113 protein-coding genes and 1 riboswitch (2 of these 114 only partly in view) are annotated in these 113,530 nt (G+C 56.7%); of the genes, 46 read left to right on the top strand and 67 right to left on the bottom strand.

The features are described 5' to 3' along the window. From E7738_RS21135 to E7738_RS21085, 11 genes are all read right to left on the bottom strand, one after another. On the bottom strand, positions 1-200 hold the 5' portion of the coding sequence (locus E7738_RS21135; protein WP_238562234.1) for an SDR family oxidoreductase. The gene continues 574 nt to the left of window position 1, outside the view; the window shows 200 of its 774 coding nt (coding positions 1-200); the start codon lies at positions 198-200; its stop codon lies off the left edge, out of view. 19 nt (positions 201-219) lie between these two features. Next, positions 220-1,668 carry an acyl-CoA reductase gene (locus E7738_RS21130; protein ID WP_394516395.1) on the bottom strand — a complete coding sequence of 483 codons (1,449 nt, stop codon included), beginning with the start codon at positions 1,666-1,668 and terminating at the stop codon, positions 220-222. Further along, entirely contained in the window at positions 1,665-2,774 is a 1,110-nt protein-coding gene (locus E7738_RS21125; protein ID WP_394516394.1) for a LuxE/PaaK family acyltransferase, read from the bottom strand. The genes E7738_RS21130 and E7738_RS21125 overlap by 4 nt, the downstream gene beginning before the upstream one ends. Before the next feature lie 68 nt (positions 2,775-2,842). Then, positions 2,843-2,972, bottom strand: a riboswitch (TPP riboswitch). Positions 2,973-3,046: 74 nt separating this feature from the next. After that, complete coding sequence (gene ddpX, locus E7738_RS21120) at positions 3,047-3,589, bottom strand: D-alanyl-D-alanine dipeptidase (protein WP_394516566.1); 543 nt, start codon at positions 3,587-3,589, stop codon at positions 3,047-3,049. Between the two features lie 62 nt (positions 3,590-3,651). Beyond that, a complete protein-coding gene (locus E7738_RS21115; protein WP_394516393.1) occupies positions 3,652-4,767 on the bottom strand; it encodes a M24 family metallopeptidase in 1,116 nt (371 codons plus the stop codon). Next, positions 4,764-5,993: a M20 family metallopeptidase gene (locus tag E7738_RS21110; protein ID WP_394516392.1), complete on the bottom strand. Its 1,230-nt coding sequence runs from the start codon at positions 5,991-5,993 to the stop codon at positions 4,764-4,766. Before E7738_RS21110 ends, E7738_RS21115 begins: the two co-directional genes overlap by 4 nt. A 10-nt stretch (positions 5,994-6,003) precedes the next feature. Continuing rightward, the gene (locus E7738_RS21105; protein ID WP_394516391.1) at positions 6,004-7,641 is read right to left on the bottom strand and encodes a dipeptide ABC transporter ATP-binding protein; all 1,638 of its coding nucleotides are present in this window, start codon (positions 7,639-7,641) and stop codon (positions 6,004-6,006) included. Next, on the bottom strand, positions 7,638-8,468 hold the full coding sequence (locus E7738_RS21100; RefSeq protein WP_058781361.1) for an ABC transporter permease: 831 nt from the start codon (positions 8,466-8,468) through the stop codon (positions 7,638-7,640). Before E7738_RS21100 ends, E7738_RS21105 begins: the two co-directional genes overlap by 4 nt. Then, entirely contained in the window at positions 8,461-9,408 is a 948-nt protein-coding gene (locus E7738_RS21095) for an ABC transporter permease (RefSeq protein ID WP_125310251.1), read from the bottom strand. The genes E7738_RS21100 and E7738_RS21095 overlap by 8 nt, the downstream gene beginning before the upstream one ends. 9 nt (positions 9,409-9,417) lie before the next feature. Next, positions 9,418-11,016: an ABC transporter substrate-binding protein gene (locus E7738_RS21090; protein ID WP_288422310.1), complete on the bottom strand. Its 1,599-nt coding sequence runs from the start codon at positions 11,014-11,016 to the stop codon at positions 9,418-9,420. 21 nt (positions 11,017-11,037) lie between these two features. Next, positions 11,038-12,318 carry a M20 family metallopeptidase gene (locus tag E7738_RS21085; RefSeq protein ID WP_394516390.1) on the bottom strand — a complete coding sequence of 427 codons (1,281 nt, stop codon included), beginning with the start codon at positions 12,316-12,318 and terminating at the stop codon, positions 11,038-11,040. A 79-nt stretch (positions 12,319-12,397) separates the two neighbouring features. Here E7738_RS21085 and E7738_RS21080 point away from each other — a divergent pair, with 79 nt between their 5' ends. Further along, complete coding sequence (locus E7738_RS21080; protein ID WP_394516389.1) at positions 12,398-13,168, top strand: GntR family transcriptional regulator; 771 nt, start codon at positions 12,398-12,400, stop codon at positions 13,166-13,168. 129 nt (positions 13,169-13,297) lie between these two features. Continuing rightward, the gene (locus tag E7738_RS21075; RefSeq protein ID WP_104093520.1) at positions 13,298-13,759 is read left to right on the top strand and encodes an OsmC family protein; all 462 of its coding nucleotides are present in this window, start codon (positions 13,298-13,300) and stop codon (positions 13,757-13,759) included. Here E7738_RS21075 and E7738_RS21070 read toward each other — a convergent pair whose 3' ends face one another. Further along, positions 13,760-14,836, bottom strand: a complete 1,077-nt coding sequence (locus E7738_RS21070) for a diguanylate cyclase (RefSeq protein ID WP_021508737.1) — start codon at positions 14,834-14,836, stop codon at positions 13,760-13,762. Positions 14,837-15,009: 173 nt separating this feature from the next. After that, positions 15,010-16,845: a methyl-accepting chemotaxis protein gene (locus E7738_RS21065; protein ID WP_394516388.1), complete on the bottom strand. Its 1,836-nt coding sequence runs from the start codon at positions 16,843-16,845 to the stop codon at positions 15,010-15,012. Between the two features lie 224 nt (positions 16,846-17,069). On the opposite strand from E7738_RS21065, the gene E7738_RS21060 reads away from it, so the two are divergent. Together E7738_RS21060 and E7738_RS21055 are read left to right on the top strand one after the other, a co-directional pair. Beyond that, positions 17,070-17,324: a type II toxin-antitoxin system Phd/YefM family antitoxin gene (locus E7738_RS21060; protein WP_058758675.1), complete on the top strand. Its 255-nt coding sequence runs from the start codon at positions 17,070-17,072 to the stop codon at positions 17,322-17,324. After that, the gene (locus E7738_RS21055) at positions 17,314-17,604 is read left to right on the top strand and encodes a type II toxin-antitoxin system RelE family toxin (protein ID WP_088517503.1); all 291 of its coding nucleotides are present in this window, start codon (positions 17,314-17,316) and stop codon (positions 17,602-17,604) included. Before E7738_RS21060 ends, E7738_RS21055 begins: the two co-directional genes overlap by 11 nt. 57 nt (positions 17,605-17,661) lie before the next feature. On the opposite strand, the gene E7738_RS21050 is transcribed toward E7738_RS21055, so the two are convergent. Continuing rightward, positions 17,662-18,711, bottom strand: coding sequence for an NAD(P)-dependent alcohol dehydrogenase (locus E7738_RS21050; RefSeq protein WP_394516387.1), 1,050 nt, complete (start codon positions 18,709-18,711; stop codon positions 17,662-17,664). Positions 18,712-18,819: 108 nt separating this feature from the next. On the opposite strand from E7738_RS21050, the gene E7738_RS21045 reads away from it, so the two are divergent. Further along, positions 18,820-19,248, top strand: coding sequence for a winged helix-turn-helix transcriptional regulator (locus E7738_RS21045; RefSeq protein WP_058770471.1), 429 nt, complete (start codon positions 18,820-18,822; stop codon positions 19,246-19,248). 86 nt (positions 19,249-19,334) lie between these two features. Here E7738_RS21045 and E7738_RS21040 read toward each other — a convergent pair whose 3' ends face one another. Beyond that, the gene (locus E7738_RS21040) at positions 19,335-20,156 is read right to left on the bottom strand and encodes a Cof-type HAD-IIB family hydrolase (protein ID WP_021508741.1); all 822 of its coding nucleotides are present in this window, start codon (positions 20,154-20,156) and stop codon (positions 19,335-19,337) included. Between the two features lie 135 nt (positions 20,157-20,291). Further along, positions 20,292-20,930: a TetR family transcriptional regulator gene (locus E7738_RS21035; RefSeq protein ID WP_058775568.1), complete on the bottom strand. Its 639-nt coding sequence runs from the start codon at positions 20,928-20,930 to the stop codon at positions 20,292-20,294. 92 nt (positions 20,931-21,022) lie between these two features. Between E7738_RS21035 and E7738_RS21030 the strand changes: the two genes are divergently transcribed. Next, on the top strand, positions 21,023-21,703 hold the full coding sequence (locus tag E7738_RS21030; protein ID WP_031279936.1) for an O-methyltransferase: 681 nt from the start codon (positions 21,023-21,025) through the stop codon (positions 21,701-21,703). 57 nt (positions 21,704-21,760) lie between these two features. Further along, positions 21,761-21,994 (top strand): hypothetical protein, encoded by a 234-nt coding sequence (locus E7738_RS21025; RefSeq protein WP_394516386.1) that lies wholly within the window; start codon positions 21,761-21,763, stop codon positions 21,992-21,994. 41 nt (positions 21,995-22,035) lie between these two features. Here E7738_RS21025 and zigA read toward each other — a convergent pair whose 3' ends face one another. From zigA to E7738_RS21010, 3 genes are all read right to left on the bottom strand, one after another. After that, the gene (zigA, locus tag E7738_RS21020) at positions 22,036-23,253 is read right to left on the bottom strand and encodes a zinc metallochaperone GTPase ZigA (RefSeq protein ID WP_394516385.1); all 1,218 of its coding nucleotides are present in this window, start codon (positions 23,251-23,253) and stop codon (positions 22,036-22,038) included. Positions 23,254-23,412: 159 nt separating this feature from the next. Continuing rightward, complete coding sequence (locus E7738_RS21015) at positions 23,413-24,519, bottom strand: ABC transporter substrate-binding protein (protein WP_021508746.1); 1,107 nt, start codon at positions 24,517-24,519, stop codon at positions 23,413-23,415. A 150-nt stretch (positions 24,520-24,669) separates the two neighbouring features. Continuing rightward, positions 24,670-25,422 carry an IclR family transcriptional regulator gene (locus E7738_RS21010; protein WP_010615761.1) on the bottom strand — a complete coding sequence of 251 codons (753 nt, stop codon included), beginning with the start codon at positions 25,420-25,422 and terminating at the stop codon, positions 24,670-24,672. A gap of 381 nt (positions 25,423-25,803) precedes the next feature. Between E7738_RS21010 and E7738_RS21005 the strand changes: the two genes are divergently transcribed. The 6 genes from E7738_RS21005 to E7738_RS20980 all read left to right on the top strand — a co-directional run bounded on the left by E7738_RS21005 (position 25,804) and on the right by E7738_RS20980 (position 30,675). Beyond that, a complete protein-coding gene (locus tag E7738_RS21005; protein WP_021508748.1) occupies positions 25,804-26,196 on the top strand; it encodes a RidA family protein in 393 nt (130 codons plus the stop codon). 193 nt (positions 26,197-26,389) lie between these two features. Further along, positions 26,390-27,226, top strand: a complete 837-nt coding sequence (locus E7738_RS21000) for an ABC transporter substrate-binding protein (protein ID WP_021508749.1) — start codon at positions 26,390-26,392, stop codon at positions 27,224-27,226. Positions 27,227-27,279: 53 nt separating this feature from the next. After that, positions 27,280-28,017 carry an amino acid ABC transporter permease gene (locus E7738_RS20995; protein ID WP_021508750.1) on the top strand — a complete coding sequence of 246 codons (738 nt, stop codon included), beginning with the start codon at positions 27,280-27,282 and terminating at the stop codon, positions 28,015-28,017. Next, positions 28,014-28,658, top strand: a complete 645-nt coding sequence (locus E7738_RS20990) for an amino acid ABC transporter permease (RefSeq protein WP_059010072.1) — start codon at positions 28,014-28,016, stop codon at positions 28,656-28,658. Before E7738_RS20995 ends, E7738_RS20990 begins: the two co-directional genes overlap by 4 nt. Continuing rightward, positions 28,655-29,392 (top strand): amino acid ABC transporter ATP-binding protein, encoded by a 738-nt coding sequence (locus tag E7738_RS20985; RefSeq protein WP_021508752.1) that lies wholly within the window; start codon positions 28,655-28,657, stop codon positions 29,390-29,392. Before E7738_RS20990 ends, E7738_RS20985 begins: the two co-directional genes overlap by 4 nt. Positions 29,393-29,403: 11 nt before the next feature. Next, complete coding sequence (locus E7738_RS20980; protein WP_394516384.1) at positions 29,404-30,675, top strand: alanine racemase; 1,272 nt, start codon at positions 29,404-29,406, stop codon at positions 30,673-30,675. 125 nt (positions 30,676-30,800) lie between these two features. On the opposite strand, the gene E7738_RS20975 is transcribed toward E7738_RS20980, so the two are convergent. The 3 genes from E7738_RS20975 to E7738_RS20965 form a co-directional block, all read right to left on the bottom strand. After that, positions 30,801-31,502 carry an aspartate/glutamate racemase family protein gene (locus E7738_RS20975; protein WP_394516383.1) on the bottom strand — a complete coding sequence of 234 codons (702 nt, stop codon included), beginning with the start codon at positions 31,500-31,502 and terminating at the stop codon, positions 30,801-30,803. Between the two features lie 150 nt (positions 31,503-31,652). Then, entirely contained in the window at positions 31,653-31,874 is a 222-nt protein-coding gene (locus E7738_RS20970; RefSeq protein ID WP_394516382.1) for a YdgH/BhsA/McbA-like domain containing protein, read from the bottom strand. Between the two features lie 106 nt (positions 31,875-31,980). Then, on the bottom strand, positions 31,981-34,035 hold the full coding sequence (locus tag E7738_RS20965; RefSeq protein ID WP_394516381.1) for an FUSC family protein: 2,055 nt from the start codon (positions 34,033-34,035) through the stop codon (positions 31,981-31,983). Between the two features lie 242 nt (positions 34,036-34,277). Between E7738_RS20965 and E7738_RS20960 the strand changes: the two genes are divergently transcribed. Then, entirely contained in the window at positions 34,278-35,225 is a 948-nt protein-coding gene (locus E7738_RS20960; protein ID WP_058770463.1) for a sulfonate ABC transporter substrate-binding protein, read from the top strand. A 49-nt stretch (positions 35,226-35,274) separates the two neighbouring features. On the opposite strand, the gene E7738_RS20955 is transcribed toward E7738_RS20960, so the two are convergent. From E7738_RS20955 to E7738_RS20945, 3 genes are read right to left on the bottom strand one after another with little or no spacing between them, the layout of a single operon-like run. After that, positions 35,275-35,985 carry an ArsR/SmtB family transcription factor gene (locus tag E7738_RS20955; protein ID WP_394516380.1) on the bottom strand — a complete coding sequence of 237 codons (711 nt, stop codon included), beginning with the start codon at positions 35,983-35,985 and terminating at the stop codon, positions 35,275-35,277. Further along, positions 35,982-36,374 carry an amino acid-binding protein gene (locus tag E7738_RS20950; RefSeq protein WP_394516379.1) on the bottom strand — a complete coding sequence of 131 codons (393 nt, stop codon included), beginning with the start codon at positions 36,372-36,374 and terminating at the stop codon, positions 35,982-35,984. Before E7738_RS20950 ends, E7738_RS20955 begins: the two co-directional genes overlap by 4 nt. Further along, positions 36,367-36,690, bottom strand: coding sequence for an antibiotic biosynthesis monooxygenase family protein (locus E7738_RS20945; protein ID WP_394516378.1), 324 nt, complete (start codon positions 36,688-36,690; stop codon positions 36,367-36,369). The genes E7738_RS20950 and E7738_RS20945 overlap by 8 nt, the downstream gene beginning before the upstream one ends. 395 nt (positions 36,691-37,085) lie before the next feature. On the opposite strand from E7738_RS20945, the gene E7738_RS20940 reads away from it, so the two are divergent. After that, complete coding sequence (locus tag E7738_RS20940) at positions 37,086-37,439, top strand: GNAT family N-acetyltransferase (RefSeq protein WP_230201050.1); 354 nt, start codon at positions 37,086-37,088, stop codon at positions 37,437-37,439. 62 nt (positions 37,440-37,501) lie between these two features. Here E7738_RS20940 and E7738_RS20935 read toward each other — a convergent pair whose 3' ends face one another. From E7738_RS20935 to E7738_RS20890, 10 genes are all read right to left on the bottom strand, one after another. Then, positions 37,502-38,251 (bottom strand): 2-phosphosulfolactate phosphatase, encoded by a 750-nt coding sequence (locus E7738_RS20935; RefSeq protein WP_394516377.1) that lies wholly within the window; start codon positions 38,249-38,251, stop codon positions 37,502-37,504. Positions 38,252-38,264: 13 nt separating this feature from the next. Continuing rightward, on the bottom strand, positions 38,265-38,651 hold the full coding sequence (locus tag E7738_RS20930; RefSeq protein WP_394516376.1) for a VOC family protein: 387 nt from the start codon (positions 38,649-38,651) through the stop codon (positions 38,265-38,267). Positions 38,652-38,816: 165 nt separating this feature from the next. Continuing rightward, positions 38,817-40,067, bottom strand: coding sequence for an MDR family MFS transporter (locus E7738_RS20925; protein ID WP_394516375.1), 1,251 nt, complete (start codon positions 40,065-40,067; stop codon positions 38,817-38,819). A gap of 11 nt (positions 40,068-40,078) precedes the next feature. After that, a complete protein-coding gene (locus E7738_RS20920) occupies positions 40,079-40,840 on the bottom strand; it encodes a siderophore ABC transporter ATP-binding protein EitC (RefSeq protein WP_132463501.1) in 762 nt (253 codons plus the stop codon). Then, the gene (locus E7738_RS20915) at positions 40,840-41,877 is read right to left on the bottom strand and encodes a FecCD family ABC transporter permease (protein WP_058770448.1); all 1,038 of its coding nucleotides are present in this window, start codon (positions 41,875-41,877) and stop codon (positions 40,840-40,842) included. The genes E7738_RS20920 and E7738_RS20915 overlap by 1 nt, the downstream gene beginning before the upstream one ends. After that, positions 41,877-42,875 (bottom strand): siderophore ABC transporter substrate-binding protein EitA, encoded by a 999-nt coding sequence (locus tag E7738_RS20910; protein ID WP_058776190.1) that lies wholly within the window; start codon positions 42,873-42,875, stop codon positions 41,877-41,879. The genes E7738_RS20915 and E7738_RS20910 overlap by 1 nt, the downstream gene beginning before the upstream one ends. Before the next feature lie 289 nt (positions 42,876-43,164). Beyond that, positions 43,165-44,367: an MFS transporter gene (locus tag E7738_RS20905; RefSeq protein WP_394516374.1), complete on the bottom strand. Its 1,203-nt coding sequence runs from the start codon at positions 44,365-44,367 to the stop codon at positions 43,165-43,167. A gap of 45 nt (positions 44,368-44,412) precedes the next feature. Next, the gene (locus E7738_RS20900; RefSeq protein ID WP_021508768.1) at positions 44,413-45,174 is read right to left on the bottom strand and encodes an SDR family oxidoreductase; all 762 of its coding nucleotides are present in this window, start codon (positions 45,172-45,174) and stop codon (positions 44,413-44,415) included. Between the two features lie 56 nt (positions 45,175-45,230). Then, entirely contained in the window at positions 45,231-46,046 is an 816-nt protein-coding gene (locus tag E7738_RS20895; RefSeq protein WP_058770444.1) for an SDR family NAD(P)-dependent oxidoreductase, read from the bottom strand. A 151-nt stretch (positions 46,047-46,197) separates the two neighbouring features. Further along, the gene (locus E7738_RS20890; RefSeq protein ID WP_104093495.1) at positions 46,198-47,136 is read right to left on the bottom strand and encodes a GlxA family transcriptional regulator; all 939 of its coding nucleotides are present in this window, start codon (positions 47,134-47,136) and stop codon (positions 46,198-46,200) included. 251 nt (positions 47,137-47,387) lie between these two features. On the opposite strand from E7738_RS20890, the gene E7738_RS20885 reads away from it, so the two are divergent. Next, positions 47,388-47,795 carry a Rid family hydrolase gene (locus tag E7738_RS20885; protein ID WP_282954497.1) on the top strand — a complete coding sequence of 136 codons (408 nt, stop codon included), beginning with the start codon at positions 47,388-47,390 and terminating at the stop codon, positions 47,793-47,795. 55 nt (positions 47,796-47,850) lie between these two features. On the opposite strand, the gene E7738_RS20880 is transcribed toward E7738_RS20885, so the two are convergent. The 6 genes from E7738_RS20880 to E7738_RS20855 form a co-directional block, all read right to left on the bottom strand. Continuing rightward, a complete protein-coding gene (locus E7738_RS20880; protein ID WP_058776185.1) occupies positions 47,851-49,491 on the bottom strand; it encodes an FGGY-family carbohydrate kinase in 1,641 nt (546 codons plus the stop codon). 28 nt (positions 49,492-49,519) lie between these two features. After that, a complete protein-coding gene (locus E7738_RS20875; RefSeq protein ID WP_211725599.1) occupies positions 49,520-50,473 on the bottom strand; it encodes an ABC transporter permease in 954 nt (317 codons plus the stop codon). 1 nt (position 50,474) lies between these two features. Further along, the gene (locus tag E7738_RS20870; RefSeq protein ID WP_394516373.1) at positions 50,475-51,464 is read right to left on the bottom strand and encodes an ABC transporter permease; all 990 of its coding nucleotides are present in this window, start codon (positions 51,462-51,464) and stop codon (positions 50,475-50,477) included. Further along, positions 51,457-52,977: a sugar ABC transporter ATP-binding protein gene (locus tag E7738_RS20865; RefSeq protein ID WP_394516565.1), complete on the bottom strand. Its 1,521-nt coding sequence runs from the start codon at positions 52,975-52,977 to the stop codon at positions 51,457-51,459. Before E7738_RS20865 ends, E7738_RS20870 begins: the two co-directional genes overlap by 8 nt. Positions 52,978-53,234: 257 nt before the next feature. Next, on the bottom strand, positions 53,235-54,221 hold the full coding sequence (locus E7738_RS20860) for an autoinducer 2 ABC transporter substrate-binding protein (RefSeq protein ID WP_031279943.1): 987 nt from the start codon (positions 54,219-54,221) through the stop codon (positions 53,235-53,237). Between the two features lie 473 nt (positions 54,222-54,694). Beyond that, positions 54,695-56,029, bottom strand: coding sequence for an aminotransferase-like domain-containing protein (locus E7738_RS20855; RefSeq protein WP_394516372.1), 1,335 nt, complete (start codon positions 56,027-56,029; stop codon positions 54,695-54,697). A gap of 94 nt (positions 56,030-56,123) precedes the next feature. On the opposite strand from E7738_RS20855, the gene E7738_RS20850 reads away from it, so the two are divergent. From E7738_RS20850 to E7738_RS20840, 3 genes are all read left to right on the top strand, one after another. Next, positions 56,124-57,026, top strand: coding sequence for a DMT family transporter (locus tag E7738_RS20850; protein ID WP_104187684.1), 903 nt, complete (start codon positions 56,124-56,126; stop codon positions 57,024-57,026). Between the two features lie 153 nt (positions 57,027-57,179). Beyond that, positions 57,180-57,590, top strand: a complete 411-nt coding sequence (locus tag E7738_RS20845) for an ASCH domain-containing protein (protein ID WP_164861081.1) — start codon at positions 57,180-57,182, stop codon at positions 57,588-57,590. A 337-nt stretch (positions 57,591-57,927) separates the two neighbouring features. After that, positions 57,928-58,365: a VOC family protein gene (locus tag E7738_RS20840; RefSeq protein ID WP_104187682.1), complete on the top strand. Its 438-nt coding sequence runs from the start codon at positions 57,928-57,930 to the stop codon at positions 58,363-58,365. Between the two features lie 158 nt (positions 58,366-58,523). Here E7738_RS20840 and E7738_RS20835 read toward each other — a convergent pair whose 3' ends face one another. Further along, entirely contained in the window at positions 58,524-59,273 is a 750-nt protein-coding gene (locus E7738_RS20835) for a DeoR/GlpR family DNA-binding transcription regulator (RefSeq protein WP_394516371.1), read from the bottom strand. Positions 59,274-59,353: 80 nt separating this feature from the next. Between E7738_RS20835 and E7738_RS20830 the strand changes: the two genes are divergently transcribed. The 5 genes from E7738_RS20830 (at position 59,354) to E7738_RS20810 (ending at position 62,497) form a co-directional block, all read left to right on the top strand. Then, positions 59,354-59,947 carry an NUDIX domain-containing protein gene (locus E7738_RS20830; protein ID WP_394516370.1) on the top strand — a complete coding sequence of 198 codons (594 nt, stop codon included), beginning with the start codon at positions 59,354-59,356 and terminating at the stop codon, positions 59,945-59,947. Then, positions 59,941-60,294, top strand: coding sequence for a DUF4406 domain-containing protein (locus E7738_RS20825; protein ID WP_215481087.1), 354 nt, complete (start codon positions 59,941-59,943; stop codon positions 60,292-60,294). The genes E7738_RS20830 and E7738_RS20825 overlap by 7 nt, the downstream gene beginning before the upstream one ends. A gap of 229 nt (positions 60,295-60,523) precedes the next feature. After that, positions 60,524-61,219, top strand: a complete 696-nt coding sequence (locus E7738_RS20820; protein ID WP_058781960.1) for a DJ-1/PfpI family protein — start codon at positions 60,524-60,526, stop codon at positions 61,217-61,219. A gap of 193 nt (positions 61,220-61,412) precedes the next feature. Beyond that, a complete protein-coding gene (locus E7738_RS20815; protein WP_088517478.1) occupies positions 61,413-61,724 on the top strand; it encodes a hypothetical protein in 312 nt (103 codons plus the stop codon). Between the two features lie 284 nt (positions 61,725-62,008). Beyond that, positions 62,009-62,497, top strand: coding sequence for an anti-virulence regulator CigR family protein (locus E7738_RS20810; RefSeq protein ID WP_394516369.1), 489 nt, complete (start codon positions 62,009-62,011; stop codon positions 62,495-62,497). Positions 62,498-62,718: 221 nt separating this feature from the next. Here E7738_RS20810 and E7738_RS20805 read toward each other — a convergent pair whose 3' ends face one another. The 3 genes from E7738_RS20805 to E7738_RS20795 form a co-directional block, all read right to left on the bottom strand. Next, a complete protein-coding gene (locus tag E7738_RS20805; RefSeq protein ID WP_150360137.1) occupies positions 62,719-62,985 on the bottom strand; it encodes a hypothetical protein in 267 nt (88 codons plus the stop codon). A 468-nt stretch (positions 62,986-63,453) separates the two neighbouring features. Next, positions 63,454-64,587, bottom strand: coding sequence for a glutathione-independent formaldehyde dehydrogenase (locus tag E7738_RS20800; RefSeq protein ID WP_394516368.1), 1,134 nt, complete (start codon positions 64,585-64,587; stop codon positions 63,454-63,456). Positions 64,588-64,959: 372 nt separating this feature from the next. Next, on the bottom strand, positions 64,960-65,493 hold the full coding sequence (locus E7738_RS20795) for a hypothetical protein (RefSeq protein ID WP_021508788.1): 534 nt from the start codon (positions 65,491-65,493) through the stop codon (positions 64,960-64,962). A gap of 375 nt (positions 65,494-65,868) precedes the next feature. Between E7738_RS20795 and E7738_RS20790 the strand changes: the two genes are divergently transcribed. Continuing rightward, a complete protein-coding gene (locus E7738_RS20790; RefSeq protein WP_394516367.1) occupies positions 65,869-66,378 on the top strand; it encodes an AAA family ATPase in 510 nt (169 codons plus the stop codon). A 102-nt stretch (positions 66,379-66,480) separates the two neighbouring features. Here the strand turns inward: E7738_RS20790 and E7738_RS20785 are convergent, their stop codons facing one another. From E7738_RS20785 to ssuD, 8 genes are all read right to left on the bottom strand, one after another. Continuing rightward, complete coding sequence (locus E7738_RS20785) at positions 66,481-67,695, bottom strand: acyl-CoA dehydrogenase family protein (RefSeq protein WP_125311067.1); 1,215 nt, start codon at positions 67,693-67,695, stop codon at positions 66,481-66,483. Between the two features lie 3 nt (positions 67,696-67,698). Further along, on the bottom strand, positions 67,699-69,132 hold the full coding sequence (locus E7738_RS20780; RefSeq protein WP_262258390.1) for an MFS transporter: 1,434 nt from the start codon (positions 69,130-69,132) through the stop codon (positions 67,699-67,701). Between the two features lie 174 nt (positions 69,133-69,306). Beyond that, a complete protein-coding gene (locus tag E7738_RS20775; protein WP_125311071.1) occupies positions 69,307-70,182 on the bottom strand; it encodes a MetQ/NlpA family ABC transporter substrate-binding protein in 876 nt (291 codons plus the stop codon). After that, on the bottom strand, positions 70,179-70,877 hold the full coding sequence (locus E7738_RS20770) for a methionine ABC transporter permease (RefSeq protein WP_104093475.1): 699 nt from the start codon (positions 70,875-70,877) through the stop codon (positions 70,179-70,181). The genes E7738_RS20775 and E7738_RS20770 overlap by 4 nt, the downstream gene beginning before the upstream one ends. Further along, on the bottom strand, positions 70,874-71,893 hold the full coding sequence (locus E7738_RS20765; protein WP_166710622.1) for a methionine ABC transporter ATP-binding protein: 1,020 nt from the start codon (positions 71,891-71,893) through the stop codon (positions 70,874-70,876). The genes E7738_RS20770 and E7738_RS20765 overlap by 4 nt, the downstream gene beginning before the upstream one ends. Beyond that, positions 71,890-73,284 (bottom strand): LLM class flavin-dependent oxidoreductase, encoded by a 1,395-nt coding sequence (locus E7738_RS20760; RefSeq protein WP_058770423.1) that lies wholly within the window; start codon positions 73,282-73,284, stop codon positions 71,890-71,892. The genes E7738_RS20765 and E7738_RS20760 overlap by 4 nt, the downstream gene beginning before the upstream one ends. Before the next feature lie 74 nt (positions 73,285-73,358). Beyond that, complete coding sequence (locus tag E7738_RS20755; protein WP_262258387.1) at positions 73,359-74,765, bottom strand: FAD/NAD(P)-binding protein; 1,407 nt, start codon at positions 74,763-74,765, stop codon at positions 73,359-73,361. A gap of 14 nt (positions 74,766-74,779) precedes the next feature. Beyond that, on the bottom strand, positions 74,780-75,955 hold the full coding sequence (gene ssuD / locus E7738_RS20750; RefSeq protein ID WP_262258386.1) for an FMNH2-dependent alkanesulfonate monooxygenase: 1,176 nt from the start codon (positions 75,953-75,955) through the stop codon (positions 74,780-74,782). A 272-nt stretch (positions 75,956-76,227) separates the two neighbouring features. On the opposite strand from ssuD, the gene E7738_RS20745 reads away from it, so the two are divergent. Further along, positions 76,228-78,159, top strand: a complete 1,932-nt coding sequence (locus E7738_RS20745; RefSeq protein WP_394516366.1) for an aliphatic sulfonate ABC transporter substrate-binding protein — start codon at positions 76,228-76,230, stop codon at positions 78,157-78,159. A 505-nt stretch (positions 78,160-78,664) separates the two neighbouring features. On the opposite strand, the gene E7738_RS20740 is transcribed toward E7738_RS20745, so the two are convergent. From E7738_RS20740 to E7738_RS20730, 3 genes are all read right to left on the bottom strand, one after another. Further along, positions 78,665-79,636, bottom strand: coding sequence for a ParB family protein (locus E7738_RS20740; RefSeq protein WP_021508799.1), 972 nt, complete (start codon positions 79,634-79,636; stop codon positions 78,665-78,667). 7 nt (positions 79,637-79,643) lie between these two features. After that, entirely contained in the window at positions 79,644-80,843 is a 1,200-nt protein-coding gene (locus E7738_RS20735) for an AAA family ATPase (RefSeq protein WP_058776156.1), read from the bottom strand. A 1,861-nt stretch (positions 80,844-82,704) separates the two neighbouring features. Continuing rightward, entirely contained in the window at positions 82,705-83,634 is a 930-nt protein-coding gene (locus tag E7738_RS20730) for a RepB family plasmid replication initiator protein (RefSeq protein WP_021508802.1), read from the bottom strand. A 480-nt stretch (positions 83,635-84,114) separates the two neighbouring features. Between E7738_RS20730 and E7738_RS20725 the strand changes: the two genes are divergently transcribed. Together E7738_RS20725 and E7738_RS20720 are read left to right on the top strand one after the other, a co-directional pair. Continuing rightward, positions 84,115-85,491 carry an aldehyde dehydrogenase family protein gene (locus E7738_RS20725; protein ID WP_394516365.1) on the top strand — a complete coding sequence of 459 codons (1,377 nt, stop codon included), beginning with the start codon at positions 84,115-84,117 and terminating at the stop codon, positions 85,489-85,491. Positions 85,492-85,544: 53 nt separating this feature from the next. Further along, positions 85,545-86,129 (top strand): nucleotidyltransferase family protein, encoded by a 585-nt coding sequence (locus E7738_RS20720; protein WP_338671249.1) that lies wholly within the window; start codon positions 85,545-85,547, stop codon positions 86,127-86,129. Between the two features lie 21 nt (positions 86,130-86,150). Here E7738_RS20720 and E7738_RS20715 read toward each other — a convergent pair whose 3' ends face one another. The 4 genes from E7738_RS20715 to E7738_RS20700 all read right to left on the bottom strand — a co-directional run bounded on the left by E7738_RS20715 (position 86,151) and on the right by E7738_RS20700 (position 91,877). Then, positions 86,151-89,720: a molybdopterin cofactor-binding domain-containing protein gene (locus E7738_RS20715; RefSeq protein WP_394516564.1), complete on the bottom strand. Its 3,570-nt coding sequence runs from the start codon at positions 89,718-89,720 to the stop codon at positions 86,151-86,153. After that, positions 89,714-90,241, bottom strand: coding sequence for a (2Fe-2S)-binding protein (locus E7738_RS20710; protein ID WP_371824674.1), 528 nt, complete (start codon positions 90,239-90,241; stop codon positions 89,714-89,716). The genes E7738_RS20715 and E7738_RS20710 overlap by 7 nt, the downstream gene beginning before the upstream one ends. A gap of 43 nt (positions 90,242-90,284) precedes the next feature. Further along, positions 90,285-90,746, bottom strand: a complete 462-nt coding sequence (locus E7738_RS20705; RefSeq protein WP_021508807.1) for a MarR family winged helix-turn-helix transcriptional regulator — start codon at positions 90,744-90,746, stop codon at positions 90,285-90,287. A 78-nt stretch (positions 90,747-90,824) separates the two neighbouring features. Further along, positions 90,825-91,877 (bottom strand): 2,5-dihydroxypyridine 5,6-dioxygenase, encoded by a 1,053-nt coding sequence (locus tag E7738_RS20700; RefSeq protein WP_125311089.1) that lies wholly within the window; start codon positions 91,875-91,877, stop codon positions 90,825-90,827. A 322-nt stretch (positions 91,878-92,199) separates the two neighbouring features. On the opposite strand from E7738_RS20700, the gene E7738_RS20695 reads away from it, so the two are divergent. From E7738_RS20695 to E7738_RS20660, 8 genes are all read left to right on the top strand, one after another. Further along, a complete protein-coding gene (locus E7738_RS20695) occupies positions 92,200-93,348 on the top strand; it encodes an FAD-dependent monooxygenase (RefSeq protein ID WP_058758938.1) in 1,149 nt (382 codons plus the stop codon). Next, a complete protein-coding gene (locus tag E7738_RS20690) occupies positions 93,345-94,166 on the top strand; it encodes an alpha/beta fold hydrolase (protein ID WP_021508810.1) in 822 nt (273 codons plus the stop codon). The genes E7738_RS20695 and E7738_RS20690 overlap by 4 nt, the downstream gene beginning before the upstream one ends. After that, entirely contained in the window at positions 94,163-94,915 is a 753-nt protein-coding gene (locus E7738_RS20685; RefSeq protein WP_338671246.1) for a maleate cis-trans isomerase family protein, read from the top strand. The genes E7738_RS20690 and E7738_RS20685 overlap by 4 nt, the downstream gene beginning before the upstream one ends. Positions 94,916-94,924: 9 nt before the next feature. Beyond that, positions 94,925-95,563 carry an isochorismatase family protein gene (locus tag E7738_RS20680; RefSeq protein ID WP_215481112.1) on the top strand — a complete coding sequence of 213 codons (639 nt, stop codon included), beginning with the start codon at positions 94,925-94,927 and terminating at the stop codon, positions 95,561-95,563. Between the two features lie 108 nt (positions 95,564-95,671). Continuing rightward, positions 95,672-96,982 (top strand): MFS transporter, encoded by a 1,311-nt coding sequence (locus E7738_RS20675; RefSeq protein ID WP_021508813.1) that lies wholly within the window; start codon positions 95,672-95,674, stop codon positions 96,980-96,982. A 501-nt stretch (positions 96,983-97,483) separates the two neighbouring features. Then, positions 97,484-98,758, top strand: a complete 1,275-nt coding sequence (locus E7738_RS20670; protein ID WP_031279949.1) for a nucleoside permease — start codon at positions 97,484-97,486, stop codon at positions 98,756-98,758. 17 nt (positions 98,759-98,775) lie between these two features. Next, complete coding sequence (locus E7738_RS20665; protein ID WP_262258621.1) at positions 98,776-99,798, top strand: ADP-ribosylglycohydrolase family protein; 1,023 nt, start codon at positions 98,776-98,778, stop codon at positions 99,796-99,798. Further along, positions 99,785-100,765, top strand: a complete 981-nt coding sequence (locus tag E7738_RS20660) for a PfkB family carbohydrate kinase (protein ID WP_262258374.1) — start codon at positions 99,785-99,787, stop codon at positions 100,763-100,765. The genes E7738_RS20665 and E7738_RS20660 overlap by 14 nt, the downstream gene beginning before the upstream one ends. Here the strand turns inward: E7738_RS20660 and E7738_RS20655 are convergent. The 5 genes from E7738_RS20655 to E7738_RS20635 all read right to left on the bottom strand — a co-directional run bounded on the left by E7738_RS20655 (position 100,752) and on the right by E7738_RS20635 (position 103,497). After that, positions 100,752-101,492, bottom strand: coding sequence for a GntR family transcriptional regulator (locus tag E7738_RS20655; protein ID WP_222952230.1), 741 nt, complete (start codon positions 101,490-101,492; stop codon positions 100,752-100,754). The genes E7738_RS20660 and E7738_RS20655 overlap by 14 nt on opposite strands. Positions 101,493-101,584: 92 nt before the next feature. After that, entirely contained in the window at positions 101,585-101,980 is a 396-nt protein-coding gene (locus E7738_RS20650) for a GFA family protein (protein ID WP_262258372.1), read from the bottom strand. Between the two features lie 25 nt (positions 101,981-102,005). Beyond that, positions 102,006-102,443: an acetyltransferase gene (locus tag E7738_RS20645; protein ID WP_262258371.1), complete on the bottom strand. Its 438-nt coding sequence runs from the start codon at positions 102,441-102,443 to the stop codon at positions 102,006-102,008. A gap of 47 nt (positions 102,444-102,490) precedes the next feature. Then, positions 102,491-103,027 carry a GNAT family N-acetyltransferase gene (locus E7738_RS20640; RefSeq protein WP_262258370.1) on the bottom strand — a complete coding sequence of 179 codons (537 nt, stop codon included), beginning with the start codon at positions 103,025-103,027 and terminating at the stop codon, positions 102,491-102,493. Between the two features lie 29 nt (positions 103,028-103,056). Next, positions 103,057-103,497, bottom strand: coding sequence for a VOC family protein (locus tag E7738_RS20635; RefSeq protein ID WP_031279954.1), 441 nt, complete (start codon positions 103,495-103,497; stop codon positions 103,057-103,059). A gap of 269 nt (positions 103,498-103,766) precedes the next feature. Between E7738_RS20635 and gcvA the strand changes: the two genes are divergently transcribed. The 9 genes from gcvA (at position 103,767) to E7738_RS20590 (ending at position 111,795) form a co-directional block, all read left to right on the top strand. After that, positions 103,767-104,651, top strand: coding sequence for a transcriptional regulator GcvA (gcvA, locus tag E7738_RS20630; protein WP_058770406.1), 885 nt, complete (start codon positions 103,767-103,769; stop codon positions 104,649-104,651). 96 nt (positions 104,652-104,747) lie between these two features. Beyond that, the gene (locus tag E7738_RS20625; RefSeq protein WP_394516364.1) at positions 104,748-105,377 is read left to right on the top strand and encodes a LysE family translocator; all 630 of its coding nucleotides are present in this window, start codon (positions 104,748-104,750) and stop codon (positions 105,375-105,377) included. Between the two features lie 198 nt (positions 105,378-105,575). Beyond that, on the top strand, positions 105,576-106,433 hold the full coding sequence (locus tag E7738_RS20620) for a MurR/RpiR family transcriptional regulator (RefSeq protein WP_262258368.1): 858 nt from the start codon (positions 105,576-105,578) through the stop codon (positions 106,431-106,433). Positions 106,434-106,560: 127 nt separating this feature from the next. Then, positions 106,561-107,889: an aspartate aminotransferase family protein gene (locus tag E7738_RS20615; protein ID WP_394516363.1), complete on the top strand. Its 1,329-nt coding sequence runs from the start codon at positions 106,561-106,563 to the stop codon at positions 107,887-107,889. Continuing rightward, positions 107,886-108,440, top strand: coding sequence for a carboxymuconolactone decarboxylase family protein (locus E7738_RS20610; protein WP_176428143.1), 555 nt, complete (start codon positions 107,886-107,888; stop codon positions 108,438-108,440). The genes E7738_RS20615 and E7738_RS20610 overlap by 4 nt, the downstream gene beginning before the upstream one ends. Before the next feature lie 127 nt (positions 108,441-108,567). Further along, positions 108,568-109,320 (top strand): glutamine ABC transporter substrate-binding protein GlnH, encoded by a 753-nt coding sequence (glnH, locus tag E7738_RS20605; RefSeq protein WP_127835038.1) that lies wholly within the window; start codon positions 108,568-108,570, stop codon positions 109,318-109,320. 51 nt (positions 109,321-109,371) lie between these two features. Beyond that, on the top strand, positions 109,372-110,028 hold the full coding sequence (gene glnP / locus E7738_RS20600) for a glutamine ABC transporter permease GlnP (protein WP_021508828.1): 657 nt from the start codon (positions 109,372-109,374) through the stop codon (positions 110,026-110,028). A 2-nt stretch (positions 110,029-110,030) separates the two neighbouring features. After that, positions 110,031-110,753 carry a glutamine ABC transporter ATP-binding protein GlnQ gene (gene glnQ / locus E7738_RS20595; protein WP_058759243.1) on the top strand — a complete coding sequence of 241 codons (723 nt, stop codon included), beginning with the start codon at positions 110,031-110,033 and terminating at the stop codon, positions 110,751-110,753. A 19-nt stretch (positions 110,754-110,772) separates the two neighbouring features. Continuing rightward, positions 110,773-111,795 (top strand): C45 family autoproteolytic acyltransferase/hydolase, encoded by a 1,023-nt coding sequence (locus E7738_RS20590; protein ID WP_394516362.1) that lies wholly within the window; start codon positions 110,773-110,775, stop codon positions 111,793-111,795. A 92-nt stretch (positions 111,796-111,887) separates the two neighbouring features. Here E7738_RS20590 and E7738_RS20585 read toward each other — a convergent pair whose 3' ends face one another. Both E7738_RS20585 and E7738_RS20580 read right to left on the bottom strand, forming a co-directional pair. Then, positions 111,888-112,286, bottom strand: a complete 399-nt coding sequence (locus E7738_RS20585) for a tautomerase family protein (RefSeq protein ID WP_241798134.1) — start codon at positions 112,284-112,286, stop codon at positions 111,888-111,890. Positions 112,287-112,291: 5 nt separating this feature from the next. Further along, positions 112,292-112,594 carry a carboxymuconolactone decarboxylase family protein gene (locus tag E7738_RS20580; protein ID WP_021508832.1) on the bottom strand — a complete coding sequence of 101 codons (303 nt, stop codon included), beginning with the start codon at positions 112,592-112,594 and terminating at the stop codon, positions 112,292-112,294. 87 nt (positions 112,595-112,681) lie between these two features. On the opposite strand from E7738_RS20580, the gene E7738_RS20575 reads away from it, so the two are divergent. Then, positions 112,682-113,530 carry the 5' portion of a LysR substrate-binding domain-containing protein gene (locus E7738_RS20575; protein WP_394516563.1) on the top strand. 72 nt of this gene lie beyond the right edge of the window, so the window shows 849 of its 921 coding nt (coding positions 1-849); its start codon is at positions 112,682-112,684; its stop codon lies beyond the right edge, outside the window.

The raw sequence follows: 113,530 nt of genomic DNA, 5'->3' as shown, positions 1-113,530 counted from the left end.
GCGCAGGTCACATCGGCGGCAATCGCCAGTGCACCCCCGCCCTGTGCTTCACAGGCCGCCACCACCTGCGCAGCGGCGTCGTGATTACGTAAATAGTTGACCACGACAAAAGCGCCTTCGGCGGCAAAGGCCTGGGCAATGGCGGCGCCAATACCGCGGCTGGCGCCGGTCACCAGCACGGTGTGATTGCTGAATTTCATTGCGTTTCTCCACGCCCGCTCAGTCAAGATAGGGCGCATAGTGTTCAGCGGCGGTTTCCGCCGCCTGTTCGATTTCGCACAGGGTGGCCAGATCCAGCAGGCTAAAACGGCCATCGTGATGCCAGCCCGCCTCCGGTGAAGTCATGTTACCCAGCGCCGTGATGCGCGTGACGCCCGCCGCACCGAGCTGCGCCGCCAGCCGAAACAGCACCTCGGGCGCGGCCGCGAGGCCAACGCTTTGCAGATACGCGCGCTGCGCGGCCACCCAGTTTACCGTCTCCTCCAGCGTATCCACGGCAATCACCTTCAGCGTGCGTCCGAGCGCGCCCGGTTGTAACGGCTCCGGCTTGTCGACGTACACCACCGCCCAGGCATCGTGCTCATCACCGTACAGCGTGCGGTCACCGCTCAGCGCACGCATTTCCTCCGCGTTGCGCCACGCGGCCACAGCCTGACTTTCACCCAGCGTCAGCGTCGCGCGCGGATAGCGCTGTGCCAGCGCGGCAAGTTCATGAGCGAGGTAAGCAGCAAACTCCTGCGGCGACACCCGGCCGCCGCGCTCAATAAACAGCGCCTGCGGCGAATAACAGCCGGCCTGGTCATAGCGCATCACATCGTAAGCCACCTGACGCGCCAGCGCCGTACCGCGCCGCACGTCCAGCGCCGACCGCGCCACCATGCCAAAACTGATTTTGTGGCCATGCGGCAGAAAGCGCGTGGCTGGCGGCAGACGCCGCTGCATCGCCGTCAGCGCGGCTTCTCCGCCATAAGCCATCACCACGTCTGCCTCGCGGAACCACTGCTGCTCAGTGCGTTCATCACCGCCCTGCCACCATACAACGGCCAGACACTCGCCCAGCTGCGGATCGATCTCCGCCAGCAACTGGGCGAACCAGCCCGCCATCAGCGGCTCAGCGCTCGCCACTTTGCCCACGCTTCCCGCCTTCACCAGCAGGCCGGCAATCAGGCTCCACAGCGGCAAACCCGGCACATTGCCGGCCCAGATCTGCAGCAACAGCTGCGGACCAAACGCGCGGGCAAAGCCGCCTTTTGGCCGCGGCTGAAAATCGTCCAGCATCTGCACGTTGCCGAAATCCTCCGCCAGAAAACGCCGCAGCTGCGGTTCACGAAAGGTTTTGAGATAGCCGGTTAAACCGAGCCGCAGCATCCCGGCGTCATAGCCGGTAACCAGCGGCAGCAACCGCTCCGCCTGCTGGCGCAACGGGTGCGAACGGTTAAGCAGGCGCGCGATGGCTTCATCAATCAACGCGGTAATGCGCGCTACGCTCAGGGTGTGCAGGTAGCGGCGCGCGTTATCGCGAACGCTGGCCGCCAGCGTGGCAATCTGCGCCTCGGACAGCACCGGCACGCACACTTCCAGCGCGCTGCCCTGCTGGCCAAAGTGCAGGCTGTGCCACGTTACCTCGCTGTGGCGGATGCCCGGCAGATGGCCAGCATACACTTTCATGCCTGTGCCTGCGCGGCAGCGAGAAACGATTCCATCGCCAGCGAGCAGCCTTTGGCATCCGCGCCCGCGACGCGCCCCAGCAGCTGAAACCCGCCGGGCACCATCACGCCGGCATCTTCGGTCAGAATCGCGGAAACAGAATTGAAATGGGCGAGATCGTGATGCACCAGTACGCCTGTCTCACCTTCCGGCACGTCCGCACCGGTCAGCGGATTAACCACGCGCGTGCGGATCCAGTGCGGTCCGGATTTCACCGGCGGGCAGATTTCATTGCCGGAATCGTAAAACTGCGTGCTGAGTTCAGTCATGCCGTACATATTGATGCAGTGCGAACGCGGCACGCCGAGCGTCTGCTGCAGCGCGCTATAAAACGCTTCCGCCGCAACTTCACGCGACTGGCCCTTAAAACCCCCGGTGTCAAGGATGCGGCTGCCCGGCGGCAGCCTGAAACGCCGCTGCTGACGCGCCAGTTCGTCCAGCAGATGGACAAAACTGTAGCTGGCACCCAGCAGGGCATAGGGTTGGCCGCTGGCCTGCACCTGCTCCAGTACGGCGATCAGACGCGGCAGTTTCAGCCCCTGCGCATCAACCATCACTTCGCTGTCTGGCGTGCCACATTCTTGCATCGCCAGCGTCAGATAATGGGCCAGCGAAGAGTGCGGCAGCTCGTTGCTGTGCGGAAACAGGATCGCCATCGGCAGGCGCGGATATCCGGCCATAAAGCGCTGGCGAAAATTGATCAGCATCGAGCGATCGTAAACCGCCAGCGTCGGGTGATAGCTGCGCCCCCGGCCGGTCCCCGTGGTGCCGCTGGTCATAAAGATGTGGGGAATCTCCGCCACCGGACGGCAGCTCAGCGTCAGATCTTTAAACGCCGTAATCGGCACCGCCGGAATCTGCCGCCACTGTTTGACCGTCAGCGGCGTACGGCCGCGCTGGCGGGCGAAACGGGCGTATGGGAGATTGTGTTCGAATTGCCACGCGAACAGCTGCAGCGCCAGCTGGTTGAAATCCGCTTCGGTGGTTTCTTCGCGCTGCATAAACGCCAGCAGCGCGGCAATGATTGACGCTTCGGTCATGAAGGTGCCCTCTTTGGACTGCGGCATAACGGCCAGCCAGGGCCTGAGAAATGCGCAGGATTCGCAGAAAGGCGCAAAGAGGGAATGAGGGCGTGCAGTGACCCCGGTTCCACATCCCTACGCCGGTATTAGCCGGATCAGGTTCAGAGGGTCACTACGTTGCCGGCCGTGACAGCCGCGCGGGTAGAATCTCAGCCCTCTAACAGGGCACCCCTTGGAACAAGCTGCATTCTGGGGTCGGAACGGAGGGCGTGTCAAGGCGGGAAGGCGCAGAACCCCCCGCTTCAGCAACGCGATTATTAACGCGCAATATCACTCACAGGAGCGCGATCAGCCCGACTGACGCAGGCAAAGCGATCGCTGAGCAGCGGATAGTTTTGCGCATCCGGCAGTTCAAAGTGCCACCATTCGGTGGGCATGCCGACAAAACCGCCGCCGAGCATGATGGCGTTCAGCAACAGGCGATGGCGCTGCGCCTGCTGCGGCACGTTGGGATGGAACGGGTGCGACTCAGCAGACATGTCGTCAAACCCGGTCCCCATCTCCAGAATGTTGCCCGCCTCATCCATCAGCGTCACATCGATCGCCACGCCGCGGCTGTGATTCGAGCCCCGCGCCGGTGGCACCACATAATCCGCGTCCGGACAGGCATCCCACAAGTGCCACTGCGCCTGCTGCGGACGATACGCGTCCAGCACCAGCAGGCGAAATCCCGCCAGCCGGGCGATGTCGCTGCTGCGGCGCAGCGCGGCGGCGGCATCCGGATGCAGCAGCGCCTGCGCGTCGCGATAAATGGCATACCCGGCGATGTTATCGGCGGTGGCGTACTTCAGATCAAACATCAGGCCCGGCAAGGTGGCAGCCAAATCGATTAATTCAACGTCCTGCACTGTACATCATCCTGTTAATTGTTAGCCGGCAGCGTAAAGGGCTGGCGCGGCAGCGTGGTGAGTCGCTCTGCGCCCTGTGCCGTGACGCGCACGGTTTCACTGAAGGCGAGGCCCTGCGCTGAAATATACATGTGAAATACCATGTTTTCCTCCAGTAACCACGGCGCCTGAGGATGAAAACAGCAGCTGAAATCGCTCGGACGCGGGGTGCGCGTATACAGGCCCAGCGCATAACCGGTGATGTTGCTGTAATCCTCACGCAGCCCGGCGCTGAGCACCGCCTCACGCGCGACGGCATCCACCGTACAGGCCGCAACGCCCGGCTTCATCGCCTGCAGCTGGCGATCCTGAATGGCGATCAGCTGTTGTGCCAGCGCCGCGCGCGCCGCAGAGATTTCACCGACAATCAGCGGACGCATCAGGCGCGCGCTGTAGTGCCGCACTTTAGGGATCAGCTCAACGTGCAGTACATCGCCCGCTTGCAGACGCTGCTCATGGCCGCTGGCATGTAAAAATCCGCTGTCGCCGCTGGCGATAACAATCGGTCCGGTTTCACCGCTGTCAGCACCGAGCCGCAGAAATTGTGCCGCCGCCAGCGCGGCGACATCACGCACGCGCCAGCCGCCCTGCACCTGCGCACTCAGCTGGGCAAGCGTGGCATCGGCAATGCCGGCGGCCTGGCGTAAGCTGGCGATTTCAGCCTGAAATTTGACGCTGCGCAGCCGGTCGCTGAGACCGCTGACATCACACCAGCGCACCCCGGGCAGATGGCGCGCCAGCTGCTGCCAGCTATGCACCGTCATGCCGTAGGATGCATAATCCGCGCCCAGCCGCGCCCGCTGATAGCCGCGCCGCGTCAGGCTTTGCGCCACCGCCAGCCACGGATCGTCTTCATCACGGTACGCGTCAATCGCCAGCTGCGGTGACTGCGCGCGGCACGGCGCGACATCCAGCTGGCGCAGCACCATCCACGGTTCGTCCTGCAACGGCACCAGACAGGCACGATAACGCGTTTCCGACACGGTATAACCGGTTAACCATGCCAGCAGTTCGCCATGATCGATCAGCATCACCTCAATGTCGGCGGCGCGCATGGCGCTGCGCAGCCGTGACAGCGCGTCGGCGATCATGACGCCGGTTCAACCGGCTGGCAGATGTCGAGGATCGCCAGCAGATAGATACGCACCATATCGAGAAATTCACTGATCTCAACGCGCTCGTCCGGCATGGTGTTGTACTTGCCGCCGGGCCCGCACACGATGCCCTCCATGCCCGCATGCTGATACAGGTGCGCCGCATCGGTACCGTAGAAGGCGGGCGGCGTGATCACCCCGGTAGGCTGCGGCGTGCCGCGCACAGTCTGCCAGCCGCGATTGACCGCTTTAACGATTGGCGATTCCGGCGACACCTCAAACGGCAGCATGGTGGGTTTATCGCGCAGGCCGTCATCAAACAGCTGCACCTGCAGGCCCGGATAGCGCTGGCACAGTGCATCCAGCAGGGCCTGCAGATCGGCCAGCACGCCGTCCACCGTTTGCCCCGGCGCAAAGCGGGCGGAGCCTTTCAGACGGACAAAATCCGCGACCTGCGGCGGCCGCCACTCCTGCAAATCACGCCCCAGCGCACCGTGTACGGTGCCAATATGGCCACGGTTAATTTTGCGGTGTTCTGCGCTTTTCGCTCCGCTGAAGGTGATGTTATTGATCTGCGGAATCAGTTCAACCGCCGCCGCAATCGCATCGACCGCCTCCTCACGCTTTGACAGATGGCGCGTATCGCCGGTCAGTTCAATGGTGAACATCAGCGAGCCGGCATGCATGGTCAGCGCCTGTAAATCCGTGGGTTCGGCATTGATGAAATAGTCGGCGCGTACGCCCTGCTCAATCGCCGCCAGCGTACCGATGCCGCCCTGTAACTCGCCGACCACGTAAGTGAGGATCACGTCGCCCCTGAGCTTCACGCCGGCATCAATCAATGTCTTCAGCGCGCAGAAATAGGCGGCATCGCCCGCTTTCATGTTAGAAACGCCGATGCCGTAAATAAACTGCTCGTCGATTTTTCCCGCCCAGGGATCGACGGTCCAGCCTTCGGTGACCGGGTTAGTATCAAGATGACCGTTGAACAGCAGGCTGTGGCCGCCTCCGCTGCCGGCCAGCCGCCCAATAGCGTTCAGCCGATCGCCGGCCACCGGCTGCAGTTCCGTCTCCAGCCCGAGCTGCGCCATCTGTTCTGCCATATAGCGGGCTAATTCGCGCTCGCCCTCGGTGGCACTGTAACTTTTGTGCCGCACCATTTTTGCCAGGAAAGCGAGGCAGTATTCACGATCGATGTGATGAATTAACTGTTCAGGGTTCATGCGCTTCTCGTTATGCCACGGATTGGGTCAGATCAGGGATGTGCACGGCATCAAGCAGTGCACGGGTATAAGGATGCTGTGCCTGCGCCCGCATATTCTCGCCGGGCAGCACTTCCACCACATCGCCGCGATACATCACCGCCACGCGATGAGCGATCTGGCGGATGAGATTGAGATCGTGGGTGATGAACAGATACGCCGTGCCGTAGCGACGGCGCAGCTCCAGCAGCAGCTCGATAATGGTGGCCTGCACCGACACATCCAGCGCCGCCGTGATTTCATCGCAAATCACCAGGTCCGGCGGGTTAGCGAAGGCGCGCGCAATCGCTACGCGCTGCTTTTGCCCACCCGACAGCGCGTGCGGATAGCGGCTGGCAAATTCCGCGGGCAGCCGCACTTCCTGCAGCAGACGCGCCACCGCCTGCGCCTCGCTTTCTCCTGGTGGCAGTCCATACAGCCGCAGCGGACGGGCGATGATTTCGCCGACGGTCATGCGCGGGTTGAGTGACGCGTCCGGATGCTGAAAAATCATTTGCACACGGCGGCGATACGCCGGGTCCATCTGCGCGCGGCCATATAACGTTGCGCCGCAGAAATCGAGACTGCCAGTGAACGGCACCAGGCCGGTTATCGCCTTACCGAGTGAAGATTTACCCGAACCGGACTCGCCGACCACGCCGAGAATTTCGCCCTGATGCACCGTCAGCGAAACCGCATTGGCGGCCCGCGTCGTGTTCGCCTCCCGTTTCAGCAGCCGATCGAGCACGCCGTGCTGGCCATAATCAATCGTCAGCGCCTGCAGGCTGAGCAGCGGCTGACTGCCGGCCGCATCCGCGACCAGCCGATGCTGCGGATCCGGCACCGCGGCAATCAGTTTGCGCGTATACGCATGCGCGGGTGCGCTGAACAGCGTGCGCGTCGCGGCCTGTTCGACGATGCGGCCCTGCTCCAGCACGCACACCCGGTCGGCCACTTTCGCCACCAGCGCCAGATCGTGTGAGATATACAGCGATGCGACGCCGGTCTCGGCGCGCAGTCGCTCGTAAAGATCGAGGATTTGCGCCGAGCTGATAACGTCCAGTGCCGTGGTCGGCTCATCAAAAATCAGGCAGTCCGGCTGGCAGGCGAAGGCGGTGGCGATCAGGATGCGCTGCTTCTCACCGCCGGAAACCTGATGCGGATAGCGCTGCATCATGCGTGCCGGGTGCTTCAGCTCGACATCGCGCAGCAGCGATTCCCCAAGCTGCTGCGCTTCGCGCGCTGACAGCCCACGATGACGGCGCAGCACTTCGGTGACCTGTTCACCCAGCGTCAGCGTCGGGTTCAGCGACGCGCTGGGATCCTGAAAAATCATGCCAAGCTTTTTACCGCGCAGCGCCATCAGTTGGTGCGCTGGCAGCTGCAGCAGGCTTTCGCCGTTCAGCCGGATATCACCCGCCTGCTCGCGTGCGTTACTGGCCAGCCAGCGCATGATCGCCCAGCCAAAGGTGGTCTTGCCGGAGCCGGATTCCCCCACCAGTCCCAGCACTTCGCCCGGCATCACCTGCAGGGTGATATCGCGCAGTACCGGCAGCGAATGGCCGCGCGCTAACGCATAATCGAGGCTGTAATTGTCCACCGACAGCACCGGGTTGTGCGGACTCTTCATTTGTGGCTCCCTGGATTTAGCACATCACGCAGGCCATCGCCCAGCAGGTTGAAGCCAATCGCCACCAGCGCGATAGCCAGACCGGGGATCATCATCATCCACGGTGCTTTAAAGAAATAACTGCGCGCTTCGGACACCATCAGCCCCCACTCCGGCTCGGGCGGCTGCGCGCCGAGGCCGAGAAAGCTCAGCGTGGCAAACAGCATGATGGCGAATGCCACGCGAATGGTGGCTTCCACGATGATCGGCGCGAGAATGTTCGGCAGCATTTCGCGCAGAATGATGTAGTAACCCGCTTCGCCGCGCGCGATGGCGGCGCTGATGTAGTCCTGCTGACGCGCCGCCAGCGCCACGCTGCGCGCAATGCGCACCATGCCCGGCACGAAGGCGATGGTGATGGCCAGCACGGCGTTCATGCTGCTCTGCCCCAGGGTGCTGACAATCAGCAGCGCAAACAGCAGGCTGGGAATCGCCATCACCGCATCCATGGTTCGCATCAGGAATTCATCCACTTTGCCACCAAGGTAGGCGCTGGCGGTGCCCAGCACCGAGCCAATAACCATCGCCAGCGCGGTCGCCAGTAGCGACAGCAAAATGGTGGATCGCGCGCCGACCAGCACCCGGCTGAAAATGTCGCGCCCCAGCTGATCGGTGCCGAACCAGTGTTCTGCGCTGGGCGGGCGGTAACGCGTCAGGATGGAGATCGCTTCCGGATCAAACGGTGCCACGTGCGCGCCGCCCGCCACCATCAGCAGCGCCAGCAGCAGAATCAGCACACCCGCCGCACCCTGCGGCGAGCGCAGTAATCGTTTCAGTATTTCAGGCATAGGAAATCCGCTTATCGAGCATGACGTAGGCCAAATCAGCGAGGAAATTCACCACGGCATAGGTTGCCGCGAGGATCATCACACCGGCCTGAATGGTGGGCAAATCGCGCGCCTGCACCGCGACGATCAGCTCCCGGCCAATACCGGGAATGGCAAAAATCTCCTCCACCACCACAATCCCGCCCAGCAGATAGCCGACGTCGAGCGCCACAATGGTGATGGTGGGCAGCAGGCCATTGCGCAGCGCATGGCGCCACAGGATGCGCCGGCGCGACAGGCCTTTCAGCCACGCGGCGCGAACGTAGTCGGTGTGCAGCACGTCAACCATTTCCGAGCGCACCATGCGTGAAACGTGTGCCACCAGAATCAGCGCAACGGTGATCGACGGCAGAATCAGGTGCTGAATACCGCTGATAAAATTTTCGCTGAGCGGCACGTAGCCGGTGGCGGGCAGAATCTGCCAGACATCGGCAAATAGCAGCAGCACCAGCGTGGCGGTGACGAATTCCGGAAATGAGATGCCCATGTAGGAGATCACGCTGACCAGCATATCGGCGGTCTTACCGCGCCGCACGGCCGCCCAGATGCCGAGCGGAATGGCGATCACCAGCATCAGTAACAGGGCGCACAGCGCCAGCAGCAGCGAGCGCGACAGCGCCGTCAGCAACGTTGGCCCGACCGCCAGGCCATTGCGCATCGACACGCCAAAGTTGCCCTGCAGCGCCTGTGTCAGCCAGTGCCAGTATTGCAGCCAGGCGGGCGCATCCAGCCCAAGCCGCGCCCGCACCGCCGCCAGCGCTTCCGGCGTGGCGTTTTGTCCCAGCAGCGTGACCGCGGCATCGGCGGGCAGCAGTTGAGTGATGCCAAACACCAGCAGCGACACCACCAGCAGCGTGTAAATCATCAGCAGCAGGCGTTTAAGCAGGTAACTTGCTGTCACGGTCGCTCCTTACAGGCTGCGCTTTGGCGCGTTAGCGGTCAGCCAGACATGATCGAGGCGGAATACCGCCCCGCGCGGATGCAGATGATAGCCCGCCACGTGCTCACGACTGGCAGCCAGCAAATCAAAGAAGGTCGGGATTAACGAGGGCACCTCGTCGTGCATCAGCTGCTGCGCTTTGCCGTACAGCTGGGTGCGCAGCGTTTCGTCATTGGTTTCGCGCGCCGCCATCACCGCACCGTCGAAAGCCGCATTGTTCCAGCGCGTTTCGTTCCACGCCGCTGTTGAGGTATAGAGCAGAGAAAACACCGCATCCGGCGTCGGCTGCATGTTGTAAAAGCCGACGTAGAAATTGCCCTTCTTCCACACCTGATCGAGATAGGTGCTGTGCGCCATGGTCTGCACATTGATACGGAAACCGCCCGGTTTCGCCATCTCCCGCAGGGCAATCCCTAGCTGGGTGCGGGTTGACGGCTTGTCTGAGGCGATAAGCGTTAAATCCAGCCCATTCGGATAACCGGCCTCCGCCAGCAGCGCTTTGGCTTTGCTGTAGTCCAGCGCTTTTTGCGTCAGCTGCGCGTAATACGGATAAGCGGCGTTGATTGGCGTGTCGTTACCCGGCGATCCCAGACCGTCTGCGACAAAATCTACCGATGCCTGACGATCCACGCATAGCGCCAGCGCCTGGCGGACGCGCACATCATTAAAGGGCTTTTGATCGCAGCCCATGTTGACGTTAAGAAACTGACCGGATGCCACGCGCAGCGGCAGCACGCCCGCCGATTTGGCTAAGCGGGCAAACTCGCTCGACTGCGCACTCAGCATCAGATCGGTATCGCCGGCGATCAGCGCGGAGCTTTCAGCGATAGCGTCGGGATACACCACCACTTCCACGCCATCCAGATACGGCCGCGTGGCGTCGTAATAGTGCGGGTTGCGTTTCACCACGATTTTGCGTTCCGGATCGTAAGACACCAGCTGGAACGGCCCGGCCCCCAGCGAGGCGCTACTCAGCTTGTCGTACTGCCCCTGCGCGATATGCGCCGGGATAATTTTGGCATCCGGATAGGCCAGCATCACCGGCAGATCGGCATAAGGCGCCTCGGTCTCAATCAGGATGGTGTTGTTGTCTTTGGCGCTTACCGTTTTAATCGGGCCGATGTTGTGCAGCGCCGGTGAGGCGTTTTTCGGGTCCAGCAGTGCCTGCAGGCTGGCGACCACGTCCGCTGCGGTGAGCGGCGAACCGTCGCTGAAGCGCAGATCGGGCCGCAGCGTGAAGGTCCACTGGGTTAAGTCGTCGTTCGGCTGCCAGGACTGCGCCAGATCGCCTTCCGCTTTCATCGCCTGCGTCAGGCGGGTTAAGCCGCTATACAACAGCTCTGCCACAAGATATTCCGGATTAACCCGCACCTGATGGGGATTGAGCACGCTGACCGCCTGGTCAACGCTGATGCGCAATACGCCACCTTTACGCGGCGTGCCGCCCGGGGTCGCGCTGGCAACGGCGGCAGCCGAGGCACTGAATGACCAGGGCAGCAGCGCCGCTCCGGTCAGGGCGGTTGAACTGGCGATAAACTGTCTGCGGTTTAACCCTTTCATGGCGCACATCTTCTGTTCCTCGTTGGTTTATTAATTACCCTGGGTTGGCTGAAAATCATTGGCGAGATACGCCAGAATCGACTGCGAAAGTGCAATAACATCTGCCATCGTGGTGTATTCATCGGCGGCATGAATGCGGTTATCGGGACGGGCAAGTCCGCCCAGCAAAATTTCCTGAATGCCGGCCTGCTGTACCCAGCCCATATCCGAGCTGGTGGCGGATCCCCAGGCTTTGAATTCTGCTGGCGGGAAGCCGAAGCCCTGGCTGAGCGCCGCCTGCCAGCGCGGCCAGTGCGGACCGGTGGGATCGGCGACCGGCGCCAGATGGCCAATCAGCTGCAGCGTGACGTCGCTGGCGGCGCTGCCCTGCATCGCCTTATCCACGCACTGCGTCAGCTCCTGCCACACGTCGGCAAACGGCTCTTCCGGCGCATAACGGCGATTAACCAGCAGCTCAAAGCGTTCCGGAATGGTGGAGCCTTTACTGCCGCCGTGCGCGGCGGCCAGCGTCAGTAAGGCGGTGAGCGGCTGGCCCTGATAGTGCGGCGGCGCGGGCATTGCCGAAACCCGCTGTTCCACCTCGCCTTTCAGCTGATACAGCGCATTCATCAGCGGAAGCGCAGCCTCAATGGCGTTAATACCCTGCAGCGGATCGCCGGAGTGCGCCGAGCGGCCGCTGACGATAATTTTGATATCGATGCTGCCAAAACAGCCGGCCCAGATGCGCGGCACCGCGCCGCCGTTGAAGCTGAGCAGGTGACCGTGAAATAACTGCTGCTCCGCCAGATAACGAATACCGGGATAAAGGCCGCCCTCTTCATCGGTACAGAGTAAAAACACCGGGTTATAGCGCAGGCGGAGCTGATAGCGCTGCGCGGCCCGCACCGCAGCCAGCGCGGCCACGATGGTGCCTTTCATGTCCGCGGCACCGCGTCCAAACAGCTTGTTTTCCGCCACGCTGAGCGCCAGCGGCGGAAAGCGCCAGCCATCGCCGGCCGGAACCGTATCGGTGTGAAAGTAGAGATTGCAGTTTTCAGACGCGCCGGCATCCAGCGCGGCCAGCAGATTCACCCGCTCGCCCCGCGCGCTGCCGTCCGGCGTCTGCCACAGTGCGTCGGGCACCGAAACGCGCTGCAGGGAAAACTGCATCGGCTGCAGCATCGTGCTCAGCAGGTCGGCGAATTCGGCGTAACCCAGTCCGGGCGGGAAGCAGGTATCCACCGCCAGCATGCGTTGCAGATCGTCAAGAATCTGCGCCTGATCGTCGGCGATATGGGTCAGAGCGCGCTGTAGTGATGAATTTTCCTGCATAAACTGTTCACTTATTGTATTTCTATATAGTTTATAGATAATGCAAATGAACAGCTGGGGTCAATCGGTAATCGGAAACATGCAAAAAAACTATGACGCGCACGACGTTCCTCAATTCAGTCGCCTGAACGAAGGCGAAGGCGCTCCGCTGTACGAAGTAGTGAAGCGCTATATCAGTGAATCCATCCTGCAGGGCGAACTGCCGGCGGGCACCATTTTGCCCAGTGAAAACAGTCTGGCGGCGAAGTTCGGTGTCTCGGTCGGTACGGTGCGCAAAGCGCTGGCGGCGCTCACGACGGAAGGGATGCTGATGCGCCGGCGCAAAACCGGCACGGTGGTGACCGGCTGGGCGCCGCTGCATAACCTCAGCCATTTCTTTCACTATTTTCGTCTGCATGACAAATCGGGCGGTTTGCTGCAGTCGGAAACGCGACTGCTGGAGTATCAGCACAGCCGCGCCAGCGCCGACGAGGCCGATAAGCTGCAGATCGCACCAGGTGACGCAGTGATTCGCCTGAAACGCCTGCGCCGGGTGAAGGGCATTGCGGCCATGCATGAAACGCTGGTGTTGCCCGCCGCGCGTCTGCCCGACTTTCCGCCGGCGGAACAGCTACCGCAGTTGCTGTATCGCTACCTGTTTGAGCAGTACGATGTGCGTGTTGCGGCGGTGCGCGAGCAGATCAGCGCCACGCTCGCTACAGAAGAAGATGCCAGCCTGCTGGAACTTGTTCTGCCGCACGCGGTGATGGTGATCGATGAGGTCTCATTTGATCAAAGCGCCACGCCGGTGATTCTTGCGCATCACCGTTTCAGCACTGAACACTTTATGTATGTCAATGAGATACGCTGATTACGTAGATGTTTTACTGTAAGGTGTTTCAGATGCGCATCGACGCGCACCTGATTAATTTGCACCAAAACGTAGCGAACGTTGTGAATAACAACCGCTAAGGTGATCTCACTGAACAGGACATTTCCCATGGCAGCACGGCAGCACCATTACCAGATTCACCTTCGCTGGAGCGGCAATCGCGGCGATGGCACAGCTTCTTATACCGCTTACGATCGTGACAGCGAATTACAGGCACCCGGTAAACCGCCCATTTTGCTGAGTGCCGATCCGGCATTCCGCGGGGATAAAACGCGCTGGAATCCTGAGGAATTGCTGCTGGCGTCTGCGGCGGCCTGCCATAAGCTGTGGTATTTACACCTGTGCGCCGATGCCGGCATTGTGGTGGAGGAGTATGAAGATGCTGCCGAAGGGAACATGGTCGAGGGGGCGCGTGGACGCTTTACCGATATCACGCTGAAGCCGCGCATCAAACTGCGCGACCCAGCGGATGCCGATCGCGCGCGGGCATTGCATCATCAGGCACACGAAGCCTGCTTCATCGCCAACTCGCTGAATTTTCCAGTAAACTGCGATCCTGAATTTTTCTGATTATGATGCGCGGGCCAGCGGCGTTTGCCACAGCCGCACGCCGTTGCGCCCGGCGCGCTTCACTTCATACAGCGCTTCATCCGCATGGCGCAGCCAGTCGCTTAACGATTCGGCGCTGACCGCAGGCGCAATACCGATACTGACCGAGCAGCGAAACTCTGCCGAGGCCGGTAAGCGCAGCTGGGCAATCTTCTCTTTTAGCCTTTCGGCCAGCTCCACCACCGATTCATCGCTGGCCTGATGCACGATAACGCCCAGCTCATCGCCGCCAAAGCGCGCCGGAATGTCCTGCAGCCCGACATAGTTGCGCAGCAGCGCCGAAATCTCGGCCAGCAGAAAATCGCCCGCCTCATGGCCCCAGCTATCATTGACCACTTTGAAGTGATCGACATCCAGCAACAGCAGATAGCCGCTGCTATCGCCGCGCCGCGTGCTGAGAAACTCACTCTCCAGCCGCCGCTCAAACAGGCGGCGGTTAGGGATTTTCAGGCCGGGATCCATCAGCGCGATGCGCTCCAGTTCACGGTTGCGGGTGCGTAAATGCCAGGTGAGATTGTACGAAGCCACGCTGAGTACCAGCATATAACAGGTGGCCAGCGGCAACGTCAGCCAGACGGTTTGCGTGCTGAACGCCAGATGTACGCTGGTGCCATCCAGCAGCCACACCATAATAAACCCGCACAAAAATGCCTGTATGGCGGCAATCAGCTGCGCGCCGCCGCCAGCGGCATAGCGATCCGATGCCAGCACCGCCATGATGACAAAAGAGGGCATCGGGCTTAACGCCATCAGCGCCACCCAGATTCCGCCAAAGGCGGCATCCAGCGTCAGATTCTGGCGTTCGGTACCGGTTGAGTCTTCAGCACGAAGCGCACGCTGATACGCCAGCCAGGGCCAGAAAAAGGCGTTCACAAACAGCAGTGCGCTGAATGCCAGTCCGCGCTGCATTTCCAGTAACACTGAAAGAATCGGAAAGAAACAGAGGATCGTGCCGAGCTGACGCATGATGAACATACGACGAACGAAGCGTTTTGACCGGCGCTTCAAATGGTTTTCATCAGGCGAGTAGTAATTCATTCACGGGAAAATTCAGGTCGACAAAAATGGCAGTGTATCGGGAAAAAGTCGCCCTGCGGCGACTTTTTTTAAGAATTTTCGCCTTGCACATTGGCGGGCGCGTAAATAACAGCACTTTACCGCCAGTATCAACAGCGGCCAGCAGGTGCAGTTCGCTGCCGCTGCGCGTGTTTTTAGTTTACAGCGCCTTGCAAACGGAACTGGCTGACCAGCCGCTGCAGCATGAATGCCTGCTCTTCCAGCGCCTGTGCGGAATGGGATGACGCGCTGACCAGCGACGCATTTTGCTGGGTAGTACCGTCCAGCTCACCTACTGCGCGCGCGATTTGCTCGATGCCGCGGCTCTGCTCATCAGAAGCAGCCGAGATCTCCGCCATGATTTCATTCACGCGTGCGATGCTACTGACAATCTGCTCCATCGTTTCACCCGCGCGCGCCACCTGCTGATGGCCGTTGCTGATACGCCCTACCGATTCGCCAATCAGTCGTTCAATATCTTTCGCCGCTCCGGCACTGCGCTGGGCCAGATTACGTACTTCGCTGGCGACCACCGCAAAGCCGCGCCCCTGCTCGCCGGCGCGGGCGGCTTCAACCGCCGCGTTGAGCGCCAGGATATTGGTCTGGAAGGCGATGCTGTTGATCACCGCAGTAATCTCGGCAATTTTCTTAGAACTATCAGAGATCTCGCCCATGGTGCTGACGACATTGTGCACCGCGATACCGCCCTGACTGGCGTTATGCGTCGCTTCCGCCGCGATCTGGCTGGCGAGACGCGCATTGCTGGCATTATTTTTCACCGTGGCGGTCAGCTGCTCCATGCTGGCGGCGGTTTCCACCACCGCAGCCGATTGCTGGGCGGTGCGCGACGACAACTCCAGGTTACCCTGGTGTATGGTGCTGGCAGCCTGCGACACATTGCTGACGCTGTGCAGCACCTCGCCAATCATGCCGCGCAGCCGCGCATTCATGCGTCCCATGGCAGAGGTGAGCTGGCCGAGCTCGTCCTGGCGATTAGTGACAAACTGCGAACTGAGGTCGCCGCTGGCAATGCGTTCCGCCAGCGCTAGGTTGTGGAACACCGGGCGCGTAATCTGCCGGATAATGGTCCAGGCCACCAGCACGCCCAGCACTATTGCCAGGCTGCCAATCAGCAGCGAGAGCGCCGCTGACCCGTTAGCCAGTTCATCGTTACGTGCCTTAACCAGGGCGATGATCTGTTTGATCGCCGCGCTGCTGTTATCGCCCGCCACTTTGACGGTGTTTTCCGCGCCGCGCAGCTGGCCGTAAATCGCTGCCGCCTGCAGGCTCAAATCTTTAAAACGTTCGGTATCCTGCCATAGCGCGTTAAATCCACCCTGCTGCTCCGCTGGCAGCTGAGTCAGTAGCGTGTTCATATCCTGGCCGGCGCGCTGAAAATCATGTTCCAGTTTATTGCGTAGTGCCTCGCTGACGTTGAAGCGCAGCGCCCAGGCCTCTTCGCGCACATTACTGATGGCAAACAGCAGCTGATAGATCTGGTTGGTGAGTTCGGGTGTGCTGACAGGGGTCCGGATTAGTGCGGTATAGCGCGACGTCATGTCCTGCTGGCTCAGCGCATCCAGCTGGCTGCGCAGATCGTTGAGCTGTCGGGTTGCCTGGGTCATGGCGGTGATGCTGTGCTGAAAACGGGCAAGATGGCTGGCGACATCGTTGAGCAACCCTCTGGCATCCGCCGTCCACGGCAACTGCTGGGCCTGCTGCGTCAGTTGCTGAGCGTGCGTGACGTAATCCGTCATGGTGTCGCCCGCTTTGTCCTCGCCGTATAGATATTTAAGACGATTGATTTTGGCCTGAAAGACTTCAATGTTGATGTCATAAATCAGATTGGTTTTCTGATAGATGTCGTGAATCTGATTGAATCGTTGCACGCTGAGCGCTGTGGCCAGCGCCACCAGCAGCAGGACGATGCCGAAGCCCGCCGCCAGTTTGCGCGTAATGCGCACATTCCGTAATCGGGAGACCAGTCCCATGTCTCGCTCCTGTCATTGTTGTTTTTGTTGAGTTTGCAGAAGGAGTTATCGGACCGTAACGGGAATTGTTTACTGTCGCGGGGCGAAAATGTGCTGTGTCATAAAAGCGGTATAGTATTTAGCCAAAAGACTCTTTTAAAGCACTTCTTAAAGCGCTAATATCAGCACCATAAAGTGTTAATATACTTCACCTGTTTTCATTATCTAAGTCCGGATACCTCACCATGCCATTTCAGATCCTGTCAAACACCGCTGCCAGCATCACCGATTTAAAGCGTGATCCCATGGGAACAGTGCGTTCAGCGGAAGGGGAAACCATTGCTATCTTAAACCGCAACGAGCCCGCTTTTTACTGCGTTCCACCGGCTGTTTACCAATATCTGATGGAATTAGCAGAAGATGCAGAACTGGGTCGTATCGCTGATGAACGCATTTCTGAATTAGCGGATGCGAAAGAGATTTCGCTGGATGACTTATAAATTAAAGTTCGTTCCTTCCGCTGAAAAGGAGTGGAAGAAACTGGGTCATCCGGTGCGTGAGCAGTTTAAGAAAAAGCTGGCACAACGGCTGGAAAATCCCCGTGTCCCCTCAGCACAACTTCACGGACGAAAAGATCAGTACAAAATAAAGCTACGAGCTTCAGGATATCGCCTGGTGTACCTTGTGCAGGATGAAACCATCACTGTCATGGTATTAGGTGTGGGTAAGCGCGAAGGCAGTCAGGTCTATGCGGATACGGAATGCAGATTGCCTGAGTAATCTGTTGATAGCAAAGCCGGCGATTTCAGCCTGAAATCGCCAGCCATGGCCGGGCAATTACCAGCGAGTCGCCAGCATATCAATGACGAAACGGTACTTCACCTCGCCTTTCAGCATACGCGCGAAGGCCGTTTCGATCTCTTCACCGGCGATCAGCTCAATATCTGCCGTAATGTTATGCTCGCCGCAGAAATCCAGCATCTCCTGGGTCTCTTTGATGCTACCGATGGATGAACCGCTGATGCTCAGACGGCGAAACACCAGCGGCGTGACGTTCGGCGACTGATGCGGTTGGTCCGGAATGCCGACCAGCACCAGACGGCCATTGGTCTTCAGCGTCGCGAGGTAAGGATCGAGATCGTGCGGTGCCGCCACGCAGTCAATGATGAAATCAAGCGAGGTCTGGCATGCCGCCATCTGCGCGGCATCACGCGACACCACCACGCGCGTCGCACCAAGACGACGTGCGTCAGCGCCTTTTTCCGGCGAGGTAGTAAACAGGGTAACCTCAGCGCCCAGCGCGCTGGCCAGTTTTACCGCCATGTGGCCCAAACCACCCAGCCCCACTACCCCGACGCTATCGCCGGCTTTGACGCCAAAATGGCGCAGCGGTGACCACACCGTCACGCCCGCACACAGCAGCGGTGCCACGCCCGCCAGCGCCAGATTTTGCGGGATCGACACGACAAAATGCTGATCGACCACCACATGCTGCGCGTAGCCGCCCCAGGTGCTGTCGTCGGTGTATTTATCGATGCCGTTGTAAGTGGCGGTGAAGCCCGCTTCGCAGTACTGCTCTTCCTGCTGCTGGCAGAAGTGGCAGGCACGGCAGGAATCCACCATCACGCCCACACCGACCACATCACCGGCTTTGAAGCGCGTAACCTGAGTTCCGGTCTCCAGCACGCGTCCAACGATCTCGTGGCCCGGCACCAGCGGATAACGACTGACCGCCCACTCATTGCGTGCCATGTGCAAATCAGAATGGCATACGCCGCAGTAAAGAATTTCAATTTTTACGTCCTGCTGCTGCAGCGGACGCAAAGTAATCTGGCCGGCAGCCAGCGGTTGCGCTGCATCCTGCGCCACCAGTGCGTTAATTTTCATGATGCCTTCCTCAAATTCTGATGTGAGCTGAATGAAGGCGGCAGACTATAATCAACGTGGTGCAGAATTGATAGTAGTCACCTTTTGGTGACCATAAAGGAGAGTGCGATGCCAGCCTGGGTTGATGGCAAACTGGTTTTCTATGCGGATTCGCCACCGCGCCGTCTGATGGATCTGTTTTCGGTGAAGTGGAGCACAATGGTGCTGCACGCTCTATATCACTGGCCGGGACAGCGCGCCCGTACTGGTGAACTGCAGCGTAGCCTGCAGGGGATTTCGAAAAAAATGCTGTTTCAGACACTGAAAGAGCTGGAGCAGCGCGGCTTAATTGCGCGTCAGGTTTACGAAGTGATTCCACCGAAAGTGGATTACCGGCTGACCGCGCTGGGCATGACCTTCGCCCGTCCGATTGAGCAGATGTATCAGTGGGGATTAGAAAACCAGGCGGCACTGGATGAGATGGAAGCTAATCTTCGCGCAGCAGGCGGCACGCCGGCGGAAAACGCCCGCCCTGCAGCGTCATCCGCCAGTGAATAACCACGCGCGGGTCGCATACTGTTCGTCGCGGCGCGATTTATCACACACAAAATAGCGCCGCGGTTCGTGGATCGATCCAGTGCCCGTTAACCAAACGGCGTTTCGCGTGCCAGCAGGCGGGCGATGACGTTGAGAGCGCCCTCGTCGTTATTACTTTCCGTCCGATAACGCGCGACGGCTGCCACCGGTGCAGCGGCGTTGGCCATGGCAAAGCTGTAACAGGCCTGGCGCAGCATTTCGATGTCGTTGGCGCTGTCGCCAATCGCCAGCACTTCACAATCATCAATGCCCCACTTCTCCTGCAGCAGCGCGATGCCGTGCGCCTTATGGCAGCCGGGAATAATCAAATCGACAAAGCCAAATCCGCTGGAGACCGGATGCATGATGTTTTCAATCGCGTTCAGTTCGCTGTGCAGACGCGCCAGCAGCGCCTCGACACCTTCATGTGCCAGATTCAGCGAAAACTTGAAAATGGTATCGTCGATATCGTACAGACTGTCGCGCTTCTCCAGCCGGCGATAGTGATTGGCCAGCATGGCGACCACCTCATCCGGCATTGACTTGTGCACATAAGCCCCGTTGCGACCGCACACCACGGTGCTGATCTCCGGCTCTTTGGCGAGAATATCCAGCACCTGATGAACACGTTCCGGCGCCAGTTCGCCGCAGAAAATTTCTTCGTTGCTGTCGGACACCCAGGCACCGTTTTCTGCCACGAAGGCGATCTCATCTTTGATAGCGGGAAAATAGTGCTGCAACTGATAATACTGATTGCCGCTGGCGACCACGAAACGGATGCCTTTCTCCTTCAGCAGCGCGTACTGGCGCGCAAAACGCTGCGCGTTGTACTGCTTATTGTCATCGAGAAATGTCCCATCCATATCCACCGCAATCATTTTTACTGCCATCATGCTCTCCCGTCTCTGTGTGCCGTCAATCCATCCGGCTTTACCAAGGTTTTATCAAGCTTACTCGCGGTGTGGATTAATGAGAATGTGAATAATGAGTTTGTTAACCGCTTTCAGAGATTTCCAGCCCATTTTTTACTGCAATTCGGCCCCTTTTTCTCTGATCCAGGCACAGAACATGTCTGCCATATCGCGTGCGTAAGCCTGAATTTCTGCTGCGCTGCGCGGCGATTCGGAAAAATGCTTGCCGACGTCCCCCAGCGTACTGTTGATTAAATCCGCCGCCCGCGCCACCTCAGCCGCGTCCCGCTGCGGCAGCAGCTGTTGCAGAAATTCGCACATCACATTCTCGCCATTGGCGCGCGCGGCCTGCACTTCCGGCGCATCCCGGTAAAGCGGCGCGGCATCATTCAGTGCGGTGCGCATCGCCGCCTCTTCACACTCCGAGTGCAGGAACGCCCAGGTCAGCTGATGCAAGCGCTGACGCGGCGTAGATGCGCTGTCGCGCAGAATCGAACCCAGCAGATCGCCGGTTCGCTGCCACTCTTCGCTCTGCAGACGGAAAAGGATAGCGGCCTTGTTGGGAAAATACTGGTATAGCGATCCAATACTGACGCCCGCCCGTTCGGCCACGCGGGCAGTGGTAAAGCGCGTGGCACCTTCCTGCTCCAGAACCTGAGTCGCCGCCTGCAAAATGGCTGCCACCAGCTCACTGGATCGCGCCTGCTGCGGCTTTTTTCTTTCAGAAATCTTAGCGTTACGTTGTGCGGCCATCGTCTGCTCCTGAACGCGAATAGTGAAATGCGAGTAATTCATCGTATTCTGTTCCTGACGCAAAATCCATCTTCTGATGCAGGAAAACGATGATGAACACCCTGACTTCCGCGCCGCTGGCGCCGCTGCTTAACTATTTATTTGAGCTGGCGGATAACATGGCGCATCCCACCAATGAAGCGTTTCGCGTGATGTCCGATGAGGAGCAAACGCGTCTGCTGCAGAGCAAAACCGATTACCGCGAACTTTACGGTCATTTAAAAGATGTGCCGCTGGCGGTCTCGCGGGAAACCGGCAAATTGCTGTATATGCTGGCGCGCAGCAGCCGGGCGCAGCATATCGTTGAGTTTGGTACTTCGTTTGGTCTCTCCACCCTGCACCTGGCGGCGGCGGTGCGCGATAACGGCGGCGGCCGCATCATCACCAGCGAGTTTGAGCCGGGCAAAGTGGCGCTGGCGCGCAATCATTTTGCCGATGCTGGCGTCAGTGATCTGATTGAAATTCGCGTGGGCGATGCGCTGGACACGCTCAGTCAGGACCTGCCAGCCAGCGTTGATATGCTGGTGCTGGATGGCGCGAAGGCGATCTATCCGGAGATTTTGCAGCTGGTGCAGCCCTGGTTGCGTCCGGGTGCCCTGATTGTGGCCGATGATGCCGATTTCAGCCCGGAATATCTGGAAATGGTCCACGGCAGCCGCCTCTATACCTCGCTGCCGTTTGCTGATGGCGTCGAAGTTTCAATGTGGCTGGGATCGCCACATAAAGGCGCTTAACAGCGTCACGTTTATGTTATATCGTTACAATCCCGTGCTCTGATTGAGGTTGCTGCGATGAAGGTTACCGTTCCACTGTTAGTGATTGCTTTTGCTTCGGCGAAAGCGGGGGCATTTCAGGCGAAAATCGATCCGTTAAAGCTGGCGCTGAAACCGGCTAATGCGCTCGCCAGCACCGATCAGGCGCAGCCGCTGGCAATTGCCGAAGCGCATGCGCGCCTGGCGGCGGCGGTGACCGGCTGTCAGTGTCCGTTCTGCACCCAGATGCGGCTGATGAATACCGGATTATGATAATAGGTTCGTCGCCGCACAGCCCGCTGCGCGGCGACGCATCAGTCAAACCATGGCTGGAACGGATCCGGCAACTGTGCCCAGCCGTCTGGCCCCAGCGCCATCTCCTCATCGGTCAGTAATGCATGGTGCAGCTGCTGACGCAGCACGGTTTCATCCATATCGATCCCGATGATCACCATCTCCTGCCGCGCATCCCCCGTGCCCTCATGCCAGTTTTCGCGGATGTAATGCAGCGTGTCTGCGTCCTGCGGCCAGCGATCTTCAGGCACGCAGGCCCACCACATCCCGGCCAGCCCCTGCCGCGTGACGCCGCCGGCCTGCGACCAGGATCCGGCGTGACGCGGGCGGGTTGCCAGCCAGAAATATCCTTTCGACCGCACCACGCCCTGCATGTGCTGCGTAATCACCTGATAAAAACGCTGCGGATGGAAGGGACGCCGCGCGCGGAAAACAAAGCTGCGGATGCCGTACTCTTCAGTTTCAGGCGTGTGCTCGCCGCGCAACTCTTTCAGCCAGCCGGGGGCCTGTGCCGCAGCATCGAAGTCAAACAGGCTGGTATTCAGCACCTGATCAAGCGCCACCTGACCAAACAGCGCGCGAATAATCCGCGCACGGGGATTGAGCGAGTGCAGAATCGCGGTCAACCGTGCCTGCTCCGCCGCATCAATCAGGTCGGTTTTGTTGAGAATCAGCACATCGCAAAATTCAATCTGATCGATCAGCAAATCGACCACCGTGCGCTCATCCTCCTCGCCGAGCGATTCGCCGCGCGAGCGGACGCTTTCGCTGGAATCATAGTCACGCAGGAAATTGTAGCCATCTACCACGGTCACCATGGTATCCAGCGCCGCCACGGCGGACAGGCTTTGCCCCTCTTCATCGGCAAACGTAAAGGTTTCCGCCACCGGCAGCGGCTCAGAGATGCCGGTCGATTCAATCACCAGATGATCAAAACGCCCCTCTTTCGCCAGCCGGTTGACCTCCAGCAGTAAATCTTCGCGCAGCGTGCAGCAGATGCAGCCGTTGCTCATTTCCACCAGCTTCTCGTCGGTACGTGACAACGCCGCCCCGCCCTCGCGCACCAGCGCGGCATCAATATTCACTTCCGACATATCGTTGACGATCACCGCCACGCGGCGGCCTTCGCGGTTGTTGAGAATATGGTTAAGCAAAGTGGTTTTTCCGGCACCGAGAAAGCCAGAGAGTACGGTGACCGGCAGCCGCCTGAAGCCGCCGTTTGTGGATAAAGCTGACATAATCACTCCTGAATAATGACATCACGCGCACCTGAAGGGGTGCTGATATTGATATGTTATAACATAACAATATGCAGTGTCATGATCGTCGTGCACTTTTTGTGGGGATTTTGCCTTTCAGGGAAAGCGAACAGCGGGCCGGGCGCCCGCTGCGGGCAATTACTGGTTGTCCGGATAGCTCAGTTCGATGGCATCGTCCGGCAGTTGAGTGAAGGTTTTCACGAGGGTATGGAAATCCGCCACCGGTTTAAGATCGGCAAACTGCTGCGGATAGAGATCCTTCGCGAGGATTTCCATGCCGATAATGTTGTACGGGTGATTGTAGAAGTGATGATACACCCCATACACGCGCCCCTGCTTCACCGGCGCGATTTGCGCCAGGCCGGTACGCTGCAATAACGTCTGAAACGTGGCACGTACTTCCTGCGGCTGCACGCCGTAACCAAACGGCAGCACATTGCTGTTTGGCCGCTTTGAACCGGTCATGATGTAAACATCCGGTTTCATGGCGATGATTTTTTCCAGCGCGACAAAGCCGGCATTGCCTGGCAGCAGTGCCGAACCAATATTTTTGCCGCCGACCGCTTCTACCAGCCCACCCCAGCCATTATGGCTGTGGGTAAAGCAGCAGTTATCGCTGTTACCGGCAATGGGTTCGATAAATACCGTGGGTTTGTTTTTGACCTTCGCAACGGCTTGCGTGATGCGGTCGAAGCGCTGCTGGTAAAAATCGGTGTAGGCTTTGGCTTCGCTTTCGCGGTTCAGCACTTTGCCCAGCAGCGTGACGCTCGGGGCGGTGTTTTGTGCCGGATGCAGTTCATAATCGACGAACAGCACCGGGATGTGCAGGTTGTTCAGCGTGCTCAGCACGCCGGATTGTTCCAGCGCCGGCTTAGCGCGTAGCTGTGCAATCATCAGATCTGGTTTCTGCGCCAGCACGCTTTCCAGATTAACCTGGCCCTGATCGCTGAAGCCCATATCGACAATTTTTGTCGCTTCAGGCCAGCGGCGCTTCAGCATATCCCAGGTTTGCGTATCCTGCTTTTTCGGCAGATTGTTCCAGGCCACGACGCGTTTAAACGGATTGTCGCGATCGAGCAGCGCCAGCGTCAACACATCGCGGCCATCCTGCAGAATGATGTGCTGTGGTTCTTTGCTGATTGTTTGCGTGTGACCATCCATGTCGGTGACGGTGAGCGGATAGTCAGTCGCGCAGGCTGCGGTTGAGACCAGAATCCCCATTGCCAGTAACAGGCGCGTTTTCATGCCAAAACTCCGTGGTAAAAGAAATAGTTATTATTATCAATTACCTTAACACAACCTTAATCACGGCAAAATAAACCCGGCGGCACGCGGTTGTAAGCGAATAATACGGCGCCGGGAGCCTGCCGCATTAAGCTGTAGCGAAGCAACGGCTCAGGTGAAATCAGACAATTTCTGCCCGGACGCGATCAGCTCCTGCAACAGCATCTGTCGGCGTTCCGCCGGGGTATCACGGCTGACCATAAAGCAGATTGCCGCAACCGCCTGGCCGCTGCGCGAGCGAATCGGTGCAGCCATACAGCAGGTAAAGCTTTCGGACAGACCTTCGGTCATGCAGTAGCCCAGCTGGCCGGCACGGTGAATCTCTTCGAGGAAGGTCTGCTTGTCGAGAATCTGACCGCTGGCCAGCCGATAATCCTCCTCCGGAATCAGGTCGAGAATGGCGCTGTCCGACCAGTTACTCAGCAGTAAACGACCGGTCGCTGTCCAAGTGATCGGCACGCGCACACCGATATCAGAGGTGATTTTAAACGGATGGGCGTTGCTCTCCGACAGCACCACGGTGTATTTGTTACCTTCCAGCATACACAGCTGCACGGTTTCGCCATGACGCGCCACGATCTCAACCATAAGCTGATGTGCACGACGGATCAGATCATTGTGGGCCATGTAATCCGCACCGTAATAGTGCATTTCACGACCAAAAAACACGGCACCTTCCGCATCAAGCTCAACCAGACCCGCTTCACTCAGCAAACTGACCAGCTCATAAATACTGGAGCGCGGTGCACCGGTCGCTTCGATTAAATCCCGCATCGCCATAGGCTGACGCGCGATATGCAGCTGGCGAAAAATATCAATAACCCGGTCAACACCGCGTGCCCGGGACGTTTTTTCATCCGGCATACGCTCACTCCCCTGTCGTTATGGTGCTACTCATCTGCGTTTAAAAAGAGCTGCATGATACACCCGGCAAACGAAATTACCCATCCCCGCAATAATAAAAATCTTTCCGGCGAATTTATTTATCATGCGCTATTTTCGGGCCCCATTGTGGCGCATAAAAAGGATGGGACTCGCTGTTAAATTCGATAGCGGTCACATTTCTATTCAAAAAACTTAAGCACTGGATTTTATTTTGCGATCGCACCAGCACGGCAAGAAATTAATTGCCGATTGCCATATTGCAAAAAAACAACAGCTGTGCAAATCTCGTCCTATCCGGTATTGCAGATAGCAGTCTGGTATATCAGACAGAAACGGTAGTGTGCAAAGGAGCTGAAAGACATGACGATCAAACGTTATGGCATTGAGGGCGGTACCGGTACCGGCGGGCAAAAATTGCCGTTCGCCCGCGCCGTTGAGGCCGATGGCTGGCTGTATATCTCAGGCCAGACGCCGATGCGCGACGGCGAAGTAGTAGAGGGCGGCATCATCGAACAGACACAGTTAGCGTTCGACAACTGCCTCACTATCATGCGCGAAGCGGGTTATCGCGTGGAGGATGTGGTCCATGTGACGGCGGTGTTGACCGACGCGCGTTATTTCAGTTCTTTCAACAAAGTCTTCAGTGAGATATTCAGTGGTCATCCACCGGCGCGTATTTGTAGCGTGCAGGATTTAGTGGTCGACTGCAAAGTCGAAGTGGACATGAAATGTTTCCGCGCCGACCGTAAATAAGTAATACCGTTCAACCAGGCTGCGATGTTCATTTTCTTCGCCAACACCAGGCCAGCCTGATATTAATTAATGCATTTGCTTTTTCAATAAAATAACCCGAAATACGCGGTGCGGCCGCTGCGCTGGCGATCGTCTATTAAACGGGTGATGCGGAATAACGCCGTCTCGTCAAACATTTAAAGAGAGCATAAAGATGAATGCAACATCGCTGAAATTAAGTGCCAAAACCGTGGCCGGTGCGCTGGTCTTGCTGGCGATAGCAGGCTGTACGCCGACCGAAGAGAAAAAAGAGGCTGGCGCCGCGCCACAGTCGGCGCTGCAAACCGTGCTGCAGCGCGGCACATTGCGCGTCGGTGACTGCCTGAGCTTCGCACCGTTCGGTTTTTATGACAAAGACGGCAACCCGGATGGTTACGACGTTGACCTGGCGAAAGCGCTGGCCAAAGAGATGGGCGTGAAGCTGGAAATGGTCAACACCACCAGCGCCAACCGCATCCCTAATCTGCAAACCAACAAAGTCGATGTGGTGTTTTGTAACTTCACCCGCAATCTGGAACGCGCCAAAGAGATTGGCTTCACCCATCCGTACGTAGTGGCCAGTGAGGCAATGCTGGTGCGCAAAAACAGCGGCATTCAGTCTGCGCATGACATGGCCGGCAAAACCATTGCCACGGTGAAAGGCTCGACCAATGGCGACGAAGTGCGCAACCTCGGCATCGACGTGAAAATTCAGGAGTACGACTCATCCCAGGCGGCGATTCTGGCCGTCAAACAGGGCCAGGCCGATGCGATGATCGAGGATAACAACTTCCTCGCTTACCAGGCGAAGCTCGATCCGTCACTGGCCGTAACTAACGAAGCGCTGGTACCACTGGAGTACAACGCCTTTGGGGTGAAACAGGGCGATCAGGTATGGACCAATTACCTCAACGAATTCCTGTTTGAAATCAACGCATCCGGTGAGAACGCCCAGCTGTATGAGAAATGGTTCGGCAGCAAACCGCGTTATCCGCTGAATCCGCAATACTGATTGTCCGCCCACGGCGCAGTCGCACAGGCTGCGCCGCCTGAAGGAGTCATACCATGAGTTATCAATGGCTAACCCTGTGGCGTTACGCCGACACCTTTCTGGAGGCCGCGTGGCTCACGCTGCAGGTGACCCTGCTGGCGTTCGCGCTGGCGGTGGCGCTCGGTCTGCTGGCCGCACTGGCGAAATCTTCACCGCTGGCGCCGCTGCGCTGGATCAGCCACTGTTATGTTGAATTCATCCGCAATACGCCGGTGCTGCTGCAAATTTTTATCATCTTTTTTGGCCTGCCGTCGCTCGGTATCACCATGAGCGCCTTTACCGCCGGGGTGCTGGCACTGGGGATTAACGTCGGTGCCTATTTGTCGGAAACCTTCCGCGCCGGTATTCAGTCCGTGGCGAAGGGTCAGCTGGAAGCGGCCTATATCCTCGGCATTCCGCGTCACCAGATTTTTCTCAGCGTGGTGCTGCCGCAGGCTGCTCGCGCCGTCTGGCCGGCGATCATCAATAACCTGATTCAGCTGCTACTCGGTACGTCGCTACTCTCGGCAATCGCCCTTCCGGAGCTGACCGGTACCGCCACGGTAATTAACGCGCGCACCCTGCTTTATATCCAGACTTTCAGCGTCGTTGCCCTGGTGTATCTGGTGCTAAGCAACCTGTTTTCATGGCTTGGCACCGTGGCCGGACGCCGGCTGTTCCACCCGCCGCTGGTGACGCCGGTAAAAAAGTCCGGCTGGCGGTGGGCAAAAAAATGGCTGATTAATCCAGTGAAACGGGAGAATGCGCTATGAGTGAACTTATCATCAGCTCGCTGCCAATCCTGCTGAAAGGACTGGTCACCACCTTACTGCTGTCCATCGCCGCTATCGCCGGCAGCACCCTGCTCGGTTTACTGGCCGCGGTGCTTCGCACCAGCCGTCTGCCGATCGCCAGAGAGATTGCCGTGCTGTACACCGAGCTGTTTCGCGGCACGCCGGTGTTGATCACCCTGATGTTCATTTACTTCGGTGTGGCCTATTTTGGTTATGAAATCAATCTGTTCGCCGCCGGCATTCTGGGCCTGAGCATTTATCAGGGCGCTTACATTGCTGAAGTGTTCCGGGCCGGCATTGAAGCCGTGCCGAAAGGGCAGTGGGAAGTGTCGTGGATCCTCGGATTATCAAAACGCCAGACGTTTCTCAGCGTAGTGCTGCCACAAACGCGCGGCATCGTACTGCCGCCGCTGGTGGGTCAGTATCTTTCACTGATCAAAGATACGTCGATTGTCAGCATGATCGGCATGTCGGAGCTGATGCACCAGGGGCAGGCGATTGTTGATCGCATTGGCCAGCCGGTGGTGGTTTACGGCCTGGTCGCCCTGCTCTACTTCGCTGTCTGCTTTCCGCTTTCCCGTTGGGTTCAACATCATCAAACCAGGAGCCAGTTATCATGAGCAAATCCGCCATTACGCTGAGCCGTATTACCAAATCCTTTGGCGCAACTCAGGTACTGAAAGAGATCAGCCTGGACGTGTCGCCGGGCGAAGTGCTGGTGCTGATTGGCGCCTCCGGCTCGGGAAAAAGTACCGTGCTGCGCATTATGAGTGGTCTGGAAACCGCCGACGGCGGCGAAATCTGGGTTAATGAAGTACCGCTGCACGACCGTAAACGCAGCAGTGAAATTTGCGGCCACGTCGGCATGGTGTTTCAGCAGTTCAACCTGTTCCCGCATAAAACCGCACTCGGCAACGTGACGCTGGCGCTGATCAAAGCGCAGAAGCTGTCCGAAGCGGAAGCGAACAAACGCGGCATGGCGGCGCTGACGCGCGTTGGCCTGGCGGAGCGCGCGCATCACTATCCGGCTCAACTGTCCGGCGGGCAGCAACAGCGGGTGGCGATTGCCCGCGCGCTGGCGGTCGAGCCGAAAATCATGTTCTTCGATGAAGCCACCTCCGCGCTCGATCCCGAACTGGTTGGTGAAGTGATGGAAGTGATGCGCAGTCTGGCCCGTGAAGGCATGACCATGGTGGTGGTGACGCATGAGATGGGCTTTGCGCGTAAAACCGCCGATCGCGTGGTGTTTATGGACCAGGGGGTGATCGCCGAACAGGGTTCGCCGGAGCAGATTTTTGTTAATCCGCAGAATCCGCGCACCCAGCAGTTTTTGTCGCGCGTACTTGAGCACTAACAGGAGGCAGGATGTCGATTCACTTCCCTTTGCAGGCCGACGGCGCGCTGGATGCGCTGCAGCCTGCGCCGCGGTTTAAATCAGTGGCCGGAACGGGCAATCAGCCGCTGGCTAACGGCACGCCGGTGTTTAACAGCCCTGAGGTTTTTTCGCCGCTGATGCTGATGAAACAATCGGCGCTGGAGAATAACCTGCGGCAGCTGGCGGCGTTCTGCCAGGAAAACGGCGTGATGCTGGCCGCGCACGGCAAAACTTCGATGTCGCCGGCGATTCTGCGCCGTGCCGTCAGTGAAGGCGGCGCCTGGGGCCTGAGCGCAGCGACGCCGGCCCAGGTGCGCGCGCTGCGCCAGTTTGGCATCCGCAACGTGTTTCTCGCCAATGAACTGGTGGATCCCGCCGGGATCCGCTGGATTGGCCAGTGGCAACAGCAACATCCCGACCACGGCTTTCTCTGTTATGTGGATTCGCTGCAGGGCGTAAAACTGCTTGAGCAGCATCTCGGCGGCGCACAGATCGCCGTGCTGCTGGAGATGTCGGTCAGCGGCGGCCGCACCGGCTGTCGCTCGCCGCAGACCGCGCTGGAAATCGCCCAGGCAATCCATGACAGCCGCTCGCTGCAGCTGGTGGGGGTGGCCGGATATGAAGGTGCGCTGGGTGCCGGACGCGATGCTGCAGGCGTACAGCGTGTGAAAGATTACTGCGAGATGATGATCGCGACCGCCGCGCTGCTGGCTGAACATCAGCTGTTTGCCAGCGGAGAAATTATTCTCAGCGCCGGCGGTGGCGCGTGGTTCGATGTGGTCGCGGCCTGCTTCAGCGCGGCACAGTTGCCGCTGCCGGTCACGCCGCTGATTCGATCCGGTGCGTACATGGCACATGACAGCGGCTTGTATGCACGCATTGCCCCCTTTGCGCAGCCGGGAGCAACGCACCATTTCAGCGCCGCACTGGAGATCTGGGGCCGCGTGTTATCGCGTCCGGAGCCGGGGCTGGCCTTTGTTGATTTCGGCCGGCGCGATGTGCCGTTCGATCAGGATCTGCCCAATCCGCTGTGGATTCGTCAGGTGGACGGCAGCGCACCGCGCGCGGCCACGCATTTGCGCATCACCGACGTCAACGATCAGCACGCTTATTTGCAGTTACCGGCGGACGATCCGCTGCAACCGGGCGACTGGATTGGCTGCGGCATTTCCCATCCCTGTACCGCATTTGATAAGTGGCGCTATTTACCGTTGGTGGATGATGACTATTGCGTCACCGATTCACTGGAAACAGCGTTCTGACGCTTTTTCAGCCACAAAAAAGGCTGCCAGTGCTGGCAGCCAGTTCTGGCACATCCCTGTGCGACCATGCGGGTCGGCGTTGTGCCTTCAATGAGCACATAATAACACAGATTATAATTAGCAGGCTAGTTATTTGTTGCCAGCGCCAGCTTCACCGCGTCCTGCGCATGGATTAATGTGGTATCGAACAGCGGCACCGCCGCATCCTCCGCTTTAACCAGCAGCGTGATTTCGGTACAGCCAAGGATAATGGCTTCAGCCCCTTGTGCCACCAGCTGAGCAATAATGTCACGGTACTGCGCGCGTGATTTTTCACGGATCACGCCGAGGCACAGCTCCTGATAAATAATGTCGTGCACCGTTTTACGTCCGGTAGCGTCCGGTACCAGCACCTCGATGTCATATTGCTGCTCAAGGCGGCCTTTATAGAATTCCTGCTCCATGGTGAACGCGGTCGCCAGCAGACCGACGCGTTTCACGCCGGCCTGACGAATGCGTTGTGCCGTGGCGTCAGCAATATGCAGCAGCGGAATGCGGGTGGCCGTGGTGATCTGATCGGCGACTTTGTGCATGGTGTTGGTGCACAGCACAATGAAATCCGCCCCGCCCTTCTCCAGGCTACGGGCGGCTTCGGCCAGGATTTCACCGGCCTGCTGCCATTCACCGGCGACCTGCAATTTCTCAATCTGCTGAAAATCGACGCTGTACATCAGGCTGCGCGCCGAGTGCAGTCCGCCCAGCTGCTGCTTTACCTGTTCATTGATGATGCGGTAATAGAGTGCGGTGGATTCCCAGCTCATGCCGCCAATCAGGCCAATCATTTTCATCAGTTACCGTTCCCCACGGAAATTAGCTCGTCTGGCACTGTACGGTATTCAATGAAGGCATGAAAGCGTCGCGGCGCTGAACCGCATCGCAGGCACAAAAAAGCCCGGGATAACCCGGGCTAAGCACGTTAACGGAGAAAGGGATTGTTATTATTTGTACAGCTCAGCAGTCATGTCCACGCCGTTGTCTGCGCGGGCACTGGTGATTTTGTAGCTGTCTGCACCACTCGCTTTAGCCTGAGCGGCAACCTGGGCTTCAGCGCTATCCAGGGTGCTGCCGTGGACGGAGATGCTTTTAGCGGCGAAGCTACCGAAAGAGATCATAGAAAGAGCAGCAACAGCAGCGATGGTCAGAGTTTTTACGTTTTTCATGGTCATATTCCTTCAATGTTTGGGTCAGAGCTGAATGCTCTGCATGGGAGTTATAGTAACCATTGTTATTATTACCGACCTAACAAAAAGTGCGATCTTAATCACACTATGTGCGGTTTTGCTCTGCCAGCGGCTGTGGCCAGCGCGCGCCAGGAAAGAGCGACAGACGAATATTGAACAGATGAAACAGCGGCGCAAACAGCGCATTTTCCTGCTGCGCCGCCGCCTCCAGCCGCAGCAGTAACACATCAAGCTCATGCAGCAGCGCCGGCGACGGCGTGCTGTCCAGCGTTTTCAGCCGCTGCTTAAGAAACTGGCTGAGCTCGTGAAACATGGCCGCGCTTTCTATCTGGTTGGCCAGCAGCAGGTGCCGATGACGGGTGTAATAGTCATAGCAGTTAGCACCGAGCCAGGCCTCCGCAATCAGATTACCGCCCGCCACCAGCTCCGGTGCCGGATCGACGCGTTTACGCGGCAGAATCACGTTTACCCTGTCCAGCGTGCGTGCGACAAATTGCTGCCGCGCCGTCAGCGTGGCGGTGTTCATGCGCAGCGCGGTAATAAACTGCAGCAGATCGCGAATGCCTTTGCGCAGCGCACGCGTGGCCGTCCACGCCGGGCGTTTGTTGCGAATCAGCAGCGTCAGCACCAGCGCAACGGCAATGCCCACCAGCGTGGAGATCATGGCATTCACTATAAGCTGCAAATCGGGTTTGAAATGGTGGCTCATGCCGATCAAACCGGGGATCTGCGTGGCGACGATGAGACCGATCAGGTTGGTGGACGGATTGGCGATCACCAACCCTAAAGCAAACAATCCCGGCGCGAGGCAAATCACCAGCGCTTCAAATGTCACCGCCTGCGGGATCAGCAGCGTGACGTAAATCAGGCTGATCGCCATGGAGATCAGTACGCCCTTCAGAAACAGCTTCATCGGTGCGATGGGGCTATCCAGCCCGGCGAAGAACGAACATAGCACCGCCGCCATCATCGGCGCGGTTGAACCATCACGCCAGCCGCTGCCGATCCAGAACAGGCAGCTGGCAAAGGTGGCGATAAAGGCATTAAAGCACGACAGCAGCAGCAGACCTTTATCGACATGCTTGTGCGCACGTGACGCCTTGCCCGGTTTCACCGCTGGCGTCCAGTCACTGACGCGCTCGCTGACGCTGTGGTAAGCATCAGCAATACGGACAAAATTGAGTAACCGTTCCAGCAGACCGATGAGCAAAATGCTCTCTTCACTGTTAAGCCGCCCTGCGCGCCAGGCCTGCTGCAGCTGTTCCTGAGCGTCGGTGAGGCGATCGCGCACCGGCTGCTGCGCGTCGCCGTTCAGCCATTGTAAAAATTGCTGAAAGGCCGTCGCGACATAATCGGGAAAGCGGATCTGCTGCTGTGCCAGCAGATTCAGCCGCGATTCAATGGCGGTGAGCGTCGGGATTAGGTACGACAAATGCTGATACTGCACGCTGACCAGCTGCACCAGCCGCCGCGCGGCATCACCTTCATAGAAGCAGTGAGTGATCAGCGTTTCGACGTTAAGCGGATAGTTGGCCATCTGCACCAGAATATCCTCGCGCTCCAGTGATTTTGCCGCGGGCATCGCCGTCATCAGCTCGCTACACAATTTACGCGCGTTCTGATACCACAGCCCGACGCTCTGTTCGAGCAGATGACGCATCGAAACCGGGAAGATCAGCCGATGCACCAGGCTGCTGCAGACAATCGCCACAGTGATTTCCTCAATGCGGGAAATCACCGTATAGGTAATGGCGCCGGGCGAGGTCACATCGGGAAAGCCCATAATGGCGGCGCTGTAGCCGGCCAGCATAAAGACGTAACTTTTTGGCGTGCGGTCGTGCAGCGAGAGATACAGGCAGATGGCAACCCAGAGTGAAATACACAGGCTGAACAGCATCGGCGACTGGACCGTAGCCGGATAGATCAACAGAGTAAACAGCCCGCCCAGCACGGTGCCAAAAAAGCGAAACACCGATTTGGACACCGTCGAAGCGGAATACAGCTGCGAGGCAACATACACGGTGGTCAGTGACCAGGCGGGTTTGTCCAGGTTGAGTTCCAGCGCAAGATAAAAAGCCAGAAAGGCGGCCAGACAGGTTTTGGCAGAGAATAGTACGGCGCTTCGGGAAAACCACTTCATAGAACGGGAGCAACCTATAGCAGGCAACGTTATCGCTTATCCTGACAGAAGCCTGCGGCGATGACATTTTGATTTGTTATACAAATTATTACCGTGCTAATTATCCGGTTCTCTATGCAACTTGCCCATTACAGTGAATGCTGATGCAGGCTGGAATTAGAGTTATAAGCGATATTAAAAAGTTATTTATTGGTTATATAACAACTTTGCCAGGATGGAGGAAAAACCACGAGAGACGCCCCATGAAAGCACAACGTTTTGCCCTGAGCGCACTGGCACTCAGCTTCGGCCTGCTCGCCACGCACGCCTTCGCCGCCAACCCGGAAACCGTCACCATCGGCTATCAGAAAGCCAACATTTTTGCGCTGCTGAAATATCGCGGCACGCTGGATGAGACCTTCAAAAAAGAGGGTATTGCGGTGCGCTGGGTGGAATTCCCCGCCGGCCCGCAAATGCTGGAGGGGCTGAACGTGGGCAGTATCGATCTGGCCGCCACCGGCGATGCGCCACCCGCCTTCGCGCAGGCGGCAAAAGCCGATCTGATTTATCTCGGACATTCACCCGCCAACCCTAAAACCGAAGCCATTGTGGTGCCGAAAGACTCACCCATCAAAAGCGTGGCCGATCTCAAAGGCAAACGCGTTGGCCTGAACAAGGGTTCAGACGTCAATTATCTGCTGGTGAAAGCGCTGGAAGATGCCGGGCTGAACTATAAAGATGTCACGCCGGTTTACCTGCCGCCGGCCGATGCGCGCGCCGCCTTCCAGAAGGGCGCAATCGATGCCTGGGTGATCTGGGATCCCTACCTGGCTGAGGTCGAAGCCAACGCCGGCGCGCGTGAAGTGCGCAACGCCGAAGGTCTGGTGCCGCACTACACCTTCTACCTTGCCAGCCGCCCGTTTGCCGAAAACCACCCGCAAACGGCTAAGCAGGTGGTTGACGAGTTGAGCAAGCTGAGCGACTGGGCCAATCAGCATCAGGATGAAGCCGCCGCGATTCTGGCGAAATCCACCGGTCTGGATAAATCCATCTGGCAGACCACGCTGCAACGCCTGCCTTATGGCGCGTCACGCATGTCACCGCAGGTGTTTGCGGAACAGCAGGCGCTGGCAGACACCTTCACCCGCGTCGGCCTGCTACCGGTGAAAGTCGATGTGCGCAGCGCGACCTGGTCGCTGGATAAAAAATAAGCTTTTTGTTAAATCTGAAAGGTCGGGCGATCTGGCGCCTGACGTTAATTCAACTGATTTTCAGTTTAAACAGCCGATACATTGCAACCCGGCCTGAATCGGTTACGTTGACTTCACGGTAGCCCTGTATACGCCTGACCCATTCTTTTTGAAGGAAAAGCGTAAACAGGGCTGAGCCCGCATCACCGCCGAGGTGGAAACGCCTTTCACTCCAGTCCAGACAGGGGCAACAGGGCTTGCGCCGTGTGCGGGAATTCAGCATAACGCCCATGTTCTCAAAATGGATTTTGCCGGCTGATGTCAGTCCCGTTCCCGCTGCTTCCAGCCAATTTTCTCTGAGCATAAAGTCATAAATATTGACAGCAAGCTCGCCGGCCAGATGGTCATAGCAGGTGCGTGCGTAACGCAGATGAACCGGCGTACTGGAAACGGGGGCCTTAGTTGTCCACATGGAAACCCCCATCAGGTTTTCGAGCAATCCGGCGATATGATGACCGGCCAGACTGTAATAGCGATGACGCCCCTGCATCAGGCAAATGACCAGACCGCTGCTAAGGAGTCGGTTCAGATGCCCGCTGGTTGTCGAGGCTGCTATGCCAGCCACTACGCTAAGTTCGGTCGCTGTCCATGCGCGCCCGTCCATCAGCGCGCACAGAATAGTCACCCTTGACGGGTCTGCCAGCGCAGATGCCACCCTTGCCATTGATGTTTCAAGGACATTATCCGGCTCACTTTCGCGCATTTGGTTAACAAGGTTCATTCAGAAGCTATTGCCCATTTTCGGGTTACTTCGGCTGCCCGGACATCATCATCCGTAATGAGAATGAGCCGGTTACGGTGGTCGCTGTACTGTACCAGAATATTGATGCCGTTCCGGGCAAGTGTGTCAGCGATTTCGCCCAGCTCTCCGGGACGTTCCTGCGCTAATTTTCTGACCAGAGGACGACATAGGTTGCCGACTTCAAAACCGGCTTCAGTTAATACCGTACGCGCTTTATACCCGTCTTCAACCAGAAAGTGTGCATGCCCGCCTTCCGGTGTTGTAAATACGCCACCCCCTTCAAGACCCACACCGTTTTTCCCCAATACACTCCCCAGTAAACCTAGCGAGCCCGGGCTATTTTTGAGAATAACGTGAATGTCATGCATGCGGATTGGTGCTCTTATCAGAAGAGTAATCACGGAATACGCTGGCTACCCGTATCCTGTAGAATGAAAAATTCGACTGCCTGCCTTCTTGCTGCGCGGCCTGATGCATCACATTGCGTTTCCACCTGGCGACAGCATCCTCATCTTCCCACCAGGACAAAGAGAGGATCTTGCCGGGCGTGGTCAGGCTCTGGAAGCGTTCAATGGAAATAAATCCGGGCGTGTCGGATAAAAGAGGCTTCAGCTCAGAAGCAAGTTGAAGATATCGCTCCTGAGCTGCTGGCAGGGCTTCTGCCTCAAAAAGTACTGCAATCATGGTCCGCTCCGTCGTTTATTTTCGGACAGCTTAATGAAGACGAAACCATGTTGCTTCGGCCGGTACCGAAGTGTGTGTGTTAGCGAAGCCACCGGCATGGATAAGCGATAAACAGCATGCTCAGGAGTTAAACGGCGGGAATGTGGAGCCACTGGCTATGGCCGCTTCTGATACAAAGCGGATTCATATACACTTCTATATCTGGTACAAGCGAAAAAAGACATTACGAGCAGCTTTGGACTCAAACCCTGATGACTTTATAAAAATGGCATCAATACTAAAATTTATGCTTATCCTGGAATGGAGTTATACCTCTGAACATAAATATAAGAACTGCCCAGGCAGCTGATATCGATGGCATGTTTCATGTCAGAATCTCAGTTATCGAGAATCATTTGAGTCGTGAGGAAATGCGGCGAATCGGGATTACCGAAAACGTAGTAGCTGATTTGATTGAAAAGAGTCGCTGTGCATGGGTTGCGACTGATGACGAGAAAATTATTGGTTTCTCTATGATTTTACCTGATGAAGGCTGCCTTTTTGCTGCCTTTGTTCTCCCGGAGTACGAAGGCAGGGGTATAGGCCGCAGGCTTGTTGAACTCGCGGAGAATGAATTATTCAGGCATCATGAGATTGCCTGGCTTGAAACTGACAAACAAAGTCGTGCAGCAAAATTTTATATACAGCTCGGCTGGGGCAATAAAATTGACATCAATGACACTGATATCAGATTAGAGAAACATCGCTGAGTGAAATCCACAGCAATATTCATTGATGTCCGCTCCTGGCACAGAGCGCACCGTCTGGTCGGTCAGAAACTATTTTGCCCGGGCAATGCTGACATATAGGCATCACCCCAAAGCCGGCATTCCAGGCTGGACTTGTCTACTTCAAGGCAGAGATCGACATCCCCGGCGAATCCACGTTGCATCAGCTCTATTGCAGACGAACACTCCCGTAAAAGCACCAGGTTTTGCTTCTGGTAATGCTGCCAGACAGCCACCGCAGCCTCTGCTTCTGGTGAGCAATTTTGACGCCCCATTGCAGCAATAATTCCGCCAGCAGCCACATAATCCTCAATACTGGGTCGAAGGCTACCATCGGGCCAGCGTTCTCCACAGGGAATTACCAGAACACGGCTGAAGGAACGGCAGGCATTCGCGGTCGCAGATATGTTTCTGAAACAGCCGCTCAACACTGCTATTCCTGCATCCCTTGCTTTGAATGAAACAGCTGAACCGTTAGGCGATGGGAGGACCAGTTTTTCACCCTCGCTTATGTTTCTTAGCGAAGCCGGCGATAGGCTGTAACCTTCACCGCTGAATCGCCTGTCCGGACTCGCTGTGCTGGCTCCCATTTTCAAACCATATTCAATAGCAGAAGCACCTTTCCAGGGGTACGGATAGACACAGGCACCATTATTGACAGCCATACTGACGCAAGTTGAGAACGACATAACGTCAACAATGACAGCGCAGTCGACTTCCCCGGCAAGATGCTCTACCGCAGGCAGTCCCCACTCAAGACGAACCGCAAATTTTTCCTGACTGAACCATTGCACGAGGCTTTCTCCGTTATTCCCACGCCCTGTTTTGCATCACCACCCGGTACCCGTCGGGATCAACGAAGGTTTTCCCATTCACATCCCAGTAAGGATTAAAAGAATTCGTCCGTTTAAAACCCGCTTCGATCATGGTTTCGCATGCCAGCTTCCATGCATTTTCTTCCGGATAATAGAGGACGAGGAGATCGTCTTCGGTTGGCGAGGGTATAACGGGATGTCCCGGGCAGCAGGTGAATTCGAGGTGCCAGTCGAGGTCTTTTCGCCCCAGCATCACGCCATTGAAACCATCGTGATCGTGGAATTCGGCAATTTTTTGCAGACCCAGTCCCTGACTAAACATCAGCACCGATCGTTCAAGCTGGGAGACGGGTCTGGCAATGCGCATGTGCGTAAACATCTGGCTTGACTCCTGAAAACGTTTTTCTGGGTGTTGTTAACCAGGTAGAGTTTACACATGATCGGGCTGATCATTTGTCGATGAGAGCCTGCGCAACCTGCCCTGCCCGCGTTGTGCGCGTCAGGCTACAGCACCGCGCCGTTATAACCCGGATGGCAGCAACGGTTATTCAGGTTTCCCGATCGGCGCGCTGCGCAGCGGGCGACAAATCACGGTCATCGCAACGGCGCTGCACAGGGGAAACAGCGCCAGCAGCAGCCAGGGATAAATAGCCTGCGTTGAAGGGACAAGTGCGTTGTCCAGCAGCGGTCCAGACATTAAATTGCCGGCCAGCACCACGAAGCCGCCGGCGGTGGCAAGGGCGCCGTAATGCGCCCCCAGCGTCGCGGGGTCGGCAAAACGGGGAATCAAATCCTTGGCCGACGGCACCAGCAGCATCTGGCCGAATGTTAAAAACGTCACCAGACACACCGCAGGGATCAATCGCAGCCAGCCGTCAGGCGGGGTTGTCGATGCGAACAGGGCCACGCTGGCAAACGCGGCGGAGAGCAGCAAAAAACCCACCGGTAAAACTTTTACCGTTCCCACGCGTCGTGCAAAGCGCGCCAGCGGCAGCTGAAAAGCGATGATCAACACCGAGGCCAGCATAAAGAGCGGGCCGAGATCTTTCTCGCTGCCGCCTGCTCGCCGAATCTCCACTGGCAAAGCCAGATACAGCTGGTTGTAGCTCAAAAGCCACGAGCTGTAAGCCACGATGAAAGCGACAAAACGCGGCTGGCGGAAGGTCATCCACCAGGGGACAATTTTTAGCGCCTGTTTGCTGTTACCTGTAGCAGGGAGAAAAAAGTACAGCACCATCAGCGCGATGACAAAGACCGCGGCCCCTGCCAGCGCCACCTGGCGGAAACCGAATCCGGTCAGCAGTGCGCCAGCAACCGGGCCCAGTACGGCACCGAGTTCGCCGCACACCGCAAACAGCGCAAACCACTCCGCGCGGCCGCGCTTTCCTTGCGCCTCGCTTTGCGTTCCCGCTTTGGCCAGCAGCGCTTCAATTGACGGGGAAAACAGCGCACCGCCGATGCCCGTCAGACATGCACCCAGAATGATCGGCCACAGCGATTGCCCAAGCGCCAGCAACAGATAACCCGTAATCCGGACCAGACAGCCACACAGGATAATCATCTTTGCGCCGTACCGGTCAGAGAGCGCACCGCCCAGCAGAAACATCCCCTGCTGGGAGAATGTGCGTAATCCCAGAATCAGCCCGATAACGCCGCCGGAGAGCAACATATCATCGCGTAAGAATATCGCCAGAAAGGGAACAACCGCGTAAAAGCCAATGTTGAAAACAAACTGGCTGCCCAGCAAAACGCCCGGGCGCAGGGTAGAGACAGGACGCAGCGAGAAAGAAAGCATGCTACCTGGCCCTAAAGAATGAAATGAATGTGCTTCTTGCCATGAAAGCGGGAGATCTCAATTTTGGTTTTCACCCGGAATACCTGCCAAAGCAGCGCCTCGGTCAGGATATCCTGCGGCGTGCCGGTTGCGATGATTTGACCGTTCTGCATCACGATCAGCGAATCACAGAACATCGATGCGTGGTTGAGATCGTGAATGGCGACAATGCTGGTAACCGGTAACTCGCTGATGAGCTGCATTAATTGCATCTGGTGATGGATATCCAGATGGTTGGTCGGTTCGTCCAGCAGAATTTCGCTCGGCGTTTGCGCCAGTGCGCGGGCAATGTGCACACGCTGACGTTCGCCACCGGAGAGACTCAGCCATCCCTGCTCACTTTTCTCCAGCATGTCCACGCGCTGCAGAGCGGCCGTCACAGTCTCGTCATCGTGCGCACTCCAGTTAGAGAATGGCGAATGATGCGGAATGCGCCCCAGTTTCACCACATCGCGCACACGCATGTTGGCGTCAGTCATGCCGTGCTGCTCGACGAATGCCACCCGGCGGCCAAGCTGTTTGCGGGCGATGCGGGCGATATTTTGCCCGTCCAGCGTCACATTGCCGGCATCCGGGCGCCGCAGGCCGGCGAGGATGCGCAGGAGGGAAGATTTACCGCAGCCGTTTGGACCGATCAGCCCGACAGTTTCACCACGGGAAATGTGCAGCGATACGTTATCGACGATGACCTTTTTTCCAACCTTCCAGCTAATGTTGTCAGCGGAGATACTCATTATTTATTCCCCGAACGCCAGATAATCACCGCAAAGAACGGCACGCCAACCAGCGCGGTCACCACGCCCACCGGCAGGCTTTGCGGGGCAATCAGCAGGCGCGACGCGATATCTGCCAGCACCATCAGAATGGCACCGGCCAGTGCGCTTGCAATCAGCAACGTGCGATGCAGCGGACCAAAGAAGAAACGCATGACATGCGGCACCACCAGGCCAATAAAACCAATTGAACCGGCCATGCTGACGATGGTGGCGGTGATAAGCGCGGTGGTGATAAAGAGCGCAAGGCGCACCTGAGGCACCGCAATACCCAGCGAGGCAGCCGCATCGTCACCAAAAGTGAACGCATCCAGCGCCCGGGAATAGTAGAGGCAAATGGCCAGTCCGAGGGTCACTACCACCAGCACCAGCTGGAGTTCCGGCCAGCGTACGCCACTGAAGCTGCCCAGCAACCAGAACATCACATCGCGCGCCTGCTGCGCACTGGCAGAGGTGCTGATGGTATAAGCGGTGATGGCATTAAACAGCTGGGAAGCCGCAACGCCAGCCAGGATGGTGCGTTCATTACCGCCACGTGCCCCTTTCGTCAGAAAAGCGACAAAGGCAAAGGCAGTGAAGGCGCCGGCGAAGGCTCCCGCCGACAGCGAGACGGCCCCGCTGCCGATGCCCAACACCACGACAGAAACCGCCCCAGTGGAGGCACCGGCAGAGACACCGAGCACATAAGGCTCAGCCAGCGCATTCTTCAGCAGGCTTTGCAAAACGGCACCGCAAATCGCTAACCCGGCGCCACAGCACGCCGCCACCAGCGCCCGGCTGAGGCGAAAGTCCCAGATCACACTTTCGTAGATGCGGCTCAGGGGAACGTGCGTGAGCCCCATTTTATTGCTGATGGCATAAAAGACGCTTTTTAGCGGGATCGACAGTTCTCCGACGCTGACACCGGTCGCAATCACCAGCAATAATAACGCCACGGCAGCCACCAGCGAGGCGGTCAGGAACAGCCCCTGTCGCGCCTGAACAACAGCGATGGTCATCAGTTAAGTTCCAGTTTTCTCAGCTGCTCACCCACCTGTTCGGCTCCGTAAATAGTGCGGATGGTCGGGTTCATCGCCTGGCCGTCCATCACCACAATGTGGCCTTTTTTCACCGCATCCAGCTGGCTGACGGCAGGATCGCTTTTCAGGAATTTGATTTTCTCTTCGGCTTTATCCAGCGCCCAGCGATTGCGATCGAGACTGGAGACCACGATCACATCCGGATTGGCAGCAATGATGCTCTCCCAGCTGACCGTCGGCCATTCGGTCTCTGACGTGATGGCGTTGTGCCCGCCCAGCACGCTGGCGATGAATCCGGATGGACTGTTTTTACCGCCCACATAGGCATCCGCAGACGGTGACGAGCTTGAGAACCAAAACACGAACGAGAGATTCTTTTTGCTGCTACCAAACTCCTGACGCAGTGCCGCTTCACGCTTTTTGAAATCGGCAATCACCGCCTGGCCGCGATCTTCCACGTTGAAAATTTTGGCGAAGTCCTGAATCTCCTGATACAGGTACGTCATATCCCACAGCTGCTGGCGACTGCCATACATATCACCTGCGGCTTTTTTGGTAGCGCACATTCCTGGCGACACATAACTGTTCACGCCAAGGGTGATCAAATCTTCGCGTTTTGCCACCTTGCTCTCGGGTCCCAGCAGCAGCGGCGTCTGGGCAGGAACGAAGTCCGGATTTTGCGCCAGCACGGATTCGAGGGTGGGGATTTCTACCGTTAGCGTTTTGATTTTTGCATTCTGTTCGGCCAGCTGTGGCAACACTTTAGTCGGCCAGAACGCACTGGCGATGACCTTGTCCTGCAGGCCGAGCAGCAGCAAAATTTCTGCGGTATTTTGCCCCAGCGCCACCACGCGCTCAGGCGGCCTGGTGAAGGTCTCTTTATAGCCGCAGTTTTCAATCGTGAGAGGATAGGTGGTGGCCAGCGCAGAGCTAACCGATGCAAACACCAAACATAACGTGCAGATGACCTTTTTCATTTACCCCTATCCCCATTGATATTGTTTTGAGAAGCCCGCGCCGCTTTAATGCAAATGAAACTCATTAACGAAGCGGGCTTTTATACAATGGGCACTTTAAGGTGTCAACGGGAGATTGTTTCCCTGAGTTATCATCGTCATGGACCTGCCGGGATCGCATACCGGACGTTCTGTAAAAGCCTGTCCGCAGCCAGCCGGTCCCCTTCCCCACTGGCGTCACGTATTCAATGCGCAGAGCGTGCCAGGCCAGCATTCGCTTTGCGGCACCGGGTTAGAGGCATCCACCGATTCAGGCCTGACGCTGACCGCACTCAGCGATGTTTACCGGTTGCCTGCGCTTTTCTGACAGCTGCAGACTGAGCATCGCCAGCAGAATAAAGGCCACCGACATGCCGATCAGCCCGTAAAAGCCGGCGAGTGGATATATCCATGATGCGACCGCAGAGCCAAAGCCGATACCACCAAACATGAAGGCACTGGTCAGCGCCAGCGCAATGCCGCGATGGCGGACTGATGCCAGCTCGACGATCCGGCGCTGCTGGCTGGGCCAGAGCAGATCGGTGGCAAACGCCCAGACCACCAGTGCCGCCAGCAGCACGCCCAGCGCTTTCGGCAGCACGGCGATCAAGGCCGTATCGACGATGAGCAACGTCATGCCGCTCAGCAGCAGCTTCTCAGCGGTAAAGCGTGTCGCCACGCGGGTGACCCAGAGATTGCCCAGCACGCCGGCAACGCCCAGCACGGCCAGCGCTGCGGAGACCGCATGCGTGCCGCCAGTGTAGGTGTCGCGAATGAGCGGCGCGATAAAAGCGTAAAAGCTGTAAACGCCGGAAGTAATAAAAAACACCACCAGGAAGGCCGTCAGGTATTTACCATCGGCCAGCACGCCGGCCATCTCACGCAGGCGGATGCGCGTCCCGGCACTGTCATCCGGCACCGTCAGCAAAATGTTCAGCCCGCTCAGCAGACTTAGCAATCCGACCAGCACAAACAGGGCTTTCGCGCCCCACAGGCTGGCTACCCAGGCGGCGAGCGGAATACCGGCAAGGCTTGCCATCGATACTCCGAGCAGTACCATGCCGATGGCCCGGCCGCGTAGCTGTTCATGGACCAGTTCGGAGCCCAGCGCAACCAACACCGGACCGATGAACCCGGCGCCGGCCCCCATCAGGATGCGTGAGGCGAGCAGTGCGTTGTAGCCCGGCGACAGCACAAACGCGAAGGCGCCCAGGCTAAACAGTGCAATGCCGGTGAGCACCAGCCGACGACGGCGCAGGTGACCAAACAGCACCTGCACCAGCGGAGCCGCCAGCGCGAAGGTGAGTCCGAAAACACTCAGTAAGCGCGCGCTCTGCGCATCAGTCAGCTGCCAGGCTGCTGAGATGGCCGGCAGACTGCCAGCGACAGACAGCGCGCCGGTAGCCTGAACGAAGTAGGCAATGCTCAGCGCACGCAGCGCGCGGCGCTGGGAAGAGGTGATGACAGCGTTCATTATTTCTCTCCGGCATAAACTTCAGGGGCGCTGCCCCTGAAATGTTTACTGAACAGGAATCGGGTTATCCGCCACAGACTGGTTGAACTGATTCACCAGCGTATGCTCGTTCGCGCCCGGGTTATCGCGCACCGGCAGCACGCGGTCGACAATCGCTTCGATGGTGTCGGTACCCAGCTTTTCAAACGTCTCGCTGATGAAGGCGTCCAGCGGCATGGCGCGCGGGTCGCCGCTTTTATAAATCAGATCGGTATCCACCCACGGCGGTGAGATTTCGATGACCTGCACGCCGGTATCACGCAGCAGGAAGCGCTGCGACAGGGTATAGGAGTGAATCGCGGCCTTGGTGGCCGAGTAAAGTGCGTTGGTCGCCAGCGGCAGGAAGGCCAGCACCGAGCTGTTGTTAATCAGCACCGCGTCCGGCTGCTGCTTCAGGTGTTCGATAAAGGCCGCACTGACGCGTACCGGTCCCAGAATGTTGGTGTTCAGTAGCGTCACCGCCTGCGCGTCATCCAGTTCGCCCGCCGCGTTGTCAAACGGCATGATGCCAGCATTATTGATGACCACGTTCAGGGCCGGATAGCGTTCCAGCACGCTCTGTGCGGCGGCCTGAATGCTGTCGGCGCGCGTGACGTCCAGCACCACATAGTCCATGCCCGGACTGGCGGCGGTGACTTCCTGCAGCAGCGCCTCGCGGCGTCCGGAGATGATCACCTGGTTGCCCAGCTGATGAAATTTTTCTGCCATTGCGCGGCCGATGCCAGAAGTGCCGCCCGTGATGAAGATGGTGTTATCGGTCAGTTTCATGATCTGATTCCTTAATGGGACAGTTATTGGGATTGCGATTCTGAATAAGGGGGCGTTCAGTGCACAGAGACGGGCCGATAGCGTTCAGCCGGCGCGTCGCTGCCGAGGTGCGGCATCATGGCCTGACGCGCCTGCTCATAGCGGGTCCAGAGCGCTTCGTCCTGCAGGGACGGAATGGTAATGAGCTCGCCGCGGGCGAAGCCGGTGAGCGCCGCATCAACCATCTCCTGCGCGCTCATGACGATGTTCGGGTCAAGCTGGTCAACCGGCAGACCGCCGTTATCCCAGAACGGCGTTGCGGTGGCACCAGGCAGCACGGCCTGTACCTGAATCCCCTTACCGGCCAGTTCATGGTGCAGCGACTGACTGAACGCCAGCACGTAAGCCTTGCTGCCGCCGTAAACACCGTTCAGCAGCTCAGGCGCAATGCTGACGATCGAGGCGATGTTGATGATGGCGCCGCGTCCGCGCGCCACCATGCCCGGCACCAGCGCATAGGTCAGGCGGGTCAGCGCGATGACGTTGAGGTTAATCATGGCGTTCATCTGCGCCACGTCGCTGTCCAGCAAAGAGGTATGCGTGCCGATGCCGGCGTTATTCACCAGCAGCGTAATGCTCGCGTCCTGACGCAGCTTTTCTTCCAGCGCGTTCAGCTGTGCGGCATCGGCCAGGTCCGCGGTGATGACTTCCACGCTGCGGCCGCTGTCGGTGGTGATGTGTTCAGCCAGCTGGTTCAGACGGTTGTGATTGCGGGCCACGATGATCAGGTCATAGCCCATGCGTGCCAGGCGGCCGGCGTACAGTGCGCCCATACCGGTAGAGGCACCGGTGACGACGGCAGTGCCGCGGTTGGTGTGTGTCTGCTGCGTCATGATATTCACCTTGTCAGTTATCGGGTTGGTGAATTCATAGTACGCAGTCGCGCACCGGCGCGGCTGACGAGAAAGGTCGTGATTTCGGACAACATGATGACCGGGATTCCGGCCATCGTGATCAGAAGGCGTTCAGGCGGGACAGCCCGCGTCAGGCTTTACCGGTGCGCAGCGACTGCGGCGGGATGCCGTAACCGCGAATGAAAACTTCCCGCATATGGCGGCGATCGCGGAAGCCGGATTCACGGGCTATTACCTCCATCGGCAGCCTGCTCTGCTCGATCAGCAAGCGGGCGTTTTCCAGTCGTAATCCCTCAATGGCTTTGGCCGGCGACTTGCCCGTCTCAGAACGGAACAGGCGGCTGAGCTGCCGCGCGCTGAGGTGAACCGCATCCGCAAGGTCTTCGATGGTCAGCGCTTTGCTGAGATTGTTGCGCGCATATTCCAGCGCCGACTGCAGCCGGTCGCTGCGCGGAGAGAGCATCAGCATCTCAGAGTGCTGTGTCTGTCCGCCGGAGCGGCGGTGATGCATGACCAGCAGGTGCGCCACGCTGCGCGCCACTTCGGCACCGAGATCTTTCTCCACCATTCCCAGCGCCATATCCAGCCCCGCGGTAAGTCCTGCCGAGGTCCAGATGTGATCGTCAATAATAAAGATGCGGTCTTCTTCTATCCGCGTCGTCGGGTGCAGCAGTTGCAGACTCTGGGCATGTACCCAGTGCGTAGTGGCGCGGCGCTCCGATAACAGACCGGCCTGCCCCAGCACGAATGCGCCGGTACAGATCCCGGCCACCCGGCGGGCCCGGGGCGCGTGCACCTGCAGAAAATCAACGATGCCCGCTGTGGCCGGCAGCTCCAGCGGCGTCATTACGCCTGCGACCAGCCAGGTATCCATTTCCATCTCTGCATGAATCGGCTGGCTGTCCACGCCGAAGCCGGAAGATGACTGCACCGTGCCACCGCGCTCTGAATAAACCGTGCAGTGATAAAACGGTTCGCCGTTTACCTGATTGGCAAACTCAAAAATGCTCAGCGTGGATAATCCCAGAACCTGGAAATAATCGGAAATCAGTAAACCTACCCGGTGCATCATCGTCTCCTTCAGTCGTCCGGCACCGTCTGCCACACTGTGTCCGGCCTGATGTTAAGCAGGGTGAGCCATGACAATAACCCGATTTCGCTCAGCGGTATCACCTGCGGAAAAATAAAAAAGGCGATGACACCGACCTGCTGCGGATCTTCTGCGCCGTTTTATGTTAAGAGTACCCGATCGGGCAGTTCGCCAGGCATAGGGTTTTAAACAGGCGGCCATTGCCCAGGTCATCAATCAGAGAAAAAACCATGAAAAAATCGATCGTTCCTGAAGAATTTCAGCACTATTACCATGACTGGCACTTCTCTCCCGTTATCGAAGCCGATGGCACCCTGTATCTTTCCGGGGTGACGGCAGCGCGGAAAGACAAACCGATAAGTACCCATCCTGAGGAACAATTCCATGATGCGTTTTATAAGCTGGGTGTGTATTTAAACGCTGCCGGACTGGACTATGAACACATACTGGAGATGACCACTTTTCATATCGATCTTAAAAAACACATCGGGGTATTTTCTAAGGTCAAAGATGTGTATATCAAAGCCCCCTACCCGGCATGGTCTGCCATCGGCGTATCAGAGTTCATTCCGGAAAACGCCCTGGTGGAAATGCGGATTGTGGCGAAAAGGGAGCTTCAGGCAGATGGGCAAAAATAACCGCAACCGCCGCTTCCGTCACAGGGCTGTGATTACAGCCCTGCTTCTTCCGCATTTATTCAGTTTTTCCCTGCATCAGCTGCCGGTATTTCATGCTGTCGTGGTACATCTCATGGAATACGCGGTACTTACGGTCGTAATACTCTTTGATTTTGTTGGTCTGCGGCGTGATGGTCTTACCGATGCGGCTCATGGCGGCCATCGCTTCGGGTAAAGAGTCGTATGCGCCCGCCGCCACGGTGCCCATCATCGCGCTGCCGAGCAACATGGCTTCACTCTCTTCCGGCAACAGCATCGCGCAGCCCGTCGCGTTGGAGTGCTCCTGCACAAAGATTGGATTTTTGGTGCCGCCACCGCTGGCCATAATGGTATCAATGCAGTAACCACTCTGGTTCATAGTTTCAATAATGTGGCGAGTGCCAAGCGCCAGCGCCTGGATGGTGGCGAGATAATGCAGCGCCATGTCTTCCGGCGTGCGCGACAGTTTCAGGCCAGTCAGCGTGCCGGTCAGGGTCGGATTGGCACGCGGAGAGCGGTTGCCATGGAAATAAGGCAACATATGAATGTCTTTGGTCAGGAAGGCAATATTCTCGGGTTCACCCGCCATCTTGCGCAGAATGCCGTTCAGCACTTCATAGATGGTTTTGCCGCTGTCTTTACCCTGCTTAAGCAGATCCTGATAACACGGATGCGACTGAATCACATGGTCAATCAGCGCGCCGGTGGTGGATTGTCCGCCTTCGTTCAGCCAGTAATCCGGCAAAATCGCCGAATAGTACGGCCCCCAGATGCCGCCGATATAGCGCGCGCTGCGCGACATCGCCATATGGGCCGTGGACGTGCCGCCAATCAGCGCAATGCGGTTGTCAAAATCCGCTGATTCGCCAGATGCGCCGCTGGCACCAAGAATACCGAGGCTGCCGGCGTGCGCATCAATAATCGAAACGCTGACCGCCGTGCCCGCCATTAACCCCATCTCTGCGGCGGCGCGCTGCGTCAGGCCATGCCCCAGCGGCTCACCCATGGTTTTCACTTCGCTGCCGATCTTTGCCGCGTTGTTTTCCAGTAAATCCTCCAGGCCAATCTGGCGGAAATAGCTCGGATCCCAGCGGTCTTCATGGCCGATATAGGTCCATTTGCAGACGGTAGAACACAAAGAGCGCGTGGTATCCTGGGTGGCGCGCCAGGTGAGGAAATCCGGCAGGTCGAACAGATGCCCGACGTTGCTCCAGGTGGTCGGCATGTGCTGTTTCAGCCACAGCAGTTTGGGGGTCTGCATTTCCGGCGAGATAATCCCGCCGACAAACTCCAGTACGCGATGGCCGGTGGCATTGATGCGTTCTGCCTGCGTGATAGCGCGGTGATCCATCCAGACAATAATGTTCTGCTCGCTGCGCCCGGTCGGGCTCACGGTCAGCGGTTTGCCTTCTTTATCCAGCACCACCAGCGAACAGGTGGCGTCAAAACCGATGCCTTTGACCTGAATCGGGTTGATATCCGCCTGACTGACCACGTCTTTAATCGCGTTACACACGGACTGCCAGATCTCATCAGAGGATTGCTCAACAAAATCAGCTTTCGGGCGGTAGAGCGTGATCTCCCGGCTGGCCTGGCCGAGCATACGGCCAGTCATGTCGAAGACGCCCGCGCGGGCGCTGCCGGTTCCTACGTCGACGCCAATAAAATAACTCGCCATGTTCTTTCCTTTCTTGAAAAGCTTTCGCTTATGATTTTCTGTTTTGCAGAGCGATAAACAGGATCAGGACACAACCCCACAGCGCCATGGTCAGGTAACTACTGACGCCCATCAGGTTCAGGCCGCTTTCCAGCATTTGCAGCACGATGAGCGCCAGCACCAGCCCAACCACCCGGCCAAAACCGCCGTCAGGGTTAATGCCGCCAAGCACCGAGGCCAGAATGGTCACCAGCAAATAGGAGTCGCCGTAGCCAGCCTGTGCCGAGTTAAATTTGGACATCATCAGCAGTGCCGCGCCCCACCCCAGCAGAGCTGAAAGCACGTACACCGCGATGGTGACTTTATGCGTGTTGACCCCACTGAACCGCGTCGCCTGCTCGCTGGAACCCATCAGATACAGGCTGCGGCCGAGCGTAGTGTGTTCCAGAAACACCCACAGCAGCAGCGCCACCAGCAGGAATAACACCAGGGCGACCGGAATACCCAGCAGACTGCCGTTGCTGAGGTACTGAATCACCGGCGGGAAGCCGGAAATGACCGCGCCGTTGGTCAGCAGAATATTCAGTCCGGCGATCAGCGTCATGGTGCCGAGGGTTGCCAGAATCGGTGAAACCCCGATAAAGGCAATCAGCGCGCCATTGAGCACCCCAATCACCAGCGCCACACCCAGACCCGCAAGCAGCGCCAGTGCGACATATTCCGGCTGGTTCGGATGCGCCACCAGAATCGCCGCCATCACCAGTGAACACGCGTTGGCACCGGCAATGATCGAAAGGTTGATCCCGCCGGTCAGCATGGTAATGCCCATCCCCAGCGCCAGCATGCCCAGAATCGGTAACTGCGAGGAGATCGACTGGAAATTGCCGACGCTGTAAAAGCTGCCACCCAGCGTAAAGGAGAACAGCACGGCAACGGCCACGATGATCAGCAACTGCAAACGGATGATGCGGTCGCCGGGGAAGAATCGGTTTAATGTCGTCATGTCATATCCCCTTCGCCAGTTTGCGTTTTTCGTTCCACGCGGTGCTGCTAATGCTGACCAGAATGATCGCGCCGCTGAACACCTGATGCCAGTAAGATGAAATGCTCAGCAGGGTCATGCCATTTTGCAGGAAGGCCAGCAGCATCACGCCCAGAATGGTGCCGGTTAGCGAGCCGCGCCCGCCGGTCATGCTGGTGCCGCCTAGTACCACCGCCGCCAGCACCGTCAGTTCATAACCGAGCAGGGAATTGGGCGCCACCGACTGGGTAATTTGCGCCTGTACCACGGCAGCAATACCCGCCAGCAATCCCATAAAACCGTAAACGTAAAAATGCAGCCGCAGGATGTTCAGGCCGAGACGTGATGCGGCGTCACGGTTGCTGCCCATGGCGTAAATCTGGCGGCCAACGCGGGTGCGATTCATCAGGACGCCGGTAACGATGATCACCCCCAGCAGGCAAAGCAGCGGCAGGGTCAGGCCATAGTCGTAACCGTCGGCGGCGGTGAACGAGAACCAGCTGATCCCATTCATAAACCAGTCGGGGAAACCGTACAACCAGGTGCCGTTAGTCAGATACACCAGCAAACCGTAAAACAGGTTGAGTGTCGCGATAGTGATAATGATGGCCGGCACGCGCAGCCAGTACACCAGAAAACCGTTGACCAGGCCGAGCAGCAAACCGATTCCCATCGACATGGCAAACGCCAGCGGAAAGCTGCCGCCGTGATGAATGATGTAGCTCGCCATCACGTACTGACCGATGGAGGTGACAGCGGGAAAGGAGATGTCGATGCCGCCGGCAATCAGCACCACAAACAGACCACAGGCCAGAATGCCCAGAATGGCATAGCTGGTGGCGACGTCTGTCAGGTTACCCAGCGTCATAAATTCACTGCTGCTGGCGCTCAGACCCACCACCAGCAGCAGCACCAGTAATCCCAGCCAGAATTCGTGCTGAGTAAACAGTTTCGATAGCGATTTGTTACCCATTAATCACCTCCGCAATCTGCGCTTCGCTGCTCTGGTGCGGCGCGAACTCCGCTACCAGTTCGCCTTTGCGCATCACCAGCACGCGATGGCTGTTGTAATACGCTTCCGGGATTTCATCGCAAATCATCAGCACCGCCATGCCGGATTCCGCCAGATCGCGGGCAATGCGGTAAATGCCTTCTTTATTGGCAATATCCACCCCTACCGTTGGTGAATCGAGGATCAGGATATGGGGCCGCGTCGCCACCCATTTGGCGATGGCGATACGTTGCGCATTGCCGCCGGAGAGCGTTTTAACCGGTAAACTGCTGTCCGGGACTTTAATGTTCAGGTCACGGATCAGGTCCTTAACTACCGCCGCGGCTTTGCGGTGATCCATCAATCCGGCGCCGGTATGCAGCTTGTCGAAAATCGATACCAGCGTGTTGTCATAAATGGATTGATCCATGATGAGCCCCTGCGTCAACCGGTCTTCCGACACATAGGCGATGCCGTGACGAATGGCGTCGCGGTTAGAGTGGAATTTCACCACCTTGCCGTTGATGCGGATCTCTCCGCTGTCCGGCTGGCTCATGCCAAACAGGCTCAGACAGAGTTCCGTGCGGCCCGAACCGAGCAGGCCGATAATCGACGTGATTTCTCCCTGCCGCAGCGACAGCGAAATATCGTGGTACTGCCCTTTACGGCTCAGCTGGCTGACTTCCAGCAGCGGCGTCACATCGGCCGGCGCCCGGTGTGGCAGGTGGCTGTAGGTAAAGCGCTGCCCGGTCATCAGGAACGCCAGTTCATGGCTGTCGAGTTCACTGGCCGGATAGGTGCCGACCAGTTTGCCGTCGCGCATCACGCTGATACGATCGGCTACTTCCATCACTTCATCGAGACGGTGACTGACGAACACCACGCAGATACCGGCAGCTTTGAGTTCATTCACCACCCGCAGCAGACCATTCACCTCGCTGCGGGTCAGTGACGCCGTCGGTTCATCCATAATCACCAGACTGGCGTCAGCAGCGATGGCACGGCATATTGCCACTAACTGGCGGTCAGCGATCGACAGCTTTTCAACTTTACGATCCGGATCCAGAGCAACGCCGACCCGTTGCATCGCCGCCAGCGCTTTTTTGCGCATTGACTCGCGATGTACCCAGAAATCACCGCCCGGTAAATAGCGGTGAATAACGATATTTTCGGCGACTGACAGATTGGGAAATAACGACAAATCCTGATAAATAACCTGAATGCCGTAATAAGAAGACAGCTGTGGCGTCAGGGTATGAAAAAGTTTTCCGTCCAGCGTAATGGCCGCGCCCTTTTCCGGTTGATAAACCCCGGAAATGACTTTAATTATGGTGCTTTTGCCGCAGCCATTCTGCCCGGCCAGACAATGCACCTCACCTTTATTCAGCGTCAGGCTGACATTATCCAGTGCTAATACGCCGGGGAACTTTTTACTGATTTTTTCGAGGCTGATAAAGGCCTCAGCATTGGCGGGGGACGTGCTGAGCGTATTCATCATAGTTCCTTAAGCCTGCCCATCCTATTTCCAGCCGGGTGTTGGCGATGCTCGCTTATCCGAATCATTTATTTATATCTCATCGAATTTCACTGACTTTCGCCGCGCCTGACGCGAATTATTCAGGGAATATGTTTTCAATCTCTGAGTAGAAGTTCAGATACAGCACAACATACAACGCCGTATCTGTTTCTATTTGCCTGGTGTGGCGCTGGAGATAATCTATCTCCGTTAAATTAAGGTGTTAAACATTCTGATCAGAAGCCAAGTGATTTCGCATTCTCTGGCGTTACTTCAAGAATTTTATTAAAGCGAATCACTTTCTTATCCATATCGACGTCGGCTTTGCCCAGACCTTCAATGCTCAGGTCTTTAGTGACTTCTTTACCCTGCAGCAGCTGATCGGCAACCGAAACCAGGGCGTAACCGGCATCTTTTGGATCCCACAGCAGGACTTTCTTAATGTCACCGCGCATCAGGTATGGCGCAGCCTGAGCGGGCATAGCGATCCCGACAACCGCGATCTTATTTTTCGCGCGCTTCTGCTGAACCGCCTGACCGGCACCAATCGGACCAAGGGAACCGAAACCGATAATTCCTTTCAGATCAGGATAGGTTTTCATCAAATCCAGCGTGGTGGAATATGACTTATCAATATTTTCAGCCACTGGCAGGCGTGACGTGACTTCATGCATGTCCGGGTATTTTTCTTTCTGATATTTGATTGCCGCATTGGCCCACGCATTATGTAATGGCACGGTCAAAGAGCCGACATAAATGGCATAACCGCCTTTGCCACCCATATCTTTTGCCAGCTCGTCCATATTGGCTTCCGCATATTTCTGGCTGTCGATGGTTTCGACATCCCACTGACCAATTTGCTGGTCCGGCGATTCATGGGTTAATACCACGATGCCCTGGTCGCGCGCTTTTTTCAGTACCGGCTCCAGTACTTTGGCATCGTTTGGCACCACAATGATGGCGTCAACTTTTTTGGCAATCAGATCTTCAATCACCTTGACCTGCTGCGCCGGATCGGGCGTGGAGGCGCCAACCTGATAGGCGTTAACATCCAGTTTCTGCGCGGCTTCTTTTACGCCGACTTCCATGCGGGTGAACCACGGAATACCGGTAACTTTGGCCACCACGGCGATATCGTAAGGTTTGGCAGCGAATGAGGGTGTTGTGAATAACATGCACGCTGAAACCACACATGCACTGACTAATGCGAGGTTAAATTTCATTTTGGTACCTTTCTGATGAGGTTCTGATATTGGGAACAGGCGGTTGCTATTTAATTCACGCTCAGAGATTAACTTACCCGTACATAGGTTTTCGCGCAGATGTGATGGAAATGTGAGCAAAGCCCATAAATGCTAAATTATATAACTTTAAATGTTAAATAAATGTTAATAGATAGAGGATTCTGGCACGATTTAGAGCTTTATGATAGCTTTCACTGCTATTTTGCAACATTAAAACATCTAATTATTAACAATAAAGTTACATATAAAACACCACGCTAAGGGTTTTACGACTGAAAAGTCACCGCGGTGTCTTTTAAATTGCACGGATTGTGAACAGCGTCACGGGAGCAGGCGCAGAGGTTTTGCACTGCCTGTGCAGATGCCCGGGCACGATGAAACCACATCCGCACCAGAGGCAGGTCGGACATGCACGCAGCTATAATTCCTTATGAGCGAGGAGCGGACAGCGCTCAAAGATCAATCTCATACTCAATAGCCTCTTTAATTTTCGCCAGGGCCTCGCTCAGCTGATTCATCGTGACTGAGCCAAGAGCCAGACGAATAGCATGCGGCACACAGTTTGAGGTGCTGAAGGGTTCTGCTGTGGAAACAGAGATATGTTGCTGCATCAATCGGTGAACAAGCCTGTCAGCCCTTACTTCCTGAGGCAGTGATAGCCAGATAAAGTAAGAGTTGTCATGGCTTACCCATTCACAGTTCACAAGTATTTTGCGCGCCAGCGCCTGCCGGTGACGCGCGTCCCGTCTTTTCAGCGCCTCAAAGCGTTTAAGTGTGCCATCTTTAATCCAGTCGCAGACAATCGAAACCATGAGGGAGGGAGTATTCCAGGTCGTTGCCCTGATGGCTCGCTCCAGGGCAATTCGCATTTCAGCGGGACACACCACGGCACCGACGCGCAGGCCAGTGGCGACACTTTTAGCAAAACCGGTAACATAAACGGTTCTTTCGGGCGCATAAGTGGCAAGCGGCGGCGGTGGACGACGGACAAGAAATGCATAGGCCGCGTCTTCGATGATAAGAAGATCGAACGTTCTGGCAATCCGGGCCAGCTCCCTGCGCTGGGCATCATTCATAACCCAGCCAAGCGGGTTATGCAGTGTTGGCATGGTATACACCGCGCGCAGGCGCCGGCGTTGGCAGATTTGCCTGAATGCCGTCAGGTCCGGTCCACTGGCATCAGCGGGTATCGCCACCAGCTCCAGATGATAGAGGCTGGCCAGGGCTTTGAAGCCAGGATAGGTCAGAGCATCTACAGCCACCACATCCCCGGGTTTCAGCAGCCCCATAACAGCAACGCTAAGACCGTGCTGCGCGCCATTTACAATCAAAACCTCATCAGCAGACGCGGTCATGCCGGAGGCATTGAGCCATAACGCGATTGTCTCCCTGTCGCTTTGCCTGCCAGCGTGCGGCTGGTAACGCAACAGTGAAGCCAGATCGCCAGATGTGGCCAGCTGTCGCATTGCCTGGCGTAACCGTTCCGCCTGGTCCGGTAGCGTAGGATAGTTGAAGTTCAGATCGAGCACGTCAGACGCCACTGCGTGCTGATCCAGACCCAGCCCGGCGGGCAGCGAAATTTCCCTGACAAATGTTCCTCTTCCGGTTTCTCCGCTCACCAGCCCCATGGCTTCCAGCTCAGCGTAAACGCGGGTAGCCGTTGCCAGTGACACGTGCTTTTCAGCCGACAGCGCTCTGTGGGTAGGCAGGCGGGCGCCCGGCAGGAGCGCGCCTGTTCGTATCGCGGAAGCGAATTCATCAACGATGACTTTGTATCGAGCTTTCATGAATTGTATCTATGACAATTATTTGATTGTCCTGAATGCTGGTACTTAGCATGGGGGCTGTCAACGTTATCTGTTAAATCATTTATCGAACTTAATGAGGTCTGTTGTGACAGTTACCAGGGTAAAAAATACACATTCTGGCCTGAAATCAGGTTGGCTGAACGGGCTGACCGGCGTGATCATCTTCAGTGGCTCTTTGCCCGCAACACGCATAGCAGTGCGGGAAATGGATCCCTTTTTTCTGACTTTTTCACGCGCTTCAATTGCCGGTGTACTGGCCATTATGCTGATTCTCTTTTTAAGTCAGGCTCGTCCTCAGCGGCATCAGCTGATTTCTCTGGTTGTCGTTGCTGCAGGTGTAGTGGTTGGTTTTCCTCTTCTGACAGCCATGGCGCTGCAGCACGTTACCTCGGCTCACTCTATTGTCTTCCTCGGTCTGCTACCCATGGCGACGGCTATTTTCGGCGTTGTCAGAGGAGGCGAAAGGCCCAGGCTGGCTTTCTGGATTTTTTCAGTCGCCGGCAGCCTGCTGGTGATGGGATTTGCCCTACTCCAGAAAGGTTCTGTATCAGTAACCGGCGATCTTCTGATGCTGGCTTCCGTGATTGTGTGTGGCCTCGGCTATGCCGAAGGTGCAAAGCTTTCGCGTGAATTGGGAGGATGGCAGGTTATCTGCTGGGCACTGATTATGTCCCTGCCGCTGATGCTTGTTGCCACCCTGGAGACCTTGCCGGAGAACATGGGCGAAATAAGCCTGCAGGCGTGGCTTTCACTGGGATATGTATCGCTGTTCAGTATGCTGATTGGTTTCATTTTCTGGTACAGGGGACTGGCTGCGGGCGGCATCGCCGCTGTGGGACAATTACAGTTGCTGCAGCCATTCTTTGGTCTCGGACTTTCAGCAACGTTACTGTCTGAAACGGTAAGGCCGATGATGATTCTCATAACACTGGGCGTGATCCTGTGTGTCGTTGGCTCGCGCAGGTTTGCAGATTAGTCCTTAGCCTCCTGTCGTCTGGATTTACGTAAGTGTCCGCGTTGGGCAAAAAGTGAACCACAATATGCGACGATCAGCCTGATTCTTAATACCGGAACAGTTCATGCTATAAACGATTTAACTTTTCATTCACCGACGATTGAGGGAATTTTCATGTTTGCGGTTGAGGAAATAAAAGTGAAGTATCCTGGCGCAGATGCCTGGCAAATGGGTGACAGCGCGGAACTGGCCAGCAAGCTGGCAGAACTGGTAAAAAAAGGCATCAAAACTGCTTCCTGCGGATCGTTTACCGCTTACCAGCAGGAGGAGTCTGCTCCGAAGATTGGGAGCTATAACATTATTCTTGATGGTCAGAATACCCCGGTCTGTGTGATCAGATTGATTTCACTGCGGCTGGTGCGTTTTTGTGATGTTACAGAAGAGTTTGCCCGCAAAGAAGGTGAAGGCGATTTAAGTCTTGAATTCTGGCAGAAAGAACACCAGCGCTTTTTTAGCCGTGAAGGTCATTTTTCAGAAGATATGGAGTTGATTGCTGAAGAATTTGAAGTGGTGGAAGTGCTGTAAGATCAGGCAAATAATTAACATTTTATCGGCGGCCATCAATAATAATGTCCGCTTTTAGCCTACAGAGGACTTAGCACAAGTCCATTTCTGCTATGAGCGCGAAGCGGTCATCCGCTGTTTATCGACAAAAATGCAGGCTTATAGCGTGGTTGCTTATTTATCAATGGGAAGCTGGTTTCTGTACATCTGTTGCTGTGTATGAATCGTAAATACATAGTTTAAACCGAATTGCATAGTGCTTGTTCCTGTACAAATCCCATCGCATTTATTGTGTAGCAATAAAGCTTTCATTTCATATAGTTGGATGGTCAATTTTCGAAACTCAGCAGGTAATCGAATGATCTTAAGTGTTAATCACGTTGGTTTTTCAGTTAAAAACATTGAAGACTCCGTGTTCTTCTGGACTCATATCCTTGGAGGTGAATTAATACGCGAAGGAAAAATGTCTGGACCCATAATCGATGAAGTCACAGGTGCAAGGGGAGCTGATGTACGGATGGCTTTGCTTGAACTGGCTGGTATCAAAATTGAATTACTACAATATAGTAATATAGAGCAGCCAGCAGAACCTTCAGCACCTTATATCCCAGGCTACGCTCACCTTGCTTTTACAGTTGAAGATCTTGATACACTGTTGAGCAAAGCATCGGACTATGGCTGGAAGACGCCGGGTAAACCTCAGACAGTGTTGTCAGGCCCCATGAAGGGAACCAGAGTAATATATTTACAAAGCCCTGATGGTCAGACGCTTGAATTAATGGAGCTTAGTCATTGAAGCCCATAGATTATCATCTGTTATCCTCTAATTAAAACAGTGACGTTTTCGATGTCCGCTTCTGACACACAGCCGACAACAATCGCTTTACCCGGCCGGCCATTGAAGATCACCAACCGATCTGTTTCGCAGATGCGTCAAAAAGGCAGCGTAGAACACTACATCAGCGAGACATGCTTCTGCTGTAAAATCTGGCGCATTTCGGCATCGGGCTCGCCATCAACAATCAGCGTACTGGCCAGATCCAGCTCCCCAATTGCGAAGGCAGAGGCGGAGTTGAGTTTCTCTTTTGACACCATGACAACGGTCTCGGCGGCTCTCCCCGCCAGCGCGCGTTTTATGCCGGCCTCTTCATAGTTGCCGGTCGTGAGGCCGGCGGTTTTATGCACACCGGTGACGCCCATAAAAAACAGATCAGCATTAATACGCGCAGCTGCCTCATGAACAGCCGATCCCACTGCGACCACCGAGTGGCGATAGAGCAGCCCGCCCAGGGTTATCACTTCTACCCGCGGAAAATCCACCAGTGCAACTGCAATACCGGGGCTGTGGGTGATCGCCGTGAAAGCCAGGTCTGCTGGTAGCAACTGCACCAGTTCTGCTGTGGTGGTTCCGCCGTCAATAATCACCACCTGACCGGGTTGAATCAGCTTCACCGCCTTTTGCGCCACACACTGCTTGGAACTCATTTGCACGTTTTTGCGTTTTTCGAAGGATGCCAGAGCGGCTGACACCGGCAGCGCGCCGCCGTGCACGCGCTGTAACAGTCCTTCAGCGGCCAGCTCCCGCAAATCGCGGCGTATTGAGTCCTCGGATATGCCAAAACGCTGACTGAGCTCACCTGACATCACCTGATTTTCAGCCGCCAGAATCTTCAGAATCTGTTGTTTACGCTGGCTCGATAGCATAATTACCCGCTCACGTTTTTTCTTGAATTTGCACGATTATGCATGATAGCGTCTATTTTGTCATCTTCAGGAGGCAAGCTATGCAGCAGAAAATACGCAATATCCGTGAGCAGCTATTGTCCGACAACTGGTACACCCTGAAAAAATACAGCTTCGAACTGCAGCGCCGTGACGGCTCGTGGCAGGAGCAGCAGCGTGAAGCGTATGACCGCGGTAATGGTGCCGTCGTGCTTCTCTATAACCGCCAAAAACGCAGCGTGGTGCTGACCCGCCAGTTTCGCTTGCCGGTTTTCATTAATGGTCACCACGGTTTTTTGATTGAAGCGGCTGCCGGGCTGCTCGATAACGCTTCGCCGGAAACCCGCATTGTCGCGGAGGCAGAAGAAGAAACCGGTTACCGGGTGCAGCATATTGAAAAAGTCATGGAAGCCTTTATGAGTCCGGGTTCGGTTACCGAGAAACTCTATTTCTTCATCGCCGAATATGCTGATGACGATCGCCAGAGCAAAGGCGGTGGCCTTGCCGATGAGGGCGAAGATATCGAAGTACTGGAATGGCCCTTGGCTCAGGCGCTGAGCGCAATTCGCAGCGGGGAAATTATGGATGCGAAAACCATAATGTTACTGCAATACGTTGCCATGAATGTCCATTTTGAGGAGCCAATACCATGCTGATCCTGATTGCCGGCCCTGTGCGCAGCGGCACCGAAGGAGACCCGGTTTTAATTGACGCGAATATGCGGAAATTAGACGAAGCCGCACTGCAGGTTTATCACAAAGGGCATACGCCGGTAATTGGAGAATGGCTGGCATTACCTCTTGCCGCCGCCGCAGGTTCACAGGCAATCGGTGATGAAATCAGTGAGGCTTATCTTTATCCGGTTGCACATCGGCTGATTCAGCATTGCGACGCGATCTTACGTATGCCGGGCGCGTCGCAAGGCGCCGATCACGATATACGGATTGGCAGAGAACGCGGGTTAAAAATTTATACTCACATAGATGAGATTCCGATCGGGTGATTATGCTTTCACTGGATGGCGACGATGCCCGCGCGGCCATTCAGGCTTATGGACATTTGGCTTGTCGCCGTCATTCAAACACGGGTATTTTTCGCGAATAAAACAAACCTATTGATGCCCGGAAAATATGCCACTATTGCAGATGGTGGTTTCTCTGCATCGTCTGTTGCAGTGATTCATAACTTACCGCAGCGATGTCGGCTGCTGGCACACAATGAAGGCATTATTTATGAATGATTCTGCATCTACATCCATCGGTCTGCTGCTGTTCCCTGCGCTTACGCAGCTTGACCTGACCGGTCCGTTTGAAGTCTTTGCGCGGGCACCAGACACGAAGGTGCATCTCATCTGGAAAAATCTGGAGCTTGTGGTGTCAGACCGGGGGATGGCGATTCAGCCAACCACCACGTTTGACACGTGTCCTGCGCTGGATATTATCTGTGTTCCCGGCGGACCTGGGCAGATAAACCTGATGGAGGATGAAGAAGTCCTGTCGTTTATCCGGGCTCAAAGCAAACAGGCGAAGCTGGTAACGTCGGTATGCACCGGATCGCTCGTGCTGGGCGCGGCCGGGCTTCTGGAGGGATATAAAGCGACGACGCACTGGGCTTCGCTGGATCAGCTGGCGCTATTGGGCGCAGAGCCGGTAAATGAGCGCGTTGTACGCGACCGCAACCGTATAACGGGCGCCGGTGTGACTTCAGGTATCGATTTTGCCCTCAGCGTCGTATCAGAGATGTTCGGATCGGATATCGCGCAAAACATTCAGCTGCATATGGAATATGACCCTGCCCCGCCCTTTGACTGTGGCTCACCCCGCTCCGCATCTGAAGAACAGCTGAAAAAAGCTCAGCAACAGGTTGCGCCATTTATTGAAAAGCGGCGACAGGCAACGTTGAAAGCCGCTGCCAGACTGCAGAAATAACGGGCCGGCACAGAGCGGACTTTCCCACCGACGAATGCCTCGATGAGCGAAAAACGGACCTACAGGTAAGAGTGAATAGGCTTTTGTCGTCATAAATTTATTTTGCATTAACGAACACGGCCTTCAGAAATTACACCGTTAAGTGGCTTGCGATGATAGGGTGACATCCTTGCCACATTAAGAGGAAAAACGAATGATTGTAAGAACCTGGCACGGTTGTGTTCCGCTCAAACACGCTGAAGATTTTGCTAAACACCTTGAGAAGACAGGTGTAGAACATTCACGAAGCATTGCCGGGAATATAGGCGCTTATGTGCGCAGAGAAACACAGGGTGACTGGGAGCATTTCTTTCTGGCAACTTACTGGAAGGATCTGCAGTCAGTAAAGACCTTCGCGGGAGAAAACTATCACGTGGCAGTGACGTATCCGGATGACGAACAATTTGAGTTACTTTCCGATCCGTACGTTTTTCAGCACACCGTGGAAACCGTTTTACCGCTTTAACCCCCTTTCAGGGCGACTTAGCGGTGATCCTGATGCGTTTCTAAATTAATACCAGGCGTCAATGTCCGCTTTGCGCGACGAGCGGACATTTCTTTCATTAGTCACGAGCCGGCAGGCGCACCCCTGGGTTCAGAGGCTGAGCAGTGGAATGCCCGCGTTCAGAGTGAGTCCCAGACATGTCCGGCTTATTACATTACTGATATTTCAGAAATGAGTTGATGGTTAAGATTGCCGCCTCGTTCTATATTTCAATTAGGCAATACATACTACTAAGGACATCTGTCATGCTCATGCAACGCACGCTCAAAACAACCTTTGCTCTGATGATTGGTTTCGCCGTTTTTGTTGCACCGGCTTATGCAAACCCTGGCAATGGCAATGGCAATGGCAATGGCAATGGCAATCACGGTAATAATGGCGCGCACGGAAATAAAGAGCAGGGTTACGCATCGTCGAAAAACGAACATGGACATCGCAAGAACGCCCGACACCCCGATCATGTTCAATCTGATATCAGCTTCTCTCAGGCACGAGCGCTCGCCGTCAACTATGGTTTGGTAGGCTATCAATCTCTGCCGCCGGGAATCGCTAAGAAAGTGGCGCGTGGGAAAGCATTGCCACCGGGTATTGCTAAGAAAAATTTGCCAGCATCCATGATAAATGCGCTGCCTCATTACCCCGGCTACGAGTGGCGCGCGGTTGGAGATGATTTAGTGCTTATTGCGTTGAGCACAGCAGTTGTGACCGCCGTGATTAACGGTGTGTTCAACTAACCACAGACTGCAAGCCCGGCTAAAAGAGATCGCCGGCAAAGTCATCTATACGCAAACAACCTGTTTCCCGAATTGCTTGCAAATCAAACGGATGATGTCCGCTTTTCGCGCAAAGCGGACATCGGTCTGTTCGTCAATTCGTTCTATGGCAAAAGCCGATGTTTACGATTATCCGACTCAAATGCCCCCAGACGAAACCCACATAGTGCTGTATTTAGCGGCTAATTACTGAGTGGGAAAAGGTGAATCAAATTAGCGGCCAGGGGATAAATACCTAATGATCGCGTTGAAGCCCTGAGGTCATCAATGGAGGCGCCTTCTTTCGGCATGCTTCCTCCCCACACCGTAATTCCTTCCGAAAGATGCGACGGGCGCTGCTGGCTTTCGTCACTAATTTCAACGGTTTCACCATTACTTAATGTGATAATCAAAGATGCAACATCCTGTGTTTCGGATGTTCCATTTTCTTTTTTAAGTGTAATTTTCATTAGCCTTTTCTCCGTCATGAATATTCATATGGCTATAATACCAGGCGTTTGGCTCCCTTTCTCGATTATGACATTGATGTTGTGTCCTCTTCTCGCTCATCGCGGGTATTAGCAAATCATGAAAAATGATAATTAAAAAATTAGTTATTACAAAGTTGAATAATCCGTTATCTCTTTCATGCCTGATAAATAACTTTAGCTGAGGAGGAATGATGTCAGACGACGACCAGAAATGCCTCGAAGCTTGTTATCTTTGTTGCGGCAGGTAATCACTGTGCGGCTTCGTGCCTTGCGAAAGAGATGCTGCGCATATGCATCAAACTGGATAAGCAGTGGGCAAATTTCTGCCGGATTTACGCTGATATGTCATTAATGTGGTCATGCCAGATTTAGCCAGCCACAAACAGGCAGTTTTCGTTCTCCCTCTTCCCACCGCCTGAATGCGTCTTAGCTTTTCTGAGTTACCTTTCAGGGTTTCAGAATGACTTTTGTCCAGCCATTATCACGATCATCAAAATGCTTATAGCCATCGGCAGCGTCCGCCAGAGCGAGACGATGGGAGATGATCTGCGCCGGATTGGCCCTGCCCTGATGGATAAGCCTTGCGAGCTGGCGGTTGTACGCTTTGACATTACACTGACCGGTCTTGATTGACTGACCTTTGAACCAGAAATTCCCAAAATCGAATGGCACTTTACCCTCTTTGGCCAGGTCGGTCGCGCCTCCGGGATCCTGCGGAACAAAAACGCCGACCGCACCGATGCCGCCCGTGGCCTTAGTTGACGCGACAAGGCTGTTGAGCGTGGCAGAGTTATCCTCGTGGCCATGTTTATTGCAGCATTGATATCCCACACACTCGCAACCGCAATCCGTGCCGCGCCCGTCGGTTAACTCGAGAATTTTGTTTACTGCGTCATCGCCCACACCATTGATCGCTACTGCACCCAGTTGTTCGGCCAGCGCCAGTCTGTCCGGATGGGTATCAACCACAAACACCTGCGATGCGCCTTTGATCATGGCCGAGTGAGCAGCCATCAGGCCGACCGGGCCTGCGCCGTAAATCGCCACACTCTCTCCGGGGCGCAATCCTGCCAGTTCAGTGGCATGCCAGCCGGTGGGGAAGATGTCGGAAAGTAAAACGTAGTCTTCCTCTTTTTCCACCGCATCCGGCGGCAGCACCAGACAGTTAAAGTCAGCATAGGGCACACGCAGTAACTCCGCCTGGCCGCCATCCCACTCGCCCATTTCAGCAAAGCCATAGGCGGCACCGGCCGTACCCGGATTGGCCGTCAGGCAGTAGCCGGTTAACCCTTTCTCGCAATTTTCACAGAATCCGCAGCCGACATTAAAGGGCAGACAGACATAATCCCCGACTTTGACCCGCTCAACCGCGCTGCCGATTTCAATGACCTGCCTCAGATTTTCATGACCAAAGATGCGCCCCTGTTCGAAGCTGGTGCGTCCTTCGTACATATGCAGATCTGAACCGCAGATATTGGTGGTGGTAATACGGACAAGCACATCGGTAGGGCGAACGATTTTAGGATCCGGAACCTCTTTGACTGAAACGTCAAAAGGTCCGTTATAGACAACTGCTTTCATGATGTTCTCCTCACGTGCATGATCAGTTATGAAGGCTGCGGCTGCGTGACGCTTTGCGGTCGCCACCCTCTCAGTGATGCTGCTTTTTCAATCAAACGGCTTGATTGAATGTGTAAGTGTAGAACAGCTCATGAAGTGGTCTGGCGGTATTAATATTATGTAACTCTATGAATTGTAAGCACCGTTTCGCTAAACGCACTTTATCTCCGTCTTCCTCCAGGCCCCTGGCGCACCACACCGCTACGCTGACTTAGCCTTGCGCTGAATCCCGTAACAGCTATTGTCCTCAACCTCTGCCTGGTTTGAGTACCACATGAAAAAGCCCACTCCAGGGTGGGCTTAGGCGTACAAACGGTGACCAGCGTCATGCAATTAATCAAATATACCGGAGGGGCAGTAATTGCCTTCCCATCCAACAATCTTAGCGCCTGGATCCAGATCTCTCACCGATACGCTATCCCCGCCAAATTCTGAGCCAGTGACGACGATATCGTAATCATGATTTGGCTGAGGAATGAATCTGGTGGAGACAGATCGTTCTGTATTTTGGTAGTAGCCCGGCTGAGTCCAGTAATGAATTATACTTATCAGTTGCCCCGGCTTGATAGTAAATTCATTTATGAAAACCCCCTTATTGTTACTTGATTCTGGCATTCCGATTTTTTTATTTCCTGACACAGGAATACCGAGAATAGCCAGACCAGCCGTAACCCGGCGCTCTAAAACTTTTTTATAACAGCCACTCGGTTGTTTTTCGTAAAATTGCAGGGCTGTATTGCCCTCAGATGCAGCACGAACCCTGGCTGCATCTGAACCTTTATAGTCTTCCAGAGAAGGCCTAAACCCAGCCGAACATCCACTTAACAACGTTACTATTATTCCTGTAATAACCAGTTTTCCATACATGCACATCTCCTTACGTTTCTGTCGCTCCTGTTTTTATCGGCCTGTGGGTGTGAAATCTTTAACAGAAATTAAGCCAGCCATCCGGGGATAATCTGTCCCTGAGATACCTGCCTGATACCTGAACAATGTCCGCTCCCGGCACCAAACGGTCCTCCCCCTTGCGAACTCCGTTATCAACAACGCGCTGCCATCATAGCTAAAGCAAAGCATCAGGTGATTATTGAGACTTAACTTGTTAGTTTAAAACGATGAAAACTTGCTCAGCCCTGTCTTCCGCAATCATTATTATCACCTTGCAGGTTAAGGTGGGATAACGTTTGCCATTTTCCCGCCGGTAAGGCGGGCCTTACCGGTAATCAACCAGTGAGGTCAGTTATGAACACCACCGATGTCGCATCACCTGAAAAAGCCACGCTTCACCTGTTATGTGGAAAAATTGCGTCGGGTAAATCTACGTTATCCGCAAAATTAGGCGCTGCACCGCGCACTCTCATTATCAGTGAGGATCGCTGGCTTGCAGCGCTCTATGCCGATGAAATGCACACGGTTGCGGATTACGTGCAGTATTCCTCTAAGCTCAGAAATGCCATGAAACCGCATCTGGTGTCATTACTTAACGCGGGGATGTCGGTAGTCCTGGATTTTCCGGCTAATACACCCGCCAGTCGTGAATGGATGCTGAGTATCATTAAAGCATCAGGGGCTGCTAACCACCTGCATTTCCTTAACGTCCCTGATGAGGTGTGTAAGAGCCGATTACGTGCCCGTAACGCAGCCGGCACTCACGATTTTGCCGCTTCAGATGAACAGTTTGAAATCATAAGCCGTTATTTCTCAGCACCAGCGGCTGATGAAGGTTTCAATATTATTGAATACCGCTCTTAAGCCGCCGGGTTGCGGCTTATGACGTACTAATTCCATGACGCAGCCGGATTCTGCGCCATTAAACGGCGCCCGATAACGGCGCCGTTTGCTCATCAAGGCTGGTTACCCCTCTCCCCTGCCGATTTGCCAGATGCCGGTTGGCGGCGTGCCGTTGACTTTCCAGTCACCGATGTCGCGCGCTTTGTAGATCACCGGGTTATGCGACGAGACGGTGCGCGCATTGCGCCAGTGACGATCCAGCGCTTTGCTGACGCGCGTATCCGACGCGCCAAGCGCATTAAACAGTTCGGTGGCAGCACGCGGTACCAGCTCGCTGGCGATCACCTGCGCCTGTCCGGCCTCGGCTTCCGCCAGGTTGTTGATGGCGGCGATGGCCGCTTCATCGGCACTGACGTGCGCTTCATACGCTGATTGCAGTGAATGGGTAGCGCGAATCACCGTGGCTTCGACGGCAAATGCCAGACTGGTGATCTCGCCTACCACCTGCAGCACCTGCGCATCCTGCCGCGAGGCCGCTCCGTTGCCGTGACTGTAAACGCGGTTGCGTGCGGCAACGGCTGCCGCGCCGTCCCGCGCGACCGCGCGCGCAATGCCCGCCAGCGTCGCCAGCAACACGTGCTGGTAATACGCGGTCTGATAACGGAAGCGCGTGGCAAAATCATACACGTGCTGCGTCTCCACATGCGCGTGCTCGAAGCGTGTTGTGCCGCTGCCGGTCAGGCGCTGGCCAAATCCGTCCCAGTCATCTTCACGCGTGACGCCCGGCTGATGCGTATTGACCAGCGCGATCACGTCACCCTGGTTATCGTCGCGACGCGCATAAACATCTATCCAGTCGGCGAACAGCGCACCGGTGCTGTAAAACTTCTCGCCATTCAGCGTCCAGCCATTGGCGGCAGGCGTGACGCGGGTGATCACGTCGCCCAGCCTGACGTTGCCAATCTCCGTCCAGCCGCTGCCCACCAGCTCGCCATCAACAAAACGGCGAAACCACGCATCGCGCTCCACATTGTCCGGCTGGTTGAGCCGGTCCTCGACAAAAGCAAAGTGCGCGCGTAGCGCCTGCGGCAGGTTGGAATCCGCTTCCGCCAGCTCAATCAACAGCTGAAACAGCTGCGGCAGCGAGGCGCCCCAGCCACCTTTTTGCTGTGGAATACGCACCGTGCCAAAACCGGCTTCCTTCAGCCACTGCAGCGGTTCATAAGGCAAGGTACGCGTACGCTCGCGTTCCGCTGCGCCCGCCGCGATGCGGGCAAACAGCGGTCGGAAGTGCGCCGCCAGCGTGTCATAGTCAGTACCGGTAGAGAGAATGCTCATGTTTTACTCCTGAGGGGAAAGGTCGTCGATGTCGTGGCGGGTCGGTTCGTGACGCACCGCCAGCAGGAAAAAGATCGGAATGATGGCGGCCAGCGATACCACCCAGAACATGTTGGTGCCGAGCGCCGCCTGCAGAATCGGCAGAATGAACAGCGCCAGCGCACTGCCGATGCCCGACAGCGCACGACTGAAGCCGACACCGGTCGCGCGAATCGAGGTAGGATACGAGAGCGCCGGATAGACCATCAGCTGCGCGCCCGGCCCGAATCCTTCGGCAAACAGCCACAGCCCGAGCATCAGCACCGCGAATACGATGCCAACCAGCGCCTGCGGGTGGCCAATCAGTGCCAGCGCCACCAGCGCCAAAAACTGCAGCGCAAAGCCAGCGATCGCCACGTGGCGTGACGGATATTTCCACGCCAGGCGCATCCCCAGCAGCCCGCCGGTAAAGGCAAACAGTGCGTTTAGTCCCAGCGAAGCTGAGATGGTCTCGAACACGCCGGCACCAAGAAACTGCGCCAGTATCGACGGCAGGAAGAAGGCGATGGCGGTGTACTCAAACGAAATACAGATATTCATTACGCCGGCAACGATGGTGCGTTCACGCCACGGCTTATGTAACAGTACGCGAAAACTCACCTTCGGCGCCGCCGCCGCGGGTGGCGTTTCCGGTTCTGCTTCGTGTGCATGAATACCGTACGAATCACGCAGGATACGCACCGCCGAGGTCAGATCGCCCTGATTCGCGGCCCACAACGGTGATTCATTCATAAACTTGCTGCGTACCGCGATGATCAACAGCGCAGGTACCGCGCCAAACAGCAGCGAGGCGCGCCACAGCCAGTCGAGATGATCTTTAGGCAGCAGAAAATAGAGGCCAAAAATCAGCAGGAAACACACAGTGGAAGCCGCATACCACATCGGGCACCAGGCCGCGAGCCGTGCGGCTTTGTTGCCTTTGCCGGCAAATTTAGAAAATTCCGCCAGATAAGACATCGCCACCGGCAGATCGATGCCCACGCCAATGCCCATCAGGAAACGCGCGCCAATCAGCACCCAGACGTTGGGTGCTAAGCCCGCCGCAATCGCCGATACGACAAAAAACAGCATGTCGGCCATGAACACCGAATAGCGGCCGTACTTATCCGTCAGCCAGCCACCAATCAGGTTGCCGACGATGGTGCCGACCATGATGGATGAGGTAACCAGCCCGGTGGTGAACGGCGATAGCTGGAACTCGCGCACCACGTCATCGATGCCGTACGACAGTGTGGTCAGGTCGTAGGCGTCGAGGAACACGCCACCCAACGCGAGAAACACAATCATGCGCGCATAGTTATTTTTGCTACTGCGGGTGTTGATCAGCCTTGCCACATCACTGACCGAACGTACCGGTTGAGAAGCCGGCAAGGTGTTTTCTAAAGGAAGAGTACTCATAACGCCTCACGTCTGTTTTTGTTGTGCAGGTGAGGTGGTTATAAGCGCTTTATGCAGGGAACCAAAGCAACAATATTTGCTATTAATTACAATATAATCAATAAGATAATAAATACACCAACACTAAAACCCGGACGCGCAATGCGGGTCCGGGTAGCGTATTCGGCAGTAAAGTTATTCAGCAGAAACCGGCACCAGCACGCCTTTGACCAGCGGGTCATCGGTGGTTTTTAGCCACTGCTGTACGCGCGGATCGGCAAATGCCTGTCTGAGTTTGACGATGTTCTCCTGCTCCAGGTAAGGCGTACCGATCACCAGCTGCGAGGCAAAGGTGCGCGGCGCGGGCGGGAACAGAATGCCTTTGTCACGCGGGACTTTACCGGCGTCAAACTGCGACACATAACCAATCGCTGCATCGACCGAATTAAGCGCCCGCGGCATGGTCAGCAGATCCAGCTCTTTAAACACGAAACCGTGCGGATTACCGACAATGTTTTTCAGTTTGGCGGTGCGCGGTTCTACCGTCGGATCGAGGGTGATCAATCCCTGACGTGCCAGCAGCCAGAGCGCCTGGCCCTGATTCGCCCCATCGTCAGGCACTACAATGGTTGCGCCCTGCGGTAAATCCGCCACCGAGTGGTAGCGATCGGAGTAAATACCAAAGGCCCACTGGAACAGAGGCAGGCTGGAAGTGAGCTGGAAGCCGTTAGCATCGACCACCTGCTTCAGCCACCACTGATGCTGATAGACCGTCGCAGCATACTGCCCTTCTGCTACCGCACGGTCCGCCTGCACCGGATCCTGCACACCGACCGCCTCCAGCTTCAGGCCGTAGTCCGGCGCGATATGCTCACCCACATAGTCAATCAGCTTCTGTTCCCCGGCCATTGCCGGCTCATAATGCACTTTCAGCGTGGTACCAAACACCACCGCCTGCGGCTGCTGGCTGCGCCACAACCAGCCAGCGGCGGCCAGCAAAATGACCACTATAATCAGCAGCAGCCACGGCCAGCGGCGTGTTTTACGTAACTCAAATTCTTGTGTTGTCATAACGATGTCCCCTGAGGATGGCGCAAGGCCGCAACCAGCCGGTCGCCGAAAAATTGAATGGTCTGAATCAGTGCAATTAACACCACGATGGTAGCGATCATGATGTGGTTATCGAACCGCTGATAGCCATACACCACCGCCAGGTAGCCAATGCCACCAGCGCCAATGGTGCCGGCGATGGCCGAGTACTCAATCATGGAGATCAGGTTGAGCGTGATGGCTGCGACAATCGCCGGCAGCGCTTCACTCAGCTGGGCGGAGCGGATGATCTGCCAGCGCGACCCGCCGCACACCAGCCCTACGGCAGTAACTTCACCTGGCAGCTCACGTAATGCGTTGTCGACCAGGCGGCCAAAGAAAGGAATACCGGCGGCGATCATCGGTACCACCGCCGCCGGAATGCCGATGGTGGTGCCGGTGAGCCAGAAGGTAAACGGAATGATGGCCGCCATCAGCACCAGAAACGGTAACGAGCGCCCCATATTGACGATCCAGCTCAGCACCCGATGCACACCGCGCTGCGGAAACAGTCCGCGCGGCGAGGTGTTAAACAGCACCACGCCGACCACGCCACCGAGGCTCACCACAAACAGCATCACGATGCCGACCATCAGCGCGGTTTCACCCAGCGCCGGCAGCATCAGTGCCGGAATTTCAGGCCAGGGCGTGTCCTGGCTTATTACGGATACGCTCATACCGCCTCCCGTAATGGCGGCACGCTGACAGCAACGCTGGCCGCCAGGCCATACTGCTCCAGCTGCGTCAGCAACCGTGCCAGCGGCACCTGCTCCTGCTGAAAATGAATGCCCACCTGCAACCGTCCGGCCTGGATGCCATTGACCCGCTCGACATGCGCACCCAGCAGATCCACCTTTAAAGCGAACTGCTGGCTGATGCGCGAAATCCAGTCGCTGGCCACCGCGACATCGGTACGGTAGCTAAGCTGCAGCACCAGTCCGGCATCACTGACTTGTGCCGTCAGCGGCAGCAGCCGCTGGCCGAGCGCGCTGTCCGGCTGTGCCAGCAGCGCACTGACGGTGCCATACTGCACTATCTCTCCATCGCGAATCTCGGCAACCGCATCCGCCGCCTGACGTACGGCATCCATTTCATGGGTGATTAGCACGATTGCCAGCCGGTAGTCGTCACGCAGTTTTTTCAGCAGCTCAAGGATGGTGACCGTCGCTTCCGGATCGAGGCCGGAGGTGGCTTCGTCGGCCAGCAATACAGACGGACGCAGCGCCAGCGCGCGGGCAATACCGATGCGCTGCCGCTGCCCACCGGAGAGCTGGGCGGGAAAGGCGCTGGCTTTGTGGCTCAGTCCGACACTCTCCAGCAGCTCGCCGACGCGGGCGCGGATATCGCGCTCGACCACACCGAGATAGCGCAGCGGCAGCGCGATATTTTCCCAGGCACTTTTACGCTGCAGCAGCGCGGAAGACTGAAATACCGTGCCGATGGCGCGACGCGCGCGGCGCAGCGCTTCGCCATCCAGCCGGGATAAATCGCTGCCGTTAACCCGGATGCTGCCGCCGCTCGGCTGCTCCAGCAGGCTGATGCATTTCGCCAGCGTAGATTTTCCGGCACCGCTCGGTCCGACCACCGCGGTGATGCTGGCTTCCGGCACCTGCAGCGTGATGTTTTTCAGCACGTCGGTGACGCGACCGTCCGGCGCACGGTAGTGCTTACTCAGGCGCTCGATTTCGATCATATGACCTCCTGCTGCTGCGCGCTGCGTACGCGATAGCCAGCACCCGGATGCGGCGCACTGAGCTGCGGCCCGGCGGCAAAAAGCTTTTCGCGTAGCGTGCCCGCGGCGTAATCCTGTTTGTAAACGCCGCGTTTTTGCAGCTCCGGAATCAGCAGCTCGACCACATCCTCAAAGGTTTCATGGGTCAGCGCATACGCCAGGTTGAAACCATCCACGTCGGTCTCCTCTACCCAGCTCTGCAGTTCATCCGCCACCGTTGCCGCACTGCCCACCAGCAGCGGGCCAAAACCGCCGATGCCCACCCAGTCGGCCAGCGCTTTCACCGTCCATTGACGATCGGGATCGGCAGTAGAGAAAGTTTCAACCGCTGACTGAATGGCGTTGGTGTGCAGGTATTTCAGCACCTGGTCCGGCTGATATTGTCCAAAGTCGATGCCGGTCCAGCCAGAAACCAGCGCCAGCGCGCCTTCGTAGCTGACCCAGTTTTTATACTCCTGCCACTTCGCCTGCGCCGCCCGATCGGTTTCACCGACAATCACCGTCTGCAGGTTGAAGATCAAAATACTGCGCGGATCGCGACCGGCTTCGGCTGCACGACGCCGGATGTCGGCCACGGTTTTCTTTAACAGCACTTTGGACGGCGCGGCGACAAACACACATTCTGCGTGCTCAGCGGCAAACTGTTTGCCGCGGCTCGATGCACCGGCCTGATACAGCACTGGCGTGCGTTGCGGCGAGGGTTCACACAGATGGATGCCCGGTACGTTAAAGAAGGTACCCTGATGGTTAATCGGATGGATTTTGCCGGGATCGCTGAAAATGCGACGCTGACGATCGCGCAGCACCGCATCCTGCTCCCAGCTGCCTTCCAGCAGTTTGTAGACCACCTGCAGGTACTCATCGGCATAGTCATACCGGCTGTCATGATCGGTTTGCGCTTTATGACCAATGTTGCGCGCGCCGCTCTCCAGATAGGAGGTAACGATGTTCCAGCCAATGCGGCCTTTGGTCAGATGGTCCAGCGTCGACAAACGGCGCGCGAACGGATAAGGATGCTCAAAAGACAGCGAGGCGGTTAAGCCGAAACCGAGATGCTCTGTGACCAGCGCCATCGGCGTAATCAATGCCAGCGGATCGTTCACCGGCACCTGAGTAGCCTGGCGTATCGCCGCGTCACCGTTGCCGTTCAGCACATCGTAAATGCCGAGCACATCGGCAATGAACAGGCCGTCAAACTTGCCGCGCTCCAGCAGGCGCGCCAAATCAACCCAGTATTCCAGATCTTTATACTGCCAGGAGCGGTCACGGGGATGAGCCCAGAGTCCGGGCGACTGGTGACCGACACAGTTCATATCAAAGGCATTCAGGCGTATTTCGCGTTGCGATGGCATAGCAATCTCCATAGCGAGGCCGTGATCGTGCAGCGACCCTGCGTTCGTCAGTTAATTTTCAGGATGTTGAGTATTCAGGAGGCGGAAGGGGGACATCGCTCAGCGTGAGCGACAGGCAATACCTTAAGAATTTCATCCGCTACGGCGGCCGCGTGATCGGCCACCTGCGGCAACCCCATCAGCTCGCCAAAGCGGGCGCGCGCCGCCGGGCCCACGACAAACAGGCGTGCGTTGGGCTGGCCGTGCCGGTTGAGGGTGCGCGAGTAGTGATCCACATCAATGCCGAAGCCGAGCGCATCGGCGCGGATCAGGCCCTGCTCGCTTAGCGATTGCAGCAGCGGCTGGCTGGTCGTCAGCGCTTCATGTCCCGGTCCGGTCGTGACAATCAGTTTATCCAGCACATGGTTTTGCCGGGTGCCATCGCGCTGACGCAGGGTGATTTCCAGCTGCTGCGGGTGAGCGTGAATCGCCACGAGGCGAGCGGCCAATACCTGCAGGCTACCCTGCTGCTGTCGCCGGGCGATGACGGCGGCGACCTGTGGGGCAATGCGATAGCGATGCACATCCCACCATGAACGCAGATGACGCGCAAAGCGTCGCTGTTCAGGTAGTGGAAGTGACTGCCAGATGGCTTGCCCCTGCACACGCACCTCATCAAGCACACGCTGCCACGGCAGCTGCTGCGCGGCAGCGCGAGCGACTTCATTACGAATATGCCGCAGCCAGCGACGCGCGCTGGGCTGAGGTTGCGTGGCCAGTGTCCACTCCGGCCATTCGCCGCTGAGATTGGCGCGTGACAGTTGTCCGCGCCGTGAGAACGCCAGCAGCGGCCCCTGATGCTGACGCGTCGCCAGCGAAGCCACCACGTCAGCCATGCTCAGGCCGGTGCCGACAATCGCCACCGATGCGTCAGGCTCAACGTTATCCAGCACGCCTGGCTGCCACGGGTTAGCAATCAGCGCCGGATGGTCGGCAAACGGCTGTAGCATGCGTGGCAGCGACGGCGGTGGATGGCTGATCGCCAGTGCCAGGATGTCGCCAGTCAGGTTTTCACCGTTACTCAACAGCAGTTGTTGCCCTTCCCACGCCAGCGCACGTGCCTGGACGTGACGCAGAGTGACATGCGGATGCGCCTCAGCGGCGGCGGCAAACTGCTGCGCCAGGTAGCGACCAAACAGCGCACGCTGCGGATACACCGCGCCATCGGCGCAGTGTGCTGCTGAATCCAGTGAACATTCCGGTTGCTGACGATACCAGCGATCAAAGGCGCCCTGCTCTTCTCCGCTGAGCTGCATACGCGCAGCCGGCACATTGATGCGGTGTGCCGGTTCCGGCGTGGAATAGGCAACACCGGCGCCGAGGCTGGCGCGCGGTTCGACCACTGTAATCAGTAGCGGCGCGAGCGACGTGCGGGCGAGGTGAATCGCCAGCGCTGTGCCGCTGAAGCCCCCGCCGACAATAATGATGTGCGCTGTTGCCATCGCCTTCTCCTGCATCAGCTGGCGCTCGTCTGTTTCGCCGATGGGCGCTTATCGCCGCCGATGGTTTCACCAAACGGGCCAGTGTTAATGGTACGGGCGCGCTGCTGCTGACCGTGGGCCAGCGGTAACAGCGGCAGCAGCAATTCAGCCACGCGATGGGCCTCTTCCAGATGCGGATAGCCCGAAAGAATGAAGTTAGTCACCCCCAGCGCCTGGTATTCACGAATGCGTTCAGCGACCTGCTGCGGGCTGCCCACCAGCGCGGTGCCGGCACCGCCGCGCACCAGTCCGACGCCTGCCCACAGATTCGGCGCAATGTAGAGGTTATCACGCGAACCGTTGTGCAGCGCACTCATGCGCGCCTGACCGGCGGAATCCATGCGGGCAAAAATCTTCTGCGCCTGAGCGATGGTGTCGTCATCCAGATGGGCAATCAGTTTATCCGCCGCCGCTCGGGCTTCTTCTTCGGTTTCACGCACAATCACATGCAGGCGGATACCGTATTCGAGTTTCCGGCCGCGTGACTCAGCGCGCTCACGCACGACCGCCAGTTTTTCTGCTACCTGCGCCGGTGGCTCTCCCCAGGTGAGATAGGTGTCAATCTGCTGCGCCGCCACGTCGATTGCTGCCTCCGATGAGCCACCAAAGTAGAGCGGTGGACCGTTTTCCTGCACCGGTGGAAACAGCACCTCAGCGCCTTCAACCTGAATATGCTCGCCCTGATAATCCACTTTTTCGCCGCGCATCAGCCGGCTATACACATCCAGAAACTCGCGAGTCACTTCATAACGTTCACTGTGGTTGAGGAAGATGCCGTCGCCTTTGTTCTCTACCGGATCGCCGCCGGTGACCACGTTAATCAGCAGACGGCCTTCCGACAGACGATCCAGTGTGGTAGCCATGCGCGCTGCCAGCGTGGGTGGCTGCAACCCTGGCCGTATGGCGACCAGATAGCGCAGCCGGCGGGTCATTGGTGCCAGCGCGGAAGCCACCAGCCAGGAATCCTCACAGCTTTTGCCTGTCGGAATGAGGACGCCGTAGAAGCCCAGATTGTCGGCGGCCAGCGCGACCTGCTGTAAATAGGCTAAATCAACCGGGCGTCCGCCTTCTGTGGTACCCAGGTAACGGCCATCGCCGTGCGTCGGCAGGAACCAGAAGACATTTATGCTCTCGTGCGCAGAATCGGCCATTATGCTTATCCTATATAACTTTATGAGAAAACGTTCATTCTTAACTTTCTATTTGGTTATATAGGCGTAAGCGAAAAGCATGCCAGGTTTTAACGAAACAGAGATTGTGCATTTTCAGTCAGTTAGGTCATCAGAGCGCGTAATGTCTGTTGCAATTGCAACGCAACGCCAACAGCATTTGCTGCATATGCAACTGCTTATGCTTTTTTCCTGCTGTTCATTGCCACTTGCCGGGTTTAGCGTGATGGCAGACCTTTACAGGAGCCACCCTCATGCTGACACCTTACAATCAACCAGATTCACCTCGCCTGGTCGACCCGGCATCGCTGGCTTTCCAGTCGCTGCTGGATAAATTCGCACCCACCGACGCCACGGTACTGATTGTGGGCGAAACCGGCACCGGCAAAGAAGTGGTCGCCCGTTATCTGCATCACCACAGTCCACGCCGGCATGCCCCGTTTCTGGCCGTCAACTGCGGCGCCCTGACGGAAAGCCTGGCAGAAGCTGAATTGTTTGGACATGAGAAAGGTGCCTTCACCGGCGCGACTCAGGCGCACCCTGGCTGGTTTGAAGCGGCGCAGGGCGGCACGCTGCTGCTGGATGAGATCGGCGAACTGAGCCTGCCGCTGCAGGTTAAACTGCTGCGCGTCCTTCAGGAGCGTGAGATCACACGCGTCGGTTCACGCAAGGCCATTAAAATAGACGTGCGCGTTATCGCCGCAACCCATGTCGATCTGGCGCAGGCAATTCGCGAACGGCGTTTTCGTGAAGATCTGTTTTATCGCCTGAACATCGCCGTTGTTCCCCTGCCACCGCTGCGCCAGCGTCGCGAGGACATCCCGCTGCTGGCACAGCATTTCCTCTCCCTGTACGCACGCCGCCTTGGCCGTCCGGCGCGTCGCCTGTCGCCTGACGCGCTGGAAGCGCTGCGCGATTACAGCTGGCCCGGCAATATTCGTGAGCTGGAGAATACGCTGCACAATGCGGTGCTGCTCAGTCGCGATGAGACATTGACACCGACGCAACTGCGGCTGGCAGGTTACAGTGAACGTGGATACAGCGAAACGGACGATTCGACACTGGATAGCTTCCTGCGCCAGCAGATTACGCGCGAACCGCAACAGCTGTTTGATCGGGTGATTCATAGTCTGATCAGTAATGCACTGGAAATAGCGGACAACAATCAGACTCAGGCCGCCACGCTGCTGGGCATTAGCCGGCACACGCTGCGCACGCATCTGGCTCAGATGGGCGTCATAAAAGGGCGGCGTAAGTCTGCCGTCATAGCCTTCGCGCACGCCAGCGGGGCCGCGCGCCCTGAACGCGAGTTGCGCATCGGCTTTCAGAAATTTGGCAATCTTGGCGTGTTGAAAGCGCGCCAGACGCTGGAACAGTGCTTCAATCAGCAGGGTATCAGCGTGGTGTGGAGTGAATTCCCCGCCGGTCCGCAACTGTTGTATGCGCTGCAAAATAATGAGATTGATTTTGGTACCACCGGTGAAGTGCCGCCCATCTTCGCTCAGGCCAGCGGTAACGCCGTGACTTATATCGCCTGGGAGCCACCGGCACCGGGCAGCGTCGGGATTGTGGTGCCACGCGACAGTACTATCCACAACCTGGCAGATTTGCGGGGTAAGCGTATCTCGGTCAATAAAGGATCGAATGTTCACTGGCTGCTGTTGCAGCTGCTGGAGGAAGCCGGCATCGGTCTGGATGAAATTAAAGTGGTGTACACGCCGCCGAAATATCCGCTCACAGCCAGCGATTATCTGGCCGTCGATGCCTGGATGATGTGGGATCCGCTGCTGAGTGCCGCAGAAAGCAACGCCGATTTACGCGTGCTGGAGAAGGGCGAAGGCCGGGTGCGCAACCACCAGTTTTATCTGGCGCGCCATGATTATGTGCAGCAGCATGACGACATCGTGCAGCAGCTGGTAACGAGCCTGCAGCAAACCGGGACCTTTATTGATAATCATCGCCATGAAGCCGCCACTATGCTGGCGCAGGAACTGGGGCTGGAGTTCGCAGCCGTGGAACGTGCCTTATCCCGTCGCAGCCACCAGACGCGGGCCATGGTTTTCCACGTCATCAAAGAACAGCAAACTATCGCTGACCGCTTTTATGCGCTCGGTTTGATTCATAAACCGGTGCGCGTGCGTGATGCAGTGTGGCAGTCGCCCAGCCAGACGGCGCTTATGGCATAGCGGCTACAGTAAAAGTTATCCACGTTTTCTGTGGATAACACATTGAATATCGTCTGGCTAAATCCCCGTTTTTCTCACGGCAGCATGAGGATTTACTGTGAAACTCGGGCGATTTCAGCCTGAAATCCTGTAGATAAAAACCCTGTTTTCAAACAGTTAGAGGTGAAATCGCCATGGCGAACGTCGCCTGATTCCGGCAGATTTGGTTAAGGATTCCTCCTGCTGCTTTCACTGTTGCTTTCGCATCCAGCAAAGCTGGCCACCTTCAAAGCTTCAACCAGCGATGGCGCGGTTTCACCATATTATATTGAGGGATTGGCGATTTCAGCCTGAAATTCCGGCTAAGGTTGATTTGATTTCATGCACTTAGCGCTGAAAACAGGCTGGCGAAGGATGAAATTACGGGGGAGAAATCAGGTGGTGAAGTAACAATCTGTAGCGGCACGGTTCAGGTTGTACGGGATTGTGCTACTACAGATTGCTGGTCATCGGAGGTAAAGCGCTACTACTGATTGAGATACTTATTCAGCGTCTCGGTGATAACGCGATCCAGCTCTTCCTGTAATTCTCTGGACTGGCGGTTAAACTCATAGCTAAACATGCGTCCGCGCGTTTTCTTACGGGCGTAACGGTCTTTATCCGCGAAGGTCCACAGCGGTGTCGCCACCACTTTATCTTTAGCCGGCGCCTGCACCAGCGTCTGGCTGCCGTTACGAACCAGCCGCAGGATGCCATTCTTGACTTCGTCTTCCGCCAGGCCTTCACGCGCACAGACGCTGTCCACATCCATACCGATGGTTTCAATCAGAGCGTCTACCGTCTGACCGGTTTCCTGCAGTTTTTCGTAGGCCTGCAACAGCGTTTTGTAGTCAGGATAGGTCAATTCTGAATGGTTCGGGAACAGGGTGACCAGCTCCAGCGGCACACTGGCAGCCTGCAGCGCGCGGGTCACTTTTGCCTGAGACAGCCCTTCACTCTGCGCAATCTCTTTTTGCGACAGTCCGCTGTCTTTCAGGGACATCAAACGCATGCCGACTTCACGCAGATTATGCTCACGCGCGGTCTGGATATCCTGCGCCAGACGACGGGCTTCTTCGGCAGAGATGGCAACGTCGGTAACCAGCACATCCAGCCCGGTTTTACAGTGCAGCGCGGCCGCCCGACGACGCGAACCATCGAGGATTTCAATCCGATCGCCACGCTTCACGCCAATGGCCGGGAAGAACTGCTGCAGTTTAATGGTACGGATGATATCGCGCAGTGATTCTGGCGTGAGACCGGACTGGTCACGGCCGTTGGTTTCCATCACCACGTACGTTCTTTCTTCTATCTCTTTTGCGGTGATGTGTTCCAGGGTGAACAGGGCGCGTTTACCGGTGGAAAGTATAAACGTTTGGGAGTGGCCATCCTCGCTGGGTTCATTTTGTAACGGGCTCTGGCTGAAGGTGCGGCCAATAGTGATTCTTTTTGCGCTCATAATAACCTCAGTTCAGGCGGATAAATTCAATACGATCAAAGACGGCTTTGGCAAAGTCTTCTGCCGCCGAACGCGCGTTTTTCAGGGCTTCGCTGCTGCCGACATAGGTAGATGGGTTAGCGGAGATAACCGTATCAAACGATTCACCGCAGCGTTCAAAGCCATCCAGCCGCGGCAGCGCCGCATCCAGCATATCGCCGCCAAATATCTCTTTCGCCAGGCTGTGACACATCTTGTGGTCCGCTTTATTCGACAGCTTGGACATAAAACCAATATTGCCCTGCAACCGGCAGGTGGCACCCGACTCTTCGATGATGTCGATAAGCTCGGGCAGGCGCGTCAGATACTTCAGCGTGGAGTGGAAATCAACCTGTGCCGGCGGCACCGGCGTCATCAGCAAATCGGAGGCGGCAATGGCGTTTTTCAGGAAGGCATCCAGATGTGGGCCGCTGTCAATAAAGATGAAGTCGTAATCTTTTTTCAGCTTAGCCACCACGTTTTCATACAGCACTGCATGCACGTTTTGCTGCGGCAAATGCTCCGCACACAGCTCTTCCCAGCGTGAAGCAATGAAGGCGTCATCGATTGAGGCGGGCAGTACGTCAACGCCAGGAATAATCGATGGCACAATAAATTCGCTTTTCAGCTCTTCGCGGCTGACGTTTTGCAGCATCGCCTGTGCTGCGGTGGCCTCAACCAAACCGACCGAACGTTCATGATTCAGGAACATGGTGGCCGAAGACTGCGGATCGAGATCGATCACCAGGATACGTAAATCTTCAAACAGCAGGTGCGGATGCGCGCGCAGCGCGTGCGCCAGTGATACGGTGGAAACGGTTTTAGACACACCGCCTTTCAGGTTACCGACAAACAGCGTAAACGCTTCAGGATGGCGATCGCGGTATTTCGGGACGCCGCGATGATGGTAGATGTCGATAATATTTTGGATCGACATCGCGTACTTGGTGGAACTGCCGGCCGCACGCTTATCAAACGGATAGCCGTTTTCTTCCATCTCGTTAACCGCGTAATCGACACTGGCGCGCGTTAGCTTGGGCAACTTGGCTAACGCCGCTTTGGCATAAACCTGGTAAAAAGTATTCTCGTGCAACTCTTCTTTTTGCGCCTGAATCTGCTCCGTCAGGCTCATCAGCATTCTTTCTGAGCGTTGAGCGACTTTCAGAACCTGCTTCTCATCGTTAGCCATACTTGCTCCACACATGTAGGATTTATGACTTTATACCGAAATCCTGCACATGAGGCAAATCTATCTCATCTGTTCATTATCGGCCCGCGTTGTAAAAAGACCTTTTGCAAGAGGGGGTTAAACCAGACGTTCACTGCAGTCAGTAGCGCGCGTTGATTGATTACTCATCAATTGATGAAAATGTGATCGGCGTAAGGGCAGCACTCTGCCACTGTTCACTGTAATCAGTAACTGGCATGTCTGGCTGAAGCGGTCAATTACGGTGAAATACGGCGCGCCGTTACCTGACAGAGCAGCCCGCACGTTCACTGTAATCAGCGGGTGGCGTAAAGAAATGGAATGCGTTTACTGTACTCAGCGTAACATTCACTGCAATCAGTAACCCTGCCGGAAGATTCACTGTAATCAGTAACTCTTTAGCGCAGGAACAGCGCTACCGGCGCCAGGTGAGCAAGTGCGCAAAAGTAAATGTTCACTGTAGTCAGTGATTCCGCGCATCATCCGCTCACCAAATGGTCAGATTCACTGTAGTCAGCACAAGCCCACTACATTCTTCCCTCACTGACTGCCTGCAATGCACGGTGTGAGAGGGTGCTGCCAGCCAGTGAGAAGGGGAGAAGCTGCACACGATGAGAATTACGCGGTGTGCGATTGCGGGCTGGCGAGCATTGCCTGCAGGAAGATTGGGCTGCGCCGCGGCGAGCGCCGTGCAGTGCAGTGCAGTGCAGTGCAGTGCAGTGCCATGTTAAGGGCCGCCTTACTGGCGGCAATATGCCAGCGCATCGATTGATGCAGGTATGAGATTCACTGTAATCAGTAAACTGCGACGTCGATGCCAGCGACATTCACTGTAGTCAGTAAACTATGAATACCTTTTCGTCAATGTTCACTGTAATCAGTAATGTGACCGCGAGCAGATATTCATAACCTGATCGCTGCGGCGCATTCACTATAGTCAGTAAAAGGAAAAGCGTGTTTAAGCCTGAACTGCTGACCTGCCTGCTGAGCATTCACTGTAATCAGTAAACCCGATCATCTTTATCGCGCCAGGTCGAGGGAGGGTCGTGCGGCACAGGGAAGGGCACTCAGCTAACAACATTCACTGTAATCAGTAGCCGGGTTCGCGCGCGCTGCGCTTTGAAGCAGCAGTACCTGACGAACACGTTCACTGTAATCAGTGCATGCCCGCTTAGCCTCAGCCCGATAACGTTCACTGTAGTCAGTAGCTGGCTTTCCCTTCCATGCAGGCCAGTGCCTGCGGTGAGGGCAGGGGAGTGTTGAGAACGTTCACTGCAATCAGTAACGCAGAGAGCCGTTTCGTCATGAAATGACGTTCACTATAGTCGGTAAACCCTCCCACGATTCACTGTAATCAGCGATAGTGACCAACCCTGTCACTTTTACTGGTTACTTTTACAGCATAATTACTGAATACAGTGAATGTATTACTGTATATCGTTTATTACGCTTAATTTTCAGTCAGATACTGATAAAGCGTTCACTGTAATCAGTGAGGTCGTATGCTTACGTGTTCACTGTGGTCAGCAGAATCGCCCGGCAGACCAAACATTCACTGTAATCAGCCAGACGGTCTCTGAAGGCACAGGCAAGGTGTCTGTCAACCCACCTGGTAAGTACCCACTATCAATAAAAGCGCTGTTATGCATGAAAAGGAAGTTTGGAGGGTTTTTACGGAACAGGCGATACCGGCAGCGACCACTGATTACAGTGAATGCTACCGATTACAGTGAACAGATTAGGTTGTGCTGATTACAGTAAATGAGGGGAAAGCGGCAGTGTCACTTTTAGGCTCAGTGACACTGCGGGAAGAGGACTGACTGATTACAGTGAATGGGTGAAGTCAGTCTTCGAAATCGAGGTCTTCCAGCGAATCGATACTTTCCAGATTGCTAATACCATCGAGTTTGGGTGTGCGGCTGTGGATGATGAAAAATACCGAACGGCCCCGTTTCACTTCGGAGTAGTCCAGATAGCCAATCTCTTTCAGTTGCTCCATGGCGCGCCGCACCACATGGTTTTGCGTGGTGGTTTTTGAGCCGAGATTAAGGCGCATGCGTAAGCGCGCCAGGGAGATAGGCGCCGGATTAGTGGGCAGGCTTTCCAGGTAGGTATACAGCGCCTGCGCCGACTCCTTACGCTTGAGGCGCGAGATAGCACGCAGCTGCAGCAGCACCTTGTGGTCGAAGTTATACAGCTCAAACAGCTTAGGATCGGCCTGAATACGCACCAGATCTTTCTCACGATCGTAGTAAGCCGACTGCACCAGGTGCGTGTGGTAGGCCTTACCATTCCCCTCAAACGACAGGGTATTGGTTGCGATGCGTCGCAGCGAGGCGTCAAGACGCTTACGCAGCGCCGCGGACGAGTTGGCCGAGGGAATACCGCACATCTTGACGAAATCGATAAACGGCAGCGTGACGGTGTCGCCCTTAGACGGATAACGCGAGAAAGACTGAATGATGCCGGCCCAGGTTTTGAAATCATTATCCATATCCAGCCGTGCGCCGGTGATGGTAATCTTTTCATAGCCTTCCGCTTTCACCAGCGACAGGTTTTTGAGCTCTTTGGTGGCATCGGTTGAAGCCATCGCGCCGGATTTTCCGCGCGCCGTTGACTTCAGGGTAGGAACAAACAGACCCAGGCGCATCAGTGCGACCGGTTGTACGGTGTTATTTTTATTGGGATGAAGCTGAATAACTTCACCACTGTTTTTCGTCACCGACAGAAAAGGTTCAAGTAACGCCTTGTTTTCACTCTCTTTATCTGCCATAGCCTGAGATCTTCATTCTGTGGATGAAAAGGATCGGTATCTGATTACAGTGAACATTAACACTGTTTATAGTGAACATTCTACTGTCTATAGTGAATAAAGTACTGACTATAGTGGATACTTTACTGATTATAGTGAACACGATCACCTTCTCAGCCCTTGTCGGGTGCGGCCTGCCGCGATCGGGGATCTCTTAGGATCTCTTTTAGATCTCTTTATGATCTTTCTTTAAGATCTAATCACTGTATAAGTGGATAACCCGTTGAGGCGACTGATGCTGATAAGCGTAACCTGCAGAATATTCGCTTACGTCTTTAAATCACCCTGTGAGGGTGGAAAATGAAAATCTTCAGGCCTGCGCTGTCTCTCAATTCATTTCAGGTGAACAACTTGCTCTCATCTATTCATTTTTCATCACCTGATAGCTGGCGTAAGGTAGATCCCATTCTGATCAACCCGATTATCTGACGAAGGCATCTTATGACTGATCACGTTATTTCACGTAATCCCACCAGCGGCGAAATCATTGCCACTTATCCCCTGCAGAGTGCAGCCGAGCTGGAAACGGCTTTACAGCAAAGCGCCAGCGCCTTTGCGCAGTGGCGTAACACAGAGATGGCACAGCGCGTGAAGGTACTGCGTCAGCTGGGTGAGCAGCTGCGCCAGCGTCAGGATCAACTGGCTACGCTCGCCACGCTGGAAATGGGTAAACCCATTGCGCAGGCGCGTGCCGAAGTCCTGAAATGCGCCAGCCTGTGTGACTGGTATGCTGAACACGGACCGGCAATGCTGGCCGATCAGCCCACGCTGGTGGAAAACCAGCAGGCCTGGCAATCGTTTCGTCCACTCGGTGTGATCCTGGCGGTGATGCCGTGGAATTTTCCCTACTGGCAGGTTCTGCGTGGCGCAGTCAGCATGCTGCTGGCGGGCAATACCTACCTGTTGAAACACGCTCCGAGCGTCATGGGCTGCGCCTTGCTGATGCAGGAGCTGTTTGCCGCAACCGATTTGCCGCGCGGCGCATTCAATGTAATCAACGTCGATAACGACGGTGTTTCTGCCGCCATTAAAGATCCTCGCGTCGCGGCTATCGCCGTAACCGGAAGCGTGCGCGCGGGTGGCGCGATCGCCGCTCAGGCCGGTGCGGTACTGAAAAAAACCGTGCTGGAGCTAGGCGGTGCCGATCCTTTTATCGTGCTGGCCGATGCCGATCTGGATGCGGCAGTGGCCTCAGCGGTCACAGGACGCTACCAGAACAGCGGGCAGGTGTGTATGGCAGCCAAACGCTTCATCATTGAAGAGAGCATCGCAGAGGCGTTTGAGGCGCGTTTCAGCGCAGCCGTGCAGGCGCTGAAAGTGGGCGATCCGCTGCAGGAAGAGACTTATATCGGTCCGATGGCACGCTACGATCTGCGTGATGAACTGGATCATCAGGTGCAGGAAACCCTGCAACAGGGTGCACGTCTGGTGCTGGGCGGCCACAAGATCGAGGGCGTCGGCAACTATTATGCGCCAACCATTCTTGCCGACGTCACGCCCGCGATGACCGCTTTTCGTCAGGAGATCTTCGGGCCGGTGGCGGCGATCACCGTCGCGCGCGATGCGCAACATGCACTGCAGCTGGCGAATGACAGCGAGTTTGGCCTGAGCGCCACCGTGTGGAGCGGCAATGAAGCGCTGGCGCAGGAACTGGCAGAGCAGCTGGAAACCGGCGCGGTGTTTATCAACGGCAACGGCGCCTCCGATCCGCGCGTCGCTATTGGTGGCGTGAAGAAGAGTGGTTATGGCCGCGAACTCTCCAGCTTCGGCGTCCACGAGTTCTGTAACATCCAGACGGTGTGGAAAAACCGTCGCTAACCCGGCCGGGGCGCGCCATACTGTGCGCCCCAACTTCCGGAAGCAATCCTTGTATGCAAACGCCAGGCATTCTCATCCTTGCTGCCGGTCTCGGCAGCCGCTTTCGTCAGGCCGGCGGTACCGGGCATAAACTGCTGGCACCGTATCCTGATGATAATGGCGTGCCTCAGCCGCTGCTGAAGCTGACGCTGCAGCAGGCGCAGCGCAGCGGTTTGCCGCTTCTCCTCATTATCCGGCCGGAAGATCGCACCATTCAACAGCTGGCACAGCAGTGCGGCGTCGCGACCTGCACTATTGCCAGCGCCGGCAGCGGTGAAAGCATTGCCGCTGGCGTGCGGGCCACCGCCCACTGGCATGGCTGGCTGATCGTACCGGGTGATATGGCGTGGGTGAGGGCGGAGGATCATCAATGCGTGGCGCAGGCGCTGCGCAACGGTGCGCCACAGGTACGGCTCAGCTGGCAAAACCAGCCAGGCCACCCGGTGGGATTTGCCGCGCACTATGGCGCGGCGCTCGCTCAACTGCAGGGCGACAGCGGTGCCCGCGCGCTGCTCGACCCGGCCATTCTCATCACTCTCCCGGCCCATCAGGGCACGATCCGCGACGCGGATCTGCCACGATCCGGGGCAAGCCGCTGACCTGCAGCGCGCCTGAATGGGTCAGTGGCTGCCGGGATTAGCGCGTACCTGCGCCACTTTTTCGCTCAGATTCTGCCACGCCGGTTGGTCAGGTGCGTAGCGCTGGCGCAGCCAGGCGGCAATATCTGCAACCTGCTTATCTGACAAGCTGGCGGCAAAGCCGGGCATATAACCGAGCGCATCGGTTGCCGGTTTGTCGATACCGTGCAGCACCACCTGTAACAGATTATCCGGCGTCGCGCTGGTTATGCTGCTGCTGTTGGCCATCGATGGGCTGACGCCAAACAACTGCGGTCCGCCCTCGCTGGCGCTGTGGCAGGCCTGACAGGCGCCTTTAAACAGCCGTTCCCCCGCGGCAGTGTTCCATGCCGGTTTTGCCACTGGCGCAGCGACAGGGCGCGCTGCCTGACCATTAATGTCTGCCAGATAGCTGGCCATGGCGCGCACGTCGGCTTCCGGCAGGGTGGCGAGATGGCTTACCACCGGTGCCATCGGTCCGGCGGCAACGCCGTGCTGCGCATCGTAACCACTGCGCAGGTAGTTATACAGCGACTGCGCCGTCCACGGCTGCGGGGCTTTATTCAGCTGATTAAGCGCGGGCGCTTCCCAGCCGTCCACCCAGCCGCCGGCGAGGAAATTGTCCCCGCGTTTTTCCGCGCCCAGCAAATTACGCGGCGAGTGGCAGGCACCGCAGTGCCCGGCTCCGTTCACCAGATAGGCACCGCGATTCCATTCGGCGCTTTTGCGGGGGTCAGGCTGGTATTCGCCGCGCCCGAGGTAGAGCGCGTTCCAGCCCGCCATCAGGAAGCGCAGGTTATAGGGAAAGCGCATCTGGTTTTCTGCTGGTGCCTGCTGTACCGCCGGCTGCGACATCAGCCAGGCGTACAGCGCCTGCATATCGCCTTCGCTTAGCTGGCGAAAGCTGGTGTAGGGAAACGCCGGATAGAGATGATGACCGTCGCGGCTGATGCCCTCGCGCATGGCGCGATCGAAGGCGTTAAATGACCAGCTGCCGATGCCGGTCTGCTTATCCGGCGTGATGTTGGTGGTGTACAGCGTGCCAAAAGGCGTCTCCATCTTCAGACCGCCGGCATTGGTCGCGCCGCCTTCCGTGGTATGGCATACCGCGCAGTCACCGGCGGCGGCCACCTGACGGCCACGTTCCAGCATCTCTGCCGACCAGCTTCCGGCAGCCGGGGGTGTCACGGGCGCAATCGGGGCGCGCCACGGCAGCGCGTTGATCGCCACGCCAGCGGCGAGGCCGAGCAATCCTGTTACGCCACCCAGTGCCCATTTTCGGCTGCGGCGGCGGGCGGTTTGGGCCGGTGCGGCCAGCTGTGGCTCCGGCTGCGGATCGGGGCCGTTCAGCGCCTGACGCAGTTTGTCAGCAGTAATGGGCAATTCGCGAAAACGGATACCGGTGGCATCAAACACCGCGTTAGCGATGGCCGCGGCGCTGGGCACCGACGCGGATTCCCCCGCGCCCAGCGGCGGTTCGTGCGGGCGCGGCACCATCATTACGTCGATATCCGGCACTTCCGGAAACGTCAGGATCGGGTAGCTGCCCCATTCCTGGCTGGCGATCAGGTTGCTTTCAATCGTCACCTGTTCTTTGAGCACCCGGCTGGTGGACTGAATGACATTGCCGTGAATCTGATGCTTTACCCCTTCCGGGTTGATCATCATGCCGGCATCATGGCCCACGGTGATGCGCGTAACGGCGATCTCGCCGCTCTGCTTATCAATCGCGACATCCGCGACCCAGGCAGCCCAGGCGGCGCCGAAGCCGGGAAATTTGCTGTGAATATAGCGTGCGTAGGCAAAACCGCGTCCGCGCAAAATGCCGGGTTCGCTGGCGGTCTGCTGAATGGCGGTGCGCGGCGTCCAGTCTGCGCGCGCAGCGGTGGCGCGCATTAGCTCGGCGGCGCGATCGTCCTGAATGTAGCGCAGCCGGTACTCCACCGGATCGACGCCTGCCGCGTGGGCCAGCTCATCCATATAGGATTCATGGGCAAAGGTGTTGGGCAGGGCTGAAACGCCGCGCATCCACGAGGCGCGTACAATCGGCGCCATGTCCTCAATGGTGACGCGCAGATGGGGAAAATCGTAAGGTGGAATGGAGGTGCGATCGCCCATTTCATACGCCAGCGCCACCGGATCGACACGGCCGGTTAGCAGCAGTGCCAGGGTGGGTGCGCCGTTGGACGGATAAGACGTAGTGAAATCATACACCTGCGGATTACCCTGCGCGTCCAGCCCGCCGTCCACCTCCATCAGCTGCGCAGTGCCTTTCGGCTCCCACACGTGTTCCTGGGCGCGCGTCAGCTGTACCCGCACCGGCTGGCCTACTGCGCGTGACAGCAGCGCCGCATCGGCGGCCACGTCATCGGCGCAGTTGCGACCGTAGCAACCGGCGGCTTCCATGCGGTTCACTTCAATGGTCTCTTCCGGCCTCTCCAGCAGCCATGCCAGATCGGCGCGCAGCAGGTGCGGGTTCTGCGTGCCGCTCCACACCTGCAGCGAATCAGGCTGATAGTCGGCCACCGCGCAGGAAGGGCCAATCGACGCATGCAGCTGATAGGGCCAGACATAGCTGCGGGTAAAACGCTGCGCGACATTCGCCAGCGCGGCATCCACTTCACCGCTGTCATGCACCACGCGCGAGGTGCGGGGATTATCACGAATAGCCTGTTCGATATCGCGCAGGTCCGGCAGGCTGTGTTCCCACGGCTTCCAGCGCACCTGTAATGCGTCCATCGCGGCGATAGCCTGCTCCTCGCGCTCGGCCACCACGCCGACAAAATCCGCGATCTGCACCACTTTCACGATGCCTTCGAGATGCGCGATCGAGCTTTCGTCAATGCTGAGCAATGAGGTGCCGACAAAGCTACCAGTGTCATAGCCCGCATACGGTGGACGGATGACCCGGCCGTGCAGCATACCGGGCACGCGCAGGTCATGCACCCACGTCAGTTCGCCGGTGGCTTTGGCGGGAATATCCACCCGCGCTGAGCTGGTACCAACTAAGCGATATTCACTGGCGGGCTTGAGTGTTACCTGATGATCAATCGGCACGATGCTGCGCTGCTGCTGCACCAGTTCGGCAAATGACAATTGCACCCCGCTGGGGTGCTGCAGGAAACCGCCGTCCAGCGTGATGCTCTCCACCGGCAGCTGCCAGCGCGCGGCGGCCTGCTGTAACAGCCACTGGCGCGCCGTTGCAGCCGCTTTACGCAGTGGTACGGCAGAAATTTGCAATGTGGCGCTGGCGATGGTGGCACCCTGGTTGGGCACGCGCAGCGTATCGCCCAGTACCATTTGCACCTGATCCATGCGCAGATTGAGCTCTTCGGCGACGATTTGCGTCAGCGCGGTTTTCACCCCGGTGCCGAGATCGACATGGCCATTGAAGGCCCAGACGCTGCCGGAACCGTCAATAGCCAGAAACAGTGCCCGCTCTTTGGCTTTCAGCGTCGGCGTCTGGCCTTTGGGTACCAGCCCTGGCGGCGGCTGAATCTCATCGACAATCAACAGGATGTCGCTGGCTGCCAGCAACTGCTGCTGCGTGGGGACGTTAGCCGCACTCATGATGCCGCCTCCGCCTGCTGCAGGCATAAGGTGATGGCACGCTTCACCGCGCACAGAATCTCCTGATGGGTGCCACAGCGGCACAGGTTACCGCTCAGCGCCGCACGTATCTGCCGGTCATCAGGGCAGGGCTGAGCGCGCAGCAGCGCGGCGGTGGTCATGATCATGCCGTTAAGGCAGTAACCGCATTGTGCGGCCTGCGCCTCAATAAACGCCTGCTGCACCGGGTGCAGTGCTTCGCGGTTGCCCAGGCCTTCCAGCGTGGTGATAGCGCGCTGACGCACGCCATACGCCGGGATCACGCAGGCGCGCGCGGCAACGCCATCGATCAGCACGGTGCAGGCGCCGCATTCGCCCAGGCCGCAGCCATATTTGGGGCCGTTAAGCTGGAGGTGATTACGCAGCACCAGCAGCAGCGAGGTATCGCGGTAGCTGCTGATGGGGTGAGTCGCGCCGTTCACCTCAAGGGCGTAATGGCACGTGGATGCAGGTGAAACTGGTGTGGCAGTCTGATGTGCCAGCATTTTCATTATTAACCGCCTTAGCGAGGCGGCTAAGCGCCCCGGGTTAGGGCTGGCTCGTATCGTCCAGCATTTTCTTGAGCAGATAAATCAGCGCGACCCGTTCGGCCGGATTCAGCTGCCCGTAAGTCATTTCGGTGATGCGCATCGCGTTGTCTGTCGTGCTGTCAATCAGGCGGTGGCCTGCATCGGTCAGCATGACAATCACTTTGCGTTTGTCGGTGGGATCGGGACCCAGACTGACCAGATCGCGCGCCTTAAGACGCTCAACCACACCGCGAATGGTGGCCTGATCGACGGCGGTATAACGCACTAAATCGTTCTGTGCGCTCGGACCGCGATCGCGCAGCGCACAGAGGGTAATAAATTGCACGGCGGTTATCTGTGAATCACCGACGTGTTGCTGAAAAATCGCCGCATGGCGTTGATACACCTTGCGCAACAGATGGCCAACCTGCTCGGTATAGTCATAGCGCTGGTCTGCGCGCGGATCCTGCTGGTGCGACATGCCTTTATCCTTTTTCCCGGAAACTGTCAGGCAGTGTAATGCATTGTCACTGCGCTGACAGCCGTTCCCTGCGCACGATTAACGCGCGCGTGAGGCCTCCGGTGCCACCACTTCACCTTCCGCCACCACCAGCAAATCGTCCACTTTGATGTCGCAGCGGCGCAGAGCAATGTCCATATGGCACGGCGTTTTGCGCTTACCGCCCACTTCGGTGTTCGGTCCGGTCGAAAACAGGAAGTTGCCGTAAAAGGCGCGCGCGTCCATACACATGCCGTCGTTTTTGTCGTGTAATCCCATCGCCGTCCACTGTGCGCGCGGCTGCAGCCCCCAGCCGATGTGGGAAATACCGTACACTTCCGGGTCGTTGAAGTAGCGCATGTAATCGCGCAGATACTCGGCCTCAAAGCCACCGTGAATGCGGGTGACAAAACCTTTCTCGATCTCCAGCGTAATACGTTCACGCGCGTAAGATTTAAACGGCAGCAGGATGTCGCCGACGTCCAGCACCAGCACGCCTTCAGCCTGATCTTCATTCGGCCAGGTAAACAGGAAGCCGCTCGGCCAGTGATCCCAGCGGCCTGGCTCATCCGCGTAGCCATATTCCGTTACCGTGGGGTACTGGCCGAGCGGGGCACGAAAATCACTGCCGGCCGGCGATTTCACCGTCATCATGCGCGCTTTTTCCAGCACCGCCGCCGCCGCCAGCACGCGCGACTTGTCCTCTTCGTTTGGCAACATTCGTGCCAATACTTCCGGCGGCTCGACGGCCAGTAAAATTCGTGTCCCGGTTTTCAGGATTTGTTCCTGCTCCGGCGAATGCAGCAGCATCATGGTATCGACGATCAGATCCGCCGCTTCCAGCGCGCGCTGCGCGGCAATGTTGCCGGTAAGCGCGGTATCACCACAGTAGGCGGTCATGTCGTTACCCATTGCCGTCGGGTGATTGAAGGCCGGCAGCTCAACGCAGTACACCTTCGCGCCCAATCGTAGTGCAGCATCAGTGGCTGCCTGCACGGTGCGTGCATCGGAATAATGACTTTTCAGGATGGCGACACTCTGGCTGGCGTCGACTTTCGACAGCCGTAAAACCTGCTCGAACATCTGGCCTAACTGGCTCTGATTTACTGCCATAGCGGTTTCCTCTCAGGGTTAGATGTCAGACAATTTGCTGCGTAAAACTTCAGCTATTTATAGCGAATACGCTTTATGTGTTTGTTATAGACGTGTTGCGAAGAACAGTGCAAGCATTTCTTTTTGACATAAGAAAAGCCTATTTAACCTTATCATCAGGCTGTGATTAACATCATGTTATCGAGTTTTCACTGTAAATACGGTTGCTTTTAACAGTGTCATAACCTCAATAATTAAAGTGTATGCACTATAAATTCACTGTCGGGTTTGATCGTTTATCCGCGTGCATACCTTCAAATCAGCGTCTGTGTGAGAGGAAAATATGAGCAATATGAAACGCATCGCGGTAATCGGCGCCGGGCTGGGCGGGCTTGCCGCCGGCTCGCTGTTACAGAAAGCGGGATTTCATGTCACGGTCTACGAACAAAGCCCGGCTTTCTCCCGTCTGGGTGCCGGCATCCACATGGGGCCGAACGTGCTCAAGGTGTTTCGCCGCATGGGTATCGAACAGCAGCTGGAGGATCTGGCTTCGCATCCCGATTTCTGGTTCAGCCGCGACGGCGAGACCGGGGAGTATTTGTCACGCATTCCGCTGGGCGCTTATGCGCGCAAAGAGTACGGTGCGGCTTATGTCACGGTGCACCGGGGCGATTTGCAGGCCATGCAGATGACCAGTCTGCAGCCGGGCAGCGTCCAGTTCGGTAAGTGCCTGAGCAGCGTCGAAGACAGCGGCAGCGATGTGGTGCTGCGTTTTCAGGATGGCAGCGAAGCGCGCGCGGATATCGTGATTGGCGCGGATGGCATTAACTCAAAACTGCGTGAGCATCTGCTGGGGGTGGAAGCGCCCACTTACAGCGGCTGGGTGGCGCACCGTGCGCTAATCCGTGGCGAACAACTGCGCAAATACAACCTCAGCTTTGAAGATTGCGTGAAGTGGTGGTCTGAAGATCGTCATCTGATGGTCTATTACACCACCAAAGCGCGCGACGAATATTATTACGTCTCCGGTGTGCCGCACCCGGCGTGGGATATCAAAGGCAGCTTCGTTGACAGTAGTCAGCAGGAGATGCTGGAAACCTTTGGTCACTACCATCCGGTGGTACAGGCGCTGATCGAGTGCAGCGAATCGGTCACCAAATGGCCGCTGCTCAACCGCCAGCCGCTGCCGGTATGGAGCGAAGGGCGCATTGTGCTGCTGGGTGATGCCTGCCATCCCATGAAACCGCACATGGCGCAGGGCGCTGCGATGGCCATCGAAGATGCCGCCATGCTGTCGCGCTGCCTGACGGAAACCGGTCTTGATGATTATCGCACCGCATTCCGTCTGTATGAAGCCAACCGCAAAGAACGTGCGTCGCGCGTGCAGGCCGTCTCTAATGCCAATACTTTCCTGCGCACCCAGGAAGATCCGGCCTGGGTGTACGGCTACGACGTGTTTGCCGCGCCGCTGAAAAGCGAGGTGACCTCATGAGCCGTTTTATGCACGGCGGTCAGGTACAGGCCAACGGCATTCGCCAGCACTATCTGCGCTACGGCGGCAGCGGGCCCGCGCTGATCCTCGTACCGGGCATCACCAGCCCGGCAATCACCTGGGGTTTTGTGGCGGAAGTTTTTGCGCAGCATTTTGATACCTGGGTACTGGACGTGCGCGGTCGCGGGCTCTCCAGCAGTGGTGAAGGGCTGGATTACGGCATGGAGAGCTGCGCCGATGACATCAACGCCTTCGCGGATGCGCTGGGGCTGACGCGCTATCACCTGGTTGGCCATTCGATGGGCGCGCGCTTCATCATGCGTGCGGCGGTGAAACAGCCGGCCGGCGTGCTGTCGTTGTCGCTGATCGATCCGCCGGTTTCCGGACCGGGCCGGCGTCTCTATCCGGGTCAGTGGCCGTGGTATGAAGATTCCATTCGCGACGCGCAGCGCGGCATGGATGCTGAAGCCATGAAGCAATACTGCCCGGCCTGGAGCGATGACCAGCGTCAGCTGCGCGCCGAGTGGCTGCATACCTGCTATACGCCGGCCATCCGTCGCGCCTATGACGATTTTCACCAGCTCGATATCCATCAATATTTCCCTCAGCTGCCGGCAAAAACCCTGCTGATGGTGGCAGGCAAGGGCGGCGTCATTCAGGCGGAAGATGAAGCCGAAATCCGCGAGCTGCTGCCGACCATTGAGATCAGCCGGGTAGCCGGCGCTGGTCACATGATCCCGTGGGATGATTTTCACGGTTTCTTCAATGCCTTTGGCACCTTCCTTGGCCCCTCACTGACTCCGGAGACGCAGCCATGACGCGTTCGTATCGTATCGGCCAGATTGTGCCGAGTTCCAACATCACCATGGAAACCGAAATTCCCGCCATGCTGCAGGCGCGCCAGCTGATTCGCCCGGAGCGGTTTACCTTCCACTCCAGCCGTATGCGCATGAAGCATGTCAATAAAGATGAACTGGCGGCGATGGATAAAGAGTCCGACCGCTGTGCGCTGGAGCTGTCCGACGCGCGCGTTGACGTGCTCGGCTATGCCTGTCTGGTGGCGATCATGGCGATGGGCCCGGGCTATCATCGCCAGTCGCAGCAGCGCCTGACGCAGGTCACGCGCGACAACGAGGCGCTGGCACCGGTGATCACCAGTGCCGGCGCGCTGGTCGATGCGCTGCATATTATGGGCGCGAAGAAGATCGCGCTGGTAGCGCCCTACATGAAGCCGCTGACCGAGCTGGTGGTGGATTACATCCAGCGCGAAGGGATTGAGGTAAAGCAGTGGCGCGCGCTGGAAATTGCCGATAACCTCGCCGTCTCCCGCCACGACCCGGCCAATTTACCTGGCATCGTGGCGGACATGACGCTGACGGATGTTGATGTGGTGGTGCTGTCGGCCTGCGTGCAGATGCCATCGCTGCCGGCGGTGGCAAAAGTGGAGGCGCAGACCGGCAAGCCGGTAATTACGGCCGCCATTGCCACCACGTACGCTCTGCTGAAGGCGCTGGAGCTGGAGCCGGTGGTGCCGGGCGCGGGCGCACTGCTGTCCGGTGCGTGGTAAGGAGAAAGCATGAGCCAGAGTGTTAGTGATAACTACGCCGGTGTCTGGGGCAACCGCATCGGTTTTGGTCAGCGTCCGGCGCTGCTGATGATCGACTTTCTGCAGGGCTACACCACGCCGGGTGCCGCGCTGTTTGCCCCGGGCGTGGTGGAAGCGGTGGCCGCCGCACAGGGCCTGCTGGCGGCGGCGCGCCAGTGCGCGATTCCGGTGATCCATACGCAGATTCGCTACCACCCGCAGCATCAGCAGGACGGCGGGATCTGGGTGCAGAAAGCTCCGGTAATGCGTGACATGGTGGAAGGCAATCCGCTGGCTGAGTTTTGTCCGGCGGTGCAGCCGCTTGCCGCAGAAGTGGTGATCACCAAACAGTATGCCAGCGCGTTTTTTGGCACGTCTCTGGCATCGATGCTGGTGGCGCAGGGCATTGATACGCTGCTGATCGCCGGCTGCTCTACCAGCGGCTGCATCCGCGCCAGCGCAGTGGATGCGTTGCAATACGGTTTTCGCGCCATGGTGGTGCGCGAATGCGTGGGCGATCGCCATGATGCGCCGCATCAGGCCAATTTGTTTGATATCGACAGTAAATATGGCGACGTGGTAAGTAAAGCCGCGGCGCTGGAGTATCTCGGGAAGTTCAGCGCCCGTTAAGGGCGCGTTTCACCTGCACGGAGTGCGCACAAACAGTCCGTTTCGGCTGCGGCTGAGACGCATAACAACATCTCCCCGACGACGGGGTTATTGCGCCCGGAGAACACCATGACTGACGTTTCAACCCGTCCTGCTGCGCTGGCAGCCGAAGACACCGCTTCGATTTATCGCAAAATCACCTGGAAGCTGATTCCGTTTCTCTGCCTGTGTTATCTCGCGGCCTACCTTGATCGCATCAATATCGGCCTGGCCAAGCTACAGATGGCGAGCGATCTGGCGCTGAGCGAGACCGCGTTTGGTCTGGGTGCCGGGCTGTTTTTTGTCGGCTATATCCTGTTTGAAGTGCCGAGCAACCTGATCCTGCAGCGGGTCGGCGCAAAGATCTGGATCGCGCGCATTATGATTACCTGGGGCCTGCTCTCGACCGCCACGCTGCTGGTGCAAACGCCGACCCAGTTCTACATCATCCGCTTTTTCCTCGGCGCGGCCGAAGCCGGTTTTCTGCCTGGCGTGCTGTTCTATCTCACCAAATGGTTTCCCTCGTGGCGCCGCAGCCGCATCATTGCGCTGTTTATGATTGGCCTGCCGCTCTCCAGCCTGATTGGCGGACCGCTTTCCGGCTGGATCATGGGGCATTTTCATGAGGTTTACGGCATGCGCGGCTGGCAGTGGCTGTTTCTGCTGGAAGGCCTGCCCAGCGTGTTACTGGGTGTGCTGACGTTCTGGCTGCTGCCGAACAGCGTCGAGAGCGCCAGCTGGCTCAGCAGCAGTGAGAAGCAGGCGGTGCTACGCGAACTGGCGCGCGACGAAGGTGACGCCAAAGGGCTGAAACACAGCCTGCGCGATGGTCTGCTGAATATCCGCGTAGTGATGCTCGGCGGCATCGACTTCTCAATTCTGCTCAGCGCTTACGCCATGGGTTTCTGGATGCCGACCTTTATTAAGAATGCCGGTACCACCGATATCACCACCATTGGCTATCTGACGGCGATCCCCAGTCTGGCGGCGTTGATTGGTATGCTGGCGATTGGTGCCAGCTCAGACCGCCTGCGTGAACGCCGCTGGCACATCATTGTTCCGTTTATTATTGGCGCGGCAGCGATGGGGACCAGCACCTTCTTTGCTCATAACGTGGCGATGACCGTGCTGCTGTTCTCAATTGCGCAGGCGATGATTATCGGGGCGGTGCCGGTGTTTTTCAGTCTGCCCGCTACGTTCCTGAAAGGCACGGCAGCCGCGGCGGGTTTTGCGCTGGCCTGTTCGATCGCCAATATCGCCGGACTGGTGAGTAATTCCGTGATGGGCGTGGCGCTGGATCTCACCGGCAGCAGCAACGGCGCGCTGTGGTTCTTCGCCGTATGTCTGCTGCTCAGCTCGCTGTTGGTGGTCGCGCTGCCAGCGAAGCTGGTGAATCGGTAGAAGATACCTGCGCGTTAAAGCACTTGTTATTCCCTGGTGCGCATCAATGCGCACCCTACAAAACAGTGCGAATTCGTTGTAATTATCGCCGTAGGGTCGCCATTCATGGCGACCTGGTTACATAATCTGCATAACCAGGTGCGCATCAATGCGCACCCTACAAAACAGTGCGAATTCGTTGTAATTATCGCCGTAGGGTCGCCATTCATGGCGGCCTGGTTGCATAATCTGCATAACCAGGTGCGCACCCTACAAAACCGTGCGCATTTCGTTGCAATTATCGCCGTAGGGTCGCCATTCATGGCGACCGCCTCACAGCCGCAGAATGCAGCTCCACACCCCGCCAGACCGTCACGCCCACCCGCACCCAATCCTCCTCGCTTATCGGTTATCCATAAGGTAAAAATCTTGTGGGATAGCTCAAACTATCAGCTAAAGGTATTATAAAGGTATCTATTCTGGTGCTAGATTGGTTCTACCAACACCGGGGAGTCTATTTCGATGAAAACTACAATTCCAAAGCTGTCGTTCATGATGTTCTTAGAGTGGTTTATCTGGGGGGCATGGTTCGTGCCGCTGTGGGCGTTTCTCAGCAAAAACGGCTTTTCGCCAGTTGAGATCGCCTGGTGCTACGCCTGTACCTCCATCGCTGCCATCCTGTCACCGATTCTGGTCGGCTCGCTGGCTGACCGTTTCTTCCAGGCACAGAAAGTGTTATCGCTGCTGACCATCGCCGGCGCGATTCTGATGTTCTTTGCCGCACAGCAGACGCACTTCAGCAGCTTCTTTCCGCTGCTGCTGCTGTATGCGCTCACCTATATGCCGACCATTGCGCTGACCAACAGTATTGCGTTTTCTCACGTCGGTGACGTGGAGCGCGACTATCCGCGCATCCGCGTGATGGGCACTATCGGCTGGATCGCCTCCGGCATCGCCTGCGGTTTTCTGCCGCCGCTGCTCGGCTTTGGCGATATTTCCGCCAGCAATGTACCGTTGCTGATCACCGCGGCCAGTTCGCTGCTGCTTGGCCTGTTCGCCCTGACCCTGCCAGCCACCGAACCCAAAAGCACCGGCAAGTTCAGCCTGCGCGTGGCGCTCGGCCTCGACGCACTGCATCTGCTGAAAGATCGCAGCTTCCTCGTATTTTTCGTCTGTTCATTCCTGTTCAGTATGCCGCTGGCGTTCTACTACATCTTCGCTGAGGGATATCTGACCGAAGTCGGTCTGCCACACGCCACCGGCTGGATGACGCTCGGCCAGGTATCAGAAATCTTCTTCCTGCTGGCGCTGCCGTTCTTCATTAAACGCTTCGGCATCGGCAAAGTGCTGCTGCTCGGCCTGGTCACCGCCGCGCTGCGCTACGTGTTCTTTGTGTTCGGCGGCGATCAAAACCTGCTGACTTTCGGCCTGCTGTTTATGGGCATTCTGCTGCACGGCGTCAGCTACGACTTCTACTTCATCACCGCCTACATTTATGTGGATAAGAAAGCGCCGGTGGCGATGCGTAACGCTGCGCAGGGCCTGATCACCCTGGCCTGTCAGGGCATCGGCAGCCTGCTGGGTTACCGCCTCGGCGGCTATCTGATGCAGGAGATGTTTGCGTATGACCAGCCGCGCAACGGTCAGACCTTCAACTGGGCGGGAATGTGGATGTTTGGCAGCGTGATGATTGTCATCATCACTATTGCCTTTATCGTCCTGTTCCGCGACGGCAAAAAACGCAGTGATGAATTAACCGCTTTTGAAAACTCAGCAACCGCTGACAGCCATAAATAAGAGATGTAACCATGACGATGACACACCAGGAAAAACGGATTTTGGGCGCATTTTACGGCCAGGCATTGGGCGATGCGATGGGCATGCCATCGGAACTGTGGCCGCGCAGCCGCGTGAAACAGCACTTCGGCTGGATCGATCGCTTCCTGCCCGGCCCGGCAGAAAACAATGCCGCCTGCTACTTTGGCCGGGCGGCTTTCACTGACGACACCTCAATGGCGCTGGCGCTGGCCGATGCCATTATCAGCCACGACGGCGAAATTGATGCGGAAACCATCGGCGTCAATATTCTGCGCTGGGCGGAAGCGTTTGATGCCTTTAACAAAAATGTGCTCGGACCCACCTCCAAAATCGCGCTTAACGCGCTGAAAAACGGTACGCCGGTGGCGCAGCTGGAAAATAACGGCCTGACCAACGGCGCGGCGATGCGCGTCTCGCCGCTGGGCTGTCTGCTGCCGGCGCGTGACCTGCCGGCCTTTATTGATGCTGTCGCGCTGGCCTCCAGCCCGACGCACAAATCCGACGTGGCGATTGCCGGTGCCACCGCGATCGCCTGGGCAATCTCCCGCGCGATTGACGGCACCGACTGGGCAACGATTCGTAACGAACTGCCGGCGATTGCTCGTGCGGCACAGGAGCGGCGCGTCACCACTTTCAGTGCGGCAATGGCGGCCCGCATCGAACTGGCGTTGCAGGTGGTCGCGCAGGGTAGGGGCACCGAGTCGACGATGCAGCAGATCTACGATCTGGTCGGTACCGGCACCAGCACCATTGAATCGGTACCGGCGGCGATTGCCATGGTCGAACTGGCAGCCACCGATCCCAACCGCTGCGCCATTCTGTGCGCCAATCTCGGCGGCGATACGGACACCATCGGCGCGATGGCGGTTGCCATTTGCGGCGCGCTGCACGGTATCGACGCGATCGATGCGCAGCTAAAAGCGGAACTGGATGCTGCTAACGCGCTGGATTTCACTCACTACAGCCGCGCGTTTGTCCGTTTCCGCCAGCAGCGCGAGGCCGCCTATGCTGACGCCTGACGATCTGTCGCGACTGGCGGGCCGGTTGCCGGTGTGCGTGGTGGGGGCGGCGGTAGTGGATGTGATTGCCGATGCCTGGACGTTGCCGTATCGCGGCAGCGACATCGAACTGCATCAGCAGGGCGTGAACGTTGGCGGCTGTGCGCTTAACGTCGCCATTGCGCTGCATCGTCTCGGCATACCTTCTATCAACGCGCTGCCGCTGGGGAACGGTATCTGGGCCAGTATCGTGCGACAGAAGCTGGCGGAATACGGTGTGCAGAGCGTACTGGAAAATGCGCACGGTGATAATGGCTGGTGTCTGGCGCTGGTCGAGCCGGATGGCGAGCGCACCTTTCTTTCCGTTAGTGGCGTGGAAAACCAGTGGGACGCCGCGCTGTTGCGCGCATTGCCGCAGCCGGCGCAGCGCTGGATCTATCTCTCCGGTTATCAGCTCACCAGCAAAAGCGGCGAGGTGCTGATCGACTGGCTGGAGCAGCAGGCACCGCCGTATCAGCTGCTGGTGGATTTTGGCCCGCGGCTGGCGGACATCGGCGAGGCGCAGTTTGCGCGTATCATGGCGTTGCAGCCACTGATTACAGTGAACAGGCAGGAAGCGGAGCTGCTGTGGCATGAGCGTCTGCGCGAATCTGAACCTTTCGACGCCCATCAGTTGATGGCGCGCTGGCAGCAGCAGTTTGACGGCGCGATGGTGTTAAGGCTGGACAGCGAAGGTGCCGGATACATCGACGCTGAGGCGCAGGGCTGGGTGCCCGCACTGGCGACAACGGTGGTCGATACTATCGGCGCGGGCGACAGCCATGCTGGCGGATTACTGGCGGGATTAGCGTCCGGCTGGTCACTGGCGGAGAGCGTTGCGCTGGGCAACGCAGTGGCGTCGTTTGTGGTTTCCCGGCGCGGCGGCGACTGTGCGCCCGATCGTGCCACACTGCGCGCTTACTGGCAGCAACGCCTTACTCAGCAATAAACACGTACATATCGCTGCGGCAGTAGCTGATGCTGTACTCCAGCGGATTGCCCTGTGCGTCGAGAGCCAGCTGCTTAATTACCAGCACCGGCACATTGGCGGGCAGGGCAATTTGCTGCTGCAGGGCTTCGTCCGGCATACGCGCACTGACCCGGCTCTGGGATTTCACCGGCAGGATCTGCTGGCGATGAAAATAGTCATACAGCGAAATACCAATCTCATCGGCATCGGCGATGTAACGCGCCGGTACCCACGACTCTTCAACCGAGACCGCCTGACGGTCAACATAGCGAATACGTTTCAGCAGGTAGACATCGCTGCCCGTGCTCAGCCCCAGCTTTTCGGCGATCTCTGCGCTGCAGGCAATTTTGCTTTTGTTGATCCACACGGTGTCCGGCGTTTTACCGCGCAGCACCGCCTGCTGCGACAATCCTTTTGGTTCTTTGAGTGAATATTCAAACTGGCTGCAAATCTGCGTGCCGTAGCCGCGGGAACGGAACACGACGCCCTCTTTTTCCAGTTCGTCCATGGCTTTACGCACGGTGATGCGTGAGATGTTCAGCGACTGGCTGAACTCGCGCTCGCCCGGCAGGATCTCTTCGTGCACCAGCGTGCCATCGCGCACCGCATCTTTAATCGCACTGGCAAAGCGTTTATACAGCGGCGTGCGGCTCTCTATCGCCAGCGTGGTGGTCAACCGCGCCAACAGCGCATTGTGGTCAGTCATAGCGGGCAGGGCACTCACTCGGGTCAGCGGCAGGAACCGCTATAATACTGAATTTTAATGCGGCGCGCAGCCAGCGGCGTTTTGACCAGTCATCATGTTTCTTTATCCTGCTCATAATGAGGCACATCGTCGCGTTCTGTTAGCCACGGCACGCTGTGCGAGCACCAGATATAGGAAACCGGTGTCTGAGCGGGATCGTCGTCCAGCGTGGCCACACGCAGAATCACGTGGCTCTGATGAGGTCTTTCAGCCATCAGATGAGATCCGCAGATTGAACAGAAATAACGCAACTTATCCGGGGAAGAATTAAATGCCGTCAGAAATTCTTCTCCCTGGGTCCACTTGAAATCCTCACGCCGCACGCGCGCTGTGGAGGTATAAGCGGCGGCGTGCGCTTTCCTGCAGGTATGACAGCAGCAATGCGTAATGCTGCCCGCCAGGCGATCGCATTCGTAGCGCACACGTTTACAGAGACAACTTCCGTTCATTTTTTCTCCTGATTCCTCTGCCGGATTATTGCATCAGCTTCAGATGGAGGAGGGGAAACGGTTTCCCCTCACCATCAACGGAAGACCGTCCAGTCACCTGAAAGCCCAGATGCTGATAAAACCCGAGCGCAGCGGTATTTTGTTCGTTAACGTCCACTTTTTTCGCTGAAAGATAACGGATTGCGTAGTGGACTAACCGTGCACCGACCCCTTTTTTGTGATGAGCGGGCGAGACGAAAAGCATCTCGATATTCTCATCCTGCACGCCGATGAACCCGACAATGTCATGGTTTTCATCGCTCACTTTTCTTAAAACAACAGCATCAAAATAATTTTCCAGAATAAGCTGTCTGAGCCGCAGGATATCCTGTTCATTCAGGAAATGATGCGTTGCCCTGACGGCATCCTCCCAGACCTGAATCAGTAAGTGATACTCTTCCTTGCTTACTTCGCTAATTGTCACAACGCCTCCTTAACATGCCTACGCGATGGCTTAACGCAATGCCTGCGCTAATCGCTGGCCAGCCGCGCATAAAGATACTCATCGCCCCACATCCCTTTGAAAAAAATATTCTGCCGGAAGTGCGCTTCACGGCGAAAATTCAGCTTTTCCAGCAGGTTTATGGCGCGAATATTACGTGTGTCTACTACGGCTGTAAGCCGGTGTTTTGCAAACTGCGTGAAAAGCAGGGTAACGATGGCACTCATTGCTTCAAGCGCAAAACCCTGTTTCTGATATCCGGCATCAAATGTCATGCCGAGTTCAGCTTGTCTTCCTTCATCAAAAAAATGAATTCCGATGTCCCCTATCAGCCGGTCGTCTTCCTGGTGTGCTACGGCAAGCTGAAACCAGGTGTTATCGCTGTTGAACGGCAGCGCATCCTGCTGCGCATATAATTTCTCAGCGTCCTGCCGGGTAAATTCTTCCCAGCTCTGATAACGAGCAACGTCTGGCAGATTGCGATAGCGCGACAGATACGGCAAATCAGCCACTGTCAGCTTGCGCAACACCAGGCGTTGAGTATAAATCGGCAACGTGAGTGCCATATGTTCTCCGCTGCCTGCGTGCAGGCGAGTTAAAGTAAACCGGGAGCGGTGCGTATCGCTTCAAGCCCGACGCGCTGCCCGAAAGACAGCTCCAGCGTATTGCCATCAGGATCGGCAAAAAATACGTAATATCCCACCGGTTCGCCAGCCTCTTCAGGGGCTTTGCGTAACACGCCTTCGGCGACGGCCATCGCTGTTTTACGATCGATCTCTTCGCGTGACGCACACGCAATGCCTAAGTGTCCAAATTTACCCAGTGGCGTGTCTGACACGTCATCCGCCTGCACCAGAACCAGCGCGAAAGGGCGGGTATGATCGCTCAGCCATGCCACCTTGCGGGCAGCCGGGACGTCAGGTTCACGGGTGTGTATCACCTTCATTCCTGCATAGCGGCGGTAGAAATCCATGCTCTTCTCCAGATCCCTTACCATAAACGCAACGTGGGTAAATCCAACATCGATATCCTTCATCTGCATCCTGTCTCCATTTAATGCCTCCCCGACACGACAAAAACTCAAGCCTGGTTAAGGTTAATTGCCATAAAGGGCCTGGTCGCTGCTCATTTTTCCGTGTGGAGGCGTGGTGCGTGAAACGGTACTCTCTCTTAAAATTTCAATGTAACTCAACAGTTTTGGAATAAAAGCGACACGGCATCGCGTGCTATATGCCTATTAATAACGTTGACGGAGCGGAAATAAAAACGATTTAATTTCCGCCTGTTTTTTAGGAAAACTAAACGATGCGAAACAGCCTGCCTTCTCTTAACGCCCTGAAGGCGTTCGAATCCGTTGCCCGGCACCTCAGCATGACCCTTGCAGGCCAGGAGTTGCACGTCACGCCCGGCGCGATCAGCCTGCACATCAGGGAACTGGAACGGCAACTGGGCCTGCCCCTGTTTCAGCGAAATGGACGCAAGCTGGCGCTGACGGCATCCGGTCAGGGCTATTACTACTCGATTGCTTCGGCTTTCAGCCTGATACGTGAAGCCACTGAAACGCTGGTGCAGGAGACACAAAAAAATACCATCACGCTGGCCTGCACCACCGGATTTGCGACCCACTGGTTACTGCCGCGGCTGGCTGATTTTGAACGTGCCTGTCCGGATATCGACCTGCGTATCAGCGCCACTTCCCGCATCCAGTCTTTCGCCACGGATGGTATCGACCTGGCCGTACGGCATGGCAACGGTTTTTGTGAGGGTTGCGTGAGTGAGAAGTTGATCGACGACGACTACCTTGCAGTCTGCATTCCTGCTGTGGCGCAGCAGCTGGGAGAACCGCCGGCACTTGCCGCACTCGGTCGCGTCACGTTACTGCATGATATGCACCGGGAAGACTGGCAACGCTGGCTCGCTGAAGCCGGTGTCGGGCATATTGATTCCGGTAAAGGGCCCTTGTATAGCGATGGCAGCGGGGCGTGGCTGGCGATGCTTGCTGGCATGGGCGTAGCGCTGATGCGCAGGCGATTTGTTCAGGCAAACCTGGCATCCGGTGAAGTGGTGGCACCGTTTCCAAATACGCTGAATACCGGACACGCGTACTGGCTTATTACGCCCCACGAAGCGCTGCTGCGTTCTGCCGTGGTAAAAGTAAGAGCCTGGCTCATGCAGCAGTCCACAGAATAGAACAGCGTCCGGCATTTCTTCATATCAACAAGACATAGTAAATTTCTGAGCAAGCCGATATAACAGGTTCAGGACATTTCACCTGCAGAGGATATCATGGCGCTTTCACACGAATTAATGCTGATTTACACCACTTATTTTGTGGCAACGGCCAGCCCTGGTCCGAGTAATATGGCGATTATGGGAACGGCGATGAATAAAGGGCGCGGTGCCGCCTTAGCGCTTGCGGGCGGGGTAATTGGCGGCTCAATGCTGTGGGCGCTGCTGGCGGCCTGCGGGGTATTAACCGTGCTGGCGACGTTTGCCCAATTGCTGCTGGTATTGAAAATCGGCGGCGGGTTATATCTGTTGTGGCTGTCATACAAAGCCGGTAAATCTGCGTTAACCCGCACCGCTGCCGATAAAACCGTTATCAGCGATCACCGCGTTGCATATGGCGCGTTATTTCGGCAGGGAATTTTGATGCACGTCGGTAATCCTAAAGCCATTTTAACCTGGGTCGCAATCATGTCCGTCGCGCTCAAACCGGACGCCGCAGTCTCGACCTTACCGCTGATTATTCCCGGCTGTGCGGCGATTTGCGTCGCGGTATTTTGCGGCTATGCGCTGATATTTTCCACCGCAGCAATGAACGCGTTTTACCGTCGTATCCGCCGGGGATTAGATGCGCTATTAGCCTGCTGTTTTGCCATTGCCGGACTGAAACTGGTGTTGAGTCGTCAATAAAGCAAATTTTTAACCTCAGGTTCGCCCTCCATAGCAATAGGCCGCTCAGTTAAGTAAACCACCATGAGCAGCCTGATTGTCGCGGCGCGACGCATCGCGCCCTGCTTCAGGCCGTCACTCCGGTGTGATATCCGCGCCTAGAGTCTTGATCTCAAATGTGTTTAGATACCTCAACGTCAAAGCCTGTGAATCGTTGCCATGAATCTAAAGGAAACTATCGTCCGTGAGTTCAGTGAATTATCGCCAGAACTACAGCGGGCTGCCGAATTCTCACTGCAGAATGCCAATCAACTGGTGGTGCAATCCATGCGCACCTTTGCGCAGCAGGCCGGGGTGAAACCGGCAACGCTGCTGCGCCTGGCGAAACGGCTGGGCTATAACGGCTGGAGTGAACTCAAAGACGCATTTATTGATGACATCGGCCTGCGCAATGATACCTATGTCTCGAAAGCGGAAAAGCTTGTGGCCGCCGGCACGCAGCCGCAGCTGTATGATGCGATGTTTCAGGCCCACCAGACCAACCTGGCCTTTACGCAGAACGAAAACCGCCAGGCAATGGAGCAGGCAGTGACCTTACTCGATGCGGCTGACAATGTTTACATCTGCGGTTTCCGCGCCAGCTTTCCGATCGCCTGGTCATTATTTTATGTGTATCGGCTGTTCAATCGTCAGGTATCACTGGTGGATGGTCTGGCGAGCAATATCGAAGTTTTCACACGTGAACTGACCGCCGCCGATTGTCTGTTGCTTACCAGCTTTGCCCCTTATTCACGCGAATCACTTGATGTACTGCGCGCAGCGCAGCAGGCGGGCGCAAAGATCATCGCCATCACCGATTCACCGGTCTCGCCGCTGGCGCAGGCCGCTGATTGCTCGCTCCGGTTTTCACTGGATAGCCCATCGTTCTTCCCGTCAGTCGTCTCTGGCATGGGCCTGGCAGAGTGCCTGCTGGCGATGCTGGTGGCCCGTCATGGACGTGATGCGGTCAGTAAAATTAAAAACGCCGAACGCTATTTAATCGATTCTGGCGCTTACGTGCATGCCGGCAAATCCTGACAGATGATTCATTTGTATCTGTCATAAGAATATTGAATGCGATTGAATCATTATTGCGTTGACGTGATTCAAATGGATCCTGCAAGATACGTTTCAACAACGAAGCGTATTCAGGAGCAGGACCAGCATGAGCCGTATCATTCACCGCAGTCTGCGCAGCGTGCCCGCCATGGCCACGCGCGCACACGGGGCCTACATTTTTGATGCACAGGGAAAGCAGTATCTTGATGCCTGCGGTGGTGCCGCCGTTTCCTGCCTGGGCCACGCCCATCCTGACGTCCTCGCAGCCATGCATCGTCAAATCGATCAACTGGCTTATGCGCATACCAGTTTCTTCACCAGCGATACCGTTGAACAGCTCGCCGAACAGTTAACGCGCACCGCACCGGGCGATCTTAACTATGCCTATTTTGTGTCGGGCGGTTCTGAGGCGATGGAAACCGCGCTGAAACTGGCCCGGCAATACTTTGTTGAGATCGGACAGCCCGCGCGTACCCGTTTCATCGCCCGCAAACAGAGCTACCACGGCAATACGCTGGGCGCGCTGGCGGTGGGTGGCAACGAATGGCGCCGGCGTCAGTTCGCACCCTTGTTAATCGACGTGATTCGCGTTTCAGCCTGCAATGAGTATCGCGATCGCCGTGCCGATGAAACCCAGCAGCAGTATACCCAGCGGCTGTTGAGCGAGCTGGAGCAGGCGATTATCGATGCGGGCCCGGAAACGATTATTGGCTTCTGCGCGGAGACGGTGGTCGGTGCGACCAGCGGTGCCACGCCGCCGACGCCGGGCTATCTGCAGGGTGTACGTCGCCTGTGCGACAAGTACGGCATTTTGTTTATCGCCGATGAGGTGATGTGCGGAATGGGGCGTACCGGAACACTGCACGCGTTCGAACAGGATGGCGTGGTACCTGATTTGGTTACCATCGCCAAAGGACTGGGTGGCGGTTATCAACCCATCGGCGCGGTGCTGGCCAGTGAGAAGATCGTATCTGCGCTGCAGGCCGGCAGCGGTCTGTTCCAGCATGGACACACTTATATCTGTCACGCGACAGCCGCGGCGGCGGCGTTAGCAGTACAGCAGGTAATTGAGCGCGACCATCTGCTGGAGGCGGTTCAGCAGCAGGGCGCTTATCTGCACAAGGCGCTTCGCGACGTGCTGGGGGAGTTACCGCACGTCGGTGATACACGCGGCCGCGGCCTGTTTGCCGGTGTGGAGCTGGTGCGTGATAAAGCCACAAAAACCCCGTTCGATCCGGCGGTGAAACTTCACGCAGCTATCAAGGCCAACTGTATGGCGCGCGGTTTGCTGGTCTATCCGATGGGCGGCACGCTGGACGGGCAATATGGCGACCATATTTTAATCGCCCCACCGTTTATCGTCACCCCGCAACAACTGGATTTTGTCGTGGATACGCTGAACACCGTGATACGTGAAGAGGCCGGCAAATTATGATTAACCGATTACCGCCGCTGGCGGAGCAGGACTGGGATGAGCAGCAACGTCCGCTCGCGGAAGAGATTATCAACGGGCCGCGCGGTGCGCTGCTGCCACCGTTTGAGCCGCTGCTGCGCAGCCCCGAGTTAATGGCACATGCACAGCGTATGGGGGAATATCTGCGCTATCGCAGTGCGCTGGGCCAGCGGTTATCGGAACTGGCGATTTTAATGACGGCAAGGCACTGGTCACAGCCGGTAGAGTGGGCAATCCATGCGCCGATAGCGCGCGAAAAGGGGATTTCTGCTGCAGCGGTGCAGGCCATCAATGAAAAACGTCAGCCCGCGGATTTGCAGCCTGATGAGTGGGTGATTTATCAGTTTTGCCAGCAGTTACATCAGCAACAGAAAATCAGTGATGCCACCTGGCAGCAAGCCATCGAATTATGGGGCGAGAAGGGCGTGGTGGATTTGATAGGCATTAACGGCTATTACAGTTTTCTCTCGATGATCATGAACGGCGCGCAGACGCCGGTACCCTTTACGCAGGATCACTTGCTTCCTGCATAAGTTGTCGCATTACTCCGGGCGTACCTGATACGCCCATTATATTAACCACCTTCTTTGACCATGTCCGCCGGGTTATTTCGCTGGATGACAATCATTGCACGCTACATTACTGACGCTGAGGGTTATTATGTCTGCATTTCTAAATAAATTAAAGATTACACTGGCATTGGTGGCCTGTTCCGCCAGTTTTATCGCTGCGGCGCAGGATAAATTAACTGTCGGGGTTGATACGGCTTTTGTTCCTTTTGAATTTAAGCAAGGTGATAAATACGTCGGCTTTGACATTGATTTATGGGATGCCATCGCGAAGAAAATGCATGTCAGCTATGAATTACACCCAATGGACTTTGGTGGCCTGATTCCGGGGCTGCAATCACGGAATCTGGATGTCGCGATGGCAGGCATTACCATTACCGATGCGCGTAAGCAGGTGGTGGATTTCAGCAATGGTTATTATGACGCCGACTTATTAATGGCTGTCAAAAGCAATGATAACAGCATTAATAAATTCAGCGATTTAACCGGCAAGAAAGTGGGCCTGAAACAGGGCACGGCCGCAGCCAGCTTTATGAAAAGTAAATACAAGGCAAATTATGTTGAGTTTCCTAATATCGACAACGCCTATCTGGATTTGCAGGCCGGCAACCTTGATGCGGTGGTCCATGACTCGCCCAATGTGCTGTACTACGTGAAAACGGCGGGCGATGGCAAAGTCAAAGCCAGCGGTGAAAACGACACGATTCTGCCGCAGCAGTATGGCTTTGCCATGCAGAAAAACAGCAGCCTGACGCCTAAGATCAACGCCGCGCTGCAGGCCCTGCGCGCGGATGGGACTTACAGCAAAATCTACGTGAAATGGTTTGCCAAGCAGCCGAAATAATTCTGCCAGGCCGGATCCCTCCGGCCTTGTTTAGCGTTTACAGGTTAAATTATGAATTTTGACAGTAAATATATTTGGGAATCTCTGCCGCTACTGCTGCAGGGTCTGCAGCTGACCTTGATTATTTCGCTGTCAGGTCTGCTGGGCGGTTTTATTATTGGCTTACTGGCAGGAACCTGCCGTGCTCTGGGCGGGAAAATCGCCAAAACGCTGTCACTTATTTTTGTCGAGCTTATTCGCGGTACGCCCATCATGGTGCAGGTAATGTTTATCTATTTTGCACTGCCGATGGTGTTGCCGATAAGAATTGATCCCGTCACCGCCGCGATCGTAACAATTGTGATTAACTCCGGTGCCTACATTGCTGAAATTACTCGGGGCGCGATCCTCTCAATTAATAAAGGCTTTAAAGAAGCGAGTCTGGCGATGGGCTTATCGCAGCGCAGTACGCTGTGGTATGTCATCATGCCTTTAGCGTTACGCCGCATGATTCCGGCTTTAGGTAACCAGTGGATTATCAGTATTAAAGATACCTCACTGTTTATTGTGATTGGCGTGGCAGAACTGACGCGTCAGGGGCAGGAGATCATTGCGGGTAATTTCCGTGCGCTGGAAGTGTGGACGGCGGTGGCCATGATTTATCTGCTGGTGACGTTATGCCTGAGCTTTTTACTGAAGCAGCTGGAAAAAAGGATCCATATTTTATGAGCATGGTTGAATTTAACGCAGTGTCGAAAAATTTCGGTGCCACGCAGGTCCTGCACAATATCAATTTAAAAATTGAGTCCGGCGAGGTGGTGGTGATTATCGGCCCTTCAGGTTCAGGAAAATCAACGCTGCTACGCTGCATCAACAAACTGGAAGAGATCTCATCCGGGACGCTGCTGGTCGCCGGAATGCATATCACCGATCCGCATGCGAATGAATGTGATATCCGCCGCGAAGCCGGCATGGTGTTTCAGCAGTTCCACCTGTTCCCGCATCTGACTGCGCTGGAAAACGTGATGTTCGGCCCGATTCGCGTGCGTCATCAAACGAAAGCCGCGGCGCGCGAGCAGGCGCTGGCGCTGCTTGAGCGCGTCGGCTTGCGCGATCGCGCCAGCCACTATCCGTCTGAACTTTCAGGGGGTCAGCAGCAGCGCGTGGCGATTGCCCGGGCACTGGCCGTCAGGCCGAAAATGATGCTGTTCGATGAGCCGACCTCCGCGCTGGATCCGGAGTTGCGTCATGAAGTGCTGAAAGTGATGCGCTCACTGGCTGAAGAGGGCATGACCATGGTGATTGTGACGCATGAGATTGGCTTTGCCCGCGATGTGGCTTCGCGGCTGATCTTTATTGATGGCGGTACCATTGCCGAAGATGGGCCACCTGATATGCTGCTGACTGCCAGCCGTAATCCGCGTCTGAAAGAATTTCTGCAACATGTATCCTGAAATGAAGTGAAATAACGCTATGAAAAAACTCGACTTCCGTGGTTCGGCTTTTGTTATTGGTCAGCAACTCGGTGACTTTGGCCGTGATGCCTGGCATAACAAACTCAGGCATACCCGTCTCTGGCAAACGGTCACCGCCATGAAAGATGCGCAGCAAGCCCGCAGTATGCGCGCGCGGGTCCAGCGCCAGTTTCCGCTGATCTGGCAGGAGCTGGAAGGGCTGGCTGAAGGATTACAGGCACCGATTGACGAGGTGTTTGCGTGGAACTGCCGGGGCGATCTGGTGCGTTCAACTTCGGATGGTTGCACCACGGTGGCGGGGAAAAGTGCCAGCGGGGAGTTGATCATTGCGCACAACGAAGATGGTTTTCCCCAGCTGCGCGATGACTGTGCGCTGGTCACCGTGACCCCGGACGAGGGCCTCGCGTTCACCAGCTTCGCCTATCCGGCATCACTTTGCGGTCACACTTTTGCCGTTAATGAGAAGGGCATCGTTAACACCGTTAATAACATTCGCGCACAGCATCGTCCGGATGGCATGCCGCGCCAGATCATCGCCCGCGCGTCGCTGAATGCGACCACGCTGAATGAAGCGATCGCCATACTTAGCGCCACGCCGCGCGCCGGTGCGTTTCACCATACGCTGGGGCAGCAGGGCGATAGCCGCCTGATCAGTATTGAAGCGACAGGCTCAGGCTGTTCAGTGATCCCACTGACTGCGCCTTTCGGGCACGCTAACCATCTTATTCACCCGCAGCTTGCCGCCGTCGAACAGGTGGTTACCGCCAGTTCCGGCTCGCGCCAGCAGCGTCTGGAGACATGGCTGACGACGCAAACGGCGGTAGAGGGCGCGGCGGCTAAGGCGGTTTTATCGGATCAACAGGATGCAGCGTTGCCGATTTACCGCCTGTCGCCGCGGGATCCGGATGAGGAAAATACCCTCGCCACGGCTATTTTTACCCTGAGTGATGACGCGGTGACGTGGCAGATCTTCACGCGCGACCGCCAACGCGCCGCTTTGCAATCTGCTGGTCGTCAATGAGGTATTCTTTTTAATCTCCACAGTTCATCTCTGAAGCCGGACAGTGATTGCTGGCAGCGCGCTAACCCGCGCTGCCAGCAATACTGACAATGTTACTCGTGGATACGCGCTTCTTCGGACATCAGACATCCGTCGCTGAAGCTCCAGTCATCGACGGTGTTAAACTGAATAATCACCATCACATCCTGCGGATCGATATCCAGCGATTGCGAGAGTTGCTGACACAATCTGCGACACAGCTTGTGCTTCTGTTCGCGGCTGCGCGGCTTGCCCGCAGTAATCATGAACTGAACAAAATCCTCTGAACGCCCGCGGCTTTTATAGTGGCGATCAAACACCCTTAGCCGCGCCGGCAGTTCTTCAAATACCTGAAAGCGGTCGCCGGGTGGAACGGCAAATTCGTCCTCCAGACTCTGTTGCAGGATGTCGGAAATCTGCGTTAATTGCGCGTCGCTGTAACCCTGACGCAGTATGATGCGGGTAAAAGGCATGAGGGTTACGCCTCTTCCAGACAGCTTAGCGCTGACACCGCCGCCGGCCAGCCGGCATAAAAGGCCAGATGGGTGAACACTTCGACGATCTCTTCTCGTGCCAGGCCATTTTGTTGCGCGAATTCGATATGCCACGGTAGCTGTTGCACTCGCCCCAGCGCCGTCAGTGCGGCCAGCGTAATCAGGCTGCGTTCGCGCGGCGTAAGCGCGTCACGTTGCCAGATGTCATCGAAAAGAACCTGCTGACTGAGTTCGGCCAGCTTTGGCGCGATGCGCGCCAGCGTTTTACTATCAAGTGTTTTTGCCATGATGTTTCTCCGTATTGACTCAGCCGCGATTGTGGCGAAACATAACCATCCTGAAAATCAAATAAAACACCGTCATTCATCCCATAAATCAGGACGATTATGCAAAAGTTAGCTCAGACGCTGGATCTGGATGCGCTACGCAGTTTTGTCACCGGCATGGAGTGTGGCAGTTTTGCGCAGGCCGCCGTGCGGCTCTGTCGATCCACTTCGGCGGTCAGCGCCCAGCTGAAAAAGCTGGAGCAACAATGTGGCAGCAAGCTGGTGGTGAAAAGCGGGCGTCATCTGGCGTTAACCCGTGAGGGGGAAGTGATGATGGGTTATGCCCGTCGTCTGCTGGCATTGAACGACGAAGCACTGTGCACCTTCAGCGGTGTAGGGCTGCAGGGGGAAGTGCGCCTTGGCATGCAGGAAGATTTTGGCGACACCCTGATGCCCGGTATTCTGGGCGAATTTACACGTCACCATCCCGGGCTGCAGATCATCGCCCGCGTGGCGCGTAATCAGGAGCTGCTTGCAGCGCTGGACAGCGATGCTCTTGATATGGCGCTGCTGTGGCAGGCACAACCGCTGCAGCGTAAAGGCGTGTTGATCGGCCAGTTCCCGCTGGAGTGGATCGCCCACCCCGACTGCGACGTCAGCGCGATGATAAGCCAGGGCGAACCGCTGCCGCTGGTGATGTTTGATAATCCATGCCTGATGCGCTCGCGCGCCATCGACAGTCTGGACCGGGCGGGCATTGCATGGCGAATCGTGTTTGTCAGCCTTAGCCTGAGCGGCATCTGGGCGGCGGTGCGGGCCGGTCTGGGGATCACCGTGCGCACGCGGGTCGGCATGCCCGCTAACCTGGTGAGCGCTGGCAATGTTTTGCCGCCGCTGGGCGCGCTGGGCGTTACGCTGGAACAAAAAAGTGGCAGCCAGACTGAGCCGAATGCGCAA

The sequence above is a fragment of the Pantoea sp. SGAir0430 genome (genome assembly GCF_043549295.1).
Note: the sequence above shows the minus strand (reverse complement) of the source record. Positions and strands in the feature narration are given on the sequence as shown.

Excerpts from the sequence above, each read along its gene's own strand:
- E7738_RS21130 (WP_394516395.1), bottom strand. The coding sequence starts at position 1,668 with ATGAAAGTGTATGCTGGCCATCTGCCGGGCATCCGCCACAGCGAGGTA.
- E7738_RS21125 (WP_394516394.1), bottom strand. The coding sequence starts at position 2,774 with ATGCCGCAGTCCAAAGAGGGCACCTTCATGACCGAAGCGTCAATCATT.
- ddpX (WP_394516566.1), bottom strand. The coding sequence starts at position 3,589 with ATGTTTGATCTGAAGTACGCCACCGCCGATAACATCGCCGGGTATGCC.
- E7738_RS21115 (WP_394516393.1), bottom strand. The coding sequence starts at position 4,767 with ATGATCGCCGACGCGCTGTCACGGCTGCGCAGCGCCATGCGCGCCGCC.
- E7738_RS21110 (WP_394516392.1), bottom strand. The coding sequence starts at position 5,993 with ATGAACCCTGAACAGTTAATTCATCACATCGATCGTGAATACTGCCTC.
- E7738_RS21105 (WP_394516391.1), bottom strand. The coding sequence starts at position 7,641 with ATGAAGAGTCCGCACAACCCGGTGCTGTCGGTGGACAATTACAGCCTC.
- E7738_RS21100 (WP_058781361.1), bottom strand. The coding sequence starts at position 8,468 with ATGCCTGAAATACTGAAACGATTACTGCGCTCGCCGCAGGGTGCGGCG.
- E7738_RS21090 (WP_288422310.1), bottom strand. The coding sequence starts at position 11,016 with ATGTGCGCCATGAAAGGGTTAAACCGCAGACAGTTTATCGCCAGTTCA.
- E7738_RS21085 (WP_394516390.1), bottom strand. The coding sequence starts at position 12,318 with ATGCAGGAAAATTCATCACTACAGCGCGCTCTGACCCATATCGCCGAC.
- E7738_RS21080 (WP_394516389.1), top strand. The coding sequence starts at position 12,398 with ATGCAAAAAAACTATGACGCGCACGACGTTCCTCAATTCAGTCGCCTG.
- E7738_RS21075 (WP_104093520.1), top strand. The coding sequence starts at position 13,298 with ATGGCAGCACGGCAGCACCATTACCAGATTCACCTTCGCTGGAGCGGC.
- E7738_RS21070 (WP_021508737.1), bottom strand. The coding sequence starts at position 14,836 with ATGAATTACTACTCGCCTGATGAAAACCATTTGAAGCGCCGGTCAAAA.
- E7738_RS21065 (WP_394516388.1), bottom strand. The coding sequence starts at position 16,845 with ATGGGACTGGTCTCCCGATTACGGAATGTGCGCATTACGCGCAAACTG.
- E7738_RS21060 (WP_058758675.1), top strand. The coding sequence starts at position 17,070 with ATGCCATTTCAGATCCTGTCAAACACCGCTGCCAGCATCACCGATTTA.
- E7738_RS21055 (WP_088517503.1), top strand. The coding sequence starts at position 17,314 with ATGACTTATAAATTAAAGTTCGTTCCTTCCGCTGAAAAGGAGTGGAAG.
- E7738_RS21050 (WP_394516387.1), bottom strand. The coding sequence starts at position 18,711 with ATGAAAATTAACGCACTGGTGGCGCAGGATGCAGCGCAACCGCTGGCT.
- E7738_RS21045 (WP_058770471.1), top strand. The coding sequence starts at position 18,820 with ATGCCAGCCTGGGTTGATGGCAAACTGGTTTTCTATGCGGATTCGCCA.
- E7738_RS21040 (WP_021508741.1), bottom strand. The coding sequence starts at position 20,156 with ATGGCAGTAAAAATGATTGCGGTGGATATGGATGGGACATTTCTCGAT.
- E7738_RS21035 (WP_058775568.1), bottom strand. The coding sequence starts at position 20,930 with ATGGCCGCACAACGTAACGCTAAGATTTCTGAAAGAAAAAAGCCGCAG.
- E7738_RS21030 (WP_031279936.1), top strand. The coding sequence starts at position 21,023 with ATGAACACCCTGACTTCCGCGCCGCTGGCGCCGCTGCTTAACTATTTA.
- E7738_RS21025 (WP_394516386.1), top strand. The coding sequence starts at position 21,761 with ATGAAGGTTACCGTTCCACTGTTAGTGATTGCTTTTGCTTCGGCGAAA.
- zigA (WP_394516385.1), bottom strand. The coding sequence starts at position 23,253 with ATGTCAGCTTTATCCACAAACGGCGGCTTCAGGCGGCTGCCGGTCACC.
- E7738_RS21015 (WP_021508746.1), bottom strand. The coding sequence starts at position 24,519 with ATGAAAACGCGCCTGTTACTGGCAATGGGGATTCTGGTCTCAACCGCA.
- E7738_RS21010 (WP_010615761.1), bottom strand. The coding sequence starts at position 25,422 with ATGCCGGATGAAAAAACGTCCCGGGCACGCGGTGTTGACCGGGTTATT.
- E7738_RS21005 (WP_021508748.1), top strand. The coding sequence starts at position 25,804 with ATGACGATCAAACGTTATGGCATTGAGGGCGGTACCGGTACCGGCGGG.
- E7738_RS21000 (WP_021508749.1), top strand. The coding sequence starts at position 26,390 with ATGAATGCAACATCGCTGAAATTAAGTGCCAAAACCGTGGCCGGTGCG.
- E7738_RS20995 (WP_021508750.1), top strand. The coding sequence starts at position 27,280 with ATGAGTTATCAATGGCTAACCCTGTGGCGTTACGCCGACACCTTTCTG.
- E7738_RS20990 (WP_059010072.1), top strand. The coding sequence starts at position 28,014 with ATGAGTGAACTTATCATCAGCTCGCTGCCAATCCTGCTGAAAGGACTG.
- E7738_RS20985 (WP_021508752.1), top strand. The coding sequence starts at position 28,655 with ATGAGCAAATCCGCCATTACGCTGAGCCGTATTACCAAATCCTTTGGC.
- E7738_RS20980 (WP_394516384.1), top strand. The coding sequence starts at position 29,404 with ATGTCGATTCACTTCCCTTTGCAGGCCGACGGCGCGCTGGATGCGCTG.
- E7738_RS20975 (WP_394516383.1), bottom strand. The coding sequence starts at position 31,502 with ATGAAAATGATTGGCCTGATTGGCGGCATGAGCTGGGAATCCACCGCA.
- E7738_RS20970 (WP_394516382.1), bottom strand. The coding sequence starts at position 31,874 with ATGAAAAACGTAAAAACTCTGACCATCGCTGCTGTTGCTGCTCTTTCT.
- E7738_RS20965 (WP_394516381.1), bottom strand. The coding sequence starts at position 34,035 with ATGAAGTGGTTTTCCCGAAGCGCCGTACTATTCTCTGCCAAAACCTGT.
- E7738_RS20960 (WP_058770463.1), top strand. The coding sequence starts at position 34,278 with ATGAAAGCACAACGTTTTGCCCTGAGCGCACTGGCACTCAGCTTCGGC.
- E7738_RS20955 (WP_394516380.1), bottom strand. The coding sequence starts at position 35,985 with ATGAACCTTGTTAACCAAATGCGCGAAAGTGAGCCGGATAATGTCCTT.
- E7738_RS20950 (WP_394516379.1), bottom strand. The coding sequence starts at position 36,374 with ATGCATGACATTCACGTTATTCTCAAAAATAGCCCGGGCTCGCTAGGT.
- E7738_RS20945 (WP_394516378.1), bottom strand. The coding sequence starts at position 36,690 with ATGATTGCAGTACTTTTTGAGGCAGAAGCCCTGCCAGCAGCTCAGGAG.
- E7738_RS20930 (WP_394516376.1), bottom strand. The coding sequence starts at position 38,651 with ATGTTTACGCACATGCGCATTGCCAGACCCGTCTCCCAGCTTGAACGA.
- E7738_RS20925 (WP_394516375.1), bottom strand. The coding sequence starts at position 40,067 with ATGCTTTCTTTCTCGCTGCGTCCTGTCTCTACCCTGCGCCCGGGCGTT.
- E7738_RS20920 (WP_132463501.1), bottom strand. The coding sequence starts at position 40,840 with ATGAGTATCTCCGCTGACAACATTAGCTGGAAGGTTGGAAAAAAGGTC.
- E7738_RS20915 (WP_058770448.1), bottom strand. The coding sequence starts at position 41,877 with ATGACCATCGCTGTTGTTCAGGCGCGACAGGGGCTGTTCCTGACCGCC.
- E7738_RS20910 (WP_058776190.1), bottom strand. The coding sequence starts at position 42,875 with ATGAAAAAGGTCATCTGCACGTTATGTTTGGTGTTTGCATCGGTTAGC.
- E7738_RS20905 (WP_394516374.1), bottom strand. The coding sequence starts at position 44,367 with ATGAACGCTGTCATCACCTCTTCCCAGCGCCGCGCGCTGCGTGCGCTG.
- E7738_RS20900 (WP_021508768.1), bottom strand. The coding sequence starts at position 45,174 with ATGAAACTGACCGATAACACCATCTTCATCACGGGCGGCACTTCTGGC.
- E7738_RS20895 (WP_058770444.1), bottom strand. The coding sequence starts at position 46,046 with ATGACGCAGCAGACACACACCAACCGCGGCACTGCCGTCGTCACCGGT.
- E7738_RS20890 (WP_104093495.1), bottom strand. The coding sequence starts at position 47,136 with ATGCACCGGGTAGGTTTACTGATTTCCGATTATTTCCAGGTTCTGGGA.
- E7738_RS20885 (WP_282954497.1), top strand. The coding sequence starts at position 47,388 with ATGAAAAAATCGATCGTTCCTGAAGAATTTCAGCACTATTACCATGAC.
- E7738_RS20880 (WP_058776185.1), bottom strand. The coding sequence starts at position 49,491 with ATGGCGAGTTATTTTATTGGCGTCGACGTAGGAACCGGCAGCGCCCGC.
- E7738_RS20875 (WP_211725599.1), bottom strand. The coding sequence starts at position 50,473 with ATGACGACATTAAACCGATTCTTCCCCGGCGACCGCATCATCCGTTTG.
- E7738_RS20870 (WP_394516373.1), bottom strand. The coding sequence starts at position 51,464 with ATGGGTAACAAATCGCTATCGAAACTGTTTACTCAGCACGAATTCTGG.
- E7738_RS20865 (WP_394516565.1), bottom strand. The coding sequence starts at position 52,977 with ATGAATACGCTCAGCACGTCCCCCGCCAATGCTGAGGCCTTTATCAGC.
- E7738_RS20860 (WP_031279943.1), bottom strand. The coding sequence starts at position 54,221 with ATGAAATTTAACCTCGCATTAGTCAGTGCATGTGTGGTTTCAGCGTGC.
- E7738_RS20855 (WP_394516372.1), bottom strand. The coding sequence starts at position 56,029 with ATGAAAGCTCGATACAAAGTCATCGTTGATGAATTCGCTTCCGCGATA.
- E7738_RS20850 (WP_104187684.1), top strand. The coding sequence starts at position 56,124 with ATGAGGTCTGTTGTGACAGTTACCAGGGTAAAAAATACACATTCTGGC.
- E7738_RS20845 (WP_164861081.1), top strand. The coding sequence starts at position 57,180 with ATGTTTGCGGTTGAGGAAATAAAAGTGAAGTATCCTGGCGCAGATGCC.
- E7738_RS20840 (WP_104187682.1), top strand. The coding sequence starts at position 57,928 with ATGATCTTAAGTGTTAATCACGTTGGTTTTTCAGTTAAAAACATTGAA.
- E7738_RS20835 (WP_394516371.1), bottom strand. The coding sequence starts at position 59,273 with ATGCTATCGAGCCAGCGTAAACAACAGATTCTGAAGATTCTGGCGGCT.
- E7738_RS20830 (WP_394516370.1), top strand. The coding sequence starts at position 59,354 with ATGCAGCAGAAAATACGCAATATCCGTGAGCAGCTATTGTCCGACAAC.
- E7738_RS20825 (WP_215481087.1), top strand. The coding sequence starts at position 59,941 with ATGCTGATCCTGATTGCCGGCCCTGTGCGCAGCGGCACCGAAGGAGAC.
- E7738_RS20820 (WP_058781960.1), top strand. The coding sequence starts at position 60,524 with ATGAATGATTCTGCATCTACATCCATCGGTCTGCTGCTGTTCCCTGCG.
- E7738_RS20815 (WP_088517478.1), top strand. The coding sequence starts at position 61,413 with ATGATTGTAAGAACCTGGCACGGTTGTGTTCCGCTCAAACACGCTGAA.
- E7738_RS20810 (WP_394516369.1), top strand. The coding sequence starts at position 62,009 with ATGCTCATGCAACGCACGCTCAAAACAACCTTTGCTCTGATGATTGGT.
- E7738_RS20805 (WP_150360137.1), bottom strand. The coding sequence starts at position 62,985 with ATGAAAATTACACTTAAAAAAGAAAATGGAACATCCGAAACACAGGAT.
- E7738_RS20800 (WP_394516368.1), bottom strand. The coding sequence starts at position 64,587 with ATGAAAGCAGTTGTCTATAACGGACCTTTTGACGTTTCAGTCAAAGAG.
- E7738_RS20795 (WP_021508788.1), bottom strand. The coding sequence starts at position 65,493 with ATGTATGGAAAACTGGTTATTACAGGAATAATAGTAACGTTGTTAAGT.
- E7738_RS20790 (WP_394516367.1), top strand. The coding sequence starts at position 65,869 with ATGAACACCACCGATGTCGCATCACCTGAAAAAGCCACGCTTCACCTG.
- E7738_RS20785 (WP_125311067.1), bottom strand. The coding sequence starts at position 67,695 with ATGAGCATTCTCTCTACCGGTACTGACTATGACACGCTGGCGGCGCAC.
- E7738_RS20780 (WP_262258390.1), bottom strand. The coding sequence starts at position 69,132 with ATGAGTACTCTTCCTTTAGAAAACACCTTGCCGGCTTCTCAACCGGTA.
- E7738_RS20775 (WP_125311071.1), bottom strand. The coding sequence starts at position 70,182 with ATGACAACACAAGAATTTGAGTTACGTAAAACACGCCGCTGGCCGTGG.
- E7738_RS20770 (WP_104093475.1), bottom strand. The coding sequence starts at position 70,877 with ATGAGCGTATCCGTAATAAGCCAGGACACGCCCTGGCCTGAAATTCCG.
- E7738_RS20765 (WP_166710622.1), bottom strand. The coding sequence starts at position 71,893 with ATGATCGAAATCGAGCGCCTGAGTAAGCACTACCGTGCGCCGGACGGT.
- E7738_RS20760 (WP_058770423.1), bottom strand. The coding sequence starts at position 73,284 with ATGCCATCGCAACGCGAAATACGCCTGAATGCCTTTGATATGAACTGT.
- E7738_RS20755 (WP_262258387.1), bottom strand. The coding sequence starts at position 74,765 with ATGGCAACAGCGCACATCATTATTGTCGGCGGGGGCTTCAGCGGCACA.
- ssuD (WP_262258386.1), bottom strand. The coding sequence starts at position 75,955 with ATGGCCGATTCTGCGCACGAGAGCATAAATGTCTTCTGGTTCCTGCCG.
- E7738_RS20745 (WP_394516366.1), top strand. The coding sequence starts at position 76,228 with ATGCTGACACCTTACAATCAACCAGATTCACCTCGCCTGGTCGACCCG.
- E7738_RS20740 (WP_021508799.1), bottom strand. The coding sequence starts at position 79,636 with ATGAGCGCAAAAAGAATCACTATTGGCCGCACCTTCAGCCAGAGCCCG.
- E7738_RS20735 (WP_058776156.1), bottom strand. The coding sequence starts at position 80,843 with ATGGCTAACGATGAGAAGCAGGTTCTGAAAGTCGCTCAACGCTCAGAA.
- E7738_RS20730 (WP_021508802.1), bottom strand. The coding sequence starts at position 83,634 with ATGGCAGATAAAGAGAGTGAAAACAAGGCGTTACTTGAACCTTTTCTG.
- E7738_RS20725 (WP_394516365.1), top strand. The coding sequence starts at position 84,115 with ATGACTGATCACGTTATTTCACGTAATCCCACCAGCGGCGAAATCATT.
- E7738_RS20720 (WP_338671249.1), top strand. The coding sequence starts at position 85,545 with ATGCAAACGCCAGGCATTCTCATCCTTGCTGCCGGTCTCGGCAGCCGC.
- E7738_RS20710 (WP_371824674.1), bottom strand. The coding sequence starts at position 90,241 with ATGCTGGCACATCAGACTGCCACACCAGTTTCACCTGCATCCACGTGC.
- E7738_RS20705 (WP_021508807.1), bottom strand. The coding sequence starts at position 90,746 with ATGTCGCACCAGCAGGATCCGCGCGCAGACCAGCGCTATGACTATACC.
- E7738_RS20700 (WP_125311089.1), bottom strand. The coding sequence starts at position 91,877 with ATGGCAGTAAATCAGAGCCAGTTAGGCCAGATGTTCGAGCAGGTTTTA.
- E7738_RS20695 (WP_058758938.1), top strand. The coding sequence starts at position 92,200 with ATGAGCAATATGAAACGCATCGCGGTAATCGGCGCCGGGCTGGGCGGG.
- E7738_RS20690 (WP_021508810.1), top strand. The coding sequence starts at position 93,345 with ATGAGCCGTTTTATGCACGGCGGTCAGGTACAGGCCAACGGCATTCGC.
- E7738_RS20685 (WP_338671246.1), top strand. The coding sequence starts at position 94,163 with ATGACGCGTTCGTATCGTATCGGCCAGATTGTGCCGAGTTCCAACATC.
- E7738_RS20680 (WP_215481112.1), top strand. The coding sequence starts at position 94,925 with ATGAGCCAGAGTGTTAGTGATAACTACGCCGGTGTCTGGGGCAACCGC.
- E7738_RS20675 (WP_021508813.1), top strand. The coding sequence starts at position 95,672 with ATGACTGACGTTTCAACCCGTCCTGCTGCGCTGGCAGCCGAAGACACC.
- E7738_RS20670 (WP_031279949.1), top strand. The coding sequence starts at position 97,484 with ATGAAAACTACAATTCCAAAGCTGTCGTTCATGATGTTCTTAGAGTGG.
- E7738_RS20665 (WP_262258621.1), top strand. The coding sequence starts at position 98,776 with ATGACACACCAGGAAAAACGGATTTTGGGCGCATTTTACGGCCAGGCA.
- E7738_RS20660 (WP_262258374.1), top strand. The coding sequence starts at position 99,785 with ATGCTGACGCCTGACGATCTGTCGCGACTGGCGGGCCGGTTGCCGGTG.
- E7738_RS20655 (WP_222952230.1), bottom strand. The coding sequence starts at position 101,492 with ATGACTGACCACAATGCGCTGTTGGCGCGGTTGACCACCACGCTGGCG.
- E7738_RS20650 (WP_262258372.1), bottom strand. The coding sequence starts at position 101,980 with ATGAACGGAAGTTGTCTCTGTAAACGTGTGCGCTACGAATGCGATCGC.
- E7738_RS20640 (WP_262258370.1), bottom strand. The coding sequence starts at position 103,027 with ATGGCACTCACGTTGCCGATTTATACTCAACGCCTGGTGTTGCGCAAG.
- E7738_RS20635 (WP_031279954.1), bottom strand. The coding sequence starts at position 103,497 with ATGAAGGATATCGATGTTGGATTTACCCACGTTGCGTTTATGGTAAGG.
- gcvA (WP_058770406.1), top strand. The coding sequence starts at position 103,767 with ATGCGAAACAGCCTGCCTTCTCTTAACGCCCTGAAGGCGTTCGAATCC.
- E7738_RS20625 (WP_394516364.1), top strand. The coding sequence starts at position 104,748 with ATGGCGCTTTCACACGAATTAATGCTGATTTACACCACTTATTTTGTG.
- E7738_RS20620 (WP_262258368.1), top strand. The coding sequence starts at position 105,576 with ATGAATCTAAAGGAAACTATCGTCCGTGAGTTCAGTGAATTATCGCCA.
- E7738_RS20615 (WP_394516363.1), top strand. The coding sequence starts at position 106,561 with ATGAGCCGTATCATTCACCGCAGTCTGCGCAGCGTGCCCGCCATGGCC.
- E7738_RS20610 (WP_176428143.1), top strand. The coding sequence starts at position 107,886 with ATGATTAACCGATTACCGCCGCTGGCGGAGCAGGACTGGGATGAGCAG.
- glnH (WP_127835038.1), top strand. The coding sequence starts at position 108,568 with ATGTCTGCATTTCTAAATAAATTAAAGATTACACTGGCATTGGTGGCC.
- glnP (WP_021508828.1), top strand. The coding sequence starts at position 109,372 with ATGAATTTTGACAGTAAATATATTTGGGAATCTCTGCCGCTACTGCTG.
- glnQ (WP_058759243.1), top strand. The coding sequence starts at position 110,031 with ATGGTTGAATTTAACGCAGTGTCGAAAAATTTCGGTGCCACGCAGGTC.
- E7738_RS20590 (WP_394516362.1), top strand. The coding sequence starts at position 110,773 with ATGAAAAAACTCGACTTCCGTGGTTCGGCTTTTGTTATTGGTCAGCAA.
- E7738_RS20585 (WP_241798134.1), bottom strand. The coding sequence starts at position 112,286 with ATGCCTTTTACCCGCATCATACTGCGTCAGGGTTACAGCGACGCGCAA.
- E7738_RS20580 (WP_021508832.1), bottom strand. The coding sequence starts at position 112,594 with ATGGCAAAAACACTTGATAGTAAAACGCTGGCGCGCATCGCGCCAAAG.